Raw genomic sequence first — 114,141 nt, 5'->3', positions numbered from 1 at the left:
AGCTGCGAGGGCGAGCACTCGATCTGCGGGGCATCGCCGAACAGGCGCTCCACCGCGACCCGGTGCTTGAGCTGGTTGTTGCAGATCTTCAGCGCCGACTCGATGCCGGCGTTGACATCGAACAGGTCGGCACGCGAGCGATCGACGCGGGAGAAGTCCTTGAGGCTGGAGACCAGCTCGGCGATCTGCGCCAGGCCGTGGTCGGTGTCGCGCAGCAGGCTGTCGAGGTCTTCCATCAGCTCCGCCGCCGGCACGCTCTGGCGCTGCTCCTCGGCGGCGGCCATGGCCTCGGCCACCTCTTCGTCGCTGGCATTTTCGGCGGTCATCAGGCTCAGCGCGCGGTCCTGCGCACTGCACAGCTCGCGGATGTCGGCGAGCGAGGTGCGGACGATCTCGGCATTGCTGCGCGCATAGCCCAGCGGCGTGTTGATCTCGTGGGCGACGCCGGCGACCATCTGGCCCAGCGAGGCCATCTTTTCCGACTGCACCAGCTGCGCCTGCGACTCCTGCAGGTTCTTCATGGTAGTGCTCAGGTCGTCGAGCGCCACACTGAGATCATTGGTGCGCAACTGCACCTGCTCTTCCAGGTGCTCGTTGGCCCGTGCCAGGCTGGCGTTGGCGCTATCGAGCTCGGCATAGCTGCGGCGCAGGCGCAGGCCCAGATAGCCCAGCACCAGCAGCAGCGCCGCGGCGAAGCCGGCGAGGTAGAGCCGGTACTGGTTGGCCATCGCCACCTCACCCTGGTACCAGCGGCTGTAGGCGGCCTCCACCGCCTGCAGCTGCGGGCCAGTGGGCCGGTTGAGGAAGTCCTTGAGCTTGTCCACCAGTTCGGTCTTGTCGGCGATCACCTCGCCGACCTTGCCGCGCAGCTCGCCGGCGGCAGTCTTGTAGGCCTCGCCCTGGCCTTCGGCGGCGGCATCAAGCTTGTCCAGCAGCTGATTGATCGAGGCGATGTTGATCGGCGAAGGAGTGACGCCAAAATTGATCACCTCGCTCTTCAACTGGCCGCTGAGCTCGACCACTTCGTCGCGCCGCTCCGGCGTGCTGGCATCGAGCAGCGCATTGACCCGCACCGGCACCGCGTCGAGGCCGGCGATCAGGCGCTGGGTGAGGATGGAATTGCGCGCCTCGAAGTCGAAGCCCAGGCCGAACTTGCTCTCCACCGTCTCGTAGAAGGCTTGCAGGGCGGTGTCCAGCTCGCCGCTCAGGCCGGTCAGCGCCTGCGGGCCTTTCTCCAGGCGATCCAGCGCCTCGCCCAGCTGCTGGGTGATGCGCGAGCGATCGCCGGCGGAATCGGCGATGGAACTGGCGCGGGTCTGGGTGAAGCCGCGATTGAGCTCGACGTCGAGATTGTTGACCGCCCGCAGATTGTCGAGACGCTGCTGGTGCAGGCCGCTGTCGACGCTCTGGGTCATCTTCAGCAGAAAGACCAGAATGCCGATGGACACACCCGCCGCCAGACCGGGCAGCAACAGTCGCAGGTTCATTCCGTCTCCTCTCCTTGATCGGCGCGACCTGTGTACAGGGAGCGCGCCGGCTTCTTATCAGCTCGCCCTCGGCAGTGCCCCATACATGTGGGAGACCGTCCGGAGCCAGACTTTGTGATTTACCGCAGGATTTACGAGGCCTACCGGGCCTGCCTCGTCCACTTGTAGGAGATTTGGCGGATTGCGGATGTGGGAGCGGGGCGGCACCGCTTGCCGCCGTTCATTCCGAAATCCGAGATCCGCAATGGACTCAGGCGCGACCGCCGGCCCAGGCGCGCAGCGAACGGATGCGATCCAGTAGCTTGAGCGCCGGCGGCGGCGGCGCGGCGCTGGGCGCCGGCGCCTCCACCTCGTAGCGGCGCTGCAGCACCGGGTTCTGCGCCAGCTTCTGATGCTGCTTGTGCGCGGAATTGACGGTGATGCGGCAGGCCACATCCTGAATGGGTTTTGTGATCAGCCGGTAGATCTGACCCTGGTTGATCAGCTCGATGGCGGCGCCGGCGTCGGCGCGCTCGGTGAGGATCACCGACACCAGCTGCGGGTGGTGCTGCTTGAGGCTGCCGATCAGGCTCACTACCGGCTGGTTCTGCACCCGGGTATCGGAGATCACCACGCCGATGCTGGCCTGCTCCAGGCGCTGCACCGCCTCGTCCATGCTGGCGGCGCCATAGACCTTGTATTGGTCACCAAGGATCACCTGGATCTTCGCCGCCATGCGCGGGTCGTCGTCCAGCACCAGCACGCCGGGCGCGTCGCGCTCCGGTTCCGGCAGGGCCGGCTCGGGCGCGGCAGCAGCCTGCTGGCTGAGCTTGGCCGCCGCGGCCGCGTTGGCCACCGTGCCGGCCAGCACATCGTTGTCCCAGGGTTTGCTGACAAAGCGGAAGATCTCGCCCTCGTTCACCGAGTCGATGATGGCGTTGAGGTCGGAATAGCCGGTGAGCAGGATGCGCATCGCATGCGGGTTCAGCTCGCGCGCGGCGCGCAGCACTTCGATGCCAGTGATGCCGGGCATGCGCTGGTCGCTGACGATCACGTCCACGGTCGCGGTCTTCAAAAATTCCAGCGCCTTGTGGCCGCCCTCGGCGAAGTACATCTCGTACTGGCCACGAAACTGCATACGCATGCTGGTGAGCACCCGCGGCTCGTCATCGACGAACAGCACCCGGGGCTTGCCGGCAGGAGCGACGATCTGGTTCATGGCCTTCCCCTCAGGCGGCCGCCAGCTCGGCGTCCGCGTTGGCCGGACGCACCTGCGCCAGCGGCAGATGCAGGATGAAAGTGGTGCCCTGTCCGAGTTTGGACTCCACCTCGATGCGGCCGCCGTGCTCCTCGACGATACGGAACACGATGGACAGGCCCAGGCCAGTGCCCTTGCCCACCGGCTTGGTGGTGAAGAAGGGCTCGAAGATGCGCTTCTGCACCTCCTCGCTCATGCCGCTGCCGGTATCGGTGATCCGCACCTGCACGCCATTGCGCTCGGCGCGGGTCTGGATGTGGATGCGCCCCTCGCCGTCGATGGCCTGACCGGCATTGGTCAGCAGATTGAGGAACACCTGATTGAGCTGCGAGGGCGAGCACTCGATTTCCGGCAGCTTGCCGAACTCGCGAACAATCTCGATGCGGTCCTTGAGCTGGTTGTTGCAGATCTTCAGCGCCGAGTCGATGCCGGCATTGAGGTCGAACAGATCGGTGCGCGAGCGGTCCACCCGCGAGAAGTCCTTGAGGCTGGAGACCAGATCGGCGATCTGCACCAGGCCGTGGTCGGCGTCGACCAGCAGGCTGTCGAGATCGGCCATCAGCTCCTCGGGATTGAGCGCTTGGCGCTGCTCCTCGGCGCCGGCGATGGCAGCGGCGATCTCGTCCTCGCTGGCATTGGCCGCGCTCAGCAGACTCAGCGCATGCCCCTGGTTCTGGCACAGCTCGCGGATCTCGCCCAGGGTGTTGCGCACGGTGCGGGCATTGCTGCGGGCATAGCCCAGTGGCGTGTTGATCTCGTGGGCCACACCCGCAACCATCTGGCCCAGTGAGGCCATCTTCTCCGACTGCACCAGCTGCGCCTGCGATTCGCGCAGCTCGGTGAGCGCGCCGCGCAAGTCCTTGGTGCGCTCCTGCACCTGCGACTCCAGGGTGCGGTTGGCGTTCTTGAGGCCGGCATTGGCCTTGTCCAGCGCGGCATAGCTCTGGCGCAGCCGCAGGCCCAGGTAGGCCAGGGCCAGCAGCAGCAGACCGGTGTAGGCGGCGAGGATCACGCGGTAACGGTTGGTGGCCTCGGTTTCGGTCTGGTACCAGGCCTGGTAGGCCTGCTCCAGCGCTGCCAGCTGCGGGCCGGTGGGCAGGTTGAGAAAGCCGCGCAGCTTGGTCACCAGCTCAGCCTTGTCGGCGATCACGCTCTCCACCAGTCCACGCAGGCTGGCGAAGGCCTTGGCGTAGCCGGGGCCGAGATCCTCGCCCGCCGCCGCCAGCCGGGTCAGGCGCGCGCGCACGCCCTCGGTATTGGTGGCGGTGGGGACGACCGCCAGGTTGACCACCGCGTTGACCAGCTCCTTGAGCGCCGCCTCACGGCTGGCGCGCAGCTCGGCCGGGGTCTCGCGCAGCACCCAGTCGGTATAGGGCAACAGGGCGTTGAGATTGTTGGTGAGGCGCTGGGTGAGCACGGTGTCGCCGGCCTCGAACTCGAAGCCCAAGCGGAACTTGGTCTCCACCGTGTCCAGGAAGGCGTCCAGCGCCAAGTCCACCTCGCCGCTGATGCCGCGCAGGGCGGCGGGGCCATTCTCCAGCTCGTGCAGGGCGGCACCCAGCTGCTGGTTGATCTGCTTTTTGTCGGCCACATCGCCCTCGCCCTCGCCCGCCAGCGTGCGGGTGAAGGCGCGGTTGAGATCGACGTCCAGATTGTTGACCGCACGCAGCGCCGCCAGCCGGCTCTGGTGCCGGCCCTGGTCGACACTCAGGGACATGCGCGACAGAAACACCAGCAGGCCGATGGCCAGCACCGCCACCAGGACCACCATCTGCCACAGGCCGAACTCCCGCTCCCGGTCCTTCTTCACAGCCATGCCACCCTCCCGGTTAAACCGCCTCGGCCGCGCCAAGCGTCTGCGTTGACAGCTGACGTCATGCTCAGTGTTTGGAAAAAACTCCGCCAAATGAGGGATTCGGCCGCGCCGACTTCCCCGTCCAATCCAGTACCACCAAATTTTTCTACGGAGTGCCCCGTGCCCAACCTCGACCTAGAACGCCGCCTGCAGGCGCTGGAGGACCGCGAGGCGATCCGCGGCCTCAAGGCGCGCTACCTGGCCTGCTGCGACGCCAAGGACCCGGTCGGCATGCGCGACTGCTTTGCCGACGGCCCAGTCGCGATCGACTACGGCGTGGTCGGCCGCTTCGAAACAGCCGATTCCCTGGTCGAGGTGTTCAAGCAAATTGGGTGCCACCCCCACATGGTGGAGATGCACCACGGCTCCAACCCACAGATCCAGCTCAAAGGCACTGACCACGCCGAAGGCCGCTGGAGTCTGCACTACCAGCTCATCAATACCAACGAGAACAGCCTGACCCAGCTCGGCGCCTACTACGAGGACGAGTACCGCAAGACCACGGGCGGCTGGAAGATCAGCGCCACCAAGTGCGTGGTCACCTCCCTGCTGGTGCTCAAGCTGGCACCGGAAGCGGTCCAGGCTCTGGTCATCGGGCGGGCGCCCAGCGCCTAGCCGGCGAGGCCGATCCCGGCCGGCCGCGAAGCGCGACGCGCCCCGGGACCGCTGATATTGTTGCCGCCCCACTTTCCTTCGATTGAACCCCAAAGCCATGAACGCCCGCGTCAGCCCCCCGAACAGCGCCTACGTCTCGCCCTGGATGGATTCCGATCTCGAACTGTTCCGCGACGCGGTATCCCGCTTCGTCGAAGGCGAGATGGTTCCGCACGACGAACACTGGCGCAAGCAGAACCACGTCGGCCACGAGATCTGGCGCAAGGCCGGCGAGATGGGCTTTCTGTGCACCGACATCCCGGCCGAGTACGGCGGCGCCGGCGGCGACTTCCGCCATGAGGCGGTGGTCTACGAGGAGTGCCTGCGTCGCGGCCTCACCGGCTTCGGCCAGGGCGTGCACTCGATCGCCGCCCACTACGTGCTCAACCACGGCACCGAGGCGCAGAAGCAGAAGTTTCTGCCGCGCCTGGCCAGCGGCCAGTTGGTCGGCGCCATCGCCATGACCGAGCCGGGCGCCGGCTCCGACCTGCAGGGCGTGCGCACCAAGGCCGAGCTGGATGGCGACCACTACGTCGTCAACGGCTCGAAGATCTTCATCACCAACGGCTATCTGGCCGAGTTCCTGATCCTGGTCGCCCGCACCAACCCGACGCTGCCGGGCGCCAAGGGCCTGTCGATCCTGCTGGTCGAGACCAAGAACCTCAAGGGTTACCGCTGCGGCCGCATCCTCGACAAGATGGGCATGAAGGCGCAGGACACCGCCGAGCTGTTCTTCGAGGACGTGCGCATCCCGGCCGAGAACCTGCTGGGTGGCGTCGAGGGCCGCGGCTTCATCCAGCTGATGAGCGACCTGCCCTACGAGCGCGCCATCGTCGCGCTGGGCGGCGTCGCCGCGATGGAAGGCGCGCTGGCCGAGACGGTGAAGTACGTGAAGGAGCGCAAGGCCTTCGGCAAGACCATCGCCGAGTTCCAGAACACCAAGTACAAGCTGGCCGAGGTAGCGACCATCACCCGCATCGCCCGCACCTTCGTCGACCGCTGCGTGCAGGACGTGGTCGACGGCAAGCTCGACACCGCCACCGCCTCGATGGCCAAGTACTGGATCACCGACATGCAGCAGCAGGTGATCGACGAGTGCGTGCAGCTGCACGGCGGCTACGGCTACATGAACGAGTACCTGGTCACCCGCATGTTCGCCGACGCCCGCGTGCAGCGCATCTACGGCGGCACCAACGAGATCATGAAGGAACTGATCTCACGTTCGGTCCTTGGATGACAGCAAGGACGGGAGCCCCGCTTCGCCCTTCCCCCTCCCCCGCCTGCGGGGGAGGGTCGGGGTGGGGGCGTTCCCACGGCGGCACTCGCCACACGCCCCCCTGCCTACCTCCCCCCGCCAGCGGTGGGAGGAGCGCCGCGGCGGGCGCACCTTGAGCACCGCCAGCCTCGATTCCGGCCTGCCGCTGGACGAAACCCTGGACCAGGCGCGCGAGCGCCATCGCCGCGAATGGCTGGGCTTCCTGGCGATCTCGCTGGGCAGCTTCATCGCCATCCTCGACATCCAGATCGTCGCCAGCTCAATCAACCAGATCCAGGCCGGCCTGTCGGCCAGCGCCGACGAGATCCAGTGGGTGCAGACCGCCTATCTGATCGCCGAGGTCATCGCCATTCCGCTGTCCGGCTATCTCTCGCGCCTGCTCTCGACGCGGGTCTACTTCACGCTCTCGGCACTTGGCTTCACCCTCGCCAGCCTGGCCTGCGCCCTGGCCTGGGATCTGCCCTCGATGATCCTGTTCCGCACGCTGCAGGGCTTTCTCGGCGGCGGCATGATCCCCACCGCCTTCGCGGCGATGTTCCTGCTGTTCCCCGAGGACAAGCGCCGCGCGCTGCCGCAACTGATCGGCGGCCTGATGGCAATCCTCGCGCCCTCCATCGGCCCCAGCGTCGGCGGCTATCTCACCGGCGTCGCCAGCTGGCACTGGCTGTTCCTGGTCAATCTCGGGCCGGGCCTGCTCTGCGCCTGGGGGGTCTGGAGCACGGTGAAGCTGGATCAGCCGCAGCCGCAGATCTTCAAGCTCACCGACTGGCCGGGCCTGGCCTTCCTCGCTCTGTTCCTCGGCTGCCTCACCTATGCGCTCGACGAAGGTCCGCGGGTGGACTGGTTCGCCAACCAAAGCGTCGCCATCTGCTCGCTGCTGGCGACGCTCGGCGGCGCGCTGTTCTTCTGGCGGATGTTCAGTTGCGACCACCCCATCGTTGATCTGCGCGCCTTCCGCAACCGCAATTTCGCCCTCACCTCGCTGGTGTCGCTGGTGCTGGGCATGAGCATGTTCACCCTGATCTATCTCACCCCGTTGTTCCTCGGCCGGGTGCGCGGCTACAGCGCACTGCAGATCGGCGAGGTGATGGCGGTGCAGGGCGTGGCGATGTTCCTCACCGCGCCGGTCGCGGGCCGGCTGTCGCGCAGCATGGACCCGCGGCAGATCATCGCCGTCGGCCTGCTGCTGGTGGCCACCGGCTCCTGGATCAACGGCCACATGACCGCCGACTGGGGGCACCAGCAATTCCTCTGGCCGCAGATCCTGCGTGGCGCCGGGATGATCTTCGCCTTCATCCCGATGACCAATCTGGCGCTCGGCACCATGCCCAGCGAGGAGGTCAAGAACGCCAGCGGCCTCTACACCGTCACTCGCAACCTCGGCGGCGCCATCGGCCTGGCGATGGTCGGCACCCTGCTCAACGGTCGGCTCTGGCTGCACTGGCAGGACCTGGCGGCGACGCTGAGCCGCGAGCGCAGCGGCGTCTACGACTATCTGCACGGCGCCGCCGCGCAGCTGGGGCCGGGCGGCGAGAGCGATCCGCGCGCCCTGGGCCTGCTCAACCAGCTGGCCCAGCAGCAGGCGCTGACCATGGCCTACAACGACATGTATCTGCTGCTTGGCGTGCTGGTGGCGGCGACGCTGCTGCTGGTGCCGCTGATCGAGAAACCACGACCGGACACGGAGGTCGGCGTGGCGCACTAGCGGTCGATACCAAAGGACGGAGGAGACATGAAAATCATCATCGCCGGCCTGCTGCTGGGCAGCCTGGCCGCAAGCGCGCTGGCGCAGACGACAACCGTCGCGGCGCGCGGTGCCGAACTGGGCGGCGCCAGGCTGACCTGCACCGGCGCCGAACGCGCCGGCAGCAAGAGTGGCGTGGCGGCCTACCGCGGTCAGTGGCTGGACAGCTGGCCGGGCATGAAGAGCGCTCAGGGCTACGATCCCGGCCCCTACGCCGACGAGCAGCCGCTCTACACCATCACCGCCGACAACGCCGGCCAGTACGCCGCGCTGCTGAGCGAGGGCCAGAAGGCCCTGTTCGCCAAGTATCCGAAGAGTTTCCGGATGCCGGTCTACCCCAGCCATCGCGACTTCCGCTTCCCCGACCTGGCCTGCGAGCAGACCCGCCGCAATCTGGAGACCGCGAGCCTGAAGAGCGAGGGTCTGGAACTGGCGGGTGCGCAGGGCGGCATTCCCTTCCCCTTCCCGGCCAGCGGCCTGGAGGCGGTCTGGAACCTCATGGCCACCCGCCACGTCTGGAACGAGACCGCCACCGTCGATACCGCCGATGTCTTCGCCAACGGCAAGATCGCCTGGGGCAAGATGAAGTACCTCACCCTCGCACCGGGCGCGGCGCCGGACGGCAGCGGCAAGGTCGAGAACAACATCGCCGCCTACTTCCTTTCCGAGGTGCTGCTGCCTGCGCGCGACAAGGGCAGCATCGGGGTGGGCTTTCAGCCGTTCAACTTCAAGGACGGCAGCACCCATGTCTGGCAGTACAACCCGGGCACGCGGCGACTACGACAGGCGCCGGACATCGCCTTCGACTACGCCATTCCGCCCTCGGGCCTGCGCACCGTCGATGACGATCATCTGTTCAATGGCTCGCCCGAGCGCTACCAGTGGAAGCTGCTCGGCAAGCGCGAGCTCCTGATCCCCTACAACAACTTCCGCATCAACGACCCGGCGCTCAAGTACGAGCAGCTGCTGACACCGCAGACCTTCAATCCCGACTACCTGCGCTACGAGCTGCACCGGGTCTGGGTGATCGAGGCGACGCTGAAAAAGGGCCTGCGCCACATCTATGGCCGGCGGGTGATCTACGCCGACGAGGACAACTGGCTGGCGCATTGGGCCGACAACTACGACACCCGCGGCCAGCTCTGGCGCACCGCCATGGTCAACTACCGCTACGCGCCGGATGCCCAGTCCTACCACCGCGGGGTGTCGATCTACCACGACCTCAACATCGGCGCCTACGAGGCCGGCTACCTGGTCAACGAAGCCGGCAAGGGCTGGTGGCGGCTCAACCGCAGCGATCTGAACCCGCAGATGTTCAACCCCAACGCCGTGACCCGTAGCGGTCACTGATAAGGAGCACCGCCATGCCACTGAGTCCGCAACAGATCGCCGCGCGCGCCGAGGCGCTGCAGGCCGCTTTTGTCGAAGCCGCCCGCCGCAACGAATGGGCCTGGATCGCCGACGAGTTCTATGCCCCGGACTGCGAGTACCTCTGCGAGTACGCCGGCACAATGCGGGTGTACGCCAAGAACCGCGACGAGATCCGCGCCACCCATTACGGCCGCGACATGATGGTGGGCTGGGAGGGCTGGAGTTTTCCCATCGAGCGTTACACCAGCCACGGCAACCAGATCATCACCCACTGGTGGAACCGCGGGCCGGGCTTGCGCGCCGACGGCAGCTACTACCAGACCCCGGGTGTGTCCTTCATCACCGTCGGCGACGACGGCCTGTTCACCTACCAGCTCGACCTGTTCGACCTCGCCCACCAGATGAAACTCTGCGACGAGCTGGAAGCGGCCGGCCTGCTGTCGACTACGCTGAAAGCGAACTGGGTGGTACCGACCAAGCGCCGGCTGATCGCCCAGCTGAGCCAGGGGCTGCCCGCTGCCTGAAGCGACGCAAAAAAAGCCCCGGCAGGGCCGGGGCAGCTGTCACCAGGGATGGTTGGTCGGCGATGCGCCGGCTACCTCTCTCTGATGCGCGGTAGGGCAAATAAGTTGCAATGCCGTCTCAGACCGCGAGCAGGATGCCGCGCTTTTCCAGGAGGGCGATCACCGCCGCCACTTCCTCGTCCAGGCTCATCTCGGCGGTCTTCAGCACCAGCTCGGGCTTTTCCGGCGCCTCGTAGGGATCGCTGATGCCGGTGAAATTCTTGATCTCGCCGGCGCGCGCCTTCTTGTACAGACCCTTGGGATCGCGCTTCTCGGCCTCGTCCAGCGGGCAGTCGACATAGACCTCGATGAAGTCCATGCCGGCCTGCTCGTGCAGGGCGCGGGCGCTGTCGCGGTCGGCGCGGTAGGGGCTGATGAAGCTGGTCAGCGCCAGCACGCCGGTGTCGACGAACAGCTTGGCGATCTCGCCGATGCGGCGGATGTTCTCGGTGCGGTCCTCGGCGGAAAAGCCGAGGTTCTTGTTGATGCCGAGGCGGATATTGTCGCCATCGAGCCGGTAGCAAAGCCGGCCGCGCTTGGCCAGCTCCTTCTCCAGCGCCACCGCGACGGTGCTCTTGCCGCTGCCGGACAGGCCGGTGAACCACAGCGTGGCCCCCTTCTGGCCGAGGATGCGGTAGCGGTCGGTACGGGAGACTTCGCCGTCGTGCCAGACGACGTTGGTGGCTTTCACAGCGGTTGAGCTAGCGGTCATTTCTTGAAGGCGTTGGTGAGCTTGAGGAGGCCGCCCATGAAGTTGAGGACGGCATCCGGCATTTTGACACCCTTGTTGAGCATCCAGCCAATCGCCTCCTTGTACTTGTCGGAATACGGCGGAAACATCATGTCGGGATCGCCGATGCCGGGGCCGTCCTCGACCACGGCGCGCTGGTTGGAGCACTCCAGGAAGCTGTAGTGGCCGCCGATGCGGCCGATGCCGCTGGAGTTCACGCCACCGAACGGCAGGTGGGCATTGGTGCCGGACTGGATCAGGTTGTGGTTGACCACGGTGCTGCCGGAGGTGGTGTGCCCCAGCCAGTAGTCGATGGCGGCGCGGTCCTTGGCGAAAATGTAGGAGCCCAGCGGTTTCGGCCGGGTCTTGATCTCGGCAACCGCGTCTTCGCGATTCTTGAACGGCACGACGCAGATGATCGGCCCGAAGATCTCCTCGGTCATGATCCGCATGCTGTTGTTGACGTTGGACAGCACGGTGGGCGCGATGAACAGATCGTCGCCATCGGTCTCGCCGCCGCACTCCACCACCGCGCCCTTGGCGATGGCGTCGTCCAAGAGGCCCTTGATGCGGTCGAAGTGGCGGCGGTTGACGATGCGCGGCAACTCGGCCGACTTCTGGAAACCGGCGCCGCTGGCGTTGTACTGGGCCTGCATCGCGCCCGAGAGCGCGGCGATGAAGGGCCGCTGTACCGACTCGTGCACCAGGGCGTAGTCGGGCGCCAGGCAGACCTGGCCGCAGTTGGCGACCCGGCCCCAGGAGATCTTCTTGCCGGCCTCGGCGAGGTCGGCGCTGGCATCGACGATGACCGGGTTCTTGCCGCCCATCTCCAGGGTGATGGAGGCGAAGTGCTCGGCGGCGGCCTTCATTACCAGCCGGCCGACCGCGTGACCGCCGATGAAGAAGATGTGGTTGAACGGCAGGGTGAGGATTTCCTGCGCGACCTCGGGGCCGCCCTGCACCACCGCGAACTCGTCTTCCGGGAACACGCTCGCGATGATGTCGGCCAGCACCTGCGCCGAATGCGGCGCCAGCTCGCTGGGCTTGAGCAGCATGGTGCAGCCGGCGGCGATGGCGCCCATCAGCGGCACCAGGCCGATGGCGATCGGCGCGTTCCAGGTCGCGAGGTTCAAGACCACGCCCTTGGGCTCGTACTGCACGTAGCACTTCTTGCCCAGGGTCATCAGCGTGCCCTGGATCTTGCCCGGCTCCATCCACTGCTTGAGGTGCTGGGCCATGAACTCGGCCTCGCCCTTGACCATCAGCAGCTGGGCGTCGATGTCGGTATCGGTGAGGCGCAGCTCCTTGCGGGCGGCCTCGAGAATCGCCGGGCGCGCGGCGAGCGTGGCCTTGAGCAGCTTCAGCAGCTTGTCGGCGCGCTGTTCGGCGGTCGTTTCACGAATCGCCGGCGCCTTGGCGGCGAGGCGATCGAACAAACGGCGCAGCTCGGTCGGCGGAGTGACGGGAGCGTTCATGGTTTCTTCCTCTTGCTATTGCTCCCTCCCTCGCGAGCGGGGGAGGGCCGGGGTGGGGGCGGCTCGACTAAGCCTTGTACGAGGGAATCTTGAACGCCGAGCGCATCATCGCTTCGAGCTGACTGTCGGACAGCAGGCGGCGCATCAGGCCCATGGGCTTCACGTCCTTGCCCAGCAGCTCCATCGGCGCCCACTTCTTCTTGTCGAGGATTTTCAGCGTGCCTTCCAGCGCCTGCTCGGGCGTGGCGCCGCTCTTCTCCAGCATGTCGGGCAGCACCTGCTCCATCACCTTCTTGAGGTAAGGGTCGTAGGCCTTGCGCACCGCCTCCGGCTGCATGGCCCAGGTCTTCTTGGTGTTCTCGTGGGCATTGGCCGACATCGCGGTGAGCACGCCGCCGGGGATGATCGAGGTGACCTGGATACCGAACGGCGCCAACTCGTGGCGCAGGGTGAGCGTCATGCCGTGGATGGCGTGCTTGCTCATGTTGTAGACGCCGGCACCGACTGGATTGGCGATGATCGCGCCGGAGCTGTAGTTGGCGATGCGCGAGCCCGGTGCGTTCCTGCGCAGCAGCGGCAGAAAGGCCTGCACCACCCGCAGCTGGCCGAAGGTGTTGATCTGGAACAGGCGCTCGGCCTGGCTGAGGTCGGCGCCTTCCAGCACACCGACGCCGATGTTGGCGACGCCGGCGACGTTCATCAGCAGGTCGATGCCCTTGCCGGCCAGCGCCTTCTCGACGAACTCGGCGCTGCGCTGCACCGACTCGGTCTTGGAGACATCCTGATCGACGAGGGTGACCGAATCGCTGTTGGCGAGGTCGGTAGGCGCGCCCGGCAGCACGCCGGCAAACACCCGCCAGCCGCGCTGCGAAAGCGCCTTGACCAGCAGGTTGGCCTGGCCGACGTTGGCGCCGGTAATGAATGCGGTCTTCACAGAATCAGATCCCTCACATGAAAACGGGGCGGCAACCGTTGCCGCCCCGTTATGAAAACTCCCGGACTCAGTGCCCGCCGCGGGCCGCGGCTTCCGGGCTGAACATCGCCGGCTTCATCGGCTGGTTGATGCGCCACCAGTCCTTGCCACGCTCGTTGACCAGATAGCCTGCCTCGTAGGCGCCGGACGACAGGTCGTGATAGATGGTCGCGCCGCGATGGAAGGCCTTCGACTCCTGCGAGTAGAAGAAGTTGACGAAGTTGGCGCGCCAGAGCTGGCCCCGGCCGTCGTAGTTGTCCGCCCACAGCGTCATCCAGGCGTCTTCATCGAGATAGAGCACGCGCTTGCTGTAGATGTGGCGCACGCCGGACTTCAAGGTACCTTCCACCACCCAGACGCGGTGCAGCTCGTAGCGCACGTACTCCGGGTTCACGGTATCCGGCTTGATCAGATCCTTGTACTTGATCGCCGGGTCGTTGATCTTGAAGTTGTGGTAGGGGACGTAGATTTCCTTCTTGCCGATCAGCTTCCAGGTGTAGCGCTCGGGCGAGCCGTTGAAGCCGTAGTCGTCATCGACGGTACGCAGGCCGGCCGGCGGCACCGGGTAGTCAAAGCCCACCTCCGGCGCCTGGCGCACGCGGCGGATGCCGGGGCTGTACTGCCAGCTGGCAGTGGCATCCTTGGTGAAGTCGTTGGGCTGGTAGCCGACGGCGGTGAAGCCCTTGTCGCGCTCCGGCAGGATGTAGCTGGTGTAGAAGTAGGAGTTGATCTTTTCCTGGAACGAGCCGCGCTTCTCGGGATCGTTGCCGGGGTTGTAGGTCATGAACTTGTTGCGACCCCAGGCGATGCTGCCGTTGGCGTAGACGTCGGCAATATCGGTGACCGCCTGCTCGGTGGAGGCACGGTGCGGGTTGATGGTGTTCCACACCGCTTCCAGGCCGGAGGCCGGGAACGGGAAGGGAATCGCGCCGGTGGTGCCAGTGATGCCCAGGCCGTCGTGCACGACTTCCGCACTCACCGCGTTCTTCTTCACCGTCTCGCAGACCCAGGGCATGTTCCCGAAGTCGCGATGGCTCTGGTAGACGTTGATGCGGTAGGACTTCGGGTACTTCTTCAGCAGCGCCTTCTGGCCTTCGGTGAGCTTGTCGGCGTACTGGGCGAAGTTGTCGCCGCTGATGGTGAACTTCGGCTTTTCGTCGGCATAGGGGCCGGGCTCGTAGCCAAAGGGCTTGCTCTGACCGGGCCAGGTGCCGACGTACTTGCCGCTGAATTCGGCGACGCCGCTGGCCGTGCCGGCGCGCTCGGCGCCGTTGCAGGTGTACTTCGGGCCATCGAGTTCCGCTGCCTTGGCGGCGGGCACCTTGGCCAATGCGGCCTGCATCGGCAACGCCAGCATGAATGCCAGCGCGCCTGTTTTTAGAGCGACCTTGGTCGTCGATTTCATTACCGTGTCTCCTCCGGTTTTCGTTGTGTGAATGCTAGGCGCAAGCGAGGCTGGCGCCTCGTCCGAACCGAGTATGCTCGCCATCGTCACGCGCCGTGGCGGGCGCGCCGGACTCAGCGATAGTTCTTCAACAGCGCGATGGCGGCCTGGGTTTCTTCGTCGGCCTTCTTGACCATGTCGTTCACCACCATCTTCTCGATGGTGCCGCCCACCAGCGGAATCTTCGACTTGATGTCCCAGGCGAAGTTGACCACGCAGCCCTGGCCTTCATCGCGCATCGAGGTCACGCAGGACATGTCCAGCGGCATGCCCTTGAGCTCCACCACCACCCGGCCGGTCTTGCTGGCCAGATCCCAGCTCTCGTCGTTGACCACGGTCGATTCCGGCGCGTTCTTGCCCATGCCCGGCATCGACACCGGCACCTTGCGCTCGATCTTGATGCTGAAACTCTTGGCGTCGCTCACGCAGTTCAGCACCTGGTACTTGCCGGCATAGCCGGTGGAGTCCAGCTTCTGGGTGTGGAAGTTGCGGTCGGCGAACATCTTCATCACCACCGACGAGGGCGCGGGATAGCGGGACTGCATTTCGTGCTTCATGAACTCTCCTGTTTCTTATAGGCGGCTTATTCGTCTTGCGGCTCGAAGGATTCCTTCGGCGAGCCGCATTCCGGGCAGACCCAGTCCTCGGGCAGGTCGGCGAAGGCGGTTCCCGGCGCGATGCCGCTCTGGGGCATGCCCTTGGCCTCGTCGTAGACATGGCCACAGATGATGCAGATCCATTTTTTCATGACGCTCTCCTGAAGGATTCAAGCCGCTTGTTGGAGTGAGAGACGATTGGTGCGCACCAGCAGACGGTTGATGCGGCGCGCATTGTGGTGCTTGTAGTCGTAGTCGAGCTCGCCGGTGCCGTCGAGCAGCTCGGCCTCCGGGTAGCGCTTGATGAACTCGGAGATCATCAGCCCGCCCTGTACCCGCACCAGATAGGTGCCGATGCAGAAGTGCGCGCCGGCGCCAAATACCAGGTTGCCGTCCAGCCGCCGCTGCAAGTCGAGCTGGTTCCAGTCCGGATACTTGGCCGGATCGTTCCAGGCGCAGCTGATGTTCACTCCCACCGCCTGACCCTTGCGGATGGTCTGGCCGTGAAACTCGATGTCTTCGCTGGCAAAGCGGAAGAACGGCACCTTACCGAAGGAGCCATAACGCAACAGCTCGATGATGGCGTTTTCCATCAGCTGCGGCTGGCGCTTGAGCAGCTCGTACTGCTTGAGGTTGCTGAGCAGGCCGTGGATGGCGAAGGTGTGCAGATCGGTGGCGGTGTCGGAGCCGGCGGTGATCAGTGCGAACACCACCGACAGGATCTCGTAGTCGTCGAGCCGCTCGCCATTGTCCACCGCGCCGATCAGGCTGCCGAGAAAGTCATCGCCGGGATGCGCCAGCGCCCGGCGCTCGGCGATCTGTTCCTTGAAGTAGGCGAAGCCAGGCTTGGTCAGCTCCACCGAGGCCTCGCGCTCCTTGGCCGAGATGTTGATGCGGGTGGCCTTGATGATGTTGACCGCGAACTCGTGGAAGAACTCTTCCATGTCGGTGGGCACGCCGACCATGCGCGAGATCGCCCGCACCGGCAGCTTGCTGGCGATGGCCTCGTACACGTCGAAGCTCTCGGCCTCGCCCAGCGCGTCGAAGCACTCCACCACCAGGTCGCGGATCTTGGCGTCGATCTTGCCCATCACCGGCTTGGAGAACGCCGGCAGAGTCAGCTTGCGCAGGCGCAGATGGTCCTTGGCGGAGACGGCGAAAAAGCCCTTCTCGTAGGCCAGGTCGAAGTCGGTCTTGTCAGCCTCCGCCTTCGGCGGCGGCGCCAGCTCCCAGGCACGGAAGTTGGGCGTGAAGCGATTGTCCTTGAGCACCTGATCGCAGAGCGCATGGCTGTTGACCAGCCACATCTGCAGATCCTTGTGCCAGGCCAGCGGGTAGTCGCGGATCAGCCGCTGCCACACCGGATGCGGATCGCGGATGTAGTCCTTGGAATAGGGGTTGAAGACCGTGCCGTCGATTTCCGGGCGGCCGCTGGTCGCGGCGACGGGGTTGCTGCTCATGGCTCTCTCCTCTCGAATTGCCGTCTATGCGGCTTGATGTTTGCGAACTCAGTGCCGGTCGGCGGGCTGGCGTGCCGCCGCCACCGCCTGCTGCAGACTGGGCTCCGGCAGCACCTCGCCGCGCAGGCTGGCCACCCCGGCCAGCAGCGCGCGCAAGGCCGGCAGCCAGTGGTGCGGCTGGCGGTCCAGGGCCTGCGGAAACACTTGCCGCACATAGGGCAGCTCGTCGCGGTCGCGGCGGGCCAGGGCCTCGTGCATGGCGATGTTCCAGGGCTGGCCGGAGTCGCGGCTGGCTTGCAGACCGATGGCGCCGGCGGCCGCGCCCAGCATCAGCGTGCCGATGCTGTGGAACAGGCGCACGCCCTGGTCGGGGCTGAAGCCGTGCTGGCAGACCGCGGCGAGGAACTGATCCAGCAGGTCGATCTCGGCGTGCGGCCCGAGCCGGCCCTTGAGCAGCTCGTTCATCAGCTGCGGCTCGGCGACGAAGGACTCGAACAGCGTCTCGGCGTAACGGGTCGCCAGCTCCGACCAGTGCTCGGTGTTGCCGCTGGGCAGGCGCCGCGCCAGCGTCAGCTCGAACGCCGCCAACCGCAGCAGCTCGTTGCGGTTGCGCACATGGCGGTAGAGGGTGGCCGGCGCCACACCCAGATGCCGGGCGATCTGCTTCAAGCTCACCTGCTCCAGACCCAGCTGCAGGGCCGCGGCAATGATCGCCTGCACGCTCACCCGCGGCGGCCGGCCGACGCGCGCGGGCGTGGCGACCTCCTCGTTGGTGTTGGCGATGCCGGGCGGACGGCGCACGGCGATCCTGGTTGTAGTCATGCCGGCAGTTTCAGGAGCCCTAACCCGCAAGTCCTACCCTGGACGGACGAGAGCTGGTGCTGGTCAGGCCCCTGCCCGAAGATGAGACCCCAACTTACACCAGCGCGGACCCACCATGATCATCGACGCCTGGGCTCAGCACCCTACCCTGCGCCACGCGCAGGACCCGATCTTCGACTCCCTGCGACGCTGGACCAAGGCACCGCTGCCGACGCGCGAGCTGCCGGTGGCGATGACCCTGGCCGCGATGGATCAGGGCGCGGTCGGCAAAAGCCTGATCAGCGCCTGGGTGGCGCCGCACCGGGTGATGATCGCCAACGAGGAGGTCGCCGGCTTCGTCGCACAGGCGCCGGAGCGGCTGCTCGGTGTCGGCTCGGTGGACATCCGCAAGCCGATGGCGGCGGTGCGCGAGATCCGCCGCTGCGTGCAGGAGCTGGGCTTCAAGGCGATCCGCGTACTGCCCTGGCTGTGGGAAGTCCCGCCCACCGACCGCCGCTTCTACCCCGTCTACACCGCCTGCTGCGAACTGGGCGTCCCCTTCTGCACGCAGATCGGCCATACCGGCCCCCTGATGCCTTCCGAAGTCGGCCGGCCGATCTACCTCGACCAGGTGGCGCTGGACTTTCCGGAGCTGGTGATCGTCGCCGGCCACATCGGCTGGCCCTGGACCGAAGAGGCCATCGCCGTCGCCAGCAAGCACGAAAACGTCTACATCGACACCAGCGCCTACACGGTCAAGCGCTACCCGGCGGCGCTGGTGGAATACCTGCGCGGCCATGGCCAGAGCAAGGTGCTGTTCGGCACCAACTACCCAATGATCACCCCGGCCAAGGCGCTGGAAGGCTTGAAGCAACTGGGCCTGGACGCCGAGACGCAGGCGCTGTTCCTGGGCGGCAATGCCCAGCGCGTATTCCGGCTTGGCTCCTAACCGCTCACGTTTGGGCGCCGACGGCTACTGCTTCGGATAGAAGTCGAAGTAGATGGGGTTGGACAGCCCGACCATGCCGGCACTCAGCAGCGCCGCGCCCGGCACCTGCGGGTAGGGTGCCGGCAGGCCCTGCACCTCGACGCGGTAATAGCTGCGCTGGCCAGCGGCCGGCGTGTCGCTGAAGCTCACCGAGGCGCCGGCGCTCTGATAGCTCCCAAACTCGGCGCCGTCCTTCACCACCTTCACCGTGTAGAGACCCAACTGCGCCTCGCCGCCGACGATGTCGACGCGAAAGTTCACCGGCTCGCCACTGGCCTTGGCGACGTCGCCCATCATCATGTCCATGGCGCCGTCGCCGTCGCGGTCGGCGTAGAACTCCACCCGCGCGCCGCCCGGCGCGGCGCTCACCGCCACCCGGCCACTGTCGAGCCCAAGCACCACGCCCTCGGCGCTGCGCTCACGCGCATACACCCAGGTGGTGGGCGTGCCGAGATCGTTGAAGGCGCTCTCGAACACATTGGCGGTCCAGGTCGCAGGATCGGCGCTGAAGCTGTGGTGGGAATCGCTGCCGCCACGTCCGGCGATCCGGCGCCCGGACTTGAGCAGATCGTCCCAGATGATCAGCGCGCCGGCGTTGCGCGACCAGATCGAGGAGTTCCAGACCTCCAGCGAGCGCACCATGTCGTAGCTGAAATCCCAGCTGTCGCCGCCACTGGGATGGTTGGTTGAAAAGTGAAAGCCCAGCTCCCTGGCTTTGGCGGCGATCACCGTATCCAGCTCGTCGCGCACTGCGTAGAAGCTCTGGTGGTCGTAGGGCCGCGCCGAGATGGTGTTGCCGTGGCCGCGATGGGTGGTCCACTCGGCGCCGTAGAGCAGCACCATCGAGGCCGAGCGGTAGTCGGGGTCGGCCCAGGTGTGGGTGGCGACGTCGCCCTCGACATGGCTGTCGTGGTCGGTGACCAGGAAGTAGTCCATGCCCACCGTCTCGGCCAGCGCCACCAGGCCGGCCATGGGGTGGTCGGCGGCATCGCTGCTGTGCTGGGAGTGCAGATGCAGATCGCCCTTCATCCAGACGCCGCCGTCGAGGCTCTCGATCGGCGGCAAGGCTGGCGCGCCAGTCAGCGGCGGGAGCGCATCCGGCGTGCCGCCATCCTGGCAGGCGGTCAGCAGCAGCGACAAGGCAAGGCAGTGGGCAGGGCGCATGGCGTACGAGGCGGTGTAGACGAGCCCGGCAGACTAGCGCGCGGACTTGAAGCTCCCTTGACGAGATGCGGAGAAAATTTGCCTAAGGACGCCCTGCATTAGGTTGTCATGCCGATGGAGGCTGGCCCTGCGAGTCACTAGACCGGCATGGCGACCAAGCAATCAGGCCTTGCCGTGCCCGGAGAGAAAGGGAAAGAAGCGCCGGTCGGCCTTCAGTATGTGGCGGTTGACCACTTCGTAGGCCAGGAATTCCACCACCTCGCCGGGGGTGCTGCGGCCGGCGTGCACCGCCTCACGCAGCTGGCGGGCATCGGCCAGCAGCTTGGCATGCAGCCCCTGATGCTCGACCAGCTCCGGGTAGCCGATCTCGGTCAGCACTTTTTCCTCGTCGACGAAGTGGCGGGCCACCGCGGCGACCAGGTTATCCACCTGATCCAGGATCGCCTGCGAAGTCAGACCGCCATCGGTCATCGCCGCGACCAGGCTGTTGGCGGCATCGAACAGACCATGGTGCTCTTCGTCAATCAGCGCATGGCCGCTGACGCATTGGTCCGACCAGACCAGCTGCAGCGCCGAGGCCTGCTCCCGACGACGCCAGACCTCGGAGGCGCCTCCGGGGGCGGTCACCACGCGGTCGCGGCCCTGCTCTTTGGCCCGGTAGAGCGCTGCGTCGGCGCGCTCAAACCACAGCGTCGCTGCTTCGCCGGCGAGGTGCTCGGCCACCCCGGCGCTGATCGTCACCGCCCCGGCGACCGGAAACGCCGAACTGGCGATGCCGGCGCGCAGCCGCTCGGCAACTACGGTCGCCGCAAGACCAGAGGTGGCCGGCGCGAGCACTGCGAATTCCTCGCCGCCCCAGCGGAACACCTGATCGATCTGGCGCGCGTTTTCGCGCAGCCGCAGGGCCGTGGTCCGCAGAACCTCGTCGCCTACCGCATGCCCAAACTGGTCGTTGACCCGCTTGAAGTGATCCAGATCGAAGACCAGCAGGCTGACCGGGCTGTGCTCGCGCTCGGAGAACGCCAGCTCGCGGGCAACCACTTCGTCGAAATGGCGGCGGTTCCAGAGTCCGGTCAGGCGATCAGTCGCGCTGAGCCGTTCCAGTTCGACGATACGCCCCTGCAACTCCACCGCATCTGAGGCGCCCGCTGAACCGCGGTCGTCGAAGACCACCACCGTTTGCTCACCCAGCGGCGTGGCATAGACGGTGGTCTTGCGTGGCGAACCGCTGACATCGGGCACCGACATCGCCCCAACCTGCTCGCCGGCGCCTAGCGCCAGCAGCTGCGCGCTGTTAGCGGTCAGCCAACCCGAGGACAATCGTTGCCGGGCGAGCTCGTTTTCAAACATCAGGCTGCCGTCCTTGCGCAGGATCAGGCCAGGTAGGGGGAAGTGGGCAAGCAGCTTCTGCGCACTGAGCCCATCGGCAATCTCGGTAGCAGTGGCGCTGGCTGTAGGACTCATGGCGCACTCGCGGAATGGAAGAACGTTTCAAGTCTGGCATGGCCCGCAGTCAACCACATTGACCCGTATCAGCGCCGCGCAGGCAGGCCTCAGTCGGTCTTCCAGAGCGGCATCTGGTAGCCCTGCTTCCGGAACAAGGTCACGCAGGCATCGACCGACTCGGCGTCCAGGGTTTTGCCACGCTCGCGAAGAATGAATTCCAGTGCCGGCTCGATGCCGCGAGCCGGCCGATACGGTCGGTGCGAAGACATCGCCTCCACCACGTCGGCCACCGCGAGAATCTTCGACTCCTGCAGAATCTGCTCGGCTTTCAGGCCCTGCGGGTAGCCGCTGCCGTCGATACGCTCGTGGTGCTGGCGGACCATGTCGGCGATCGGCCAGGGAAAGCTCACGTCCTTGAGGATCTCGTAGCCGGTCTGGGCATGGGCCTGGATGAGCCGGAACTCGATGTCGGACAGCGCCCCTGGCTTGTTGAGGAGTTCCGCCGGAACCCGGATCTTGCCGATATCGTGGATGCTGGCCGCCAGGTCCAGGCCCTGGATGCGCGAAGCACTCAGGCCCATGACCCGCGCCATGGCCACCGCCAGGTTGGCAACCCGCTTCTGGTGGCCGGAGGTGTAGGGGTCGCGCATCTCCACCGTGCTGGCGAGCGCCTCCACGGTGGCCTCCATGCTGCGCTCCAGGCGCTGCAAGCCCTGCTCGTTGGAAATCTGGGTACGCAAGGCGGTGATGCCATAGGCGAGGTCGCCCGCCATCTCGGTGAGCAGCGCCAGCTCCTCGGCGGCGAAAGCGCCGACTTCGCCGGCGTAGATGACCAGCGTGCCGAAGTTGCCGGCGGCCCCTTTCAGCGGCAGCGCGACGATGGAGCGATAGCCATGGGTACTGGCCGCCTCATGCCATGAGCGCATCGACGGCGCATTGGCGATATCGCGAATCACCTGCACTTCGCCGGTGCGGACGCTGAGTCCGGCGGGGCCGCGGCCCGCCTCGTCGTCCGCCCAGCTGAACTTGGCGTTCTGCACGTAGTCGGCGCCGTCGCCGGCCCTGGCGACCGGCCGGATCGTCCGTGCCGCGTCCTGCTCGGCGTAGCCGACCCAGGCCATCTTGTAGCCGCCCGACTCCACCGCCACCTCGCACATCCGCTGCAGCAGCTGCTCTTCGCTCACCGCATGGACCACCGCCGAGTTGCAGGCGCTCAAGGACTTCAGCGTGCGGTTCACCCGGCGCAGACGGTGCTCGGTCTCCAGCTGCCGCGCAGTGGTCAAGGCAAAGCCGATCTGATCGGCGAGCTGGCTGGCAAAGGCGATCTCGTCGGTTTCCCAATGGTGCTCAGGCCCGACGTGCTCCAGGCACAGCAGCCCGACATTCTTGGTGGCCACCTGCACCACGACGTCGAGCATGGAGGTGATGCCCAGCGGCTTGATGTAGCTCTCGACATAGCCGCTGGTGCGCGCATCGCTCAGCGGCTGGTCGGCATCGACAAAGCTGGACTCCTTGAACGCGCGGAACTCGTTGCGATACTCGTGCTCCTTCATCACCAAGCCGGCCGAGTGGCGCGCCGGAGTCGCCTCGTAGAGGTCGACGCAGCGCAGCTCGGACTCGGTGGCGTCAAACAGCCAAATGCTGGCCCGCTCGACCCGCGCTACCCGCGCCACTCGCTCGGTGATCTCGTGTGCCAGCGTCTCGACATCGCCGGCGGCCAGCGCGCTGGAATGGATGATCTCGCCCAGGGCCTGCAGCTGCGCCTGCACGCGCAGCAGCCTGGCCTTGCGCTGCTCCTCCTCCAGCTTGCTCTCGGTGATGTCCAGCACCACGCCCTGAAAAAACACCGGCTGGCCCTGGGCATCGCGCTCGACCGTGGTGCGGTCATCGACCCAGATCACCGCGCCGGCCTTGCTGCGGATGCGGTACACCTGCGCGAACTGCTTGGCGCCGCTGGCCAGATGCGCCGCCACCTCCTTGGCAATCTGCGGCAGATCGTCGGGGTGGATCAGATCAGCAAACGCCTTTTTCCCCGACAGCAATTCGTCAGGCTCATAGCCCCACTGGCGTACGTTCTGCGACACATAGTCCACCGGCCAGCCCGGCTTCGCCGCCCAGCGGAACAGCACCGTGGGGCTCTGTTCGATCAGCAGATTGGCGAGCCGCAGGCTCGCCTCCATCGCCTTGCGCGCGCTGATGTCGCGCACCGCGACGACGTTGTAGAGCCGGTCCAGCTCGACGCGCTTGACGCTCACTTCCACCGGAAAGCTGGAGCCGTCGCGGCGCCGGTGGCTGCTTTCCATGACCACCATTTCCGACTTCTTCAGAGCCAGCTCCATCTTGGCCTGTACCGCCGCGGTGAACCCCGGGTCGATGTCAGGCACCTTCATCGTCAGCAGCTCCTCGCGGCTGTAGCCCAGATCCCGGCAGCCGGTCTTGTTGACGTCGAGAAACCGCTGTGTGAGCGGGTCGACCACCTCGATGGCATCGGCGGACTGGTCGATCAGCTCGCGGAACAGTTTGAGATTCTGCTGGCTGGTCTTGAGCTCGGTGATATCGGCGTAGGTGCCGAGCACGCCAACCACCTCACCGCTGTCGTTGAGCAGCGGCAGCTTGCTGGTCAGCAAGGTGATGTGCCGGCCATCCGGGGTGGTCTGCGGCTCCTCGATGAAGATCTTGGCCTTGCCGCTGTTGATGACCTCAAGATCATCGGCCCGGTACAGCTCCGCCTGTTCGCGCCAGCCGAGCTGAAAGTCGGTCTTGCCGACCAGATCCCTGGGCTCGGACAGGCCGGCGTCGTGGGCGAAAACCGCGTTGCCGCCGAGGTACACAAGCTGGCGGTCTTTCCAGAACACCCGTACTGGGATGGTGTTGAGTATCCCCTCGATGAGTTGTTGCGAGGCGCGCAGCGCCTCGTCGGCGCGTTTGCGCTCGGTGATGTCCTCACCAATGCTGGCGGTGCCGATCACCTCGCCATTGGCAGAATGCAGCACCGAGTTGTTCCAGCGGATCAGGCGCCGCTCGCCACTGCGGGTCAGAATCTCGTTTTCGTGGTGCTGGGCTTCCGTCTGGTCGGCCAATAGCCCGCTGAACACCTCGGCCAGTTCGCCTGCGCCGGCGGGCGGCACAAAGCGCTCGAACCAGTTTTTGCCCAGCACCGCCTCGCGCGTTTCGCCGACCAGCTGCAGGAAGTAGTCATTGCAGTAGGTGATCCTGGACTCGACATCGAGCATCACCGCCGCCAGTTGCACGGTTTCGAGCAAGACGCTGAACCGCCTGTCGCTCTCCCTTAAGGCCGCTTCCGCCTGCTTGCGCTCGGTGATATCGCGCAGGTTGACGACGATGCCGGCCACCGCCGGCACCGCCAGCAGGTTGCGATTCATCGCCTCGGTGTTGCGCCAGACGCCCGCCTTGGTCCGGTAACGCGCCTCGGTCTTGGTGGTTCTCTCCGGGTGCTCCAGCAGCTCCGCCAAGCCACGCTCGATGCTGGCAAGGTCATCCGGATGCACCAGCGAGCGCAGCTCGCTGCCGACCAGCTCCGCCGGCTCGTACCCGCCCATGGCCTGCACCGCCGGGCTGATGTAGCGGACTTTGAGGTCGGCGCCAATCACCGCGACGATGTCGGAGGTGCCCTCGATCAGGGAGCGGAACCAGACCTCGCTCGCCTTCAACACCCGCTCGGCCTGGCGGCGCTCGCGAATGTCGCGGATATTGGCCCAGGTACCCAGCATCGCGCCCGACTCCGAGCGCACCGCGAACGCCCGTACCGAGACTGGCACCAGGCTGCCGTCCTTGTGGATGTACTCTTTTTCGTATTCGTCGGAATAGCCTCGCTGCGGCACCTGCTTTTCGAGCACCTCGGCATTCATCGCCAGATATTGCGGAGCGGTGATCTCAGCGTAGTGGCGCCCCAACAGCTCCTCGCGCTTGTAGCCCAGGAGGTCCAGGTAGGCCTGGTTGAATTCGGTGAGCCGGCCGCGCAGATCTATCTGCACGATGCCGTCGCGGCTGGACTCGAACAGACCGCGGTAACGGGCCTCGGAGGCCCGTGCTTCGGCTTCAGCGGCCTGGCGTCGGGTAGCGTCGGCACGCGCGGCTAGCGCCATGCGCACCGCAGGACCCAGCCGGGCCAGACGGTCCTTCAACACGAAGTCGGCGGCACCTGCCTTGATCAGCTCGGCCGCAGCGTCGTCGCTAAGCGCGCCGGTGACCAGAATGAAGGGAATTTCCGGGTGGCGCTCGCGCAATAGACGCAGCGCCTCGCCGCCATCAAACCCCGGTAGCTTGAAATCGGCGAGCACTAGGTCTGGCCGGAAGGCGTCCAGCGCCTCCAGAAACGCCTGCCGAGTCGCCACCCGCTGCGTGTGGCAAACCAACCCAGCCTTGCTCAGCGCGCGCGCATTGATCTCGGCGGCTTCCGCCTCGTCTTCCAGCATCAAGATGCGGATGACGTCGCTCATCACGGCCGCTCCGGCGCCAGCCCGCTCACGCAAGACCACCGGTGCCGGAACGCATCGTCCGCGCCGGTAAGGCGTCCTTGCTGCTGGTGTTGGCCCTGATCGACATAGAACCCCCGGTAGCGGTCCGCTCGCAACGCGCCGGATGGCGGCGATGCGCTTCCGTCCCTAGCGAAAGCGTCGCTGCGAGCTGGTTTGATGTAGTGCCCGGCCCTCGTTACAGCAATGACTTGGGTCAATCCTGCCACGGCGGCACCGGTCGGTGTGGCGAGCCTGCGGCTCAGTCAGACCAGATCGAAGATCCGCTCACCGGCTCTCAGCACCAGGCGCGCGCGCAGGGCCGACAGATTCTCGCGCGCCAGCGACCAGCGGCGATCCAGCAGGACCAGCTCGGCGCTAGAACCCAGGGCGATACGCCGGGGCGGCCCACCCGGCGCCGTCGCCGCCGTAGTGAACAGGGCCAGCGCCTGCTCGGGGCTCAAGGCCTCGCCGACCGCCATCCGCTGGCCGGCGCGGCTGCGCCGCGTCACCGCGGCCTGCATCGCCAGCCAGGGGTTGGCATCGCCGAAGGGCGCATCGCTGCCGCCACCGACGGGGATGCCGGCATCAAGTAGGCTGCGCAGACGGTACAGCCAGGGCTGATCATCGGCGGCGACCTCGCGCAGATAGGCATCGCCGCGCTCGGCGATGAAATTGGGCTGGGTCACCACCGTGAGGCGCAGTGCGGCGACTTCCTCCAGCAGCTCGGGCGGCAGCACCGAGGCGTGCTCGATGCGATCACCCTCGCGCACACCGGCCTCGCGCAGGGCGCCGAGCGCGAACACCAGATCGGTGCGGCTGACGCAGTGGAAGGCCACGGCGCGGCCGGCGCGATGGCTGGCGCGGATGTCGGCGCAGAGCACCTCGAAGTCCGGCAGCTCGTGATCGTGCAGGTGGAATTTTCGCGCGCCCCGCAGCAAGCCCGGCCGGTCCGGCAGGGCATCGAGACTGGCGTCGCCCATCAGCATCAGGTTCTGCAGCAGTTCGCCTCGCGCCTGCGCGGCGACGAAGCCCTCGGCGGCGGCGAGATCGTTGTTCGGCGTGGTGTCGGTGACGCCGGTGACGCCGTAGCTGGCCAGCAGGCGGCTCGCCCGCGCCAAGCTCAGCGGCCGGCGCGGCAGGCGGCCACGCAGCCAGTCGTCGGCATCGTAGAGGCGGCCGGTGGCGCGGCCGTCGACGCGCTCCAGCGGGTCGTCGCCATTCGCCGATTCGATCTCGGCCAGCGCGGCGGAGTTGAGCAGCCAGAGCCGGCCACTGCGCTGCTGGATGCGCAGCGGCACGTCGGGCAGAAGGGCATCGAGCGCGTCGCGGTCCAGTTCACCGGCCACCGACTCGTGATAGCCGATGCCGCGCAGCCATTCGCCCGGCGCCAGCTCACGCGTCCGCGCCCGCAGCTGTGCGCGCAGTTCGTCCGTGGTGTGGACCTGCGGCGGACCGCAGGGGACCGAGTCCAGCGCCGCTGCCAGCGCATAGAGATGCAGGTGATGGTCGTGCAGCCCCGGCAGCAGCGCGCCGCCCTGCGCCTCGACCAGGGGTTCGTCGGCGCCGAGCCGCGGCAGACGCGGCGCGATCTCGGCGATGCGGCCGGCGGCGACGCGCAGGTCGGCGATGAGCCCGCCGGGCAGCTCGGCTTCGCGGATCAGCATGCCAGCCCCCACTCCGACAGAACGGCTGCGATATCCGCGCCCAGCGCCGCCGCCGTTCCAGCCGCCGCGCGACGGCGTGGCGCCGCCACCGGCTGGCCGCTGTGCGCTAGCACCCGGCTCCAGTCGGCCATCCGGGCCGGCACATCGGACGGCGTATCGAAGTCCAGCGCCGCACGCACCACACCAGCCAGGGACAGGGCCAGCAGCTGCCCGCCGCCCTGGCGCCAGCTGGCCCAGGCGGCGAGCGCGGCATGGATGCCGCTGAGCGGATCGGCGATGGCGTCGCCGCAGATCAACGACTCGCCGTGCGACTGCCGCAGCAGCGCTGACAGGCCGGCGGCGATGCCGGCATCGTCGCCATAGGCGATGGCGTTTTCCCACTCCGGCTCGCGGCCGTAGCCGCTCAGGCTGAGCCAGGTCAACCCCGGGTTTTCGCGCAGCAGCTGCTCGGCCGAGATGCCCATCTGCCGCAGCGCACGCGGCCGCGAAGCCTCGATGACGATGTCGGCCTCCGCCAACAACGCGCGCAGCTGCTCGCGGCCGGCGGCACTGGCGAGATCGAGCGCGACGCTGCGCTTGCCGGCATTGAGCAGGTCGAAGAATTCCGGCGAGCCGCGCCGGGCGCCGTCGGGGCGTTGCGTGCTTTCGACCTTGACCACCTCGGCGCCCAGGCGCTGCAACAGATGAGCACACAGAGGCCCAGCCCAGAGCGAGGACAGATCGACCACGCGCGGATGCCGCCTGCGGTGCCTCAAACCCCTCTCCCCTTGTGGGAGAGGGGCGGGGGAGAGGGGGCCCTCCAGTTGGCGCAGAATCTCCTCCAGAACCGCACCGCCCTGGTTCAGTACCTGATGATTCCAGAACCGCAGCACACGAAAGCCCTCACTCCGTAGCCAGGCATCACGCTGGGGGTCGGAGGCGCTATCCAGATGCTGGCTGCCGTCAAGCTCCACGACCAGCTTCGAGCCAAAGCAAACGAAGTCGAGGATGTAAGGCCCCAGCGGCGCTTGGCGCTTGAATTTATGGCCTTTCAGACGGCCGGCGCGCAGCTGGTACCACAGCGCCTTTTCGGCATCGGTCATGCTGCCGCGCAGTTCCTTTGCGAAGCTGAGAGGCACGCTGCGCGCCCCCCTCTCCCCTACCCCTCTCCCACGAGGGGAGAGGGGAACAACTTGCACGGCCCTGAGCCGGTGCGTGGCCAGCAGCCAAGGCGGGAGCCGCGGCTCCGGGCTGCGCGCCAGCGCCAGGCCCAGCAAGCGGCCTTGCTCCACCAGGGCCGACGTGGACCTCTCGCGCAGTGCGGCGGCGACCGAGGGCCAATCGGCGTCCACTTCGGTCTCCAGCCAGGCCGGCAGCAAGGCCCAGTCGTCGTCGCGGGCCAGGTTCACGGCGAGTTCGCCATCGGCGGTCGCCAGCAGCCGGCAACTGCCGCCCATCGACACCGCGCCGGCACGCGAGTAGCCGGTATAGGCCGCGCGCTCGGCCAGGAGCTGCGAGCCGCGCAGGCCATCGAGCGTGCTGGCGGGCGCGAGGCTGGCGAGTGCCGCTAGGGCACCGTCGGCGCAGGCGGCGAGCGCGCTCGGCAACAGGCAAGGCGGGCCGTCGGCGCGACCGGTGAGCGCCATCAGACCGGAGTCGGCCCAGCTCAGCGCCGGGTGCTCATCCGGCAGCGCCAGCTCTCTCTCGGGGGCTACGCCCAGCGCGCTCAGCAGCCGCTGCGCGTAGGCACGCGCGACTTGCTCGGGCGCCTCGGCGCCGGCGTCGGGGCTCAGGCCTTGCGCTGCGCCCACAGCGCTTCAGACCGCGTCTGCACACCGGCGATGGCGCCCGCGAATCCGGCTTGCAGCCGGCGCCCGAGCAGGGCGACGACGACATGCCGCAACCAGCCCGCGAGATGAAAGTGCGAGCGATAGCGCGTCAGTTCCGGCCCCAGTGCCTCAACCTCCTGCGAGCGCAGGCTGGACAGCGTGCCCGGCACCGGCTTCATGCAGTAGACGAAGCGCTTGCCCTCGACGTACTCCTTCACGAATTCACGCTGCGGCTGCGGCCTGCCGAGCAGCTTCACCTGCATGTCGATGGGGTCGCCGGGCTTGAACGTGGTGCGGAATTCGACCTGGAAGGGATTCCATTCCCGGTACTTCGACACGTCGGTGATGACCTCCCAGACCACGGCTGCGGGGGCTTTGATTTCCAGGGTCTTTTCGATGACGAACATCGGCGGTTTCCGGTCGCGTTTCTTGTAGGCGTTAGTTTCGCTGAAGCCGACGATAACGCCTCCCGCGTGCGGATGAGAGTGGCCTTGGCGGCAGCCCGGACGAAGCCCGGGGTTCTGCCCCAGCAAACATCGATGACCGGGATAGCATCCGGGCTACGGCACTTGTCCGGATATCTGCTTAGGGTGGGCTTCAGCCCACGCGTCGATGCGTTGAACGCGCGTGGGCACGCTGAACTTTGCCCACCTCGCTAACCACCACCAATGTTGCAGTTGAAGATGTTGGGACTGGCCGGATCCTGCAAGTTCGTTTGCACGATCTAGCAGCCGCCGACGTCCACGCTGGGTCCGCCAGAGGCACTGGGGCGGTCGCTCTGGCCGCCGTCATTCTCGCCACCACCACCGCCTGCCATGCCCACCAGTACCAGGGCTCCGACAACGGCGACTCCGCCCCAGAGCCAACCGGCAACACCGCGATCACCATCGGCATTCAGCCGCCAAGCCTGTGAATCACCGCCGAGCGGTACGCCCAAGACACTGGTTCGAGTTTTCCCTTGCTGCCACTCCGATGTCAGAAGCGACGCATTCAGCGATCTGGCCTCAATCTGCTCTGCCAACGGCCCAAATAGCCCGCGTGGCGCCTGCCAGGCCAACTCCATGCGTTGCGGCGCTGACTGACCACCGAAGCGGAGCTGCAATTGCAGGCCAAGACCTTCAGCCGCCGCAAGACTACTGGAGCTAAACAGAGCGACACAGCAAAAACCGGCCACAAGACCTGATCGTTTCATCCCGAATTCCCATATTGAGTGTTTTCCCACAGGAGAAAACGGCGAACGGAATGAATGGTTGACCCCGGCCTACACGAACTCCTGCCGGATCACCCGCCGCAGCACCTTGCCCAGTTCGTTGTAGGGCAGCGCGTCCTTGAAGACGATCTTCTGCGGCACCCGCGAGGAGCGCAGGCTGGCCTTCACCAGCTCCTGCAGTTCGGCGACCTCGGCCGCACTGCCCGGCTTGAGGACGACCGCGGCGGCAACACCTTCGCCCCACTGCTCGTCGGGCATCGCCACCACGGCGACATCGGCGACCGCCGGATGGCCCAGCAGCACGTCCTCGATCTCGCCGGGGGAGATGTTCTCGCCGCCGCGCACGATCACGTCGTCGGCGCGGCCGTCGAGAAACAGATAGCCCTCGGCATCGAGATAGCCGCGGTCCTTGGTCGGGAACCAGCCGTCGTTGTCGAGCTGGCTGCCGAGCGCCAGGTATTCGCCCGAGACCTGCGGGCCGCGCACGAACACCAGGCCGGCTTCCTCGGGGCCGAGCACCTTGCCCTCGTCACTGCGGATCTCGATCTCCACCGCGCCCGGCTTGCCCACGGAGCCCAGGCGCCGGCGCACCGCCGGGTCCTCGCTGCTGGCCGCGGCGCGGTGATCTTCCGGCCCGAGCACGGCGATGGTGGAGCTGGTTTCGGTGAGGCCGTAGGCATTGGTGAAGTCCACCTCCGGCAGCAGGGCCATCGCCTTCTGGATGGTCGTGAGCGGCATCTTGCCGCCACCGTAGGCGAGCGCGCGCAGGGCCGGAAGATTGGCCGGCTCGCCGCTGTCGAGCAGATGGTCCACCACCCGCTGCAGCATGGTCGGCACCAGGAAGGCATTGCTGACCTGGTGTTCGCGGCAGGCCGCCAGCCAAGCCTTGGCGTCGAAGCCTTCGAGCTGGACCATGCGCCGGCAGGCGTAGGTGGAGGACAGCACCGCCGAGATGCCGGCGATGTGGTACGGCGGCACGGTGACGATGATCGCGTCGTTCTCGTCGGCGGAGGCGAATTCCACGGTGCCGAAGATGTAGCTCGACAGATTCTCGTGGCGCAGGATCGCCGCCTTGGGCTTGCCGGTGGTGCCGCTGGTGAACAACTGCACGGCGACCGCTCGCGGGTCGTCGGCCGGTGTCGGCTCCTCACTGGTGGCGGGCAGCGACAGGAAGGCGGCGCGGTCCACCACCTGCACGTCGGCGCGCGGCGTGATGAGCTTGACGTAGTCGGCGCTGGTGACCAGATAGGCCGGGGCGACACGCTCGATCAGCTCGTTGATCTCCGGCGCGGTGAGCCGGTAGTTGAGCGGCACGTAGGGGACGTTGGCGTAGGCGGCGGCATAGATCGCCACCGGCGCCGCCGGACTGTTGACGTCGAGCAGGGCCACGTACTTGGCACCGCTGGCACGGATCGCCGCGGCGGCATTGACCGCCGCCGTGCGCAACTCGGCATAGGTGTAGCGGCTGTCGCCGGAGACGACGCCGATGCGGTCGCCGAAGGCTTCGGCGGCCATGTCGAGAATGGTGGAGATGTTCATGGGCGTGAGGGGTGAGGAGTGAGAGGTGAGGCGAAGAAGAATGGGTGCCGCGTCGGCGGTGTGGCCTGCCGTTACGCCTCCCGCCTCACCCCTCCCGCCTCACTATCCGTCAGTCCGAAGACGGCAGCTGCTTGGCCTGCTTGATCTCCAGCGCCACGCCGTCGAGCGCCAGCGAGCCCTTGCCGCCCTTGGTGCAGAGCAGTTCCAGCGACTCGTCGGCGTTGACGTAGCGCTTGCCGATCAGCGTCTCGCCGGCCTGCGCCGGGTCCAAGGTGCCACCGCCGGTGGCGGTCGGGGCGATCATGTCGACGCCGCCGCAGCTCAGCGCGTACTCGCCGGCCGGGGCCTTGATGACCATCACCTGGGTATCGCAGACCGCGCTCTTGAAACGCCCGCCCGCCTTCAACACGGTTTTCGCCATGTGCAACTCCTCCTATGAATGGCGGCGATTGTGGCAGAGCGCGGCCGGCTCAAACCTCGTCCAAATGGGCCAGCACCGAGCGCGCCCAGGCATCCAGACGCCGGTACAGCGCATGGCGCGAGGCGAACAGGAAGTGGCTGTGCCCGGCCTCCGGCTGGATAAACAGCGTCACGTCCGGGCTCCGGGTGAAGGCGGTGGGCACCTGGTGCGGATCGCCGACCATGTCGCGCTCGCCGATGCCGAGAAACACCGGCACCCTGATCTCGGCCGCCTCCGGCGCGATGTTGCCCGGCACCATCGAGAAGAACGCCGGCACCGGCAGCAGCGGCGCGCGCGCCGCCTTGATCGCCTCGACCCCGCGCGGGTCGGCCTTGGCACCCGCAAAGATGCTGTTGGAGGTCGGCGCGCCCTTGATCTCGGGGTAGTCGCTCACGAACATCTTGCGCGCGGCGGGCACCACCTCGGCGCGCACGGCGGTGACCGATTCGGCGGCCAGTTCCTTCACCCGCGGGCTGACGTATTCCGGCAGGCCGCGGGTGGAGAAGCCCAGTACCGCGATGGCCGCGTGCTGGGCGTGCCCGGCCTGCTGCAGCACGGTGAACATCGCCCCCATCGAATGACCGACGCCGACGCTGCGCAACTGCGGCAGCGGCCCGAACTGCGGCAGCAGGGCGCCGCTACGCAATTGCTCCAGCACCTGGGCGGTGGCTTCGGCATTGGCCTGCATCACCCGCTCGGGCGTCAGCGCATAGCTGTCGGCGGGCTTGTCGCTGTCGCCGATGCCGGCGTGGTCGAGGGTGACGACGAGGTAGCCGCGCCCGGCCATCTGCCGGGCAAAGGAAAAGCTCTGGTCGCCATCCGACGACTGCAGGTCGTAGTAGCGGCGCGACATGCCGCCGCCAGGCAGGCAGACCAGCACCACCGGCGGCTGCGCCAACTCGGCCGGAGCAAAGACCTCGGCAGCGATCCGCAGCGGCGCTTCGCCCGGCAACTGGACCGCGGTGGTCAGTCGCCGCGTCACCGTGGCCGCCATCAGACCGCCGACAACACCGCGCCGGCCATGCCGGAGGACACCAGCACGTTCTCGACCTTGCGCTTGGTCACCTGATTCACCGAGGTCCCGCGCACCTGGCGGACACCCTCGGCCATGCTGTTCATGCCGTGGATATAGGCCTCGCCGAGCAGACCGCCGTGGGTGTTGGTGGGGATGATGCCGTCCAGCTCCAGCGCGCCGCTCTTCACGAATTTCGCCGCCTCGCCCTTGCCGCAGAAGCCGAAGGCTTCGAGCTGCATCAACAGGTGCGGGGTGAAGGCCTCGTAGAGCATCGCCGCCTGCATGTCCTTGGGGCCCAGGCCGGTCTGCGCCCACAGGCGGCGGGCGGTGCCGACGGCCTCGGGCATCACGGTGAGGTCCTCGTGGTAGTAGTTGCTGATGACTTCCACGTTGTAGGGAATCGACTGGCAGGCACCGGTGATCTTCACCGGCTTCTGCTTCAGGTCTTTCGCGCGCTCCAGCGAGGTGACCAGGATGGCCACGCCGCCGTCGCTTTCCTGGCAGCAGTCGAGCAGGCGCAGCCAGGGTTCCTGGATCCACTTCGAGTTCTGGTGATCTTCGACGGTGATCGGCTTGCCGTAGAACCAGGCCTTGGGATTGGTCGCCGCGTACTTGCGCTCCAGCACCGAGACATGCGCGAGGTCGGCATTGGTGATGCCGTAGGTGTGCATGTAGCGGGCCGCCTGCAAGGCGCCCCAGCTCGCCGGCGTCATCGCGCCGAAGGGAATGCACCAGAGCAGCGAGCCGGTGCCGTGGCCGCCGGTATAGCCCTGCATGTTGGTCGGGTTCTGGCCGAAGCGGTACTGGCTGCGCTCGTTCATCGCGCGCCAGATCAGCACGTTCTTGCACAGGCCGGCGTTCACCATCGCCATCGCCTGAGCGATGGTGGCCGCCGCCGCCGCGCCGCCGCCGGGGATGCGCGTGGTGTAGGCCAAGTCCTTCACCCCGAGGCAGCGGGCGAGACCAATCTCGTCGCTGTTGTCGATGGTGAAGGTGATCATGCCATCGATGTCGCGCGGATCGACGCCGGCGTCCTCGCAGGCGGACTTGGCGCATTCGGCGGCCAGCTGCAGCTCGCTGCGGCCGGACTCCTTGGAGAACTCGGTGGCGCCGATGCCGGCAATGGCGGCTTCAGTAAAGGTACGGGACATTTGCACTTCCTTGGTTCAGGGCACGGCCGCTCTTGAAGCTGCCGTTGTGAGCAGGCCCGAGGTCGCAGCGAGGAGCGGAGCTGTACTGAAGTACAGCGAGCACCATAGCCGCGAGATCGGGCCGCGCAGCAGGCGGATTCACGAGCGGGGGCGGAAGACGTGGACCTTGTGCTTGTTCATGGTGTCTTCAAAGCCCACCTCGACCTCCAGGTCCATCTTCATGTCCTCCGGCTTGATGCCGACGACGTTGGAGACCATGCGGATGCCTTCGGCCAGCTCGATCACCGCGACGATGGGCGCCTCGCGGAAGCCAAACGGTGGCGGGTGACGCGGGATGGTCCAGGACACCACCTTGCCGGTACCGGCCAGCTGGACTTCCTGCCGGTTCAGGCTGTGGCAGTGCGGGCACATCGGCCGGGGCGGGAACACGAACTGGCCGCAGTCGCCACACTTCTGGCCGATGAACTCCTCACGGTCACAGGCCTCCCAGAACGTCTTGGCGTCGGGAGTGACGATGGGGGCGATACGGATCGGCTTGGGCGCGGCGGGGGCCGCCGGGGCACCTTCGGTCGGAGTGCTCATAGAGTCCTGGAATGTATACGGAATGCGTTCGCGCCAATGCAGTCTGGGGCGCCATGACTCCACGGTAGCGGGCGGCCGGCGACAACTGCCTGCCACAAACGGGTGAGTTGGAATTCCCATTGCCCCGGCAACGGCAGGCAAACGAGGATGGCTTATCCATGACAGGTCGTGCGACCAGAGCGCGGAGGGCGCGCTGGCGCGGCGTAGACCAATGAATTCCAAACTCCAAGGAGAGCAGGCATGAAGCCTGGACGTAGGCTGTACCGTGGTCTGAGTCTATTGCTGCTGGTCACCCTAGGCGCCTGCGGGCGCTCCTCGCCCCCCGGGGCGCCGGGCGGTACCGACGGCGGCGACAGCAACAAGGCGGAGGTCCGCCGCACCGAGTACGGCCTGGTGCACATCAAGGCCGACAGCTACCAGGGCCTGGGCTATGGCTACGGCCATGCCTTTGCCGAGGACAACCTCTGCGTCATCGCCGACAGCTACGTGACCGTCAGCGGCGAGCGCAGCAAGTACTTCGGCCCCGATGCCAGCTGGGAGTTCACCGGCAACGGCACCACCAACAACAATCTCAACTCCGACTTCTTCTTCAAGCTGCTGATCGCCGAGCAGCGGGTGGAGAAACTCCTGGCTCTGGCGCCACCGCGCGGCCCGCGTCCGGAAGTGCGCGCCCTGGTGCGTGGCTATGTCGCCGGCTACAACCGCTACCTGCGCGAGACCGGCATCGCCAATCTGCCCGACCCCAGCTGCCGCGGCGCCCCCTGGGTGCGCGAGATCACCGAGATCGACGTCTACCGCCGCTTCTACCAACTGGCGCTGCTGGCCTCCTCCGGCGTCGCCATCGACGGCATCGGCGGCGCACAGCCGCCGACCCTGGGGCTGATCCCGCAGGTGCCGGCCCTGCCCAGCACCGAGCAGCTGCGCGAACTCGGCAAGGCCTATCAGGGCATCCAGATCGGCAGCAATGCCATTGCCCTGGGCAAGGCCGCCACCAGCAACGGCCGCGGCATGCTGCTCGGCAATCCGCATTTCCCCTGGGACGGCTCCGAGCGCTTCCATCAGGTGCACTTCACCATCCCGGGCGTCGTCGACGTCACCGGCGTCTCGCTGTTCGGCGTGCCGCTGGTGGTGATCGGCCATACCAGGAATCTGGCCTGGAGCCACACGGTCTCCAGCGCCTGGCGCTTCACGCCGTACCAGCTCACGCTGGTGCCGGGCCAGCCGACTTCCTACCTGGTCGATGGCGCGGCGGAGGCGATGACGCCCTACCCGCTCAGTGTGGAGAGCCTGCAGGCGGATGGCAGCCTGGGGACGGTGGATCGCACGCTCTACACCACTCGCTGGGGCCCGGTGTTCACCAGCGTGCTGGGCCTGCCACTGTTCCCCTGGCTGCCGGTACAGGCCTACGCGATGGCCGATGCCAATGCCGAGAACTTCCGCTACGTCAATCATTTCCTCGAGGTGGATCGCGCCCAGTCCACCGAGGAGCTGCTGGAAGTGCTCAAGCGCAACCAGGGCATCCCCTGGGTCAACACGCTCGCCGCCGACAGCGCTGGCAAGGCCTTCTACGCCGACATCTCGGTGACGCCCAATGTGCCGGACGCCAAGGCGCTGAGCTGCGCCGGGGTGCTGGGCCTGGTCACCCAGCCGCTGCTGGGCCTGCCGGTGCTCGACGGCTCGCGCAGTGCCTGCGCCTGGGATGTCGACGAGGACGCGGTGCAGCCCGGCACCATCGGCCCGGCACGCATGCCGCACCTGTTCCGCGACGACTACGTCACCAACTCCAACGACAGCTACTGGCTCTCCAACCCGGCCGAGCCGCTGGAGGGCTATGCCCGCATCATCGGCGACGAGCGCAGCGAGCGGCGCATGCGCACCCGCCTGGGCCTGGTGATGGTCGAGGAGCGCCTCGCCGGCAGCGATGGCCTGGCCGGCAATACCTTCAGCCGCCAGCAGTTGCAGGACCTGCTCTACAGCGACCGCCAGCACGCCGCGGACCTATGGCTGGACAGCTTCCTGCCGTTCTGCCAGCTGACGCCGGTAATGCTCGGCGCCGGCGGCCCGGTGCTGACCTCCGAGGCCTGCGCGGTGCTCGCCGCCTGGGATCGCACGAGCCGCCGCGACAGCCCGGGCGCGGCGCTGTGGGAGCGCTTCATCGCCAACCTCTACGGCCCGGCCATCCCTTCCGGCTCGGCTGCCGACTATGGCGCCTTCGCCAGCGTCTGGACCCAGCCCTTCGACGTCAACGATCCGGTGCACACGCCCTCGGGCATCAACCTGCTGAACCCCCTGGTGCAGGCCGCCTTCGCAGCGGCCATTACCGACCTGCAGGGCGCCGGGCTTGCGCTCGATGCCAGCATGGGTCAGGCGCAGGTGGAGATGCGCGGCACGGAGGCCATCCCGATCCACGGCGCCTTCGGCGACTACGGCTCGTTCAACGACATCAAGTCGGTCTGGGACGCTGTCCACGGCTACAACGACGTGGTGCACGGCTCCAGCTTCATCGAGGTGGTGAGCTTCGACGGCGACGATTGTCCGGATACCCAGACCATCCTCACCTATTCGCAGAGCGCCAACCCCGCCTCGCCGCACTATGCCGACCAGACCTGGCTGTACTCGCAGGGCGGCTGGGCGCCGGCGCGCTACTGCGAAAGCGAGATCGCCGGGCACCTGAGCAGCACGCGGACGCTCGCCGAGTAGCGCGGTAAAGAAACTGCCGAGCCTCCCCGTTGCGGGGAGGCCTCAGGCCAGGGCCAGGATCGACCGAGGCCTACTTCTTGGCCTTGGCCGCCTTCTTCTCGGCCGCAGTCTTGGCCGGCTTCTTCTTGGTTTCCTTCTTGCGATCCATGCCCTTGCTCATGCCGATGGCTCCGGTTTAGTGGCCGAGGGTTCCGCGGTTTCACCGCGGGCCAGCTTCTTCAGGCGCTTTTCTTCCTGCTGCTTGTTTTTCTTCAGTTCCCGCTGCCGCTTGTCGAACTGGTAATTGGGCTTGGCCACGGGAGCTCCGATGATTGGGTTGCACAGTGTAGGCCTTAAGACGCGCGGGCATCGGTTTTGACTCCCGCGGCGCTGCTCACAGCCCCGGTTCCGGCTCCGGCGGCGCGCGGCTGGGCTCGGCCTTGGCCAGGGCCATCCAGGTGGCGAAGCCGAGTTTCAGGGGCCGTTTCGGGGCCAGCCTGGCGACTTCGAGGCGGCTCTCGCTGGCAATCAGCACCCCGCACTCGGGCGGGATTTCGGCAGGCTCGGCGATGCCGGCCTGCAACACGTAGTAGCACTCGGCCGACAACGCGAGGTAGCCGGCACGCTTGTCCGGCTTCTTGAGGTCGGAGAGCAGATCGGCACGGCGCACCTTGATCTCGTGCACCACCGGCTCGACGTAGTCCTCCACCGTGGTGTTGCGGATCGAGTAGACATCCGGCCGCAGTTGCAGCCAGCTCTCTCCCGGCTTGGCCCGCAGGCTCAGGCCCCGGTAGGCGACGCGGCCCTGGCGCTGCATTTCCTCGGCAACGCGCTGCACCAGCGACTCGTGGGCGTCGAAGGCGGCGCGGTTGCGGTCCAGCGTCTGCGCCAGATGCGCGATGCCGGCCTCGGTGACGCGCAGATACTCCTTGCCGCTCGGCTCCAGCCGCCGCTCCAGCAGGCCGGCGGCCAGCAGCTCGATCTCCACCGTATCCAGGCAGGGCCAGCCGGCCGAGCGGTACATCTGCCGCAGGCGGCGGTCGTGTACGCGCGAGAGTTGGTTCGGGCGGGTCTCCGACACGGGGCTCCTGGACGGCGGCGGGCAGCGCATTCTGCCCCAGGGAAACCCGCCGGCAGAGGCCGGGGCGCAACAAAAAGCCCCCGCCATCCTTTGGATGGCGGGGGCCTGCGACCGAGCCCGGAGGCGCGGATTCTGTAGCCGCCCTCAGCTGTCGTTGCCGATGCGGATCAGGGCATCCAAGGAGAACCGGCGGCTGCTGATGACCTCATCCGACTCGGTATTTACCTCCACCGCAAAGCCCACGCGACCGGCCTTGGAGAAGTAGACCGTCACCGGCGAGCTGCCCGGAGGCGACACCACCACCGTGTTGTTGGCGCCCAGGGCCCAGGTGCCACTGCCGCTGTCGCTCTCGTCGGGGGTGCCATTGGTGCTGACATAACCGGTCGACGTACAGCCGCTATTGGTGCAATCCGGACCCTGGGCGCGGAATCCGGCGGACTTGTTGACGGCGGAATAGGTGAAGGTGCCGCCGGTGTCGCTGGTCGCCGTGAACGTCAGCGAAACATTGGAGCTACCGGACGCGGAGGTAATCGTGTGATTGCCGGCATTGCTTCCGGTCTCGCTCTCCAGCGACAGCAGCTTGTAGGTACCGACGACATCGGCGGCGGTAAGCGCGGTGTTGACGCTCTCCAGCGCAGCCACCTTGGTTTCCAGCGCCGTCACCTTGGTTTCCAGGGCGGCGGCCTTGGTCTCCAGCGCGGTGGCGGCATTGACCAGGGCGGTGAAATTGGCGTTGACCTGCGCGGCGACTGCGGGCGTTCCGGCGGTGAAGGTATTGGGCACCGAGGCCGCCAGCGCGGCGACGCTGAAGGTGGACAGGGCGAGGAAACGAGTGATGTGCTTGTTCATGAAGGGGTTCTCCGAATTTGATAGTCGTGCTTGCCGCTTACTGCCAACGAACCTGGTCCCAACTTCCGCCGTCCCATTGCAGCGGCGGCTTGTCCTCGACGTTGATATTCACGTCGTCGCTACCACCGCAACCGGCAAGCAGCAACAGGCTGGACGCCGCCAGTACCCGCAGCCATCGGCGTGTGGCCGCCTTGGGCTCGCGGGGGATCGTGCGATCCATCGGCGCCGCCTCGCCGTGTAAGTTTCTTGTGCTCATAAATCCTCCGAAAAGCACCGCGTGGACCGACGCTTCGAACCCGTCCCTGGCCCCGTCTCGCCGACTCGCCCTCACCAACGAGGGCACGAGGCATCTTGACCAGCCTCGACGCGGCCGACCTTGACGTAGGTCAATCCGGCCGGAGGGGGCAGGCCTCCCTCGCCATCATCGATCGCTCGCCATTCACTCCGGCTGACAACGCCGCTGATCGCCGCGTCTGCGATCATGGGCGCGAGGCTTACGCGCAGCGGCGCGCAAGCGCCATTTTTCCGACCCGGATTCGGTTCCCTGTGAGCAAGTACGGCGGTCCGCTGCTGACCCTGGAGATTCACCAAGCCCTGCTGGCGGCGCGCGCCGCTGGCCACGCGCATCTGGAATGCACGCTGGACCTCGGTCGCACCCGCACCCACGTCGAACCGGGCGCCACCGGCTGGCACTGGCAGAACCAGAGCTACCCCTACGCTCAGGCCTGCAAGGAACGCACGATCTATTGGTGGACCGGCGAGGGCTTTCAGCCGGTGGCCCGCTTCGGCGGCGGCGGGCTGATCAAGCTGGTGCCCACAGCCTGGGGGCCGCCGACCTTCGAGATCGACGGCATCAAGATGCTGCCCACCGCGCAGGTTTCGCCGTATGCGGATGCCGAGCGCAAGGTCGGCCTGATCGAGCCGCGCGGCAAGCGCATCCTCGACACCTGCGGCGGGCTGGGCTACTTCGCCGCCTGGTGCCTGCGCGGCGGCGCGCTAGAGGTGCAGTCCTTCGAGAAGAACCCCGACGTGATCTGGCTGCGCGGCCTCAACCCCTGGTCGCCCGAGCACGCCGAGGGCGAGCAGGGCGAACCGGCGCTGCGACTCACCGAAGGCGATGTCGCCGAACGGATCGTCGGCCTGCCCAGCGCCAGCATGGACGCCGCGCTGCACGACCCGCCGCGCTTCGGCATCGCCGGCGAGCTGTACTCGCAGGCCTTCTACAACCAGCTGGCGCGGGTGCTGAAGCCGCGCGGCCGGCTGTTCCACTACACCGGCAGCCCCAACAAGCTCACCAGCCGCCGCGACGTCCCCCGGGAAGTGGCCGGCCGCCTGCAGAAGGCCGGCTTCAGCACCGAGCTGAATGGCGACGGGGTACTGGCGGTCAGGCTTTCCTCAAACCGCTGAGGCGGCTACTTGCGCGCCAGCGGATTGGGCGTGGGCTCGGCGAGCTTGCTGAGCGTGTTGCGATCGGTGTGGTGAAACGGCTCGGCCTGGCCCTTGATCATCAGCACGGTGTCTTCCTCGTAAGACCAGGTGCCGTCGGCATCGATGCTGACCGCGATGCGGAACTCCACGGTGCGGAAGGCCTGCTCCAGAAACGGCGCGGAGCGGATGCCGAACGAGATGTCTTCGGCCGTCGCCCGCACCTCGAAGCGCCTGGCGTCGGCGGCGGCCTGGCCGCTGGCCATCACGATCTGCCCACGGGGAATGGTGAGGGTGTGGATGACGGTGCCGGTGGCCGGCTCCCAGAGCCAGTAGCCCACCTGGTCGTGATAGGTCTTCACCTGCCCCGGCTTGACCACATGGGTGTGGTAGCGCAGGCCGTAGAGCAACTGCGGACCATTGGTCTGCGGGTCGATGGGCTGCAACTCGATGCGCTCGACATAGGCCTGCTTCTTCGGGCCCTCGGCCTTGGGCTTCACGTCCAGACCGCGCGTGCCCTCCCAGATGCCCGCCATCCCGGTCAGCGGGCCGAGATTGCGCAGGGTGTCGACGTCGATGTCGGAGGGCTCGGTGTAGATGTCGCTGGGGAATTCGCTCATGGGTTCCGTGCTGGAGGAAACTGCGGCATCCCCGGATGGGGACTCGATGGTGCCGGCAAATGATAGCTTCGCGCCTTGCCCGCAACCCATCGCAAGCCGGCGCGAGCCGCTGGCGGATGCGCCCGGTGAAACGGCCGTGTTCACAGCGGCGGAGCCGTTCGGCTTGGCCGCCTGCGTGGCGCCGGGATAGATTCCCGGTCGTCCACGCAACGGGCGTGGCCGGAGGAGTATCCAGTTGAGCTATCTGTTCGGCGTCGGCGGCATCCTGCTGTTTCAGGCCGCGTTCTCCTACGCGCTGATCCTCGCCAGCAGCGGCAACGGCTCCTTCGTCGGCCTGGGGGTGATGCTGTTCGCGGTGATGGGCATCCCGGCCACCGCGCTCGCCAATCTGCTAATCATCCGCGACCATCGCCGCGATCCGGCACGACCCTATCTCGGCCGCCTGCTGCTGTTGGCGCTGGTGCTGCCCGCGATCCAGCTCGCCCTGCTGGTTCTGGTCGCCGTGTTCAATCTGTAGCGGCGCCACCATGCCCGGCCTGCAAGCCCTCCCCAACAGCCAGTGCCCGCTCTGCGGCGGCGCGAATCAGTGCGCGCCCGCGCGGGCGGGAACGCTGAATGTCGAATGCTGGTGTACCCGGGCGACGATCAGTCCGCAGGCGCTGGCCCGCGTGCCGGCGGAGTTGGTCAACCGGGCCTGCCTGTGCCCGCGCTGTGCGGCCGGTCTGCCGCCGCCGGACTCAAACTAGCGTGGGTGCCCGCGGCGCCCGATCTGGCGAGACTCCCGCCTGCCTTCAGCGCACCGCGATCTTGCGCGCCCGCATCATCCAGCGCACCACGCCCAGGTAGGCATTGGGCAGCAGCCGCGCCAGGATGTCCTGCGCGCGGCCGTCGCTGATGAAGATGCGGCCGGTGTTGCGCTGCACGCCACGCAGGATGATCTGTGCCGCCTTCGCCGGTGGCGTGCCTTGCTGCAACATGCGGTGGAATCGCTCGGTGCCGCTGTTGTGGTAGTCGGCGTTGAGGGTGATGTCGGTCGCCACCGCGCCCGGATGCACGGTGTGGAAGCTCAGATTGTCGATGCCACGCAGCCGGTGCTCGGCGCGCAGCGCGTCGGTGAAACCGCGCACCGCGAACTTGGTGGTGCAGTAGGGCACCAGATACGGCAAGGCCAGGATGCCCTGCGAGCTGGAGAGGTTGACTACCGCCGCCTCCGGCCGCTTCAGCAGATGCGGATAGCAGCGCTGGGTGGTGTGGATTACGCCCCAGTAGTTGATGGCGGTGATCTTCTCGAAGTCGGCCTCGCTGACCTCGCCGAAGGTGAGATCGCCCAGGGCGATGCCGGCGTTGTTGATGAGCAGGTCGATGTGCCCGTAGCGGGCCAGCACCTGCTCGACGAAGCCGTCGATGGCGCGCTTGTCGGCGATATTCACCGTCGCGCTCAGGTAGTCGGCACCCAGTGCCTGCAAGGGCTGCTCGGTGGATTCCAGCTTGGCGATGTCGCAGAAGGCGACCTTGGCCCCCTGCTGCGCCAGCGCCAGCACCAGATGGTGGCCGATGCCGTTGCCGCCACCGCCGGTGACGATGGCGACCTTGTTCTTGTAGCTCTTCATGCCGGCGCCCTCAGCGGCTCGATGTGGCGAGAAAGTCGCGGTAGATCGCGGCGCTCTCGGCCGGCTGCTCCACCGAGGGCATGTGGCCGATGCCTTCACGGATCACCAGCGTCGCCTTGGGCAGGCCAGCCGCCCAGACCTTGGCGCTGCTGACATGGATGAGGCGATCCTGATCGCCCCAGAGCACCAGCGTCGGCGCAGTGATCTCGGCCAGGCGGTCGTCCAGCCAGTCGCGGTCGTAGAAGCCGCGGAAGATTTCCGTCAGCTCGGGGCGCCGCTGCTGATAGCTCTCGGCCATCGAAGCCAGCACGATGCCGGGCAGCCAGGGCGGCTGCGCCATGGTCATGGCGTAGAACTCGTCGAACTCGGCGCGCGAATGCACCTCGAAGGGATTGCGCCCCGCCTCCAGCATCCGCCCCATGTCGCTGGGCTCGGGCGAGTGGACGCCGGCGGCGTCGATCAGGCCGGCGCTCAGCGTGCGCTGCGGGAAGGCCAGCGCGAAGTGCGCGGTGATGAAGCCGCCCATGGAATTGCCGGCGATGTGCGCGCGCTCGATGTGCAGGCTGTCGAGCATCGCCGCCACCCGCCGCGCCTGGGCCGGTGCGCTGTAGTCGAGGCCGGTCACGAAGCCGGTATCGCCGTGGCCAGCGAGGTCGGGGACGATCACCTCGTAGCGGTCGAGCAGGTGCCTGGCGAAGCGCACCCAGACCTGCTTGTCGGCGCTGTAGCCGTGCAGCAGCACAATGGTTTCGCGGCCCGGCTGCGTGCCGCCGCGATAGACGCTGAAGGTCACGTCGCCGGCGGCGATCTGCTCGCGGTGGAAGCCGGACAGGCGCGCCTCCAACTGGCCGCCGTCGTGGTAGATCCAGTGGCCGAGCGCGGGATAGGTGACCGCGATGGCGATGGCCGCCACGACGGCAAGGCCGGCGGCGACGAGAGCGAGCGTGCGCTTCATGTTTGGATTCAGCCCTGTGTGCGGTCGGTGGAGTTCAGCGCGCGGCTGGCGGGATAGTCGCGGGCATCCAGCACCCCGCCCATGTCGTGCCAGACGATGGGATTGAGCCAGCGCAGCGGCAGCAGCTTGGAGCCCAGCCAGATCTTGAAGGAGTCCTTGCCGTAGACGATGCGCGGCTGGCGGCGGCGGATGCCCTTGATGACGTAGCGGACGATTTCTTCCGGCGGAGTGGAAAGGTATTTCTTCTTGAACGCCTGGGTGTGCTCGGCGCGGGTGATGTTGGTGTTGATGCCGCCCGGGTGCACCAGATGCACACTCACCGGGCTGCCCTGCAATTCCACCATCAGCGCCTCGGTGAAGCCGCGCACCGCGAACTTGCTGGCGCAGTAGTCGCTATTGCTGGGCGTACCGATCAGACCAAAGACGCTGGAGACGTTCACCAGCGCGCCCTCGCCGTTGGCGAGCAGTTGCGGCAGAAACACCTGGCTGCCGTGCAACACGCCGTAGAAGTTGATGCGCATCACCCGCTCGAAGGTGGCGAGCGGCGTGGCCCACATCGGCCGGCCGGAGCCCTCGATGCCGGCATTGTTGATGACCACATGGGCGTTGCCGAGCGTGGCCTGCACTTCGGCGGCAAAGCGCTCCATCGCCGCGCGGTCGGAGACATCGAAGACGCCGAGGTGCACACGCAGGCCCGGCACGCCGTTGAGCAGAGCGCGGGTCTCTTCGAGCGCGGCGGCGTCGTAGTCATTGAGCGCCAGGCGCGCGCCCAGCCTGGCGAATTCCAGCGCGTAGGCGCGGCCCATGCCGGACCCGGCGCCGGTGATGACGACGGTCTTGTCCTGAAAGTGTTTCATCGCGCGACCTCAGGCAAAGCGGTGGTGCTTGGGCTTGAAGTGCGCCGCCAGCCAGCGGTAGGTGAAGCTGAAGCCCGGGAACATGGCGATGACGTGGCCGCTCTTGCTCTGGTACCAGCTCCGGCAGCCGCCGGCCTTCCACACGGTTTTCTCCATCTCCGAGTGGATCATGCGGGTGTACTCGGCCTCGGCCTCGGGCTTGACCTCGATGGACTGCTTGCCCGACTGCTGCAGGCGCTTGAGGCTGTCGAGGATGTAGTTCATCTGCGACTCGATGATGAAGATCGCCGAGGTGTGGCCGATGCCGGTGTTGGGGCCGGTGACCACGAAGAAGTTGGGAAAGCCGGGGATGGCCGTGCCCAGGTAGGCGCGCGGGAATTCCTCCCAGACCTTGGCCAGCGACTGCCCGCCCTTGCCGAGCACCGGGTAGGAGATCACGCCATCGGTGGCGTCGTAACCGGTGGACCAGATGATGAGATCGACATCCACCTGCTCACCCTGCGCGGTGCGGATGCCGCTGGCGTTGATCTCGGCAATGCCGTCGTGTTTGTCGTGCAGCTTGACGTTGGCGCGGCTGAGCGCCGGGTAGAGCGTGCTGGAGAGGATGATGCGCTTGCAGCCGATGGTGAAGTCCGGCGTGAGCTTCTGGCGCAGCACCGGGTCCGGCACCTGGGTGGCGAGATGCTTGCGCGCCACCCGCTCGGCAACCACGTTGAGCATGGTCTTGGAGTACTTGAAGCCGATCACTCGCGTCTCCAGCCCCCAGTAGATGGCCCAGCGCAGCAGCTTGTGCAGCGGCTTGAAGCCCAAGAGCCAGCGCTCGAAGCCGCTGAAGCGGCGATCCGGCCGCGGCAGCACCCAGTGCGGGCTGCGCTGGAACACGTGCAGCGAGCCCACCTCGCCAGCAATGGCCGGGATCACCTGCGCCGCGCTGGCGCCGCTGCCGATGATCGCCACGCGCTTGCCGCGATAGTCATAGTTGTGGTCCCAGGCATTGGTGTGAAAGCTCTTGCCCTGGAAGGACTCGCGGCCGGGGAAGTTGGGGATCACCGGCGTGCTCAGCGGGCCGGAGGCATTGATGAGGATCTGCGCCTCGAAAGTCCCGGCCGCCTCGGTCTCGACGATCCAGCGCTTGCGCTCCTCGTCCCAGTGCACCTGCCGCACATTGGCGTTGAGCGTGGTCTTGTCGCGCAGGCCGTGCTTGTTGATCACCTCGTTGGTGTAGCGCTGCAACTCGTCCTGCTCCACGAACATCTGCGACCACTGGTAGGGCTCGCTGGAGATCGAGTACAGCGGCGACTGCACATCCACCGCCGCGCCCGGATAGCTGTTCTGGCACCAGGTGCCACCCATGAAGTCGCGGCGCTCCAGGATGCGGAAATCATTGATGCCCTGCTCCTGCAGGCGAATGGCGGCGCACTGCCCGCCGAAACCGCTGCCGATGATGACGACCTTGTACGCCTGCATGCGCTCCTGCTCCTCGATGAGCCCCGAGGGGCCGTTTATGTGATGACAATGGACATCACTTTATTTCTGATGACGCATGTCATCAAATAACCGCATGGCGACACCCACGGAAACCACCGAGCCCGGCCGCACCTACGGCGGCGAAACCGCCGCCGACCGGCTGGCGCGCCAGCGCCGGCAGTTTCTGGACGCCGGCCTCACCCTGTTCGGCAGCATCGGCTACCGCGCCACCACCGTGCGCCTGCTGTGCAAGCAGGCCGGCCTGATCGACCGCTACTTCTACAAGAACTTCAGCGACACCGAAGAGCTGCTGGCGGCGATCTACACCGAGTCCATGGACCAGATTCAGGCCGAGGTGATGGCCGCGCTCGCGGCCGCCCTGCCCTCCGGCGACACCGAGCGGATTGTCACTGCCGGGCTGGATACCTTCTTCAAAGCGTTTGAGAACGCCCGCGTCGCGCGCGTCTGCTGGCTGGAAGTGCTGGGCGTGAGCCCGCGCATCGACGCGCTCTACACCCGGCGCATCGAGCAGTTCACCGAGCTGCTGATCTCGGTCGCCCAGCGGCTATTGCCGCGCTGGCCCGCCTCCGACGACGAAGCCCACTACATCGCCATGGCCCTGATCGGCGGCGTCACCCAGTCCGCCGCGCATTGGCTACTGAGCGGCTACCGGGCACCGAGGAAGGTGCTGGTGACGGCGAATGCGCTGTTGTTGCGGAGCACGATGGGGGCGTTGGGGTAGCGGGGTTTGCCACTTGTCTAGGCTGTGAACATGCCTGCGCCAATAACGACTGCGTTGTGCCAGAAGCGGACGTTCAGCCACGCCCGAGGACCGGGACGTCGATCCTTGTGGTGGTCCGGAAAAGGCGCAAAACTAGCCCAAAGTAAGGGCGTCCTTAACGGCACCCGGACGCGCTGTTGTTAGGGAGACAGCCGTTTGACGCATGCAGGGAAAATCAGGGGCTTAGCGATGACGAAATCCGCCCGGACTATCAATTGTTGTGCGGACCCGTGTCCGCCTATTCGCCGTTGGGCAGCAGAATGAAGACCAGCACTAGGGCGCACGTAACAGCAGGGGCGTTAGCCATTCTGGCACTCGTGCCCGGAATTCCTGCAGTGCTTCTCACAACAATGGCAATTTGGCGTGCGGGATTGCCATACAACAGTGAAGGTAACTACTTTGACGGCGTAGTCGTCTATCACTCTGGTGGTGATATCTTTTACGGAGCACTTGCTATGCCCTTCTGGGCATTCATAGCTTTTGCTTGCATCGCGGCGTTTCGCTACTTGAGGCATGCGCGTGCAGCCCAAAAAGGCACTCAAGCGGACGCGGCTTCGCTGCGCCGCTTAACTTGAGCGCTTGCCCATGGAACTAATTGTCTTGCTCGAAAAGCTTCGGGCCCTGCTAACGGCTGCTCCGCCATTGGCGGGGCGCGGCGTGTTTGGGCAAGAGCAGTTCGCGTGGCTTGGCCGAGCCTCTGCCCTCATATCGGCGTGGAACCAGACTGAAGCCATCTCGTTTGGAGTTGCCGCCACGAGCCTAGCTGGAAATCTGAATCGCGAGATGAACGTGGGCACGATCTTCACGACGATCCACAAAGCGATCGCTCAGCTTGAGAACGCGTTACCTCAACCCGCCGGCCAAGCGTTTGGTCCAGGCGCGGCTTACGATTTCTTCCGAGCACTGCGAGCACTGGTGGCCGCCACTGATAGGAGCCTCTTTATCGTTGATCCATACATGGATGCAGAGACGTTTGATGGCTATCTCTCTGCGCTTCCTTCAGGTCGAGGTGTGCGGCTCCTTTTCTCCCGGTATGCCGATGATGTCCGAATCGCGGCGGGCAAATTCTCTAAGCAACACGGCGGAGTCATGGAAGCGCGGAAAAGCGAGGACATTCACGACAGAGTTGTCTTTGTCGACGGCACACAATGTTGGGTATTGGGTGCTTCTATCAAGGATGCCGCTTTGAAGAAGCCTACCTACTTGGCTCCTCTTGCCGCGGACATTGCGATACAGAAGACAAGAATCTACGAGGACGTTTGGAATGCGGCGAGGTCAATCTAACGGGTCGGTCGACTCGGACACATTGCGGCAGGGGGCCGCGCAGCGCCGTTGGGGGCCGTGCACCGTGCGACCCCTTGCCACGACGTGCTGGCCACCTGCACGTTAGCCAACAGCAGGTAGACTCTTTCATATGCACCAGCGGTCGATCGGGTACAGACGCTCCACTTCAAAATGGTCGCTCAGACCATCTTTAGATGGAGAGAAGCAGGTTCGACTCCTGCCTGGTGCACCGCGATGAAGCACACGTTGGCTCGAAAGGCGTTCAAGCAGCATTTGGGGCAAGCCAACCACTTTCTTGTAACAACTTTAGTGGCACTCGACTGCTTGGATAAGAATCCCCGGCACGAAGCATCGGGCCTACACGCCGCTTGGTCTCCTAAGAGCGCGCCCCACTCCATCCAGCGGTCCCGGGTTTTCATTCTGCATTCGTTCCTGGGCTCCGCGGTCGATGCCCTCGACGTTTACTTTTCTCTGCTAAATCGCAAGCCCGACTTTCTTCAGGACAAGGGTTTCTCTGAAGGCCTTCAAGCTTGCAAGCGTTCAGTTCACAAGAAGGCCACGGAATTCGCCAAGTGGGTACCGAGCATCAATGTCGACGCGGCTCTAGTTGAAGTTCTAATAACTTGGCGCAACAACGTCATGCACGAGCTAGCCGACAATCTGGTGTCGGACAGCTCGAAGGACGCGCTTGAGACGCACGCACATCAAATTGCACTTTCGTATCGCAACTTGAATCCAGAGAATCTGGCAAAGAAGGCAGAGATGGGCGCTGATCTGACGTTTAAAGAAACTGCTTCGCTTATCAGTGCTGCGCATAACTTCGTTGAAGCAATTGACAGTCACGTTCTAGCGAAACTGGACAGGCCAGCCTTCTACCTCAATCTGTTGCGCGACTGGCTTTTGCAAAACCCAGGCAATCAAGGGTTTCGCACCCGACTCTTCGATACTAACGCCGACCGCTGGGATAGCTTCATGTCCAACTGGGCAGGCAACACGCTTCATGCATCAACACTGAGCAGGGCCGATCTCGACTCAATTAAAAAGCTGGTTCCCTCGTTGAAGTCGGCTGTCGGCTAGCAATTAGTCCAAGCCGACGCCGCTTCGCGGCGCGGCTCAACTCAGGCTTCGAGCGGCTGCTTAGGGCTGATAGCCGCCATTCCTCCCGCAGCAACGACGGATACAAAAAAGCCCCCGCAGCGTACGCCGCGAGGGCTTCTCTTGCAGCCAGTCCGCCTTACTTCTTCGCTGACTCTTGCGCCAACATCCCCGCCATGCCCTGCTTGGGCGCTTCCTTTCCGCCAGCAGCACTCGGCGCCGGGCGCGGGGGCATGCGCGGCATGCCGACGAAGCCGATGGCCATCTGCTCTTCCATGGTCTTCACTTCGTCTTCGCTGTAGCCCAGGCCGGCGAGGATTTCCTTGGTGTGCTCGCCCACCAGCAGCGGCCGGCCCTGGATTACGCCGGGGGTGTCGCTGAGGCTGAATAGCAGACCAATCTGGTCGAGCTTGCCGACCACCGGATGCGGGTAAGACACCACCAGCCCCTGCTTCTGGAACTCGGGGTTGTCGTGCAGGCGGCGCGAGAACTCCTCGTCGACGATCTCCACCGGCACGCCGGCGGCATCCAGCTCGGCAAACCACTCGGCGGCGGTCTTGGCCTTCATGCGGCCGTCGATGAAGGTCGCCAGCGCGGCGTCGTGCTCGGTACGCGCCTCGGGGGTGGCGAACTGCGGATCAACCGCGAGCTTGGGCGCGCGCAGCACGGTGAACAGCTCGTCCCAATGGCTCTGCTCGACCAGCACGAAGCACAGCCAGCGTCCGTCCTTGGCCTGGTAGAGGCGATGGCCGGCGGAATAGCCGAGCTGATCGCCACCGATGCGCGGGCGGGCAAAGCCCTTGCCCTCGGGCGTGGCCACCGCGTAGCTGGTGTTGAGCAGCGCGGCATTGATGATGGAGGTATCCACAAACTGGCCTTCGCCAGTGCGGTCGCGGTGGTAGAGCGCGTTGATGATGGCGGTGGCGGAGAGGAAGCCGTTGCCGGTGTCGCCAAAGCTGGTGAAGCTCCACAGCGGCCGGCCGACTTCGCCGTGTGCGCCGGGGCGCGCCATGCCGCCATCCTCAAACTGGATGCCGGAGAGGCAGGCGCCGGTCTGGTCGTTGCCGGGCAGGCCGGCGCGCACGCCGCGTTCGAAGCCGCGCGAGTGGGCGTAGATGAGCTTGGGGTTGATCTGCTTCAAGCTCTCGTAGTCGATCTTCAGGCGCTCGGCGGCGTCGTAGCGCATGTTGTGCTGCACCACGTCGGCCTGCTTCACCAAGTCGAGCAAAATCTTCATCGCCCGCGGGTCTTTGAGGTTGAGCGTGATCGACTTCTTGCCGCGGTTGGCCATGTAGGCGATGTGCACGCGGTGCCAGAACAGATCGAACAGGCCGTTGACCTTGATGACCGTGGCACCGAGATCGCTGAGCAACTGCGTGCCGAAGGGGCCAGCGATGGCGAGGCCGAGATCAAGCACCACCACGCCTTCCAGCGGCGACTTGATCTGCTTGCCGGCATTGGCGGCGGCGGTGGCGGCCTTGGCCTCGGCGAGTATCTTCGCCGCCTCGGCCTTCACTTCGGCGGTGTTGGCGCCGGCGGCGACCGGCGCGTGGCCGGGCTTGCCCTGCGTCTTGCTCATGTTGAAGGCATTGCCGACGGTGCGGATGCGGCCCAGCACCGGGTCCTGCACCTCGGTGACGCAGCCGTCTTCAACAAAGGCGTTGTCGGCCAGCGACTCCTCGATGGAGCGCACCGGCTGCATGGTCATCTCGGCGGTGGCGGCGGCCTGCACCCAGTCGGCGACCGGGAACTTGGCGACCGCCTCGGCGAGGATGGGCTGGTAGTGCGACATCACCAGAATCTCTTCCGGGCCGGTGCCGAAGCGGTCCGGGTCGTTCTGCACGGTGAGGTCGGGCGAGGCGTTGAGCGTGTCGCCCTCGGCGGCCTGCAGGATGAAGCGCGGGTTGGGCACCCAGTTGTGCAGCCACTTGCCGTCCTTGGCCTGGAAGTGGCCCTTGGGCGACTTGCAGTTGAGGATCCAGGTATCAAAGCCCGGTGCATCCGGCTTTTCGGCGCGCTGCCAGACGCCGGCGGCGCCGGCCAGGGCACCGGCGAGCAGCGAGGTTTCCACCCACTGGCCACGGCCGGTCAGCTCGCGGGCGCGCAGCGCGGCGGAGATACCCAGGCTGGCGTTGAAGAAGGCGCCCAGGCTGGGCCAGTGCGAGGCCACGAACAGCGGGCCTTCGCGCGGCGCGCCCTGCACCCAGTCCTGCGGGATTTCGAGATCGGGGAAGGGATCGGGCAGACCGCTGATGTGGTTGAGCGCGCCTTCCGCCCAGCCGCGCTGCTCGAACATCAGGCCGGTGCGCGCCTGCACCAGCGCGTCGTAGGCCGGGCGCTGGGCCAGCTCGCCTTCGCGGCCGTAGCCGGTGATCGAGCAGTACACCAGGCGCGGGTTGAGCTTGCTGAGCGTGGCGTAGTCGATGCCGAGCTTGGTGGTGGTGCCCGGCGAGTAGGACTCCACCAGCACGTCGGCGACCTGCGCCAGAGCCAGGAAGGCCTTTTTGTCCTCGGCGTTCTTCAAGTCGAGGATGGCGCTGCGCTTGCCGCGCTGCCAGACGTGGTAGCCGAGCTGGTTGCGGTAGGGATCGCCGCCGGGCGGCTCGATCTTGGTGACCTCGGCGCCGTTGTCGGCCAGCAGCATGGTGGCCATCGGGCCGGCGATGCCCCAGGTCAGGTCGAGGACTTTCAGTTTTTCGAATACGGCGGACATCTGTATCTCCGTGAGGGGTGAGGCGTGAGGCGTGAGGTGAGGGCTGAGCTGCGGCTGCGCCTCACCCCTCACGCCTCACGGATTTCAAAGCGCAAAAGTCTTCAGTGCGTTCTGGCTGACGATCTTCCGGCGGTCGGCTTCGCCGATACCGGCCTCGGCGCACTGGCTGATCACCTGCGCCTGCGAGTTGGGCCAGCAGGTGGCGGGGTGCGGGAAGTCGGTGGACCAGTACAGGCAGTCGGCGCCGAAGTAGTCGTAGAAGGTCTTCAGGCCCTTGGGCTCGTACATGAAGGTGGCGCCGCACTGCTGGCGGAAGGTGTCGCTGGGTTTCTGCTTCACGCCCGGGAACTGGTAGTGCAGATCCATGCGCGGGTCGAGCAGGGTTTCGAAGAACCAGGGGATCCAGCCCAGGCCCGGCTCGACGAACACCACCTTCATCTTCGGGTACTTCTCCAGCGTGCCGGTGAGTATCCAGAAGCACAGCGTCTCGGCCATCGGCGCCCAGGGCAGCGCGGTGAAGATGCCCTTCTGCGGCGTCGGATCACGGCGGAACACGTCCCAGAGATCGGCCTTGAGGTCGAGGTGGTTCATGATCGTCAGCCCGGTCTCCTCGATGGTCTTCCAGAGCGGGATGTAGCGCGGATCGTGAAAATCCGGCAGGCCGAGATCGGCCGGGAACGGCGTGAGCTGCACGCAGCGCGCCTTGTTGTCGCGCGCCAGGCGGGTGACTTCGCGCACCGCGAAGTCGATGTCGATCAGCGGCAGCTGATAGGCGCAGAGCAGGCGGTCGGGGCTGTGCGCGGCAAAGTCGCGCATGCTGTCGTTGTAGCCCTTGAAGACTTCCTTCCAGTCGCTGCCCATCAGCTGCGGCGTGCAGATCTTGGCGCCGCCCAGCTCGGGAAAGATCACCTCGGCCTCGACGCCATCGCGGTCCATGGCCTTGAGCTTGTCGGCGGGATTCTTGTAGCCGGGGTCGTTGGAGGCCTCGGGGTCGACGAAGTCTTCGAGATGCAGCTGCGGCTGGCCGCCGCGCAGCACCTTGGCGGCATAGGCCTCGGCCTTGGCGCCGGCCTCGTCCCAGACCGCGTGCAGCTCGCGGCGCAGGCGCTGCTTGATCCAGTCGTTGGTGAAGTAGACGTGCGAATCGGCGGAAACCAGGCGTTCCTTGATAGCGGCGGTCATCGGGGCTCCTCCAGACTGTTTTGGGGTTCTGGCGGCACGGAGCCGCGGCAACCGATCTGGCGGCTGCCGCCCGATTACAACGGCCGCGCTCCCCAGGCACCTGCCTCAAATGGGTGAGACTCACCAGCCCGATGAAACCGCGGCGCCCGGCTCCAACCGGGCGCCGCGGGCGTTGCCCTAGTTACCGCCGCGGCGCACGCCGTCCAGCGTGAACTCGTTGGCACCCGGCTCGCGACGGTTGAACCGCGCCGAGGTCGGCTCCTCGCTGGTGATGTTCTCGGCGCTATAGGCGCCCGATTGCAGGTCTTGGTAGAAGCTGGCGTTGAGGTAGTAGAACTGGCCGTCGTAGGCATAGGCGGCGCAATTGCTCACCACTCGCCAGAGCTGGCCACGAGTGTCGTAGTTGTCGGCCAGCAGCGCCTGCCAGGAGTCCTCCTCCACATAGAAGCGGCGCTTGCCATAGACATGGCGGGTGCTCTTCTTGAGCGTGCCTTCCACCACCCACACGCGGCGCAGCTCCCAGCGGATCAGATCGGGGTTGGGGTGACCCCGGGTGCTGATGACATCGGCGTAGCGGGTGGCCGGGTCTTCCAGCCGGTTGGTGTGGAAGGGCACGTAGACCTCGCGGCGGCCGATCAGCTGCCAGTCGAAGCGCTCCGGCGAACCGTTGAAGCCGTTCTGCTCGTCCACCACCCGCGGGCCGGTAGGCATCGGGTAGTCAAAGCCGACATCCGGCGACTTGCGCAGGCGCCGCGAGCCGGGGTCGTACTGCCAGGCCTGACGCGGCGCGCCTACGAAGTCGAAGGTGTTGACGGTGTAGGAGATCTTGCCGGCGTCGCGCGGTGGCGCCTTCTGCACGCTGATGCTCTGCGAGTAGATGCCGTCGTCCCAGTGCGCGCGGTCGTCACCCTTCTGGTAGCGGTTGTAGGCGGCCAGCGTGGTGCGCGACCAGCCAACGCTGCCACCCGGCTGCACATAGGCGCCGACATTTGGCGCCTCGTACATCCAGGCCGAGGCGGTGGTCATGATGTTGAACACCACCTCGATGCCGGTCTTGGGGATCGGAAACGCCGGGCCGCCATAGGCGCCCTTGAGCGTCAGCCCTTCGTTGGAGAGCTTGGCGCCGGTGGCGTTGAGGCGGACGTTTTCGTTGAGCTGGTCGCTGTAGCGGAAATCCCGATGGGTCGCGTACACCGGCATCCGGTAGCTGGTCGGGTACTTGGCGAACAGCGCCTTCTGCCCCTCGCTCAGGCGGTCCTTGTAGGTGGCGAGGTTCTGGGCGGTGATGACGAACAGCGGCTTTTCGCCTGGGTAGGGGTCGGCGTTGCGCTTGCCGTCGTACTTCACCTGCGGCGGCGCGCCCAGCCACTGGCCGCTCCAGGCAGGGATGCTGCCATCGGCATTGCCGGCCATTTCGGCGCCGGTCGGAGTCAGGGTCTTGCCCAGCTGCGCCGCTTCTTCGGCGCTTACCGCCGCCTGCGCGGCCGGCAGCAGCGCGAGGCATAGCAGGCTGGCCAGCAGAGTGCGGCGGCCCGGATGTAGTTGAAGCATGTGGATTCTCCTAATGCAGGAAATCACTGAGCGGCCCTGGGGCGACTCAGAAGCTGTACTTGGCGCTGAAGGCGAGATTGCTGCGGTCGGCCAACGAGCGATTGATGGGGTCGGGAGTGCCGTGATAGCCGTTGTAGGCCAGCTGCAGCTCGAGGTTTTGCAGGTACTTGAAGCCAAACCCCAGGCTGTAGCGCTTGTCGGCCGAGCCGGTGAGGCTGCCCAGCGCACCACCGATGGCCGACTTGCCCTTGAAGGCATTGGCATGCACCAGCGAGACGGTCAGATCCCAGCCCGGCAGCACCTGCTGATAGCCGAACTGCGCCAAGAACTGGTAGGCGCCGGCACTGTCGCCATTGCTGGGCTGGTCGTAGGTGGTGCCACCGACGGTCAGCGGCTGCACCTCGGTCAGCTCCACCCAGGAGGCCTCGCCGACCAGGGTCAGCGTGTCCCACAGCGAGGTCGGCAGTATCAGCCGGGTAAAGCCGAGATTGGCCTGCACCGCGTCGCCGCGCCCTGGAGTCGCGCTGGGGGCGTTGATGCCGATGCCGGCGTCCTGGCGATAGCTCACTTCGCCGGTCAGCGCGGTGCCGAACAGCTGCGTGGAGACGCTGGTGCCGAACATCTGGATGTCGTCGGTGTAGGCGACGTGGTACTGCGCCGGCACCGGCACGAACACCCCGGGGGCGACCTGGATGGCGGTGTAGTCCAACTGCACGCCGACCGGATTCTTGTCGCTGTACTGCAGGTAGTAGAGCCCCGCCTCGGTGGCTTCGCCGAACAGGAACTTGGTGGAGACGCCCCACTGGCCGTCATCGCCAGGTGCGAGGTCGGCACCGCGCGGCACGCGGTCGGCGCCGAACGGCGCCAAGGCCGGCACCAGCAGCACGCTGGCACCCGGCCCCACTACGTCGCTGCCGCTGAAGTAGGCGCCGGGCGGATTCAGCTCGGTGCCCTTCCACTGCCACTGCCAGTAGCCAGCCACGCTCCAGCGCGGGGTCAGGCCCCATTGCGCGTAGACCTGCCCGACCGGCAGCAGAATCTCTTTCACCTCGGTGCCCGGCACGTTCGACTTGGTGGCGTCGGCCGGCGACTGCGCGCCGCTGGCATTGGGGAAGAACAGGCTCTCGCCCCAGCTCACCACCTGGTCGCCGACGCGCAGATCCAGCGCGGTCGAGCCCAGGTCGAAGCTGCTGTAGACGTAGGCGTCGAGCAGCCGCGCGCGCATGCCCAGATAGCGCCGCGCCTCGGAGGTGAAGGCGGTGTTGTCGCCGCTCTTGTTGACCGTGCTCGGCGAGTCGTTGTCGTTGCTGTCGCGGTAGACCTGATCGTAGAAGGCGCTGCCGCGCAGGAACACGCCCTGCCGCCCCTGCTTCAGATTCAGCTCGCCGAGCAGCGCCAGCCGGTTGTTGATCATCGAACCGCCGGCGAAGTTGCGATTGCCGTCGTCGCTGTTGACGTCGGCGGTCAGTGCCGGATCGGGATCTTCCAGCCGCCATGCGGCGCTATAGGTGAGGTTGGCCAGGTAGTCGAGTGAAAGGCTGGGGCTCAGATTGACCGAGCCGGCCTGCGCCAGAGGTAGCCAGAGCAGCGGCGCCGCCGCGAGCAGCTTGTGTGCGGGGCGCCATGCACGCCGACCGCCGACCGTGTTGCCGGACTTCATTTTTATATCTCCTCCCGGACTTTGTTGGATGTCCGGCTGAGGCGATCATGGTCAGGGCATTGGAGACAGCTCCTAGTCCATGCAGACGATGGCCGGGCACAGCCGCGCCGCGCGCCGGGCCGAGGCGGCGGGAAAACTCCAAGGGATTCAGTCCTTCGCCGCGCGCGCGGCGGCGAGGCAGGCTCACCAGCGTTGACCGCAGTCCGACTGAACGGCGGCTCTGGGCCGACGAATGCACTGGCGAACGAGCGGCCGTTGCCCCTGTGCCGGCTGCAGGGCGCCGCCGGACCTAATCGTTCAGCAGCGCCAGCAGCTTCTTGCCCGCCGCCGCGCGGTAGGCGCTGCCGACCAGATTCGCCAGTGCCGCATCGTCGCAATGACGCAGGTGCACACCGATCCAGCCATAGGCACCGACATAGGGCGGACGGAAGAGAGCCTCGGGCGAGGTCTCCAGCAGCATCTCCTGCGCGCCGGGCGGCGCCTTCAGCCAGGCCGCGAGGCGACCATCGCCGTGGTGGTTGTCGCTGTACATCGCGAAGATCTTCTGGCCGGCGTAGAAGCAGGGCGAGCCATGACCCAGCCGCTCGCACACTTCCGGCAGCGCCAGGCAGGCGCGCCGCAACCGGGCCAGCTGCGCGCCATCGGCATCCAGCGAGGCCTCGCGCGGCCGCACCAGCAGGCCGCGTGCGCCGCCAGTTTCGGCGGTGCTACGCGGCTTGCGGCGCGTCGCCATGGCCTAGCCTTTTTTGCCCTCGCTGCCGAAGAACCAGGCGCCGAGCGCCGGCAGCAGGCAGATCGCGCCGAGCATGTTGACCACGAACATGAAGGCCAGCAGCAGACCCATGTCGGCCTGCAACTTGAGCGCCGAAAGCGTCCAGGTGCCGACGCCGATCGCCATGGTGATGGCGGTGAACACCGCCGCGCTGCCGCGCTGGCGCATCGCCGCCTCGAAAGCCTCGCGGAAGCTGGAGCCGTGACGCATCTCGTGCTGGATCTGCTCGAACAGGTAGATGCCGTAGTCGACACCGACACCCACACCGAGCGCCACCACCGGCAGCGTCGCCACCTTCAGGCCGATGCCCAGCACCGCCATCAGGGCGTTGCAGCAGATCGACACCAGGGCCAGCGGCACCAGCACGCAGAGCGTGGCCTTGAGCGAGCGGAAGGTGATGAGGCAGAGCAGGGTCAGCGCGCCGAAGATAGCGAGCAGCATGGTCTCCTCGGCCTCCGCCACCGCCTCGTTGGTGGCGGCCATCACGCCGACATTGCCGGTCGCCAGACGCAGGTTCACGCCCGGCGTCGGGTTGGCCTCGATGAACTTCTTGATCTCGGCCACCACGTGGGCAATGGTGGTGCCGTCGTGGTTGTTGGTGAAGATCATCACCTGGATGGCCTTGCAGCCCTCGTTGTTCAGGCCCAGGTTGGGGTCGAAGGCCTTGGAGCCGGTGGAGAGGCCGGTCTGGGTGCGCGGCAGCGCCCGCCAGCGCGGATTGCCCTCGTTGAAGGCCGCAATCACCAGCTTGCCGATGCCGGCGACGCTGGTCACCGAGCGCACGCCGTCGACGCCGCGCAGGTAGAGCTCGAAGCGGTCGATCAGGCCCACCACCTCGTAGTGCAGACAGGAGTCGCCGTCGAAATCCTTGGCCTCGGCGATCACCGTCAACAGATCAGTGCCGATGTTGTAATTGCTGCCGATCACGTCGTTGTCGCGGTTGTAGCGCGAGTCCGGACGCAGCTCCGGCACGCCACGGCCGAGATCGCCGATCACCATGTCGCGCGACAGCACGGTGGCCACCGCCAGCACGCTCAGGCCGATGCCGAACATCAAGAGCGCGGTCTTGGGCTCGGCGCAGCGGCCGATCTGCTTCCAGCAACGCTCGCTGAAGCCGTTTTCCTTGCGGGTCTGGGCGCGCGAGCGGTGATGGTTCTTGCAGGACTCTTCCAGGCTGACGTAGCTGAGGATGATCGGCAGGATCATCTTGTTGGTGACGATCATCAGCAGCACGCCGATGCAGGCGGTGATGCCCAGCTCATGGACGATGGGAATGTCGATGAACATGATCACCGCGAAGCCCAGCGCGTTGGTCAGCAGCGCCACCGCGCCGGGGATGAACAGCTTGCGGAAGGCGGAGTCGGCGGCCTTGAGCGAGTCGGCTCCGGCCACCACCTCGTGGCGCCAGGCGCTGGTCATCTGCACCGCGTGGGAAACGCCGATGGAGAAGATCAGGAAGGGCACCAGGATCGACATCGGGTCGACGCCGAAGCCGATCAGCGGCAGCGTGCCGATCAGCCAGAGCACCGGCAGCAGGGCCACCACCAGGGCGACCACGGTCAGCCGCACCGAGCGCGAGTAGAAGTACAGCAGGGCCAGCGTGATCAGAAAAGCCAGGGCGAAGAAGGCGAACACGCCCAGGAGGCCCTTGATGACATCGCCGAGCAGGCGGGCGAAGCCGATGATGTTGACCTCGATCTTGTCGTTGTACTCGGCATTGGCGACGGTCTCGACACTAACCTCGCTGCCCTTGACCGCGATCGCCTGCGGCGCGTCCTGGCCTTCGACCGGGCGCAGCGCCTTGAAGGTCTGCATGAACAGCGCGATGCCGTGATCGACATAGCCCTCGGCCACCACTTCGCCGGCTTTCAGCGGCGGGTGATCGGCCTTGAGCTTGTAGATGTACTTCTTGGGGTTTTCGAAGCGGCCGCGGATCTCCTCCAGGCGGTTCTGCACTTCCCAGTAGTCGACGCGCTGTTCTTCCTGCGGCTTGTTGGGATCGTAGTCCTGCAGGTTGGCGCGGATCAGCGCCGACTTGCCGTCGTTGGCGACCAACAGGCCGATCTGGCCGGAGAGCTTGACGTTGTGGCGCACACGGTCGAGCTCTTCCGGCTGGCCGGAGAACTTCGCCGGCACCACCGGCTCGCCCTTGAAGCCGTCTTCGGTGATCTCGATGTAATAGGTGTTGGGCGTGTAGATGGAGGCGACGGCGGTGCGGTTGATGCCGGGGATGAAGAACACCTCGTCGGTGGCCTTGCGCATCGCATCCATGAATTCCGGATTGTAGATGTCGCCCTCGCCCTTCCAGCGCAGGTTCACCAGCAGGGTGTTGGCGCCGGAGAAATCCTTCATGTACTCCATCATCGTCCGCATGTACGGATGCTCGATGGGGATCAGCTTCAAAAAGCCCGGGTCGAGCTTGATATGGGTGGCGCTCCAGCCGAAGAACAGGGTGATGGCGGTGAACAGCACCGACAGCGGTTTGCGCCAGCCCAGCAGCAGCGCGGAGCAGGCCTTGACGAATCTTTCCATGCGCCTCATGGCTGCACTCCGGTACCACGGTAGGGATTGCGCAGGGCGAGGCCCAACTCGCCGGCGGTAAGCAGATCGCCACTATCGAGCGGCAAGGCGGCGGCGAGCCGCTGCTGCTCGCCCAGCGAGCCGAGCTTGAAGCTCTTGCCACCGTCCTTGGACACCATCACCACCGCGTTCTCGCCGACCAGAATGATCTCCCGACGCAGGGTGCTGGTGGCGCCGAACAGCGACAGCGCCAGCGGCGTCTCGACCTTCACCCAGGTCTGGCCGCTGTCCTCGCTGCGGAAGACATTGCCGCGCATGCCGTAGGCCAGCAGGCCTTTCGGCGGCAGCGCCAGCAAGCCGTAGAAGGAGCCGGTGTAGACCTGCGGCACTGCCGTCCAGCTGGCCCCCTCGTCGGTGGAGCGGGCGATCATGCCGCGCTCGCCGACCATCACCAGCGCGCCGTCCGGCGCGCGGGTCATGGCATTGATGTGGCCGTCGGCGATGCCGCCGCCGCTGGAGATGTTGGCGAAGGGATCGGCATAGGGGTCTGGCTCGGCGGCGGACGCGGCGGCGCTGGTTTCGCCGCTGCTGGCTTCCACCAGCGGCTGCTGGCGCCAGGTCTTGCCGTCGTCGCTGGAGACCAGGAACTTGCCGAAGGCGCCAAACGCGTAGAGCTTGCCGGCATAGGGGCCGGCGATGCCGAGCAGGGGATCGGAGCTTTCGGAGTCGAAGTTCGCCTCCTGCCAGCTCGCGCCTTCGTTCTCGCTGCGCAGGATCCAGCCGTCGTGGCCGACCGCGATCAGGGTCTTGTTGCCGACCGCCGCCATCTGGGTGAGCGCGCTGCCGCGCTGCGGCTCGACCTTGGCCTCGATCCAGGGGCCTTTCTCGCTGTCGGCGATCAGGATGCGGCCCTGCTCGCCGGCCGCCAGCAGCTTGCCGCCCGCCTTGAGCAGGGCATTGATCTGCAAGCCGTCCGGATGCACCTCGGTGGCCGGGAACGGCGGCATCGGCCGCGGCGAAAAGGCATAGAGCGCCGCCAGCAACACGATCAGCGAAACGACGTAGGACGGCCAGGCGCCGACGGCGCGGGCTGGCGTTATGCCCGGGCGGGAGCCCGGGGCGGTGCTTGCCATGCTGAATCTCCTCTGCTGCATGACCCGGTCATCGCCAGGCCCTATTCAAATGTGGAGCTTGCGCATCCTGCGGCTCCTTGCGTCCCCAGCGTCCAGAGGGGCGTTCTGCTGAGTGTGCAACGGGCCACCAAGGTCCGCCAGCTCAGACGCACTCGACGCGAATGGGTTTGCTGTTCCATCCGCGCCGACAGTCTCTAATCGGCCACCTGGAACAAGCCGGCCGCGCCCATGCCGCCGCCGATGCACATGGTCACCACCACGTACTTGACGCCGCGCCGGCGGCCTTCGATCAGGGCATGCATCACCATGCGCGCGCCGGACATGCCGAAGGGATGGCCGATGGCGATGGCGCCGCCATTGACGTTGAGACGGTCGTTGGCGATGCCGAGCTGATCGCGGCAGTAGATCACCTGCACCGCGAAAGCCTCGTTGAGTTCCCAGAGGCCGATGTCGGAGACCTTGAGGCCGGCCTGCGCCAGCAGCTTGGGCACCGCGTGGACCGGGCCGATGCCCATCTCGTCGGGCTTGCAGCCGGCCACCGCGAAGCCGCGATAGATGCCCAGCGGCTTCAGGCCGCGCTTGGCGGCTGCGGCCCGGCTCATCAGCAAGGTGGCGGCGGCGCCGTCGGAGAGCTGCGAGGCATTGCCGGCGGTGATGTGCGCGCCCTGCGGCACGAACTTGCCGTCCTTCCACACCGGCTTGAGCGCGCTCAGGCTCTCCAGCGTGGTGTCGGCGCGGTTGCCCTCGTCCTTGGCCAGCTTCACCACCTGCTTCTCGGTGGGATTGCCTTCCTTGTCGTAGAGCTGCTTGGTGGTTTCAAAGCTGATCAGCTCGTCGCTGAACTTGCCGGCGGCCTGGGCGGCGGCGGTGCGCTGCTGCGACTGCAGCGAGTATTCGTCCTGCTGCTGGCGCGAGATGCCGTAGCGCTGGGCGACCAGCTCGGCGGTTTCGATCATCTGGATGTAGGCCGCCGGCTGCGCCTTGAGCACCGCCTCGGAGACGAAGCGGTAGCTGTTCTTGTGCTTGTTCTGCACCAGCGAGATCGACTCCAGGCCGCCGGCGACGACGATGTTCTGCTCACCGGCGAGGATGTTCTTGGCGGCGATGGCGATGGTCTGCAGGCCCGACGAGCACTGCCGGTCGAGCGTCATGCCCGGCACCGTGTCGGGCAGGCCGCCGGTGTAGGCGCAGAGGCGGCCGAGGTTGTAGGCCTGGGTGCCCTGCTGGGCGGCGCAGCCGATCAGCACGTCATCGACCTCGTCCGGGCTGACGCCGGCGCGCTGCACCACCGCCTTCACCACCTCGCCACCCAGCACCGGCGCCTCGGTGTCGTTGAAGGCCCCGCGATAGGCCTTGCCGATGGCGGTACGTGCAACCGAGACAATGACGGCTTCGTTCATGCAGCTCTCCGGATAACGGGAATGGCAACGAGCCTAGGCCTCCGGGCCTGGGCAAGCCTCGTTCAAAAGTAGTAGCGCCGAACTTCGAGAATGCGTTCTCGAAATTCGCCCTCAGGGAAGGGTGGCGATATTGGCGAGACGGCGATTTTCAGCCGCGGCTACGCACAGGCTACCTGCAGCCGCACTATGGGCTGAGACGGCGATTTTCAGCCGCTGCTACGCGGCGGGTCTGAAAATCGCCGCGCCTCAAAAGTAGTAGCGGCTGATGGTGTCGGCGATGCAGGCGGGCTTGGCGCCGCCCTCGATCTCCACCGTCAGGCGCAGCGTCGACTGCACGCCGCCGTCCTTGGTCTGCTCCACCGCGACGATCTCGCCCTTGCCACGGATGCGCTGGCCGACCTTCACCGGCGCCGGGAAGCGCACCTTGTCGCAACCGTAGTTGACGCCCATCTTCATCTTCACTTCGATCAGCTGCGGCAGGAAGCGCGCCGCCAGCGACAGCGTGAGATAGCCGTGGGCGATGGGCGCGCCAAAGGGGCCGTCCTTGGCCTTGACCGCGTCGACATGAATCCACTGGTGATCGTCGGTGGCGTCGGCGAACAGATTGACGCGCTCCTGGGTGACGGTCAGCCACTCGGTTTCACCCAAGGGCTGACCGATGGCGGCGATGAGTTCTTCGGCGGAGGAGAAAGTCTTGTTGGCCATGCGCTTGGTTTGTTCAGGAACGTTGTGACGAAGCCGAGATCACTTCGCCAACCAGGTAGGAGGAATAGTCGGAGGCCAGGAACACCATGATGTTGGCGATCTCCCAGGCCTCGGCACCACGGCCGAAGGCTTCGCGCGCGGCGAGCTCCTTGAGCAGCGACTCCGGCGCCGACTTGCGCAGATGGTCGTGGAAGACGATGGACGGCGACACCGCGTTGATGCGCACGCCGTAATCGGCGGCTTCGAGCGCCGAGCAGCGGGTCAGCGCCATCACGCCGGCCTTGGCCGCCGCGTAGTGCGCCTGCTCCTTCTGCGCGCGCCAGCCGAGCACCGAAGCATTGTTGACGATGGCGCCACGACCGCGCGGCTGCATCTTCTTGAGCATCGCGCGGGTCATGCGGAAGGTGCCGGTCAGGGTCACGTCCAGCACCTTGTTCCACTCCTCGTCGCTCATGTCGACGACGCGCTTGCTGCCACCCAGGCCGGCGTTGTTGATCAGCACATCGACGCCACCGAGCTTTTCCTCGGCCGCCTCGATCAGGGCCTGGACATCGGCCTCGACCGCGACATTGCCGACCTGGCCAAACACCTGCGCGTCCGGAAATTCCTTCGCCAGCGCCTCGGCGGCCTCGGCGGTGCGACGCGGGTGGATGTCGGAGAGCATCAGCGCCCGCGCGCCCTCTTCCAGGCAGCGCTTGGCGGCGGCGAAACCGATGCCGCCACCGGCGGCGGCGGTGATCAGCACCGAGCGGCCTTTCAGCAGGCCGTGGGCGGGAACATAGGCGGGTGCGGCTTGCGGTTCTGTCGACATGCGGGCTCTCGTTACCGAGCCGCGAGTGTGCCGTTTCAGCACGCCTGCGCGCCTACGTCAGAAAGACGAGAGCGGCAGCCACCGCAACCCCTCTGTCGCCTGTGGCGACATCTCCCCTGCTCAGGCAGGGGGAGACATTGCTGTTGCCTCCCCTATGGCAATAGGGGAGGTGGCGCGCAGCGCCGGAGGGGTCGCTTCAGAACACCTGCATCGCCGCGCGCGCGGTGAAGGCGATCAGCACCAGCGAGGAAAGTAGGAACAGCGTGAAGCGCACCTCGATGATGTTGAACAGCGACTGCCAGATGCTGTGCACCACCCGCAGGCCGACATAGGCCCAGGCCAGGAGCTGGCTCCAGTAGCTGCTGTCGTCGAGCACCGCCAGCGTCAGGCACAGCGCGTAGAACAGCGTCGGCGCCTCGAACAGGTGGTTGTAGTTGTCGGCCTTCCAGCGCACCGCGGGCGGCAGCCGGTTCATCAGCTCGCGCGGCGGGATGCCCGGATCCAGCATCAGCTGCTCGCGCTGGATCGCGGGGATGCGGGTGGCGTACATCCACAGCCACATGAAATGCGTCCAGCCCACCAGGGCAACGACCGGGGCCAGCAGGGGTGCGGCAAACGACATGGGCAATCCTCAGCGGGTAGGGATGCACCGATGATAGCCGCGCGCAGCAGCCGCGCCGCACTATCCCCCCCGCCTGCGGGGGAAGGAGCACATCGGCAGCAGCCGTCAGCCGACCGGCCGTGCCTCGCGCGGCATGCCCAGGCCGCGCTCGGCGATGAGATTGAGCTGGATCTCGTTGGTGCCGCCGTAGATGGTGTCGGCGCGCGAGAAGAAGAACAGCTGCTGCAAGGGCCGCGCGGCCTCGTCGCCGCCCTCACCTGCCGCAGCCAGCACGTCCATGCCCAGCTTGCCCAGCTCGCGGTGCCAATTGCTCCAGGCGTACTTGTAGACCAGGGCCTCGCGGCCGAGGCTCAACTGGTCATCGGTGGCGAGCATGCGCAGCGCGTGGTAGCGCAGCACCTTCAGGCCTGCCCAGGCGCCGGCGATGCGGTTGCGGATGAACGGGTCGCGGTCGAGACCGCGCTGCCGGGCCGCCGCCACCACCCGCTCCAGCTCGTGCAGGAAGTGCATCTGCTGGCCCAGCGTGGAGACGCCGCGCTCGATCTCCAGCAGCCCCATCGCCACCTTCCAGCCCTCGCCCGGCTTGCCGACCAGATGGGCGGCTTCGGCCTTGGCGCCGTCGAAGAACACCTCGTTGAACTCGCTGCCACCGCCGAGCTGGCGGATCGGCCGGATCTCGATGCCGGGCTGGTCCAGCGGCAGCAGCAGGAAGCTCAGGCCCTTGCCGCCCTTGCTCCCCGGCTCGCTGCGGGCGAGCACGAAGATCCATTCCGACTCGTGCGCCAGCGAGGTCCAGATCTTCTGGCCCTGCACGCGCCAGCTGCCGTCGGCCTCCTGCCAGCAGCGGGTCTGCACGTTGGCGAGATCGGAGCCGGCATTGGGCTCGGAATAGCCCTGCGCCCAGTATTCGCTGCCGTCGAGGATGCGCGGCAGGAAGCGCTGCTGCTGCTCCGGCGTGCCGAACTTGATCAGCGTCGGCCCAAGCAGGCCCTCGCCGATGTGACCCATGCGGCCGGGGCCGCCGGCGCGCGCGTATTCCTCGTGAAAGACCACCTGCTCGGCGATGGACAGACCACGGCCGCCGTGGGACTTCGGCCAGCCGACGCCGGTCCAGCCGCCGGCGGCGAGTTCGCGCTCCCATTCCTTGCGCAGGGCGGGATCGGCCTCTTCATCGCCGGGGCCACCGCGGTGTTTGAGCGAGGCATAGCGGCCACTGAGATGGCGCTGCATCCAGCCGGCGATCTCTTCGCGAAACCCCGCCAATGCTCCCTCCCCCGCGTCGCGGGGGAGGGCTGGGGTGGGGGCGTGCGGGGTACGCAAGACAAACCCCGCAACCAGCTCCCGCAGCGCCTCCGCCGTGCCCAGCCAGTGGCTCGAGGCCTGCGCGCGCTTGAAGTAGAGCTGCGGGTCGTATTCCCAGGTGAAGCCGACGCCGCCATGCAACTGGATCGCCTCCTGCGCGCACCAGAACAGCGTGTCGGAGGCAAGTGCCTTGGCGGCGGCGCATTCGGCAACGCATTCCGCCAGCTCCGCCCCGGCGGCGAGTTGCGCCGCCGCGCCGGCCACCGCCGAGCGCAGCGCCTCGATGCGCACCATCATCTCCGCACAGCGGTGCTTGATCGCCTGGAAGCCGGCGATGGCGCGGCCGAACTGCTTGCGGGTGGCGGTGTAGGCCACCGTGAGATCCAGGCAAGCCTGCGCCGCGCCCAGCTGCTCGGCGGCGATGTACAGGCGAGCGCGCGCGGCGGCGGCGGCATAGCCGGCGGCGGCGCGCTCGCGCTCGTCAATGCGTTCGGCGGCCACCGCGCTCAGCTCGGCCTCAGCAAAGCGCCGGCCGCGATCAAAGCCGGGCTGGCTGCTCAGTCGCAGGCCGGCCGCCGCGCGGCGCACCAGGAACAGGCCCGGCAGCGTCTCGCCCTCCACCGCCGCCAGCAGCAGCAGCGCGTCGGCGCTGTCGCCCTCGGGCAGCCGCGTGGCGCGGCCGCTCAGACTCCAGCCCTCGCCCTCCTGGCTGGCCTTGAGCGCGGTGGCGGCAAGAAAGCCCGCGGCATCGGAAGGCAGCGGCGCGCTCAGGCGCTGCTCACCCGCAGCGAGCTGTGGCAGCCAGGCGGCGCAAGCGGCTTCATCGCCCAGTTCCAGCAGCAGGGTGCTGGCCAGACAGGCGCTGGAGAAGAACGGCGCACAGAGCAGGCGGTAGCCACAGACCTCCTGCACCAGGGCCAGCTCCACCGGGCCCAGGCCCAGGCCGCCGAGTGCTTCCGGCACGGCGATGCCGCACCAGCCCAGCTCGCCGGCGATGCGCTGCCAGACCGCGGGGTCGTAGCCCAGCTCGCTGTCCATTGCCGCGCGCACCGCCGCCGAGGCGCTGGCATCGGCAAGAAAGCTTTCGGCCGACTCGCGGATCAGCCGCTGGTCGTCATTCAGAGAGAGATTCATGGTGGCGGATTATTCAATCCGCCCGGCGCGCACTCATCACCCGTTGGGGTGATGAGTGCCTGCGCGGGACCGCGGCGCCACGCCGCCCGGTTTCAGGGGACTACCAGACGCCGTTGGTGACCCGCACCACGTAGAAGCCGCTGTAGCCGTCCGAGTACCAGATCTCCTTGCGCTCGGGGACGAAGCTGGGGCTGGACATCGCCCAGTTGCTGGCCTCGAACACCGGCGTCGTCCGCGGCTTGGCGGGCGCCACGAAATAGGCGACCTCCTTGGGCTTGCGCGGATCGCGGATGTCGAAGATGCGCAGGCCGGAGGCGATCATGCTGCAGGCGACGATGTCCGGATTCACCCGCGTCGGCAGGTTGCAGTAGTGGCCGGCATAGCCCTGCACCGGCAGATTCGCGCCCGGATCGTCGGCGATCAGCTCGCGGTTCTGCAGTTCGTGCACTTCCAGACGCAGGTCGGAGACGACTTTCGGCTTGGTCTCGTCGCTGATGTCGATGATGCGGCCGGCGCCGACCACCGCGCCGTTGAAGGCGACGCTGCCACCGGGCGAGTCGGTGGAGAACTCGTCGATCTCCAGCACGTAGGGCTTGCCGTTGCGGGTGAACGGAATGGCGTTCTGCGGGATGGTGAGGTTCGGCCAGGTGACGCTGCCAACCTCCGTCACCTGCGGGTTGGCCTTGCGCGCCTGCAGCTCCGAGGTGTCGAGAATCACCATGCCCTGATTGTCGCCGGCGCCGACATAGGCCCGATTGCCGCCCGCGCCGATGGTGAGACCGTGCGAGTAGTAAGGCCCGGTCCACAGCGGGATGGCGATCAGCGGGTTGGAGATGTCGAGCGCGGTCAGCGTCGGCGAGCCCGGGTTGGCGGAGTAGAAGGTCTTGCCATCGGGCGAGAGGCCGCTCTCGTGGCCCAAGAAACCGAAAGGCGTGCTGGAGCGCAACAGCGGCGTGCGGCAGTCGGCCTTGAGGTCGTAGACGTCGACGATGCCCGGGTAGAACGCGGGGTTGCCGGTGACCGCCGCGAGCACGCCGGCTTCCTGCGATACCACCACCGACTCGTGCGGGGTCAGCATCGCCGGCGACACCAGCTGCGCGGTGCGCACCGGATTGGCGGGGTCGCTCATGTCGAGCACGTTGACGCCGGCCTCGACGTCGACCAGGTTGGTCGGATACAGCAGGGTGGTGTCGTAGTAGGCGCAGTCGCGGCCGCTGGAATCGGTATAGCGCTCCACCTTGAAGCCGCCGATGGTGCCGGTGGCGGTGCCGGTCACGACGCCCGGCGGCACGTAGTTGCTGACCATCACCGTGTTGCAGGTATAGCCCTCGGCGGCACGGCCGCTCTCGTGCTCGGCGCGGCTGACGCGGCCCTGCATGCCCAGCTCGGGACGCGAACCCGGTCCGCAGACCGCCTTCGGGGTGGGGCCGGAGACCAGTGCGCCGTCGGCGGGATCACTGCTGCCGCTGCAGGCGTACAGACCGACAGACAGCAAAGACAGCACTAGCAGACGGTGGCTGCCATTCATTCGCGCACTCCTCAGGGCGTCGGGGGGGCGCAATTATCTGAAGCAACTGTCATCTGCACAACCGCCGGCCCGCGCAACGGTCGGGCGCGGCGGTCAAGGGGCGCGGGTGGCCGCCAGTTGCGCCAGCATCAGCCGGATGCCCAGCACCTCGCGCTGCTGGTCGAGGACGATGCGCGAGGCCAGCGAGCGCACCACCGGATGCTGGGCGTTGTCGACCGCGAAACGGGCCATCGGCAGCCCGCCCTCGTGGTGGCGCAGCATCAGTTCCAGGTAGCGGCGCTCGCGGGCCGCGCCCTGCAGGTGGTGCAGTTCGGCCACCTCGGCATCCGTGGCCAGACCAGTCATGCCGCTGGGCGCGCGCCGGCAGTCCAGCAGGTACTGGCGCAGGGTATCGTCGGGAGGCGTGCGGCCGAGCAGCATCCACTCCATGTTGCGGTTTTCCGGCAGATGCGGCTGGCCCCAGACGCGCAGCCAGCCGCGCATCTCGCCCAGCTCCAGTTGCTGCTCACTGCGGATGGTCTCGGCCAGCACCAGCACGCCGGGGGAGACCGTGCCGCGCATCATCTGCGACAGCACCACGGCCTGGTGATGGTGCAGGGACATGAACTGCGCGAAGCGGATATCCACCACGCTCGGACTCATCGACGCCAGCGCCTGCCGCGCCTCGCGCGCCGAGTACCACTGCCAGCCACCGAAGGCGAGACCGGCGAGCGCCAGCAGCAGAGACAGCACAGGAACCAGTGGGCGCATCGGCGAGACGGAAGCAGGGGAACCGGACGCGGACACTAGCATCCACCGCCGGCACTGTCGCCGGGGTTCAGCCCGCCTGATAGGGCGCCAGCAGGACGCGGTCGGCGGCGTCGAGCGCGATGGCCTTGCGGGTCTCGGCATCGAAGCGCACCAGCGTCGCCTGCGCGGTGGCGACGCAGACCGCGCCGGCGAAGATGCCGATGCCCAGCGTGAAGGAGCTGCCGCCGATCTTCAACACTCGCAGGCCGACCTTCAGCTCGTTCGGGTACTTCAGCTCCTGCCGGTAGTCGATCTCCAGCCGCGCGATCACGTTCTGGCGGCGGCCGGTCTCGGTCCAGAAACCGATATGGCGCAGGAAAGCGGCGCGGCCCGACTCGGCATAGATGGTGTAGGCCACGTTGTTCACATGGCCCATCAGGTCGAGGTCGTAGAAGCGGACGCGCTCGTCGGCCCAGTAGCGGTAATCCTCCGGGCGCGTGCCTTCGGCGCTGAGCGGCACAGCCCTTAGGTCCCGTAGACCTTCTGCGCCGGGGGTTCGGTGGCGATCAGTCCGCCGATCACCTCGTGCAGTTCCTGCGGGGTATAGCGGGCGCCCTTGTTCTTCACCGTGCCGGTCTTCCAGCCGCGGGCGATGGAGATCTTGCCGCCCTCCACCTCGAACACCTTGCCGCTCACGCCCTGCGACAGCTCGCTGCACAGGTAGACCACCAGCGGCGCGACATTGCCGGGGTGGTAGTGATCGAAGCTGCCGTCTTCCGGCGCCTTCATCATCGCGCCGAACGGGCCTTCGGTCATGCCGGTGCGCGCCGCCGGGGCCAGCGCATTGGCGGTGACGCCGTAGCGGCCCAGCTCGGCCGCCTGCACCAGGGTCAGCGAGGCGATGCCGCCCTTGGCCGCCGAGTAGTTGCTCTGGCCGATGTTGCCCTGCAGGCCGGCACCGGAGCTGGTGTTGACGATGCGGCCCAGCGGCTTGCCACCGGCCTTCACCTGGTCACGCCAGCGCTGCACCAGCTTGCTGGCCAGGCAGAAATGGCCCTTGAGATGCACGCGGATCACCGTGTCCCAGTCGTCCTCGCTGAGCGAGGCGAACATGCGGTCGCGCACCACGCCGGCGTTGTTGACCACGCCATGCACCTCGCCGAAGGCGGCGAGCGCGGCCGCGATGATGGCATCGGCGCCGGCCATGCTGGTGATGTCGCCCAGCGCCACCACCGCCTTGCCGCCGGCGGCCTGGATTTCCTTCACCACGCCTTCGGCGGCTTCCAGGCGAATGTCGTTGACGGCGACATTGGCGCCCTCGGCGGCCAGCGCCAGGGCGTATTCACGACCCAGGCCTGCGCCGGAGCCGGTGACGATGATGGTGCGGTTGTCGCAGATACCCATGATGCTGCTTCCTCGTTAGCTGGTCTTCCCTCTCCCCCCGTGGGAGAGGGATCGAGGGAGAGGGGGAGCGCACTTCGTCGCGGAGAGCCCCCTCTCCCCTACCCCTCTCCCACGAGGGGAGAGGGGAAATACTCAGAGTCGTTCGATGATGGTGACGTTGGCCACGCCGCCGCCTTCGCACATGGTCTGCAGGCCGTAGCGGCCGCCGGTGCGCTCCAGCTCGTGCAGCAGGGTGGTCATCAGCTTGACGCCGGTGGCGCCGAGCGGATGCGCCAGCGCGATGCCGCCGCCGTTGACGTTGGTCTTGGCGTGCGGGTAGCCGGTTTCCTTGAACCAGGCCAGCACCACCGGGGCGAAGGCCTCGTTGATCTCGACCAGATCGATGTCTTCCAGCTTCATGCCCGACTTCTTCATCGCGTAATGCGTGGCCGGGATCGGCGCGGTGAGCATGAGGATGGGATCGTCGGCGTAGACGCTGATGTGCTGGATGCGCGCGCGCGGCTTCAGGTTGTACTTCTTCAGCGCGCGCTCGGAGACGATCAGCATCGCCGAGGCGGCGTCGCCGGTCTGGCTGGAAACGCCGGCGGTGATGCTGCCACCGGGCGCCAGCACCTCCAGCTTCTGCATCTGCTCCAGCGAGGTCTCGCGGGTGGTCTCGTCGTGCTCCAGGCCGTTGATCGGCACGATCTCCTTCTTGAAGCGGCCCTCGGCGATGGCGCGGCGGGCGCGCACATGGCTTTCCAGGGCGAAGCGCTCCATCTCCTCGCGGGAGATGTTCCACTTGTCGGCGATCAGCTGCGCGCCGTGGAACTGGTTGACCGGCTCGCTGCCGAAACGCTCGGTCCAGCCCTTGGAGCCGGAGAAGGGATCGGCGAAGCCCAGCGGCTTGGCGGCGATCATCGCCGAGGAGATCGGGATCTGGGTCATGGTCTGCACGCCGCCGGCGACGATCACGTCCTGGGTGCCGGACATCACCGCCTGCGCGGCGAAGTGCACCGCCTGCTGCGAGCTGCCGCACTGGCGGTCGATGGTCACGCCCGGCACGTGCAGCGGCAGGCCGGCGGACAGCCAGCAGGTGCGCGCGATGTTGCCGGCGAGCGGGCCGATGGCGTCGAGGCAGCCGAAGATCACGTCGTCGTAATCGTCGGCGGGGATGGCATTGCGCGCGACCAGCGCCTTCAGCACGTGGGCGCCGAGATCGGCACCGTGGATCTGCGACAGGCTGCCCTTGCGCTTGCCGGTGGGCGTGCGCAGGGCGTCAACGATATAGGCTTCGGCCATGGGGTTTCTCTTGCTTGCTTAGTGAGTGAAGGTTTCCGCCGGCCCCAGGGCAGCGCCCTCGGCCAGCACGAATTCGGCGATGCGCGCCTTGTGGAAGATGGCGTCGCCCCAGGTGGAGTCGAGCGCCCAGGCGCGCTTCATGAACATCTGCAGATCGGCTTCCCAGGTGTAGCCCATGGCGCCATGCACCTGGATGCTCTTGCGCGCCGCCAGCCGCGCCGCCTCGCCGGCCACCAGCCGCGCGTGCGAGACGTGCAGGCTGGCGCGCGGATGGCCGGTGGCCAGTGACTGCGCGGCGCGCTGCACCACCGGGCGGGCGAACTCGATCTTCACCGCGACATCGGCCAGATGGTGCTTGACCGCCTGGAAGCTGCCGATCGGTTTGCCGAACTGCTTGCGCTGCGCCGCGTAGTCGGTGCCGAGATCGAGCATGCGCTGGGCCAAGCCCAGCAGCTGCGCGGAGATGGCGACGCCGGCGCGGTTGATCACACCCTGCCAGAGTTCGCGGCCCTGCTCGGCGCCGCAGACGCGGGTCTTGTCAGTGGGCGTCCACTGCACGCGGTAGAGCCGGCGCGAGGAGTCGATGCTGGGGTTGAGCGTCAGCGTCGCTTCCGAAGGCCGCAGCGCGTGCAGCTCGTCGGCGTGCCAGAGCAGCAAGAGGCTGGCGTTGGCGGCGTCGGCGACGAAGGGATTGATCGGATGACCCACGGCGATGCGCGCGCTGCCATCGGCGATCTTCGGCAGCCAGTGCGCCTTGAGCTTGGAGTCCTCGGGCAGCGCCTTGCTCAGGTACACCGCCAGATAGGCGGTGGCGGTGAGCGAATCGGGAATGGCGTAGTAGCCCAGCTCCTGTTGGATCAGCACCCAGTCGAGATCGCCCAGGCCCATGCCGCCATAGGCCTCGGGCACCGACAGCGCGGTGAGGCCCTGGTCGGCGAGCTTGGCGCGCATCTCGGCGCTGCGGCCGGACTCGGTTTCCCAGATCTCGCGCAGCAGCTCGGGGGCTGCTTCCACCATCAGGAACTTGTGGATGGCGTCGCTGAGCGAGAGCTGGTCTTCGGTGAAGGTGAAGTCCATCAATCAGGCCCTCGGCAGGCCGAGCATGCGCTCGGCGATGATGTTGCGCTGGATCTCGTTGCTGCCGGCGTAGATCGGCCCGGCCTGCGCGAACAGGAAGCCATCCAGCCAGGGTGCGCTCTCGGCGGCCTCCGGCGCTTCCGGCATCAGCTCGCCGCGGGCGCCGAGGATGCGCATGGCGGTCTCGTGCATCAGCAGGTCCAGCTCCGACCAGAAGATCTTGTTGGTCGAGGCCTCGGGGCCGATGTGGCCGCCGCGCACCAGCCGGCTGGCGGTCTGGTAGGTGGAGAGCGCGTAGGCTTCGGCGTCCATCCAGCTCTTCAGCACCGCGTCGCGGATCGAGGGATCGCGGTCGGCATGCTCGCGGTGACGCTGGTAGAGCGCGACCAGATTCTGCGCGGTCTTCTGGAAGCGCGCCGGCGAGCGCAGCATCAGACCGCGCTCGAAACCGGCGGTGGCCATCGCCACGTTCCAGCCCTGGCCTTCGGCGCCCAGGCGGTTGGCCACCGGGACGCGGACATTGTCGAAGAAGATTTCCGCGAAGCCGGGCAGGCCGTTGAGCTGCTTGATCGGGCGGATGGTGATGCCCGGCAGGTTCAGAGGCAGCAGGATGAAGGTGAGGCCGTGGTGACGCTGCGAGTCCGGATCGGTGCGGAACAGGCCGAAGCACCAGTCGGCGAACACAGCGCGCGTCGACCAGGTCTTCTGGCCGTTGATGACGTAGTGGTCGCCTTCGAGGATGGCCTTGGTGCGGATCGCCGCCATGTCGGAACCGGCGCCGGGCTCAGACCAGCCCTGCGCCCAGATGTCCTCGCCCGCCGCCATGCGCGGCAGGAAGCGCGCCTTCTGTTCGTCGGTGCCGTACTCCATCAGCGTCGGCGCCAGCAGGAACACGCCGTTCTGATTGACGCGCAGCGGCGCGCCGGCGCGCCAGTACTCCTCCTCGAAGATCAGCCAGTCGATGAGGTCGCAACTACGCCCGCCGAGCTCCTTGGGCCAGGTCACCGCGCTCCAGCGGCCCTCGTTGAGCTTGGCTTCCCAGGCGCGGTGCTGCGCGAAGCCTTCCTTGGTGTCGAAGCTGGTCAGGGCCTGCTTCGGCACATTGGCCGCCATCCACTCGCGGACTTCGGCCCGGAATTTCTTCTGTCGTTCGGTGTATTCCAGTCTCATGCCTTGTCCTTGAACTCGGCCTCGCGCTTCTCGACGAAGGCGCGCCGGGTCTCCGCTGAATCCTTGCTGCTGTAGGCCTGTAGGGTAAAGCCTTGCTCCCAGCGGTACTTGCTTTCGAGGTTGCCGTCCTCGATGCCGTTCAGCGATTCCTTCGCGAGCCGGATCATCACCGTGCTCTTGGCGGCGATCTTGGCGGCGATGGCGAGTGCGGCCTCGCGCAGCTCGGCCTTGGGCACCACCTTTTCGATCGCGCCCAGCCGGTAGGCCTCGGCGGCGGTGATGGAATCACCGGTGAAATACATCATCCGCACCTTCTGTACCGGGAACAGCCGTTGCAGATGCGCGCCGCCGCCCATGGCGCCGCGATCCACCTCCGGCACGCCGAAGGTCGCGCACTCGCTGGCGACCACGATGTCGGCCGCGCCGGCCAGACCGATGCCGCCGCCGAGCACGAAGCCGTGCACCGCGACGATCACCGGCAAGGGGTTGCGGTGCACCGCTTCAAAGCTGCGGTAATTGCCGGCATTGACGGAGATGATCTTCTCCGGGTGCTTGTCCAGCTCCTTGATGTCGACGCCGGCGCAGAAGCCACGGCCCTCGGCGCGCAGCACGATCACTCGCGCTTCCGGCAGCGTGCCCAGCCGGGTGATCTCGTCGGCGAGCGCATGCCAACCGGCATCGTTGAGGGCGTTGACCGGCGGCCGGGCTATGACCAGCTCGGCAATGCCGTCGCTGATGGTGGTTTTGAATTGTTCGCTCATGGGGTTCTCGTAGCAGCCCCCTCCCCCGCGAGCGGGGGAAGGGAAACAACGGACAGCGCCGCCAGGCGCTGCTCGGCCTCGCTGACGATGCCGGCGATCAGCTCGGCGACCGTCGGCAGGCTGGCGATATTGGCAGCCACCTGGCCGGAAGGCAGCACGCCCTCGTCGGGCTTGCCCTCGACCATGGCCCGCTGGATCAGCACCGGGGCATTGGCGGCCATCATGGTCTGGATGGCGCCATCGCCTTCGCGCAGGGCGGCGAAGAAGGTCTTGACCATGTGGCCGACCGTCATGCCGGTGTGCGCGCGCCAGGCCCAGGCGCTGGACAGCGCCACGAACAGGCGGTGCAGCAGTCCGCCGCTTTCCAGGCGCAGCAGGAAGGGGTTGTCGATCATCCGCTGCGGCATGCCGTCGACCGCGGTGGAGGCACGGATCTGCGCGGCCTCCTTGACGGCAACGTACTTCTGCAGGGTACTGCGCGGCACCGGCGAGTCGGCGGTCATCAGAAAGCGCGTGCCCATGGCGATGCCCGCCGCGCCATAGGCCAGCGCACCGGCCAGGCCGCGACCGTTGTAGAAGCCGCCGGCGGCGACCACCGGCACCTTCACCGCGTCGAGCACCTGCGGCAGCAACAGCGTGGTCGGCACCGAGCCGGTGTGACCACCGCCCTCGCCGCCCTGCACGGTGATGATGTCGGCGCCTAGTTCGACCGCCTTCTGCGCGTGCTTGAGCGCACCGACGGTGGGCATGCACAGCACGCCGGCATCCTTGAAGCGCTTGATGATCGCCGCACTCGGGCCGCGACCATAGCTGACCGCGCGGACGCGGTCGGCGTTCTGCAGCACCAGCTCGATCACCTCGGCAGCATTGGGCTGGAACATGTGGAAATTGACGCCGAACTTCGCACTGGTCGCCGCGCGCACGGCGGCGATCTCCGAGCGCAGGGTCTCGGTGGACATGGTGGCGGCGGCCAGAAAGCCGAAGCCGCCGGCGTTGCTGGTGGCGGCCACCAGCTTGGAGTCCGCCACCCAGCCCATCGCGGTCTGGACGATGGGATAGCGGCAGCCCAGCAGCTGGGTCAATGGGGTTTGCAGTGCGGCGGGAGCGCTCATGGAGTTCTGGCTGGGGTTCTACTGGCCGTCCGGCTTCTTGTTGCCGGCGGCCATCGACTTGGCGTCCTGCCCGCCCAGCGGATTGCCCTGGGTGAGATCGCTCTGGGCATGCGCGAAGTGGTGCATGTGGAAGACCGCGTCCATGGCGGTGCGCTTGCCGCGCAGCTCCTCGACGTGGTTGATCGCCTGCTTGGTGAGCCAGAGGCCGAGCCGGCCCTTTTCGGCGAGGTTGGCGGCCATCTTCGCCACCTCGGCGTCGAGCGCCTCGCGGGCGACGATGCGGTTGACCATGCCGAAGTTGTAGGCACGCGCCGCCGGCATGCGCTCGCCGAGCATCAGGAACTCCTTGGCGACCCGCGGCGGCAGCTCGAAGGCGTGCGCGAAGTACTCCACGCCCGGAATGCCCATGCGCTGCACCGGATCCTGGAAGTAGGCGTCTTCGCTGGCGACGATCAGGTCGCAGACCCAGGCCAGCATCAGGCCGCCGGCGATGCAGGCGCCCTGCACGGCGGCGATGGTCGGCTTGGGCACGTCGCGCCAGCGCCGGCACATGCCCAAATAGACCTCCTGCTCGCGGGTGTAGAGCAGCTCGGCGCCCGGCTTGTTGACGTGGTCCGGCAGCAGGTGTTTGCGCTCGAAGCTCTTGTGCAGATCGCGCCCCGGCGTACCGATGTCATGGCCGGCGGAGAAATGCTTGCCGGCGCCCTTGAGCACGATCACCTTCACCGCGTCGTCGCCGACCGCGCGCGCGAAAGCAGCGTCCAGCGCGTAGGTCATCTGCGAGTTCTGGGCGTTGTTGTAGCTGGGCCGGTTCATGGTCACCCAGGCCACGCCATCCCGCACCTCGTAGAGCACCGGCTCTTCGGTCTCGTAGGTGATCTCGACCTTCTTGGGCTCGACCAGATCGCTCATGGGCCGCGCTCAGGCCGCCGCGCGCAGGGCGGGCGGGTCGTTCTTCAAGACCATGCCGCGCAGATTGTGCGGGTCGAGCTTGCGGATGATGGCGAGCTGCTCGGCGGTCGGCAGCGGCGTTTCGCCCAGGTTCTCGGCCTGGAGCAGCGGGAAGCCGGTCGCCGCCTGCACCTGCTCGAAGCTCACCCCGGGGTGCAGGGACTTCACGCGGATCGCATGGTCCGGCCCGCCGAAGTCGAGCACGCAGAGATCGGTGACGATCAGCCGCAGGTCCACATAGTCCTGCTTCATGCCCGGACCCCAGCGTTCCGGCTTGTAGCCAACGCCGGAGACCATATCGACCTCACCGGCGACGAACACGCGCGGGCCGTGGTTGGGCACGAACAGCGAGTTGATGTGGCAGATGCTGTTGCCCGGCAGGCCGCGCACGCCCAGCACCGCCGACTTCGGCTTGGCGTAGTCGGGGCCGACGGCGGAAAGATTGGTCTGCCCCCAGCGGTCGATCTGGGTCGGGCCGATCATGGCGTGGCGCTTGCCGCCCCAGACGCACTCGAACACCCGCTCGAAGGACATATAGCCCTCGTACTTGGGCTTGTAGTCGCCGCGTGGGCCCAGCGGCACCGGCTCGCTGACCAGATAGCTCTCGCTGTCGGTCATCAACAGCTCGGGCGAGTGGGTCAGCTTGGCCAGGCTCGCGCCCAGGCGCGGGATGGTGGTGATGCCGGAGGCGAGCACTTCGCCGTTGTCGCGCCAGGCTTCGCTGGCGGCGACGATCATCAATTCGGCGAGGGTGGCGGGGGCTAGGTCGCTCATGTTCAAAACACCGGCAGCTTGAGCTTGGCGAGGCGCTCGGCGCCGCCAATCTGGGTCTGGTACGCGGCTTCGCCGACGCGCACGAACTCCTCCACATACTTCGCCCAGCCGCCCTCTTCGCTGGCGGAGGCGTTGTAGCGCTTGAGGTGCTCCATGTCCCAGCCGTAGTTGGGGCCGAGATAGGTCGGGTGCGCGCCACCGGCGGCAGCCACCACGCTGTGCACCAGATAGCGCTCGAAGGGGTTGAGCTTGGCGGTGTCGGCGTCCAGCTCCAGCTTCTCATGCACCACTTCGCTGCTGACGATGACGTGATCGGCGGCGCGGGCGTAGAGGTGGTCGAAGAAGGTGTCGTGGCCACGCACCAGCGTGTTGCCGAGCCGGTCGGCCTCGTTGACGTGGATCAGCGCGGCGTCGAGTTTTAAAGCCGGCATCGCCACATAGACTTCGCCGTCGGCGTAGGGCGAGGCGATGGTCTTGAGCTGCGGATTTTTGGCCAGCACGTCGGTGGCGAGACCAACGCGGGTGGGCAGGAAGGACATGCGCATGCCGGCGGCGCGCAGGCCCCACTCGAACATGCCCTCGTCGTATTCCTCGACTTGGATGGCACCCGACTCGCGCGCCTTGCGGTAATAGGGCTCCAGCGGGATCGCGTCCATGGTGACAAAGGCGAAGATCAGCTTCTTCACCTTGCCCGCGGCGCAGAGCATGCCGACGTCAGGGCCGCCGTAGGACACGACGGTGAGATCCTTCAGCGGCGAGCGCAGGACCTCGCGCACCAGGGCCATGGGCTTGCGGCGCGGGCCCCAGCCGCCGATGCCGATGGCCATGCCATCGCGCAGGGCCGCGACGGCCTCGGCCGCCGACTTCTGTTTGTTGAGTGCCATGTTGTTCTTGTTAGCGGAAGCCGACCGAGAAGTCGTGGCCCCAGATGGAGACCTGCTTGGTGTAGGTGGTTTCCCAGACGCCGGGCTCGACGCTGATGCCGCCCCAGCCGTATTCGAGTGCGAAATTGCTGGGCGTGAGCATGTAGAACGAGGTCATCTTGTCGTTCTCGTGCTGGCCGAGCGTCGCCATCAGCTTGGCGCCGTGCTGTTCGCGGCGCAGTTCGCCACGGTCCACTTCGTCCTTCTCGGTGACCTCCAGCATGATGTGCACGCAGCCGGAGGGGCTGGGCATCTCCGCCAGCGCCAGGCTGTGGTGACGGCCGGAGCCAGCATGCAGGAAGTAGATGCGCATCACCGGCGCGTCCGGGCCGGGCTGAAAGTTGAAGATGTCGGAAATGCCGAAGCCCAGCACCTCGGTGAAGAACTTCAGGCTGGCATCGAAGTTGAGCGAGGGCAGCACGGTGTGGCCCATGCCCTGCGCGCCGGTCTTGAAGCGGGTGCTGCCCAGCGGCGAGACAAACGGCGACTCGCCGCCGGTATAGCCGTAGCCCAGCTCGTGGCGGTTGCCGGAGGGGTCGGTGAACAGCACCAGATCGGTGTAGCAGCGCGCGGCCTTCAGCGCGGCACTGGCCGGCTCGACCTTCACCCCGGCCTTTTCGATGGCGGCGACAGCCGCGGCGAAGTCGGCGGCATTCGCCACCTCCCAGCCGGAGGCCTGGTAGCGGTCCTCGCTGCCGGCGACCACGGCGAGACGGAAGCGGCGCTCGTCGAGCTTCAGGTACAGGCCGCCTTCCGGTGCCGGGCTGGTCATCGCGCCCAGCACCTGTTCGCCGTACTGCTGCCAGCGCGAAACATCCGTGGACTCGGCGACCACATAGGCCAGCGCCTGGATCAAGGGCTTGGGACTGCTCATGGAAGGTCTGCCTGAAAGGGGGGAATTGAACGACCAGGATTATCGAGACCGCCCTGCGGCACAGCTTCACCCGTTTTGATGAGTCGATCTCAGCAGCAAGCACCGGCAGGTCGTCTTATTGGACGAAGGCTAGCCAGAGGGCAGCCGAAATAATGCCGCCCACCGGCCGCAAGCCACCGGCGCAGGCAGCCTGCGCGGCCTGACGACAAGACATCCCAGGCCGCGTCGCGAAAGCCCCGGATGCAGCGACCAACCGCCATAGATCTAACAAACTTGAGGAGAGAGCAGCATGGGTCGAGTACAGAACAAGGTGGCGATCATCACCGGCGCCGCCAGCGGCGTGGGCAAGGCCGACGCCGAACTGCTGGCGCGCGAGGGCGCGCACGTGGTGCTCACCGACCTCAACGAAGCCGAGGGCATCAAGGCGGCGGAAGCGATCAAGGCCAAGGGTGGTTCGGCGCTGTTCCTCAAGCACGACATCGCCGATGAGGAGAGCTGGAAATCGGTGATCGCCAAGACCGAGGAAACCTTCGGTGGCCTCGACATCCTGGTCAACAACGCCGCGATCCTGATCTACGGCAACATCGAGAACACCGATCTCGCCACCTGGCAGAAGATCCAGAAGGTGAATTCCGACGGCTACTTCCTCGGCTGCCACTACGGCTACAAGGCCATGCTCAAGCGCGGCGGCGGCGCCATCGTCAACATGTCTTCGATGGCCGGCATCGGCGGCGTCGGCTCCTTCTGCGCCTACTCGGCCTCCAAGGGCGCAGTGGCGGCGATGACCCGCTCGATCGCCGCGCATGCGCGCATGAACCTGCACAAGATCCGCTGCAACTCGATCCACCCGGACGGCATCATGACGCCGATGGTCACCGGCCTGCACCAGAGCATGCCCAAGGGCGCGCAGAGCGCGGTGCGGATGATGGACCAGAAGCAGATGATGGCCCGCTTCGCCAAGCCGGAAGACATCGCCAACCTGGTGCTGTTCCTGGCCAGCGACGAGTCCAGCTTCATCAACGGCTCCGAGTACCGCATCGACAACGGCTACCTGCTCTGGGCCGACTGATGCCCATTGCGGATCGCCGAGCTCGGCTTGCGGTGGTGACCGTCCGCAAGCCGCTCCGCTTCTGCCTGTTCAATCCGCAATCCGAAATCTGAAATCCGCAATGCAACTGACCCTGCCCCTCGCCTTCGCCGAATCGGTCCGCAAGTTCGCCGACCGCCCCGCCCTGATCGGCGAAGACGGCCGCAGCTTCAGCTACGCGCAACTGGATGCGCAGCGCCGCACCGCCGCGCAGGCACTGATCGCGCTGGGCGTGCAGCCCAAGGACCGCGTCGCGCTGTGGGCGCAGAACACGCCGGAATGGGTCATCGCGGCGCTGGCAGTGCAGAGCATCGGCGCGGCGCTGGTGCCGGTGAACACCCGCATGCGCGGCCAGGAAGTCGCCTATGTGCTGGAGCGCAGCCAGGCCAAGCTGCTGTTCACCTGCGGGCGCTTTCTCGACCAGTACTTCCCGGCGCTGCTGGAAGGCCACCGGCCGGCCAGCCTCGAACACCTGATCGTGCTGCGCGACGCCCAGGAGGGCGACACCACCTGGGCGCAGTTCCTGGCCAAGGCCGAGGGCGTTGATCCGGCCGAGGTGGACCGCCGCGCCGCGCAGGTACAGCCCGGCGACCTGATGGACATCATGTTCACCAGTGGCACCACCGGCCAGCCCAAGGGCGTGATGAGCGCGCACGGGCAGAACCTGCGGGTGAGCCACGAGTGGGGCAAGCGGGTGGAACTGGTGCCGGAAGACCGCTACCTGATCATCAATCCCTTCTTCCACGCCTTCGGCTACAAGGCCGGCTGGCTCACCGCCCTGCTCTACGGCTGCGCGATCCTGCCGCATGCGGTGTTCGACGCGGCGGCAGTGATGAAGCGCATCGAGCGCGACCGTATCTCGGTGCTGCCCGGCCCGCCGACCCTGTTCATCAGCCTGCTCAACTCGCCCGAGCGCGCCAGCACCGACTTGAGCTCGCTGCGCGCGACCATGACCGGCGCGGCCACCGTCGCGCCCTCGCTGATCGAGCAGATGCGCAAGGAGCTGCGCTTCAAGGTGCTGCTCACCGGCTATGGCCTTACCGAGGCCAGCGGCATGGTGTCGTTCTGCCACTCCACCGACGACGACGAGACGGTCGCCCGCACCTGCGGCAAGCCGATCCCCGATACCGAGGTGAAGTGCATCGACGAGCAGGGCAACCGTCTGCCGCACGGCGTCGCCGGCGAGCTGCTGGTGCGCGGCTACAACGTCATGCAGGGCTATCTCGACAACCCCAAGGCCACCGCCGAGGCCATCGACGCCGATGGCTGGCTGCACACCGGCGATGTCGCGGTGATCGACGAGCGCGGCTACATCCGCATCACCGACCGCCTCAAGGACATGTACATCACCGGTGGCTTCAACTGCTATCCGGCCGAGATCGAGCGGATGATGTCGGCGCACCCGGCCATCGCCCAGGTGGCGGTTATTGGCATTCCCGACGAGCGCCAGGGCGAGGTCGGCAAGGCCTACGTCACGCTGCGCCCCGGCCAGAGCGTCGACGAAAAGACGCTGATCGCCTGGTGTCGCGAGCAGATGGCCAACTACAAGGTGCCGCGTCACATCGAGATCGTCACCGCGCTGCCGACCAATGCCTCCGGCAAGGTGATGAAGTTCCAGCTGCCGCGCTGAGGCTCCAAAGGGGGCCTTTACCGCCTCTCATGTGATCGGACGAGTTCCCGCCGGCGCCGCGCTGGCACTCTGGCCGGACTAGAAATCCGAACGGAGGAGGAGACATGAGCAAGTCCGACAACAAGCCCTTGGCAGGCGTGGTCGCCGTGGTCACCGGGGCCTCGCGCGGCGCCGGCAAGGGCATCGCCATCGCACTCGGCAAGGAAGGCGCTACGGTCTACGTCACCGGCCGCACCGTGAAGGAAGGCGAGGCGCCTCTGCCAGGCACGGTCGGCAACACCGCGCAACTAGTGACCGAGGCCGGCGGCAAGGGCATCGCGGTCGCCTGCGACCATGCCAAGGACGCCGAGGTGAAGGCGCTGTTCGAGCGCGTGGAGCGCGAGCAGGGCCGGCTCGACATCCTGGTCAACAACGCCACCTTCCTGCACGACCGGCTCATCGACAAGGGTCCGTTCTGGGAGAAGCCGCTGGAGCTGGTGGACATCCTCGATGTCGGCCTGCGCTCCGGCTACGTGGCGAGCTGGTACGCCGCGCCGCTGATGGCCAAACAGAAGAACGGCCTGATCGTTTTCACCTCGTCCTTCGGCTCCAGCTGCTACATGCACGGCCCCGGTTACGGCGCGCAGAAGGTCGGCGTCGACAAGTTCGCCAAGGACATGGCGGTCGACTTTCGCCCCTACAACGTCGCCGCGGTGTCGATCTGGATGGGCATGCTGCGCACCGACCGCACCCGCCGCGCGATGGACCGCGCCGCCGAGCAGTACGCCGGCTTCTGGGAGATCGCCGAGACGCCGGAGTTCACCGGCCACATCATCTCGGCGATCTACCGCGACCCCAAGCGCGCCGAGAAATCCGGCCAGGTGATCATCGGCGCCGAGATCGCCAGCGAGTACGGCATCGACGACGAAGGCCGGCAGCCGCCGTCGCACCGGCCGATGCTGGGCTCGCCACAGCAGGCGCATCCGGCCATCGTCGACTGAACCGCTTAAAGCCCCGCCATTCCCGCGAAAGCGGAAATGACGACTCACAAGAATTTGAGGAGAACACGATGAAACGTCTGCAAGGCAAGGTCGCCATCATCACCGGCGGCGCGCGCGGCATGGGGGCGGCAACGGTACGGCTGTTCGTGGCCGAGGGCGCGAAGGTACTGATCGCCGATCTGCTGGAAGCCGAGGGCCAGGCGCTGGCCAAGGAGCTGGGAGCCGACGCTCAGTACATCCGCCACGATGTCAGCGACGAAACCAGCTGGCAGGCGGTGGTGGCGCTGGCGAAGAGTACCTTCGGCGGCATCGACATCCTGGTCAACAACGCCGGCGTGCTGCTGTTCAAGACTTTGCAGACCACCGAGAAAGCCGAGTTTGAGCGCGTCATCAACATCAATCTGGTCGGCACCTTTCTCGGCCTGCGCATCGTCGGTGCCGAGCTGCTGGCACAGGGTCGCGGCTCCATCGTCAACATTTCCTCGGTGGACGGCATGAAGGCCGCCAACGGTCTGGGCGCCTACTGCTCCAGCAAGTGGGCGGTGCGCGGCCTGACCAAGGTCGCGGCGATGGAGTACGGCCACAAGGGTGTGCGGGTGAACTCGGTGCATCCGGGTGGTGTGGATACCGCCATGGGCAATCCCTACGCCGAGCAGAAGGCCGAGGTGAACAAGCGCTATGCCATGGTGCCGCTGCAAAGGGTCGGCGAGCCGGAGGAAGTGGCGCGCACCAGCCTGTTTCTCGCCAGCGACGAGTCCAGCTATCTCTGCGGCGCCGAGATCGCGGTCGATGGCGGCATGCTCACCGGCCAGTACTACGTGGGCTTCCCTGGGGCGCCGGGGGTTTAGCGGCTTTCGCGTCGGCGGGCCGCGGGCTGCACAGGCCCGCCTCCGCCGACGCGGCGTTCGTTGTAAGGCGCGGGCTGGCCCGCGACCCGCACCCCAAGCATGCCGTTGGCGGTAGAGAGCCCAGGGAGGAGCGATGAACGTCAGTCCGGAAGCAGCCCAGTGGCACCACTACCTCGTTCTCGCCTTTCTGCTGGCCTCGGTGCTGGTCTTCGTGGTGCTGCAGTTCTTCATCAAGGCCGCCTACGGCCGCCACAAGGGCACGAAGACCGCCTGGTTCTGGGGCCCCGGCGTGCCCACCCGCTGGGCCTGGATGCTGATGGAGGCGCCTTCGGCGCTGGGCTTCGCGCTGATCTACTTCCTGGGTGCCGAGGCCTGGAATCCGGCGCCGCTGCTGTTGCTGGCGATGTGGCAGGCTCATTACTTCCAGCGCAGCTTCATCTTTCCCTTTCGCCTGCACACCAAGCCGGGCGATACCACGCCCCTGCTGGTGCCGGTGCTGGCGTTCACCACCAACCTGGGCGTCTCGTTTGCCAATGCCGCGATCCTGTCCTGGCCCGGCATCAGCCGGCCGTATGAACTGGGTTGGCTGAGCGACCCGCGCTTTCTGCTCGGCGCAGCGCTGTTCGCCGGCGGCTACTACATCAACCGCAAGGCCGACGCCATGCTGGCGGCGCTGCGCAAGCCGGGCGAGAGCGGCTACAAGATTCCGCGCGGCTGGCTCTACGAGAAGGTCAGCTGCCCCAACTACCTCGGCGAGCTGATGATCTGGACCGGCTGGGCGATCGCCACCTGGTCGCTGGCGGGCCTGAGTTTCGTCGCCTGGACCGCCGCCAACCTGATCCCGCGCGCCTTTGCCAACCACCGCTGGTATCGGGCGAAATTCCCCGACTACCCGGCGCAGCGCAAGGTGCTGATCCCCGGCCTGGTGTAGGCAGCAGCGCCCCGCGTCACTCCCCTTTTTTTCACCACCAACCCGGCCATCGCCATGAGTCACCCGCGCAACAGCAACGCCCTGCCCGATCTCCACGGCAAGCTCGCCCTCATCACCGGCGGCAACCGTGGCCTCGGCTACCAGATCGCCCTGGCGCTGGCCGGTGCCGGCGCCGAGCTGGTGCTGGCCTGCCGCGATGCGGCCAAGGGCGAAGCCGCCGCCACGCTGCTGCGCCAGCAGATACCCGGCGCGAAGGTGGAGGCGATGGCGCTCGACGTTGCCGATCTCGCCTCGGTGCGCCACTTCGCCGAGGCCTTCAAGGCCCGCCATGCCGCGCTGGATCTGCTGATCCACAACGCCGCCGCGATCATGGTGCCGCAGGGCAAGACCAAGGACGGTTTCGAGACCCATCTGGGCACCAATCACCTGGGGCCGTTCGCGCTCACCGGCCTTTTGCTGGACAGCCTGGAAGCCGCGCCCGCGGCGCGGGTGGTGAGCATGGCCAGCCTCGCGCATCGCCTCACGCAGGGCCTGGACCCGGAAGACCCAGGACTGACCCGGCGCCCCTACAAGGAGATGGACGCCTACGGCCGCAGCAAGCTGGCGGCGCTGCTGTTCACCTTCGAGCTGGAACGCCGCCTGCGCCGCGCCGGCAAGCGCAGCATCGCGGTCGCCGCGCACCCCGGCTACACCGCCACCAATCCCGACCTGGGTGGATTCTTCATGCGCCTGGCGACGCGGCTGTTCGCGCAGCCGCCGGCGCAGGGCGCGCTACCGACCCTGCTGGCCGCCACCGGCTCCGAGGTGAGAGGCGGCGACTACTACGGCCCCGGTGGCTACAAGGAGCTGAGCGGCCTGCCCAAGCGCGTGGAGTGCAGCGCCGAGGCCCGCAACGCCGAGCTGGCGGCGCAGGTCTGGGCGATGTCGGAGCGGCTCACCGGCCTGCGCTACCTCTAGGGCCAGCTGCGCGATCAGCGGAACAGGAAGTACAACGTCCCCAGCACAATCGCCGCGGCACCGACGGCGCCGATCACGAAAGACACCTTGCCGGTCCAGCGGCCGTCCTTTTCCTTCTCGGCCTGGCGCTGCTTCATGAAGGCGACGGTACGGGTGAACTTTTCTTCGTTGTTGTCTGAGGGCACGGCGAGCTCCTGCGGATGGGAACAACGGACGGGTGACGGCGGGAGCGAGGCTCCCCGCACCTAGGCTAGGTTAACCAATCAGGCCGGGCACAACACGGGATGCAGCTCGCAAACCACGAGCCAGAAAACCCGGCTGGCTCAGCGGGGCTCCACCGCCCAGTCGGCGTAGAACGGCGGCATGTCGGTCGAGGCCTGGGCGCCAAAGTCCGGCGCGCGCTTTTCCAGGAACGACTGCACCCCTTCCTTGCCGTCGCCCAGGCTGGTGTAGAACATCGCCAGCGAGTCGATGCGGTGCGCCTCGATCGGGTGCGGCTGCGCGGAGTTGCGGTACAGCATCTGCCGGGCCAGGGCGACCGCCACCGGCGAGCGACCGTCCACGAACTTGCGGGCCAGCTTGTAGGCCTCCGGCAGCAATTGATCGGGCGCCACGACCGCCTTCACCAGGCCACCCGCCTTCGCCTCTTCGGCGCTGAGGATGTCGGCGCTCAGCACCCACTCCAGCGCCTGCGAGATGCCGACGATGCGCGGCAGAAACCAACTCGAGCAAGCCTCCGGCACGATCCCGATCTTGCCGAACACGAAGCCGATCCGCGCCTTCTCTGAGGCCAGCCGCACGTCCATCGCCAGCGTCATGGTGGCGCCGATGCCGACCGCCGCGCCGTTGATGGCGCCGATCACCGGCTTCTTGCAGCGGTAGATCGACAGCGTCACCCGGCCGCCGGTGTCGCGCACGCCGTCGTGGATGGCGGGGTCGTCGAGCCGCGTATGCATATCCGCCAGCGTCGGCCGCTGACTCTCATCGAGGCCGAAGACATTGCCCGGCTTGCTGAGATCCATGCCGGCGCAGAAAGCCTTGCCGGCGCCGGTGACGACAATGGCGCGCACCGCGTCGTCCTCGCTGGCGCGGTCGAAGGCGGCGACCAGCTCGTTGGCCATCTCCACCGTGAAGGCATTCATCTGCTCGGGACGGTTGAGCGTCAGCGTGAGAATGCCGTCGGCAACTGTGTAGTCGAGCGTGCGGTAGTTGTTGTGGCCCATGTGCTCTATCTCTCTCCAGAAAGGGAGGACAGCTTAGGCCATGCGGCAACCCTGGAAGGAAGACGCCGACATCGCCCTGCTCCCCTGTACCCGGACCAGATCAGCCCCCCCAAGGGGCAGGTCAGCAGTAGCGCCGATGCAGAGAACTGGGCTACGGTGAACTCCTGCGCAACAAACGCCCCGGACGACCTGTTGTTTGGGAGAGGTCGCCGAACGATCGCGAGCGAAATCATGCCATTGCGACCTTCCATCCACGCCCGGACGAACAGTTGCTATGCGGACTCCCGTCCGTCTATTGGCTGTTGCGCAGCAAAGTCCATTCCCTAAGCACAAGGAGTCGACGAATGTCGAATGCTTGGATTCCCGTCTCGCATGAAAATTGCCGGGAGGTGCAAGGACCGTTCTATCACGGCACTAAAGCCAGTTTGGCGATTGGCGACCTGTTGACTACCGGACACCTGTCCCATCATGAAAGTGGCCGCGTACTTCAGCACGTCTACTTTTCCGCCTTGATGGAGCCTGCCATATGGGGGGCGGAACTTGCGATGTCGCTGTCCGGCTTGGATGGTCGCGGCTACATATACATCGTAGAGCCAACTGGGCCGTTCGAGGACGATCCGAATCTTACAAACAAGAGGTTTCCCGGAAACCCAACAAGGTCTTATCGCACAAGCAGCCCGCTAAGAATTGCTGGGATAGTCCAGGACTGGCAGGGCCATCCGGCTGATGTGCTACAGCAAATGCTGGAGTCTTTGGCAGACTTAAGGAGTCGCGGCCTTGCCATCATTGAGGACTAGCGATTTGCTGCCTAAAGGTTCATTCAAGCCGACGCCGCTTCGCGGCGCGGCCCAACTCAGGCGTTAGCGAGGTAGCCCGGATGCAATCCGGGATTGCAGCCCGCGAGGAACCACCCCGGATTGCATCCGGGCTACTCGGCTTTGTAGCGGCCCGCTTCTAAGCAGCCGCCGGCGTCTGGTTGAGCTTCACATCGCTGGGCGGATGCAGCACGCAGCGGGTGCCGCCGGGGGTGTACATGCTCACCACGCATTCGTTGCAGGCGGTGCAGCCCGAGACCGTGGCGGTGCCGTCGCGGAACTGGTTGACCAGATTGGGCTCGTGGATCAGCGCGCGGCCCATCACCACGGCGTTGAAGCCGTCACCCATCACCTGCCGCACGCCGGCCATGGATTTCGCACCACCGAGATAGGCGAGCGGCATCTTCACCGCGGCGCGCACCTTCAGCGAGTGCTCGCGCAGGTACAGCTCGTGGAAAGGCACCTTCGGCTCCCAGAGCTTCATCAGCCGCGTGGCCATGCGCACCACCGGGTTGTCGATCACGTCGGTGGCGGCCTTGGGCATGTTGCTGCCGAAGATCGCCCAGGGCGATTCCACATTCATGCCGCCGCTGAGTACCAAGAGATGCGCGCCTTCGCGCTCCAGCGCCTGCGCGACCTGCACGGCGTCCTCGGCGGTGGCGCCGCCCTTGAAGCCCTCGGTGACGCAGATCTTGCAAGTGACCGCCAGCCGCTCGCCCACGGCATCGAGCACGCGGCGCAGCACCCGCGCCGGATAGCGCACGCGCTCGGCGGCGGTCTTGCCGCCCCATTGGTCCTTGCGCTTGTTGTAGCTGGGCGAGATGAACTGGCTGAGCAGATAGCCGTGGCCCATGTGGATCTCGACCGCGTCAAAGCCGGCGCGCTCGGCGCGCAGCGCGGCCTGCACGAACTCCTCGGCGACGCGTTCGAGATCGGCCTCGGTCATCGCCGACTTGAAGAACTGCCCGCTGATCGAGCCCGGTGGATTGAAACCGCCGGAGGCGCTGATCGGCCGCCCCGAGGACTGCTTCACGAAGGTGAAGCAGCCGCCGTGAGTGATCTGCGCGCAGGCGGCACCACCCTCGCGGTGCACCGCGTCGGTGAGCGCGCGCAGGTGCTTGAGGCTGGGTTCGTCGAGCGTCACTTGATCGTCGAAGGTGCGGCCATCGGCGCTGATCGCGCAGTAGGCCACCGTGGTCATTGCGGCACCGCCAGCGGCCATGCGCCGGTGATGCTCGACCAGGGCCTTGGAGGGCACGCCGCCCTTGGCCATGCCCTCGTTGGTGGCGGACTTGATGAAGCGGTTGCGCAGCTTCAGGGGGCCGATCTGTAGCGTGGTGAAGGCGGTGCTCATGGTTTTCCTAGTTTTTCCCTGCCATCCATGGCGCGACGGTGCACTCCGTACCCGCCCCCTGCCCGGCCATCCATGGCCGGGCGTTCGGCACCGCCGCGAGCAGTGCTCGCAAGCCGCGGTGCCTCACCCAAGAAACGCCTGGCCGCCATCGACGCCGATGCTCTGGCCGTTGATGTAGCGGCAGTCCTCGGTGCAGAGATTGGCGACGAAGCGGCCGATGTCGGCCTCGCAGGAACCAACCCGCTGCATCGGCACGGTGGCGACGAAGGCGGCGGCCTCTTCCGGCCGCGCCGCGCTCCAGCCGGCCATCGCCGGCGAGTCGGCCAGCGGCAGGATGCAGTTGGTGCGGATGCCGTCCTTGGCCCATTCGCAGGCGGCGGCGCGGCTGAGTTGGCGGATCGCCTCCTTCACCGCCGCGTAGGCGCCGTAGCCGGCGGCGTCCCAGCGGTAGGCGGCCGAGGAGGCGAGGTTGATGATGTTGCCGTCGCCGCCCTTCTTCAGATGCGGATAGGCCAGCCGCATGAGCCGGAAGGTCGCCAGCGGGCCGGACTCCCAGCCCGCCGCGAACGCCGCCTCGCTCAAGCCGTTGAGCGTGCCCAGCGGCACCTCCTGCGCACAGTTGACCAGGATGTCGAGGCCGCCGAAGTGCTGCACGGTCTCGCCGACCATGCGCTCCAGCGAGCTGGCCTCCTTGATCTCGCATTCCAGCGCCAGCGCCCGGCTGCCGCGCTGCTGGATTTCCGCCGCCGTGGTTTGCAGCTTGGACAGGGTGCGGCCGGTCACCGCGACCAGCGCGCCCTCCGCAGCCAGGGCGTAGGCAATGCCCTGCCCCACGCCCTGCCCGGCACCGGTCACCAGTGCGATCTTGCCCTTGAGTCTTTGCTTCATGCCGGAGGATTCCTGTTGGTTACCAGCGCAAGGTCGCGGTCGCGCCGAAGGTGCGCGGGTCCAAAAAGTACGAAGGCGTGAGATTGCCGAAGCCGGGGCCGAAGTCGATGAAGTTCACCGGTTCGTCCTCGTCCAGGGCATTGCGCACCCACAGCGCCAGCTCGCCGCTGGCGGTCTTGCCCAGCTTCAGCTTGCCCAGCGCAAGGCGGCCATTGAGCAGGCCATGGGCGCTGACCTTGGTGTCGCCGGCCACCGGCGCCGCCGTGTTGGTGGCGGCGAGCTGGTAGGGGTAGGTGTAGTAGGAGCTGGTGTAGGCGTAATCGACCAGCGCGCGCAGTTCACCGAAGGACAGCCGCGCCAGTTGCGCGTCGGCCACCAGGTTGAAGGTGTTCTGCGGCGCATGGACGAGGGCGCGATTGTCGGCTTGGTTGCTGTCCAGACCCGAGACCGGATCGCGGTCGATGAACTCGTCGTACTTGCCGTGCAGCCAGGCGTAGTTGGCCTGCAGGCGCAGCGCCTTGATCGGTTGTACAACCGCCTCCAGCTCCAGACCCTGGATGGTTGCCTGGCCAGCATTGCGGATCACCGAGGCCGCCGCGCCCGAGGCGGTGAACACCGACACCTGATAGTCGTCGAGCTTGTTGTGGAAGATCGCCGCATTCAGCTGCGCTCGGCCACCGGCAAAGCTGCTCTTGGCACCGAGCTCGAAGGACTTCAGCTTTTCCGGCTTGAACGGGGTCTTGGTCTCATTGATGTTCTCGGCTTGAACCACCGGGAACGGGCGCGTGAAGTCGGAATTGCTGAACTCGCCATTGAAGCCGCCGCTCTTGAAGCCCTCGGCGTAGCGGATGTAGGTGCTGAGCTGCTCGTTGAACTTCCAGCTGGCGCTGAGCGTGGGCGTGAAGGCGTCGAAGGTTTTCTCGGCCGCCGTGCCTTCCGGGATGAAATAGAGGAACGGCGCCGGTGCGGCACCGGCAACGCCGAAGGTACGGGTGAGCCCCTTCTTCTCGGAGGTATAGCGCAGACCGGCGCTCAGGCGCAGCGGCTCCAGTACCTGGTAGTCCAGCTGGCCGTAGACCGCGCTGGCATTGGTGCGGGTGCCATAGCGTGAGTCGTAGTTGGCGCCGCCGAAGAAGTAGGACTGCGGGTTATTGGTATCGCCGTCGTCGCGGTAGTAGTACAAGCCGCCGACGTAGTTGAACGCGCCGCGCTGGCCCACCCACTGCAGCTCCTGTGAGGCCTGGTCGAAGGTGGTCATGCGCTCGGTCTGAGCGATGGCCAGCGAAGAGCCGTCGTAGTCGCCGCCATCGTTGTTGACCAGCTGCCGGTAGGCGCTGATCGACTTCAGCGTGTCGTTGGCACCCAGCTTGTAGCTGAGTGTCGCCGAGCCACCCTTGACGATCACCTTCTGGTACTGCGGCCCGTTAACTGCTGCGGTTTCCTGCCGCTCGGTAGAGGCCGAAGCGGAGAGGGCACCAAACAGGAAGGCGCCGCCCGGCGCCGCCGGATCGAAGGCGCCAGTCGGCCGCAAGCGATAGAGCTGGCTGAAGGTGCCGTTCTGGTTGATCGCCGAGCGGTCGTAGCGCAGCGCTGCCTGGAAATCCTTGCTGAAGTCGATGTCGGCGGCAAAGCGAAAACCGTTGTTGTGGCGGTCGTTCATCTCCGTCACCGAACTGCCCGGCTGGGTTTCGACCCAGCCATCGCGCTGCTCGGAGCGCGCCGCGAAGGACAGCTTGGCGATGCCGAAGGCGGGCAGATCCACCGAGGCCTTGCGCACCCAGGCGCCGTAGTTGCCGACATCGGTGCTGACTTCACCGCCCCACTCGCCGGTCGGCGGACGGGTCACCAGATTGATGGCACCGCCGATGGTGTTGCGGCCATAGAGCGTGCCCTGCGGGCCACGCAGCACTTCCACCCTTTGCAGGTCGACGACGTCAAACACCGTGCCCTGCGACTTGCCGAGATACACACCGTCGATATAGATGCCCACCGCCGGGTCCCAGTAGATCGCCGGATTGATCTCGGAGTTTCCGCGGATGGCGATCTGCGAAATGCTGTCGTTGGAGGGCGAGCGGCTCACTTGCAGACCCGGCGCCAGCGCGCTGAGGTCGGCGACGTTCTCGATGCCGCGCGCCTGCAACTGCGCCTTGTTCATCGCGGTGATGGCGATCGGCACGTCCTGCAATTTCTCCTCGCGCTTCTGGGCGGTGACGGTGACCGTCTCCAGCACCGTGGAACCGGAGGAATCTGGCGCGGCTTCTTTGGGGGTTTGAGCCTGGGCGGGGCCACACAGGGCCGAGAGGGCGCTCAGGGACAGCAACACAAGGCGGGGCTTGCGACGCATTCATCTACTCCTTTGCACGTGGTACCGCTGTTTTGTCTGGCTATCGCTGGCGTATAGCTCGAGTCGCACGATAGGCAGCGCGCCGGGGGCCTTCGTCGTCCGCATGGATTAGGGCTCGCCTGGCGGCTCGCGAAGTCCGCCCACGCCCGGTTCGCCATGCCGGGTCGCAGCCCGCTTTTGCCTGCGTTAGGGTCCGCTGGCCCGAGAGTCTTCAGGCAAGACCTGGCCGAGGCCTCAGATGAGGCAAGCATCACCGCCTCGGCCAGCGGCCAGCGCCCAGCTCCATGCCATTGCCCGCCGCCGAAGTCGGCCGCGCAGGGCCGTCAGTCGCTTGCCAGACTCATCCCGCGGCGCGCCGTGGTTGATCGGGTTGGCGCCGCGGCTGTTTAGGTCATCCGCTCTTTACTGCTCTCTGCCGAAGCCCGACCCCCAAACATCCGCAGCAGCCGCTGTTTGAAGTCATCCACCATCTCGAACACCACCGGCACCACCAGCAGGCTGAGCACGGTGGAAGTGATGAGGCCGCCGATCACCACCACGGCCATCGGCGAGCGGAAGCTGCGATCGCCCTCCAGACCAATCGCGATGGGAGTCATGCCGGCGGCCATCGCAACGGTGGTCATGATGATCGGACGGGCGCGCTTGTGGCAGGCGTCGATCAGGGCTTCGGTGCGGTTCATGCCCAGGTCGCGGCGGGCCATGATCGCGTACTCCACCAGCAGGATGGAGTTCTTGGTGACGATGCCGATCAGCATCAGCAGGCCGATCAGCGCCGCCATCGACAGGCTCATGTCGAATACCCACAACAGCCCCAGCGCGCCGCCGACAGCCAGTGGCAGGGCGGTGAGCACGGTGAGAGGCTGACCGAAGTCGCCGAACAGCAACACCATGACCGCGTACACGCAGAAGATGCCGGCCAGCATCGCCAGCAGGAAGCCGGCCTGCATGTCCTGCATGTTCTCCAGTTCGCCGGCGACCACCGGCCAGACGCCCGCCGGCAGATTCTTGAGCGCGGGCAGTTCGTAGGCTTCCTTCACCACATCGCCCATCGGCCGGCCTTGCAGGTCCACCGAGACGCGCGCGTTGCGGTAACGGTCGTAGCGGTCGATCTGCGCGGGGCCGTCGGCGACCCGGATGTCGGCGATGTTGCCGAGCGGCACGGCGGCGCCGTTGGCACCGTGTACGCGCAATTGCGCGATGCTGTCCGGGTCCTGCCGCGCAGCAGGGTCGAGCTGCACGCGCACGTAGACCTGCCGGTCCGGCAGATTGAGGCGCGGCAGGTTGAAGTCGAAGTCGCCGGTGGTCGCCACCCGCACGGTCTGGGCGATGGCGGCGGAGGTGATGCCGAGCGAGGCGGCGTGCGCAAAATCGGGGCGGATGACGATCTCCGGCCGCGCCAGGCTGGTGGAACTGTTCACCGCGCCGATGCCCTGCAACTGCCGCAGGTCGGACTCGACGGCGCGGGCCGTCTTCTGCAGCAGCTCCGGGTCGTTGGAGGAGAAGGCCAGGTTCAGCTTCTCGCCCGGCGCGCCCTGGCCCATGCTGATGCGCACACCCGGCACCACGGCGAGTGCGCGGCGGACGGCGTCTTCCATCTCTGGCCGCGAACGCGCGCGGCTGGCATGGGGTTTGAGCTTGGCCATGAGCTGCGCATTGCGCACCGCGCCGGGCAGCATGTCGCGCTGATCACCGCCGACGATGGGCACGCCGATGGCGGCGTAGACCTGCTCGATCTCCGGTTGCTCGGCGAGCACGGCACGCGCCCGCTCGGCGAGGGCCCGGGTGTCTTCCAGTGTGTTCCCGGGCGGGCCTTGCAGGGTCACCATCAGGGTCGAGATGTTCTTCGGCGCGATGAAGTCGGAGGACAGCAGGCTGATCAGGAAGACCGAGCCGGCGAAGAACGCGGCGGCGGCAGCCGAGGTGACGAAGGGGCGTTCCAGGCACCAGCGCACGCAAGCGAGGTAGCCACGCATCGCCGGGCCGTCGGTTTCCTCGTGCTTGGGCGGCTTGAGCAGGTAGGCCGCCATCATCGGCGTCAGCAGGCGCGCCACCAGCAGCGAGAACATCACCGCCACCGAGGCGGTCCAGCCGAACTGCTGGAAAAAGGCGCCAGTGAGTCCGCCGACGAAGGCGGTGGGCAGGAACACCGCCACCAGGGTCAGCGAGGTGGCGACCACCGCGAGGCCGATCTCGTCGGCGGCATCGCGCGCCGCCACCAGCGGCGTCTTGCCCATGCGCAGGTGGCGCATGATGTTCTCGACCTCGACGATGGCGTCGTCGACCAGGATGCCGATCACCAGGGTCAGCGCCAGCAGGGTGATGAGGTTGAGGTTGTAACCGAGCACCGCCATGACCAGGAACGTCGGGATGATCGACAGCGGCAGGGCGACTGCCGAGACCAGCGTGGCGCGCCAGTCGCGCAGGAACAGCCAGACCACCAGCACGGCGAGGATCGCGCCCTCGTACATCGCCCGCATCGAGGATTCGTAATCGGCCTCGCTGGCATCGACGATGTTGGCGACCTCGATGATCTCGATGCGCGGGTCGGCGCGCATCAGCTCCTGCACCGCCGCACGCACGCCACGCGATACCGTGACCTCGTCATGGCTGCGACCACGCAGCACCTGGAAGCCCACCACCGGTTGGCCGTCGAGCAGGGTCAGCTCGCGCGCCTCGCTCGGGGTGTCGAGTACGCGGGCGACATCGCCAAGACGGATGCGGCGGCCATCGGCCAGCGGCAGCGAGAGCTGCGCCAGCTCCTCGGCGCTGGCCACCGTGCCCTGCAGCCGTACCGATTGCTCACGTCCGCCCAGGTCGCCGCGGCCGCCCGGGGCCTCTTGCTGCATGCTGCGCAACTGGCTGCTGATCTCACCGGCGGTGACCCGCAGGGCCTGCAGGCGCACCGGGTCCAGCTCGATGCGTACCTCGCGCTGGCTGCCGCCCTGCGGCGTGATCTGCGCCACGCCACGCACCGACAGCAGCTTCTTGGTGATTACGTCCTCGACCAGCCAGGAGAGGTCGGCCGCGTCCAGGCCCGGCGCGCGCACCGCGAAGGTGAGCACCGGCATGCCCGAGGCCTGCACGCGGGTCACCACCGGCTCTTCGAGATCGGCCGGCAAGGTGGCGCGGATGCGGTCGATGGCGTCACGCACGTCGAGCATCGCTTGCTGCGAACCGGTCTCGAAGTCGAACTCGACCACCATCGTCACCGCGCCATCGGTGATGCGGCTGGTGACGTGGTTGAGGCCGGCGATGCTGGCGACCGAGTCCTCGATGGGCCGCGCGATCTCGTTCTCCAGCTGACTGGGCGGCGCGCCTGGTAGGCGCGCTTCGACCATCACGGTGGGGAAGTCGATGTCGGGAAAGCCCTGGATGCCGAGGCCGCGAAATGCGATCAGCCCCGCGACGGTGAGCATCACGAACAGCAGGATCGAGGGCGTCGGGCTGCGAATGGCCCAGGCGGAGAAGTTCACCGCGCGGGCGCCTCGCCGACCACCTGAACCAGATCGCCGACGCTGAGCATGGCGCCGCCGGATTGCACGAAGCGGTCGGCCAGATCGAGCGCGCCGAGAATCTCGATGACCGCGCCGTTGCGGCGGCCGGTCTGCACCTTCAGCTCCTGCGCGCGGTTCTGCACGTCCACCTTCATCAGATAGCTGTTGCCATCGCGGCGCACCAGGGCCGACTCCGGCAGCGTCAGCGCCTCGCGACCCGGCAACAGGAACTGCCCGGAGAGATACATGCCGGCCGCCAATCCGCTGCGGGCCGGCAGATCAACGTAGACCAGGCCATTGCGGGTACCGGTATTGACCATCGGCGAGAGCTGCCGCACTCGGCCGGTGATGGCCGCGCCATCGAGGGTCTGGATCTGCACCTCGATGCCGGGCGCCAACTTCGACAGCGCAACCGCCGGCACCTCGGCACGCCACTCCAGACGGTTTTGCTTGATGAGCCGGAACAGCTCGCCACCAACCATGCTGACCGCGCCGACGGTGGCGATGCGCGCCGAGATCACGCCGTCGTCCGGCGCCAGCACGCGGGCATAGCGCAGCTTCAGCGCCTGGGCGTCGCGCTGGGCCTTGGCAGACGTCACCGCCGCCGCCGCCGCGGCGGCCTGGGTGTGCAGACCCTGGATCGCCTGCTGCGAAAACACGCCGCTGCCCTGCATGCGCTCGGCGCGCTCGACGTCGGCGTGGGCCTGGGCCGCGCGCGCCTCGGCCTCGGCAACCATGGCCTCGAAGCGGGCAAGATCGGCGCGCAGCAGGTCTTCGTTGTAGCGGGCCAGCAACTGGCCCTTGCTCACTGCGTCGCCGACATTGACCAGCACCGCATCGAGGCGCAGACCGCCGATCTCGGTGCCGATGCTCGCCTCCTGCCAAGGCGCAACCTCGCCGCTGGCGGTCATCCGGTCCGGCAGGGTCTCGCGCCGCGGCGAGACCAGTTCCACGCTGAGAGCGGGGCTGACCTCGGCGGGGGCTTCCTCGTTACGCTGGCATCCTGAAGACAACACCAGGAGCAGCAGGCCGGACAGCCCGACCGCCATTTGCACTCGCCTCACGTCAAACTCCCCTCGCGGTCTCGATCATGGCCCGGCCCGCACGGGGTGACTGCGCAGTGCCGGTCTTGTTGAGATACTCTGTATCAACTGAGACAAAGTATCAATGTCAGAACCCGATCATTCCCACCCCGGTCCGCTGCGCGAGCGCAACAAGCAGCGCATCCGCCATGAGATCGCCGATGCGGCGATGAACCTCGCCATTGCGCGCGGGCTTGGCCAGTTCACCGCCGACGACATCGCCGCCGTGGCCCAGGTGGGGCGCGCGACCTTCTTCCGCTACTTCGACTCCAAGGAGTCGGCGGTGGTGGTCGGTTTCTACGAGCGCAAGCTCAAGGAGCTGGTCGACACCCTGGGCACCGCGCCGCCGAAGCTGGGACCGGTGGATGCGCTGATCTGGAGCTTCCGCAAGCTGGGCGCCGATTTCGACCGGCAGAGCAAGCTGCTGCGCCTGCTGGCGCAGATGCTGCTGACCTCGCCGAGCCTGCGCGCCAAGGCGCTGGACTACCAGAGCAGCTACGAGCAGGCGATCGCCACCGCGCTCGCCGGGCGCTATGGCGCGCTGTCGCCCGACGACCTGCGTCCGCGCTGGCTGGCAGCCTCGACGCTGGCGGTCAGCACCGCCTGCGTCTATCACTGGAGCGCCGATGAAAGCGCGCACAACCTGCCCGACCTGGTCGTCGCCGCGCTGCAACAGTTGAAGGCCGGGTTCGATACCACGACGACGGCGAAGACGCGGCGCCGTTAGGCCGGACCAATGCCGGCCGGCGGGACGACGGCAGGCTGGGCACCGGCGTTGACGGCGGCGTCGGCACCTCGGCGCCCCAGGGGGCATGAATGCCCGACCTTGAGCAGATCGACGAACTGACCGGGCCGGTTGAAGGCAGCGGCTATGCGCGCTGGCTCAGGCCGCCGCGCCCGCCACCGCCATGTCACGCGCCGCGATGTAGCCGAAGGTCATCGCCGGGCCAAGCGTGGAGCCGGCACCGGCGTAGGTCTTGCCCATCACCGCCGCCGAGCAGTTGCCGATGGCGTAGAGGCCGGCGATGACGCTGCCATCCTCGCGCAGCACCCGCGCGCGCTCGTCGCACCAGAGGCCGCCCTTGGTGCCGATCTCGCCCGGGTAGAGGGCGATGGCGTAGAACGGGCCGGTGTCGACCGGCCCCAGGCAGGAGTTGGGGCCGACGGTCGGATCGCTGTAGTAGCGGTCGATGCTGGTGTCGCCCTTGCCGAACTCGGGGTCCTTGCCGGCCTTGGCGTACTCGCCGATCTTGCGCGTGGTTTCCTTCAGGCCGGCGGCATCGACGCCGATCTTGGCGGCCAGCGCCTCAATGCTGTCGGCACGGAAGTAGACCTTGTCCAGCCAGTCCTTGGGCAGCGCCGAGTCCGGCTGGATCTGGCTGGGCAGGAACAGGCCGGCCGGGTACTTCTTGCGGAAGTTGGCATCGAACACGAACCAGGCCGGCACGCAGCCGTTGCCCTGGGCGTCGTCCCGGTACATGGCGGTCACCACGTCCGGATAGGCGGCGGCCTCGTTGACGAAGCGCTTGCCCTTCTTGTTGACGATCACGCAACCGGGCGCGCAGCGCTCGACGAACAGCGTGGTCTGCGAGCTGGCGCCGGGGACGTGGACGGTGGGCGAACCCCAGACCAGATCCATGAAACCGAGCTTGGCGCCCAGCGCCAGCCCAGCGCGGATGCCGTCGCCGTTGTTGATGCGCGGCGCGCCGGTCCAGTTGGCGTTGGTGGGATGCGGCAGGTACTGCTCGCGCATCTGCTGGTTGTTCTCGAAACCGCCGGAAGCCAGCACCACGCCGCGCTTGGCACGCAGGCGCAGGGTCTTGCCGGCCTGCTTCACGACGACGCCGACCACCCGACCGTTCTCCTCGATCAGGCCATCCATGCTCGACTCCAGCCACAGCGGCACGTCCTGCTTCTGCAGGGCATGCCGCAGGTGGGCGATCAGCGCCTGGCCCAGGGTCAGCCGACGATCGCGCTTGGTCTTCAGGCGCCAGCCGAGATCCAGCCAGTAGCGCAGCATCATCTTCAACACGATGCCGAACCAGCCCTTGCCCTTGGTGAACAGCACATGGGCCTCGACCTGGTTCATCGCCATGCGCCCCATCACCTGGGTGCCGGCGAAGGCCGGACGCAGGCGGTCGAACTCGGCGCCGAGCAGCGCGGCGTTGAACTCCACCGGCTCCATCGAGCGGTAGCCGTCCTTGCCGCCTGGCTTGCTCGGGTAGTAGTCGGGATAGAGCTTCACCCCGCGGAAGACCACGCCGAACTTCTTGGCCAGATGGCGCACCATCTCCGGCGCGCTCTTGAGATAGGCCTCGATGCGCGACTCCGGCACCTCGCCCTCGGTGAGCAGCTTCACGTAGCCCAGCGCCTCGGCGTAGGAGTCGCTGCCGCCGTTCTTGGCGATGTCGTCATTGCAGGGGATCCAGATACCGCCGCCGGACACCGCCGTGGTGCCGCCGTAGACGGATTCCTTCTCCAGCACCACCGCCGACAGCCCCTCGCCCTTGGCGCACAGCGCGGCGGTCATGCCGCCGGCGCCGGAGCCGATCACGATGACGTCGAACTGCTGGTCCCAGTTGCCGCTGCCTGTGCTGCCGTCCATGAGATGCCCTCGCCAATATCTGACCCTCCCCCGCGGACGGGGGAGGGTTGGGTGAGGGCGGTGGACGCCCCCCTCCTAGCCTCCCCCCGCAAGCAGGGGGAGGAACGGTTCCGAGTTAGATGAAGAAGTCAGTGTTCTCGCGGCCCAGCAGGAAGCCGCCGAAGTTGCGGCCGAACTGCTCAGGGTTGTTCGCGTAGTGGCCGCGCGCCGCCATGATGTCGGTCATGTAACGGTAGAGCGGAAAGTCAGTGAAGATGCCGCGACCGCCGCAGACCGAAAACAGCTGGTAGGCGTGCTTGGCGCAACGCTCCACCGTCTGCGAAGCCTGGTGGCGGAACAGCAGGCGCTGCTGAATGTCGTCGAGCGGCTGCTTGTTGCGGATCTTGGTCTGCAAGACGCTGAAGTTGCGGTTGAGCACCAGCTTCATCTCGTCGATGGCGGTGGCGGTCTCGGCGGCGGCCAGCTGCGCCGGCGCCTGCTCGGAGGTCTTGTTGCCCATGTCGCCGACCCGCACCTTGGCGAAGTCCAGGAAGGTGTCGAGCGCACCCTGCAGGCCACCGATGGCGGCGGTGGACACCGCGCGCACGAAGATCTGGCCGAACGGCAGCTTGTAGAGATCGGCAGTGAAGGTGTCACGGCCCGGGTTGGTGCCCATGAAGCCGTCGCTGGCCTTGTGGGTACGGTACTCGGGCACGAACACGTCCTTGACCACGATGTCCTTGGAGCCGGTGCCCTTGAGGCCCATCACATGCCAGGTGTCGATCACCTCGAAGTCGCTGCGCGGCAGCAGGAAGGTGCGGTATTCCGGCGGCTGGCCGGGCGTAAAGATCAGGCCGCCCAGGAACACCCACTGGCAATGGTCGATGCCGCTGGAAAAGCCCCAGCGGCCGCTGAACTTGAAACCGCCCTCGACCGGCGTCACCTGGCCCTTGGGCATGTAGGTGGAGGCGATCAGGGTGGAAGTGTCCTTGCCGAACACGTCCTGCGCGGCGCGCGGGTCGAACAGCGCGATCTGCCAGTTGTGCACGCCGATCACGCCGTAGATCCAGGCGGTGGACATGCAGCCCTCGGCCAGCGCCATCTGCACGTCGTAGAACACCTGCGGGTCCATCTCGTAGCCGCCGTAGAGCTTGGGCTTGAGCACGTCGAACAGGCCGGCGGCCTGCATCTCGGCGATGGTCTCCTCCGGCACCTTGCGGTCGGTTTCGGTCTTGACCGCGCGCTCCTTGAGCTTGGGGATCAGTTCACGCGCGCGCTGCACCAGCAGCTCGGGCGTCACGGTGGCAAGTTTGGTGGCGGCTTGGGACACGGGGAAACTCCTCCAGGTTTGGCCGGTGTCGGGATGGAACCGGCCAGGCTAATTTCTTCGGTCGACGTTTTCGCTGATCGGGCCTGGGCCGTCATCGTCCGAAGTGACGACCCATCTCACGGCTACAGTGGGCTCAGGCGCAGCAGTACCTCGCCGTCGCAGCTGAGGTTCTGCAACAAGAGCCTGTTGGCACCCGCCTCCGACACTACGCGCGCGCCGCTCAACTCGATGCGGTAGCCCTTGGGGTAGTGCAGCTTGGGCACATGGATCTCGGTGGGCGCCGAGGCCGGCGCCGCTTGGTAGCGGTACAGGAACTCGCCGGTGTCGGTATCGAACGACAGTTCCAGCGGCGTGCCGGCGGTGGCCTGCGGATAGGCGCGTTCCAGGTAGCGCAGCTTGTCGAGTTTCACCGTGCTCAGATCGGTATCGTCGGCAAACAGGCTCTGCGCGCTGCTGCCCTGCGATTCGGTAGTGGGGTCGTTGAAGTTCTTGTACTGCCAGTACTGCCAGCCGATCAGGCGCTCATCGGCCTCGGCGGTGACATCGGCAATCACCTGCAAATCGTCAGTGGCACCGAACTCGGTGAGCAGTTCCACCGCCTGCATCTTGTCGGCCTGGGCGCGCGCCTCGGCGAAGGTGGCGTTACCGAAGCTGTCGCAGGTGTCCTCCAGGCCCACCGGCAGCGCGTCGAGCAAGCCCAGTTGCAGGGCATTGCCGAGGGTGTTGAGCGGGCAGTAGTAGTGGAAGGAATAACCCAGCTGGCTCTCGCCGGGGATCGCCTCGAAGCCACTGGCGGGAGCGCCGGTGCTGATCATCGGCTGCGGCTCGAACCAGACCAGGTTGTGCGGATCGACGCTGCGGATGCCGGCCCTCGCGTGCTCGTAGAAGGGCTGCAACTCGTCGCGCTCGTGGCTCTCGCAGCCCAGGATCGGAATCAGGCAGGTGGGGTATTCCAGGCCCGCCCAGGGCTCGTTGAGCAGGTCATAGCCCATCGAGTAGGGCTGGTCCTTCCATTTGCTGGCGACCGCGATCCAGGCGTCGCGGAAACCGTCACGGATCGGGCCCGACCAAGGCTGATCCGGGGCCCAGAGATTGTCGAAGGCCTGCGACAGCTGCGGCGTGAAGTAGTTGAAGGGAAAGCCGAAGGTGGGCGCACCCAGCAGGGTGGTAAGGCTGCCCTTGAGCGGCTCCACCGCCCAGTCCGGCAGGCCCTCGCCCTGGTAGGCATGGCCGAGCAGATCCTGATGGAAGTCGAACAGCATCCAGATCTTCTGCGCCGCCAGCAGCTGCACGATGCGATCCCAAGCCGCCAGGTAGTCGGCCCTCACCTCGCCCGCCGCGTCTGGCGAAACCCCAGCCCAGAGCGTGCCGATGCGGGCGCTGTTGAAGCCGTGCTCGGCCAGCCAGGCGGCATCCGCCGCCATGAAGCCTTCAGGCGCATCCGGCGGCACGAAGGGGTCGAGCTTCCACACCGCGTTGACGCCGTGCAGCAGCACCACCCGCTGGTGCTCGTCGACCAGCCAGCGACCACGCCGCTGCAGGCGCGGCGTCGCAGCCGGCGCCGGCGCGGTGCAGGCGGCCTGCTCGGGCACCGGTGTCGACGTGGGGGGGCTGCTGTCCCTGGAACAGGCCGACAGCAGCAACAGGGGCAGCAGGGCGCACAGGGCGCGACGGCCGTTCGACATCGAGTTCTCCTCCTGCGGAAACGCTTTTTTCTCGTTATGGCCGGCACGCTGAGCCAGCGTCTGCGTTGGCGCCTCCCCCTTACAGACGAGCAGGCGCCGGGTCGCGCCGCTCAGGGACGGCTGTCATTCCATGTTCACTCAAACGGGTGATGCGGCAGCCTGCGCCGCTGCCAAGACTGCCGCGAAAACTTAAAGACATTGCGGGAGCAGCGCATGGCAACGACAAAAGACTACGGCCTCGGCGAATTCACCTTCCCGCGCGGCTGGTTCATGATCGCCGAATCGGCCAAGGTCACCAGCACGCCCCAGGGTGTGCGCTTCTTCGGCCAGGACTTCGCGCTGTATCGCGGCAAGCAGAGCGGCAAGGTGTATCTGCTCGACGCCTACTGCCCGCACATGGGCACGCACCTCGCCAAGAACAGCACCTCCTATGTGGCGCAGGACGGCGCGGTGGAGGGCGACTCGATCCGCTGCCCCTACCACGCCTGGCGCTTCGGCCCCGACGGCAAGTGCAATCACATTCCCTACTCGAAAGGCCCGATCCCGCCGCAGGCGCGGGTGAAGTCCTGGCAGGTCGAGGAGCGCATGGGCGCGGTGTTCGTCTGGCACGACCCGGAGGGCCTGGAGCCCGACTACGATGTGCCGACCATCCCGGTCTGCGAGGATCCGTCCTGGGTACCGCTGGCCTTCGATGACCTCGGCGTGGTCGGCAGCCACACCCAGGAGATCGTCGACAACATCACCGACGTCGCCCACTTCGGCCCGGTGCATGGCTCGCTCACCAAGTATTTCGAGAACGAGTTCAAGGGCCATGTCGCCACCCAGCGCATGGGCGGCGGCCACCGCACCCTGACCACCGCCGACGGCCCGCTGCTGGTGACCGAGGCGGTCTACACCGGCCCCAGCGTGCTCATCACCAAGATGAGCGGCACCCACGATTCCTACATCTACATCGCCCACACGCCGGTGGACGACGGCAGCGCCTATGTCTGGCACGGCCTGATGGTGAAGAGCCCGACCGGCCAGGCCAAGTACAGCGAAGAAGACGTTGGCATCGCCCGCCAGTACCAGGCCATGGCGCTCGCCGCCTTCGCGCAGGACTTCGAGGTGTGGAAGTACAAGAAGCCCTGCATCAAGGGTCTGTTCGTGCAGGGCGACGGCGCCTTCTTGAAGCAGCGCGCCTGGTACAAGCAGTTCTACAACCCGCGCGCGCAGCGCGAGGAGCTGCTGAAGAACGTCGAGGGCGTATGGCTCGCCAACGGCATGCCGGGCATGCCGCAGGAGCAGGCGGCTTAGCCGAAGCCTCGCAGGGCGCTGATTTCCCTCCGCGCCCTCGATCAGGCAGGCCGCGCCCGGTCCAGGGGCGCGGCCTCGGCGCACTTCACGCAGTAGAGCGTCTGGCCTAGTGCCTGCGCTCGCCCGGCGGCGGTGCTCACCCAGGGGCGACTCTGCCAGGGTGGATTGTGGCGGACATGCTGGTCGTGCCCGCATTTCAGTTCCGCCACCCAATGCCGCTCCTCGTCCTGGTGGAAGCCGACGATGTGGCGTGGCAGTCCGCGTGACGGCGGCGGCTTGATCGGCATGCTCTGCTTTCCAGTGCCTTGGCCGAGCGCCGCTCAGGCCGCCGCGATCTCCAGCGCATCCAACTCATCGGCCAGGTGATCGAGCAGACGCTGCATGCCGGGCAGGGTTTTGCGGCAGCCGATGAGGCCGAAGTCGATGCTGTCGTAGCGGCTGATCAGGGTGATGTTGAGCGCCAGCCCGCTGATGGCCACGGATACCGGATACAAGCCGCTCAGCTCGCAGCCCTGCCAGTACATCGGCTGCTTGGGCCCCTGCACATGCGAGATCACCACGTTGACGGCGGTGGTGTGGCCAAGGCCGAACAGGAAGTTGGCGGCGCCCGGCAGCAGCACCGCCGCCTCGTAGGCCAGCAGCTGCACCGGCTTCAACTTGCGCATGCGCGCCTTGTTGTAGTCCATGCAGTGCTTCACCGCTTGCATGCGCTGGCCGGCGTCCGGCAGGTGGCTGGCCAGGCTGGTGAGCGCGAAGGCGATCTCGTTGCCGGTCTCGCCATCGTCGCGGCGCAGCGACACCGGCACCGCGGCGATCAGCGGCCGGTCCGGCAGCTCGTTGAGCTCGGCCAGATAGCGTCGCAGGGCGCCGCCACACATCGCCAGCACCACGTCGTTGACGGTGGCGCCGAATACCCGCGCAATCTGCTTGACCCGCGCGGCGGAATACGACTGCGCAACGAAGCGCCGCGAGCCGCTGATCGGCTGGTTGAGGATGCAGCGCGGCGCCTGCAGGCCGTGCACGAAGTCCGGGTGATGGGCGCGCAGATCGTGCCAGGCTTCGCCCAGCACCCCGGCCAGCTGCGGCAGGGCATGGCGGCCTTCGCCGATCAGGCCGCGCAGCGCCTTGAGACCGCCCACCGAGGCCTGCGGCACCGGCAGGCCAGACAGCCGGCTCTTGCGCGTGGGCACCTCCCAGGGCGGCGGCATCTGCATCGAGGCGGCGCGATCGGTCGACATCGACTTCAGCATCAGCCGCATGCCGGCGACGCCATCGACCAGCGCGTGGTGAATCTTTGAATAGGTGGCGATGCGGCCGTCTTCCAGGCCCTCGATCAGATAGGTGCGCCAGAGCGGATAGGCGCGGTCGAGATGCGCGCTGTGCACGCGCGAGACCATCGCCAGCAGCTCGCGGATGCGCCCCGGCTTGGGCAGGGCCAGGTGCACGAAGTGGTGGGCGAGATCGAACTCGGCGTCTTCTTCCCAGAACTTCAGGCCGAAGCGGCTGACCAGGCGCCGATTGAACGGCGAAGCGGCCTGGGTCGATTGCCGCAGCCGCCCGGCCAGGTCGGCGACGAAACTGTCCGGCGCGTCGTGCGGCGGGTGGTATAGCGCCAGCGCGCCCACATGCAAGGGCTGATTGCGCTGTTCGAACAACAGGAACAGCAGGTCCAGGGGCATGAGTGGCTTCATGAGCACGGCTCCGCGGATGTGCACGGCGATTGTGCCGCCGCGACTCCGGGGTCGCCAATGCCGGCCAGACGCAGCCGGCCGGCCGGGCAGGCGATCAAGCCGCCTTGCCCGGCGCGCGGATCAGCAGGGTCATCACCCCCGCCGCCAGCGCCACGCCCAGGAACACCGTGAACGGCTGGCTGTAACCACCGCTGCGGTCATAGGCGACGCCGACATAGCTGATGGCACCCAGGCTGCAGACCATGTTGATCGGATTCATCAGGCCCATGACGGTGCCGAAGGAGCGCGGGCCGAAGCGCTCGGCGATGATCGCCGCCCACACCGGCAACTCGCCGCCCAGCGCGAAACCGGCGAGACCACAGATGATCAGCAGCCAGCGGAAGTCCGGCTGCACGATCAGGGTCACCAGCTCCAGCAGGGTGAACGCCACCACCGCGAGCAGCAGCCAGCGCTTGTCGACGCGCTCGGCCAGGGCGCCAAACAGCAGCTTGCCGAGGATGGAGCAGACCGAGAGGCTGGACACCAGCAGCGCCGCCTTCTTGGCGTCGATGCCGGCATCGGTGGCATAGGGCACCAGCGAGGCCAGCACCGATTGAGTCACCGCGAAGGTGAGCCCCACCGAGAGCCCGATGCACCAGAAATCACGCTGCCGCAACAGCCCTGCAGCGGTCCATTCCGGCGCGACCTGGACGGCGATGACCGGGCCGTCTTCCTTGGGCTGGAGCGCACCATCGGGCAACAGGCCCAGATCCTGGGGGCGGTCGCGCACCACCCACAGCGCCAGCGCGCCGACGACGACCACGATCAGGCCGGCCTGGATCATCAGGGCCTGACGCCAGCCGAAGGTCTCGATGTTGTAGGCGATCAGCGGCACCAGCAGGGTGCCACCCACCGAGGTGCCGACCGCCACCAGGCCCAGCGCGCGGCCACGGCGGCGCTCGAACCAGCGGGCGGCCAGCGTGTTGGCGGTGAGCGGGCCGATCATCGCGGCCCCCGAGGCCAGCACCAGCAACACCGCCAGCGCCATCCAGCCCAGGCTGGGCGCGAGAGCGACCGCGACCAGGCCGGCGGCCATCCAGAACGCGCCGAACAGCATCACGCCACGCGCGGAGCGGCGGTCCAGTAGCCGGCCGATCAGCGGCGCCGACAGGCCCATGCCGACGATGAACAGGGCCAGCCCACGGTTGGCATCGCCACGCGAGATGCCGAATTCCTGCTCCAAGGGCTTCACGAAAAGGCCGAAGGCGTAGGTGGTGCTGCCGATGGCGAACATCTCGCCGACGAACACCGCCAGCACCAGCCACCAGCCGTAGTAGAGGCCGGGCACGGCTTGCGATGGATTCCTGCTCATTCGGCAACTCCTCGCACGCTGGTGGGCACCGCCATGTTTATGAGACGAGCGCGGCTAGCGCTGGAGCGCCTTCTTCATCCACTCCGGCATGTTGTGCTCGTAGCTCTTGCGCTCGACGCGCTCGCTGATGCGCCAGCCCTGCGCGGTGCGCCGGTAGCGGTCGAGATACCAGAGGCCGAGGAACATGGTGTCGGTGCCGCCTTCCGGCGTCGGCACCACCATCGGGTTGAAGCAGGCGACCTTGCCGCTGGCCTCGTCGCCCTGCACTTCAAACAAGGTGTTGCCGATGAAGTGCATGTAGCCGGGGAAGTGCTGCAAGGCCTGCGGTAGCCAGGCCTTGATCGTCGGGTAGTCGCCCTTGATGCCGCCCATCGCGGTGTAGTCGATGTGCGCGTCCGCGGTGAACACCGCGTCGAGCTGTCCGAACTCGCGCTCGTCGATGGCATAGGCATAGCGGGTGACCAGGCGCAGCAGCTCGGCCTGGTCGGACAGCTCCTGCAGGTTCACGCGGGAGCCTTCAGCAGGACCATATCGCTCTTGCCCCAGAAGGCGCGCATCGAGGTGAACTTGCCTTCCTCGTTGAAGGTCATCACGTCGATCACCTGGATGATCGCCTCGCCGGTGGGCATGTTCAGCTGCACGTCGAAAGCCATCGCCGCCGAATTGCCGTGCGAAGCGCGGATCGGTGCGGCCAGCTTGAGCTTGGCGCCAGTGGCGACTGCCATCTTGTAGAAGGCGGCGACCTCGGCCTTGCCGTTCTTCAGCGGGCTGCCGACCGGATCTTCCACGGTGGCGTCGTCGGCGTAGAGCGCGGCGATGGCGTCGGGATCGGCGCGGTTGAAGCAGTCGATATAGGCCTGCATGGCCGCCTTCATGACTTGTTCGCTGGGCATTACGGGTCTCCTCCCGCCAGCCACCGGATTGCGGCTGTTAGCCTGGCGATGTTCCGCTCTGAACTAGTCGCCAGAATCGTCCGGACGGGTGATTGGGCCGATGTTTTTCTTGACGCGGAGGGTGCTCAGGGCATATTGATAAGCCGTTCTCAAAATTGATTCCGGCGGATGCGTCCGCCGGAACAGCCATGCCCGCACCAGGGCCATAGCAAGAGGAGAGTCAGGCTATGCCGTCGCCAGCCAAAGTCACCAACATCCAGGTCGCGGCCCGGAAGATGGCCCCTGTCAGCAATGCAACGGAGCCCGCCGTGAGCCTCGATGACTACGACCGCCTGTTGGCCGCGCTGTATCAGGGCGCGCTGGAGTCGCCGCCCTGGCAGGGCGCGCTGCAACTGCTGCGCGACCAGCTCAAATCCGGCCACGTCACCCTGATGCTGCGTCCGCCCTCGCCGGAAAGCACCGGCGTGATGATCAACACCGGCGCGGTGACTCAGCAGGGCGTGGATTCCTACGAGACCCACTTCTTCGCGCTCGACCCCTTCGTGCGCCTGTCGGAAGGCCAGGTGGTCACCGCCGAAGAGCTGATCGGCAAGCAGTGGCTGCAGAGCACGGTGTATCAGGAATATCTGAAGCCACTCGACGTGCGCCATCTGCTCGGCGCCGACATCTACACCAAGGACGGCATCGAGTGCCGCCTGCGCATCACCCGTGGCCACGACGCCGCGCCGTTCTCGGAAGCCGACAAGAACCTGGTCAAGCGCCTGCTGCCGCACCTCAAGCGCTCGATCCAGATCCACGCGCAGCTCGATTTTCTCGAATGCGAGCGCGCCCTGTTTGCCGGTGCGGTCAACCGCCTGCTGCTGGGCATGGTCAGCTTCGACCAGAACGGCGCGATCATCGAGACCAACCCCGAAGCCCGCCGTATCCTCAGCGAGAAGGACGGCATCTGGCTCGCCGGCAACAACCTCTGCCTCGACAACAGCCAGGAGAGCCGCGATCTGCAGCGCCTGCTGCGTCAGGCCTTAAGTGGCGCCAGCATCAATGACGAAGGCCCGGGCATGGTCGAAGCCATGGCCGTCACCCGCCCGTCCGGCCGCGCCAAGCTCGGCGTGCTGGTGAAGGCGGTGCCGATGGGCCAGTTCTCCGAGAGCAAGCAGCGGCCGGCGGTGGTGGTGTTCCTACGCGATCCCGAATCCAACGCCGCCCAGCCTTCACAGGAATTGGTGCGCCGCCTGTTCGGTCTCACCCGCATGGAAGCCCAGCTGGCACTGCTGCTTACCGAGGGTCTGACCCTCGACGAGGCGGCGGAAAAGATGAACGTGCGCCGCAACACCGCCCGCACCCATCTGCGCTCGATCTTCTGCAAAACCGGCGTGACCCGGCAGACCATGCTGGTGCGCTTGCTCCTCAACAGCGTGATTTCGCTGGGCTGAGGCGCCGTGCCTATGGCGGCGAGGCCGCGCCGTTGAACGCCATTGACCATGCATGGGCCAATGCCCATGCGCCATCCCAAGTCCCCCTCCCCCTTGCGGGAAGGGGAACTCGGGTGGCCCAGAGGAAGAAAAACCAGAGACAAGCAGAAACGCTGCCTACAGCGGCTTCAGCGTCCGCCCGCCAAAGCGGGCCATGAACTCCACCGCCGACAACGGTGCCTGCAAGGCCGGGCCGCAGAAATAGCTGACGCCCGCCTGCTGCATCCGCTGCCGCGACTGCCCGGCGCTCAGTCCCTCCAGTAGCAGCGGCCGACCACTGCCCGCGTAACGGCGGATGCGCTCCAGGCCGGCATCATCGTGGCCGACACCGGCAGCGAATTCCGCCGGCAGCACGATCAGCGCCACCGTCTCCAGCACCGCATCCAGCGCCGGTCGGCGCACTGCCAGGCGCATGCCCTGGCGCAGAAGCCGCGCCCACAGGAGTTGCACCGAGTCGATGGCATCCGGCCAGTCCTCGCCTTCGATCAGGGGGATCAGCAAGGACGGCGGTACCCGGAATTGCTCCAGCAGTTCGCGCAGGCGGTCGGCAAACTCCGGATCGCGCCACTGCCGGGCGGTGAGCGGCAACAGCACCGGCAGCGAGGGCAGCGCCTGGGTCTGGTTGGGGCTCTGCAGGCGCAGCACTTCGCGCAGTAGCCAGGACTCGATCGCGGCATTGAGACCCAGGCGCCGCGCGGCGCGCAGGGTCTCCTCGGAGCCGATATCGCCATGGCGCGGATGCTGCCAGCAGAAATCCGCTTCGGCAGCCGCCACCGATTCATCGGCGGCGAATACCGGCAGCAGGCGCAGCTGGATTTCACCGGACTCCAGGGCGGTGTGGATGTCGCGGGCGAGATCCGGCAACTGCTCGTCGCCTGCCGCTCCGGCGACACCCAGGGGATGCAGACGGATCTGGCCCGGCCCCTGCTGCTGGGCCTGGATCATCGCCATGTCGGCGTGGCGCAGCAGGCCCTCGGCGTCGGCCGGGTCCAGCGGCGACAGGCTGATGCCGATGCAGGCGCTGAGCGGAAAACGTAGGCCCCGCACCTCCACCGGCACCCGCAGCTGCTCCTGGATCTTGTCCGCCAGTTGCAAGGCTTCTTCCTCGTCGCGGATGCCCTGGGCCAACACCACGAACTCGTCACCGCCGAGGCGGGACACGGTGTCGGCCACCCTCAAGCCGCTGCCCAGACGGTCGGCCACGGCGCGCAGCACCTGGTCGCCGATGGCGTGGCCGTGACGCTCGTTGAGCGCCTTGAAGTCGTCGAGGCTGAGAAAGAACAAGCCCAGCTGGCGGTCGCCACGCGCTGCCACCCGCATCGCCTGCTGCAAGCGGTCGACCAGCAGGGTGCGGTTGGGCAGGCCAGTGAGGCTGTCGAAATGCGCGAGCTGGCGCATGCGCTTTTCCGCCGCCTCGCGCTCGGTGATGTCGAGCGCGATGGCCATGAACACCGGCGGCTCTTCCTCGCGCGAGAACGACAGCCGCACTTCCACAGGGTAGCTGCTGCCATCCTGGCGGCGATGCCGGGTCTTGTAGCTGACGTGGTCGCTGTCGCCGCCACGCAGCTTCGACAGATGCCCCTGCAAGGTGGCGGGGTCGAGATCGGTGGCGATGCTGCTCAAGCTCATGCGGGCGAGCTGTTCCGGCTTGAGGCCGAGATTGCGGCGCGCGCCCTTGTTGACCTCGATGAAGTACAGCGACTGGGCGTCGAAGATGTAGATCTCCTCGCTGGCGGCATCAAGCAGCCGCCCCAGCCGCTGAGCCAGGCCCTGGCTACGCAGGCGCTCGCTGATGTCGCGCACCATCACCACCAGCCGCTCTTCGCCGCCACTGTGCATCACCTCCACCAGCAGTTCGGCCGGAAAGGTAGTGGCATCCTTGCGCCAACCCGCCAGCTTGGGCATGCGACCGCTGCCGGCGGCGACGTAGTCGGTGAGCTTGAGCCCAGGCGTGTTCATGAACGGCACCGGCAGCAGGCGCGCCACCGTCATCCGCAGCATCTCCTCCTCGGTGTAACCGAACAGGCGCAGCGCCCGGGCATTGGCCGACTGGATCACGCCGTTGAGATCGGTGGTCAGCACGCTTTCGGAGAGATGATTGACGATGCCCTCTGCCAGCTCGGTCTGCCGTTCGCGGCGCTGCCGCTCGGCCACCCGCTCGCTGACGTCGCGGAACAGCATCAGGGCACCCTGCCCGCCGTCGCTGAGGGTCTGCGGACAGGCGCTGGCTTCGACGTACTGCTCGTTAAGACTGCCGCCGCGCGGCCGCAGCCGAAGCTCCTGCGCCGCCTGGCCCGTGTGCTCGCGCAGGCAGAGTTCCGCCGGGCTGGGCTGCGGCGCGCCCTGGGCGTCGCGAACATGGAACACGGTGTAGACCAGCTGCCCGATCGCGTCGCTCGCGGTCCAGCCGGTGAGACGGCTGGCGGTGCCATTGATGGCGCGCACCCGCTGCTCGGCATCCACCAGCAGTAGGCCGATCTGCATCTGGTCGTAGCTGTCATCGCTGGCCGTCGCCGGCAGCGGCAGCACCGTCGACGCTGCCGGGGTGCCAGCGCCCTGCGACGACCCCGAGACCCTGGGGATCAGCGAGGTCCGCTGCGGCCAGAGCGCGCGCAGCAGCAGCAGGCTGGCGATGCCAAACAGTAGCGCCAGCACGGCGCCGAACAGACTCAGACGGTGCAGGCGATCCACCGCCTCGTCGCGCACCAGGCGGGCGGTGTTGCCGCCGATGGCGTATTCCAGGGTGCCCAGGCGGCGGTCGCCGTCGCTGAGGCTGATGCGACCGGTCTCGCCGAAGCGGTTGTAGAGCGCCAGACGCAGCCAGCTGCGCGCCTGTGCCGGCAACCAGCGGCTGCGGTTGATGGACTCATAGCGCCCGCGCGCGATCAGGGCCTGGCCATCGGCATCCAGTACCGCGAGGTAGCGGAAATCCAGATCCTTGCCATCGAGCAGGCCGGCCAGCGCCGTCGCCAGCGCCAGTTCGCTGCCGGTCTGCAAGGGCGCCAACAGCTGCCGCTGCGCCGACTCCAGCGCCCAGGCGCGGTTCATCCGCACCTGCAACTGCTGCGCCGCCCACAGCGATTGCAGCGCCAGCAGCAGCGCCCCCAGCACGCTGAGCAGTGCCATCAGCGCCGCCACTTGCAGCCAGATCGGCTGTTGCGCGCGGAATTGTTTGAGGCGGCTAACGGGCATAAATGACCGGCTGGGCCAGCTCCGACTTGCCATCACCAGCGGTGACCGCCACCACCCAGAACTCGGTGTCGCCCACCGACAGATTGGCGGCCCGCAGCAGCGGCAGTATCTGCGCCGCCAGCGGTTCCAGAAACTGCCCCAGCAGCTGCTGATTGAGCTTGCTCAGTAAGGGCTGCACTAGGCTGTTGACGGTGCCGCTCAAGGCCGCGGGCAGGCCCGGTGGCAGGCTCACCTGCAAGCGCACGCCGTCGATCAGCGCCGGCAGCGCCTCGACCAGTTCGCGGCTGCTGATGCCGCCGATCCGCGCCGGGCTGCCATCGCACTGCACCGGGCGCCCCCAGGCTGGGCCCTCAAAGCAAAGATTGCTGTCGCGCCCGCCCAGATGCACGCTGCTCGGTTGCAGGCTGACCCTGACCCGCTGGCCGCTGAGTCCCGGCGGCAGGCTGATCGGCAGGCTGGGCAGGCCACCCGGGGCCGCCCCCAGCAACTCGTCCAGCGGGATGGATAGCAGCTCTACCGGGTCCAGCCCCAGGCGCAGATCGGGCGTCGCACCGGCCACCGTGCCGCCAACGCCGAAGCTGATGCCGCGACTGTTGCCGCGCACCAAAACCCGCGTCAGCGGCACGCCACGGCGCGCGCATTCGACGTCGGTGACGGTGGCGGACTCGCCGCGGGAGTCGACCACGAAGCTGAGCGGCGCCAGCGGCTCGCCATTGAGTGGATTGACCAGGCGCACGCGCAGGCGCAGCAGCCCGCCGACGCTGGCGGCGGCCTCCTGGGTTTCCAGGCTGACGTCGGTGAACGAGGGCGTATAGGAGCCAGGACGCGAGGGCTGCGGCGTCAGCTCGACTTCGACCCGATCGTTGAGGAAATCCAGCGGCGGCGGCAGATCGGCGATACGGATCGGCCCCGGCGTGCTGAGCTGGCTACTGACCGCCGCCAGCACCGCCCCGGTGTTGACGGTGGCATTGCTGACCAGGCTCATCGGCGTGCCTGCGGAAATGCCCAGCACCTCGGCCGGCACCACTTCGACACCAGCGGCCACGGTGTC

The 114,141-nt window shown here is 66.9% G+C and carries 98 protein-coding genes, 1 tRNA gene and 1 pseudogene (2 of these 100 cut by a window edge); 26 read left to right on the top strand and 74 right to left on the bottom strand.

Features of this window, described 5'->3' with window-relative positions:
- From AC3WT6_RS05780 to AC3WT6_RS05770, 3 genes are all read right to left on the bottom strand, one after another.
- A protein-coding gene (locus AC3WT6_RS05780; RefSeq protein ID WP_492652608.1) for a DAHL domain-containing protein crosses the window boundary here: on the bottom strand, positions 1-1,487 show its 5' portion. It extends 349 nt beyond the left edge of the window; only the first 1,487 of its 1,836 coding nucleotides appear in the window; it begins with the start codon at positions 1,485-1,487; its stop codon lies beyond the left edge, outside the window.
- A gap of 250 nt (positions 1,488-1,737) precedes the next feature.
- Complete coding sequence (locus tag AC3WT6_RS05775) at positions 1,738-2,685, bottom strand: response regulator (protein WP_492652607.1); 948 nt, start codon at positions 2,683-2,685, stop codon at positions 1,738-1,740.
- Positions 2,686-2,695: 10 nt separating this feature from the next.
- A complete protein-coding gene (locus AC3WT6_RS05770) occupies positions 2,696-4,540 on the bottom strand; it encodes an ATP-binding protein (RefSeq protein ID WP_492652606.1) in 1,845 nt (614 codons plus the stop codon).
- Positions 4,541-4,699: 159 nt separating this feature from the next.
- Here AC3WT6_RS05770 and AC3WT6_RS05765 point away from each other — a divergent pair, with 159 nt between their 5' ends.
- The 5 genes from AC3WT6_RS05765 (at position 4,700) to AC3WT6_RS05745 (ending at position 10,148) form a co-directional block, all read left to right on the top strand.
- Positions 4,700-5,194 (top strand): nuclear transport factor 2 family protein, encoded by a 495-nt coding sequence (locus tag AC3WT6_RS05765; protein ID WP_492652605.1) that lies wholly within the window; start codon positions 4,700-4,702, stop codon positions 5,192-5,194.
- A 97-nt stretch (positions 5,195-5,291) separates the two neighbouring features.
- Entirely contained in the window at positions 5,292-6,470 is a 1,179-nt protein-coding gene (locus AC3WT6_RS05760) for an acyl-CoA dehydrogenase family protein (RefSeq protein WP_492652604.1), read from the top strand.
- 151 nt (positions 6,471-6,621) lie between these two features.
- Positions 6,622-8,214, top strand: a complete 1,593-nt coding sequence (locus AC3WT6_RS05755) for a DHA2 family efflux MFS transporter permease subunit (protein WP_492652603.1) — start codon at positions 6,622-6,624, stop codon at positions 8,212-8,214.
- A gap of 27 nt (positions 8,215-8,241) precedes the next feature.
- Positions 8,242-9,603, top strand: coding sequence for a DUF1329 domain-containing protein (locus AC3WT6_RS05750; protein WP_492652602.1), 1,362 nt, complete (start codon positions 8,242-8,244; stop codon positions 9,601-9,603).
- 14 nt (positions 9,604-9,617) lie between these two features.
- Positions 9,618-10,148, top strand: a complete 531-nt coding sequence (locus AC3WT6_RS05745) for a nuclear transport factor 2 family protein (RefSeq protein WP_492652601.1) — start codon at positions 9,618-9,620, stop codon at positions 10,146-10,148.
- Between the two features lie 118 nt (positions 10,149-10,266).
- On the opposite strand, the gene cysC is transcribed toward AC3WT6_RS05745, so the two are convergent.
- The 8 genes from cysC to AC3WT6_RS05705 form a co-directional block, all read right to left on the bottom strand.
- A complete protein-coding gene (gene cysC, locus AC3WT6_RS05740; RefSeq protein ID WP_492652600.1) occupies positions 10,267-10,899 on the bottom strand; it encodes an adenylyl-sulfate kinase in 633 nt (210 codons plus the stop codon).
- Positions 10,896-12,392 carry an aldehyde dehydrogenase family protein gene (locus AC3WT6_RS05735; RefSeq protein WP_492652599.1) on the bottom strand — a complete coding sequence of 499 codons (1,497 nt, stop codon included), beginning with the start codon at positions 12,390-12,392 and terminating at the stop codon, positions 10,896-10,898. The genes cysC and AC3WT6_RS05735 overlap by 4 nt, the downstream gene beginning before the upstream one ends.
- Before the next feature lie 67 nt (positions 12,393-12,459).
- Positions 12,460-13,326: an SDR family NAD(P)-dependent oxidoreductase gene (locus AC3WT6_RS05730; protein WP_492652598.1), complete on the bottom strand. Its 867-nt coding sequence runs from the start codon at positions 13,324-13,326 to the stop codon at positions 12,460-12,462.
- A 67-nt stretch (positions 13,327-13,393) separates the two neighbouring features.
- Positions 13,394-14,770 (bottom strand): DUF1329 domain-containing protein, encoded by a 1,377-nt coding sequence (locus AC3WT6_RS05725; protein WP_492652597.1) that lies wholly within the window; start codon positions 14,768-14,770, stop codon positions 13,394-13,396.
- A 113-nt stretch (positions 14,771-14,883) separates the two neighbouring features.
- Entirely contained in the window at positions 14,884-15,366 is a 483-nt protein-coding gene (locus AC3WT6_RS05720; protein WP_492652596.1) for a DUF2505 domain-containing protein, read from the bottom strand.
- 26 nt (positions 15,367-15,392) lie between these two features.
- Positions 15,393-15,557 carry a rubredoxin gene (rd, locus tag AC3WT6_RS05715; RefSeq protein WP_492652595.1) on the bottom strand — a complete coding sequence of 55 codons (165 nt, stop codon included), beginning with the start codon at positions 15,555-15,557 and terminating at the stop codon, positions 15,393-15,395.
- A gap of 18 nt (positions 15,558-15,575) precedes the next feature.
- Positions 15,576-16,865, bottom strand: a complete 1,290-nt coding sequence (locus tag AC3WT6_RS05710) for a cytochrome P450 (protein ID WP_492652594.1) — start codon at positions 16,863-16,865, stop codon at positions 15,576-15,578.
- Between the two features lie 48 nt (positions 16,866-16,913).
- Entirely contained in the window at positions 16,914-17,687 is a 774-nt protein-coding gene (locus AC3WT6_RS05705) for a TetR/AcrR family transcriptional regulator (protein ID WP_492652593.1), read from the bottom strand.
- 115 nt (positions 17,688-17,802) lie between these two features.
- Here AC3WT6_RS05705 and AC3WT6_RS05700 point away from each other — a divergent pair, with 115 nt between their 5' ends.
- Positions 17,803-18,615: an amidohydrolase family protein gene (locus AC3WT6_RS05700; protein ID WP_492652592.1), complete on the top strand. Its 813-nt coding sequence runs from the start codon at positions 17,803-17,805 to the stop codon at positions 18,613-18,615.
- 24 nt (positions 18,616-18,639) lie between these two features.
- On the opposite strand, the gene AC3WT6_RS05695 is transcribed toward AC3WT6_RS05700, so the two are convergent.
- From AC3WT6_RS05695 to AC3WT6_RS05670, 6 genes are all read right to left on the bottom strand, one after another.
- Positions 18,640-19,818: a CehA/McbA family metallohydrolase gene (locus AC3WT6_RS05695; protein WP_492652591.1), complete on the bottom strand. Its 1,179-nt coding sequence runs from the start codon at positions 19,816-19,818 to the stop codon at positions 18,640-18,642.
- 162 nt (positions 19,819-19,980) lie between these two features.
- Complete coding sequence (locus tag AC3WT6_RS05690) at positions 19,981-21,282, bottom strand: diguanylate cyclase (protein WP_492652590.1); 1,302 nt, start codon at positions 21,280-21,282, stop codon at positions 19,981-19,983.
- An 89-nt stretch (positions 21,283-21,371) separates the two neighbouring features.
- Positions 21,372-25,724 carry a PAS domain S-box protein gene (locus tag AC3WT6_RS05685; protein WP_492652589.1) on the bottom strand — a complete coding sequence of 1,451 codons (4,353 nt, stop codon included), beginning with the start codon at positions 25,722-25,724 and terminating at the stop codon, positions 21,372-21,374.
- Between the two features lie 281 nt (positions 25,725-26,005).
- Positions 26,006-27,406, bottom strand: a complete 1,401-nt coding sequence (locus tag AC3WT6_RS05680) for an amidohydrolase family protein (protein WP_492652588.1) — start codon at positions 27,404-27,406, stop codon at positions 26,006-26,008.
- A complete protein-coding gene (locus AC3WT6_RS05675) occupies positions 27,400-29,196 on the bottom strand; it encodes a CoA transferase (RefSeq protein ID WP_492652587.1) in 1,797 nt (598 codons plus the stop codon). Before AC3WT6_RS05675 ends, AC3WT6_RS05680 begins: the two co-directional genes overlap by 7 nt.
- On the bottom strand, positions 29,175-29,621 hold the full coding sequence (locus AC3WT6_RS05670; protein WP_492652586.1) for an SRPBCC domain-containing protein: 447 nt from the start codon (positions 29,619-29,621) through the stop codon (positions 29,175-29,177). Before AC3WT6_RS05670 ends, AC3WT6_RS05675 begins: the two co-directional genes overlap by 22 nt.
- Before the next feature lie 308 nt (positions 29,622-29,929).
- Here AC3WT6_RS05670 and AC3WT6_RS05665 point away from each other — a divergent pair, with 308 nt between their 5' ends.
- Positions 29,930-30,127 (top strand): hypothetical protein, encoded by a 198-nt coding sequence (locus tag AC3WT6_RS05665; RefSeq protein ID WP_492652585.1) that lies wholly within the window; start codon positions 29,930-29,932, stop codon positions 30,125-30,127.
- A gap of 348 nt (positions 30,128-30,475) precedes the next feature.
- On the opposite strand, the gene AC3WT6_RS05660 is transcribed toward AC3WT6_RS05665, so the two are convergent.
- From AC3WT6_RS05660 to AC3WT6_RS05640, 5 genes are all read right to left on the bottom strand, one after another.
- A complete protein-coding gene (locus AC3WT6_RS05660; protein WP_492652584.1) occupies positions 30,476-31,963 on the bottom strand; it encodes a class I adenylate-forming enzyme family protein in 1,488 nt (495 codons plus the stop codon).
- Between the two features lie 109 nt (positions 31,964-32,072).
- On the bottom strand, positions 32,073-32,384 hold the full coding sequence (locus AC3WT6_RS05655; RefSeq protein ID WP_492652583.1) for a hypothetical protein: 312 nt from the start codon (positions 32,382-32,384) through the stop codon (positions 32,073-32,075).
- Positions 32,385-32,433: 49 nt separating this feature from the next.
- Positions 32,434-33,417, bottom strand: coding sequence for an alpha/beta hydrolase (locus AC3WT6_RS05650; RefSeq protein ID WP_492652582.1), 984 nt, complete (start codon positions 33,415-33,417; stop codon positions 32,434-32,436).
- On the bottom strand, positions 33,417-34,589 hold the full coding sequence (locus AC3WT6_RS05645) for a thiolase C-terminal domain-containing protein (protein ID WP_492652581.1): 1,173 nt from the start codon (positions 34,587-34,589) through the stop codon (positions 33,417-33,419). Before AC3WT6_RS05645 ends, AC3WT6_RS05650 begins: the two co-directional genes overlap by 1 nt.
- Before the next feature lie 138 nt (positions 34,590-34,727).
- Entirely contained in the window at positions 34,728-35,171 is a 444-nt protein-coding gene (locus tag AC3WT6_RS05640; protein WP_492652580.1) for a Zn-ribbon domain-containing OB-fold protein, read from the bottom strand.
- Positions 35,172-35,411: 240 nt separating this feature from the next.
- On the opposite strand from AC3WT6_RS05640, the gene AC3WT6_RS05635 reads away from it, so the two are divergent.
- Complete coding sequence (locus AC3WT6_RS05635; protein ID WP_492652579.1) at positions 35,412-37,871, top strand: penicillin acylase family protein; 2,460 nt, start codon at positions 35,412-35,414, stop codon at positions 37,869-37,871.
- Positions 37,872-38,027: 156 nt separating this feature from the next.
- Here the strand turns inward: AC3WT6_RS05635 and AC3WT6_RS05630 are convergent, their stop codons facing one another.
- The 4 genes from AC3WT6_RS05630 to AC3WT6_RS05615 form a co-directional block, all read right to left on the bottom strand.
- Positions 38,028-38,168 carry a hypothetical protein gene (locus tag AC3WT6_RS05630; protein WP_492652578.1) on the bottom strand — a complete coding sequence of 47 codons (141 nt, stop codon included), beginning with the start codon at positions 38,166-38,168 and terminating at the stop codon, positions 38,028-38,030.
- 76 nt (positions 38,169-38,244) lie between these two features.
- On the bottom strand, positions 38,245-38,931 hold the full coding sequence (locus AC3WT6_RS05625) for a hypothetical protein (RefSeq protein ID WP_492652577.1): 687 nt from the start codon (positions 38,929-38,931) through the stop codon (positions 38,245-38,247).
- A gap of 144 nt (positions 38,932-39,075) precedes the next feature.
- The gene (locus tag AC3WT6_RS05620) at positions 39,076-39,780 is read right to left on the bottom strand and encodes a hypothetical protein (protein ID WP_492652576.1); all 705 of its coding nucleotides are present in this window, start codon (positions 39,778-39,780) and stop codon (positions 39,076-39,078) included.
- A gap of 37 nt (positions 39,781-39,817) precedes the next feature.
- The gene (locus tag AC3WT6_RS05615) at positions 39,818-40,036 is read right to left on the bottom strand and encodes a hypothetical protein (protein ID WP_492652575.1); all 219 of its coding nucleotides are present in this window, start codon (positions 40,034-40,036) and stop codon (positions 39,818-39,820) included.
- 290 nt (positions 40,037-40,326) lie between these two features.
- Here AC3WT6_RS05615 and AC3WT6_RS05610 point away from each other — a divergent pair, with 290 nt between their 5' ends.
- The gene (locus AC3WT6_RS05610; RefSeq protein WP_492652574.1) at positions 40,327-41,187 is read left to right on the top strand and encodes a class I SAM-dependent methyltransferase; all 861 of its coding nucleotides are present in this window, start codon (positions 40,327-40,329) and stop codon (positions 41,185-41,187) included.
- Between the two features lie 5 nt (positions 41,188-41,192).
- Here the strand turns inward: AC3WT6_RS05610 and AC3WT6_RS05605 are convergent, their stop codons facing one another.
- Entirely contained in the window at positions 41,193-41,825 is a 633-nt protein-coding gene (locus AC3WT6_RS05605; protein ID WP_492652573.1) for an FABP family protein, read from the bottom strand.
- A gap of 235 nt (positions 41,826-42,060) precedes the next feature.
- On the opposite strand from AC3WT6_RS05605, the gene AC3WT6_RS05600 reads away from it, so the two are divergent.
- Together AC3WT6_RS05600 and AC3WT6_RS05595 are read left to right on the top strand one after the other, a co-directional pair.
- Entirely contained in the window at positions 42,061-42,342 is a 282-nt protein-coding gene (locus AC3WT6_RS05600) for a hypothetical protein (RefSeq protein ID WP_492652572.1), read from the top strand.
- Between the two features lie 10 nt (positions 42,343-42,352).
- The gene (locus AC3WT6_RS05595) at positions 42,353-42,571 is read left to right on the top strand and encodes a cysteine-rich CWC family protein (RefSeq protein ID WP_492652571.1); all 219 of its coding nucleotides are present in this window, start codon (positions 42,353-42,355) and stop codon (positions 42,569-42,571) included.
- 45 nt (positions 42,572-42,616) lie between these two features.
- On the opposite strand, the gene AC3WT6_RS05590 is transcribed toward AC3WT6_RS05595, so the two are convergent.
- Genes AC3WT6_RS05590 through AC3WT6_RS05575 form a run of 4 tightly spaced genes read right to left on the bottom strand, consistent with a single transcriptional unit; the run spans position 42,617 to position 46,714 of the window.
- A complete protein-coding gene (locus tag AC3WT6_RS05590; protein ID WP_492652570.1) occupies positions 42,617-43,435 on the bottom strand; it encodes an SDR family NAD(P)-dependent oxidoreductase in 819 nt (272 codons plus the stop codon).
- Between the two features lie 10 nt (positions 43,436-43,445).
- Positions 43,446-44,390: an alpha/beta fold hydrolase gene (locus AC3WT6_RS05585; protein WP_492652569.1), complete on the bottom strand. Its 945-nt coding sequence runs from the start codon at positions 44,388-44,390 to the stop codon at positions 43,446-43,448.
- A gap of 8 nt (positions 44,391-44,398) precedes the next feature.
- Complete coding sequence (locus AC3WT6_RS05580; RefSeq protein WP_492652568.1) at positions 44,399-45,247, bottom strand: SDR family NAD(P)-dependent oxidoreductase; 849 nt, start codon at positions 45,245-45,247, stop codon at positions 44,399-44,401.
- 9 nt (positions 45,248-45,256) lie between these two features.
- Positions 45,257-46,714 carry a flavin-containing monooxygenase gene (locus tag AC3WT6_RS05575; protein WP_492652567.1) on the bottom strand — a complete coding sequence of 486 codons (1,458 nt, stop codon included), beginning with the start codon at positions 46,712-46,714 and terminating at the stop codon, positions 45,257-45,259.
- 76 nt (positions 46,715-46,790) lie between these two features.
- Between AC3WT6_RS05575 and AC3WT6_RS05570 the strand changes: the two genes are divergently transcribed.
- The 5 genes from AC3WT6_RS05570 (at position 46,791) to AC3WT6_RS05550 (ending at position 49,856) form a co-directional block, all read left to right on the top strand.
- Positions 46,791-47,456: a TetR/AcrR family transcriptional regulator gene (locus tag AC3WT6_RS05570; protein ID WP_492652566.1), complete on the top strand. Its 666-nt coding sequence runs from the start codon at positions 46,791-46,793 to the stop codon at positions 47,454-47,456.
- 299 nt (positions 47,457-47,755) lie between these two features.
- On the top strand, positions 47,756-48,070 hold the full coding sequence (locus tag AC3WT6_RS05565; RefSeq protein WP_492652565.1) for a hypothetical protein: 315 nt from the start codon (positions 47,756-47,758) through the stop codon (positions 48,068-48,070).
- A 10-nt stretch (positions 48,071-48,080) separates the two neighbouring features.
- Entirely contained in the window at positions 48,081-48,779 is a 699-nt protein-coding gene (locus AC3WT6_RS05560; RefSeq protein ID WP_492652564.1) for a hypothetical protein, read from the top strand.
- Between the two features lie 132 nt (positions 48,780-48,911).
- A tRNA-OTHER gene (locus AC3WT6_RS05555) sits at positions 48,912-49,008 on the top strand.
- Positions 49,009-49,013: 5 nt separating this feature from the next.
- Positions 49,014-49,856, top strand: a complete 843-nt coding sequence (locus tag AC3WT6_RS05550) for a hypothetical protein (protein ID WP_492652563.1) — start codon at positions 49,014-49,016, stop codon at positions 49,854-49,856.
- Between the two features lie 157 nt (positions 49,857-50,013).
- Here AC3WT6_RS05550 and AC3WT6_RS05545 read toward each other — a convergent pair whose 3' ends face one another.
- From AC3WT6_RS05545 to AC3WT6_RS05420, 26 genes and pseudogenes are all read right to left on the bottom strand, one after another.
- Entirely contained in the window at positions 50,014-52,587 is a 2,574-nt protein-coding gene (locus tag AC3WT6_RS05545; RefSeq protein ID WP_492652562.1) for a CaiB/BaiF CoA transferase family protein, read from the bottom strand.
- Positions 52,588-52,671: 84 nt separating this feature from the next.
- Positions 52,672-53,769 (bottom strand): amidohydrolase family protein, encoded by a 1,098-nt coding sequence (locus tag AC3WT6_RS05540; protein WP_492652561.1) that lies wholly within the window; start codon positions 53,767-53,769, stop codon positions 52,672-52,674.
- Positions 53,770-53,946: 177 nt separating this feature from the next.
- Positions 53,947-55,320 (bottom strand): DUF1329 domain-containing protein, encoded by a 1,374-nt coding sequence (locus AC3WT6_RS05535; RefSeq protein ID WP_492652560.1) that lies wholly within the window; start codon positions 55,318-55,320, stop codon positions 53,947-53,949.
- 46 nt (positions 55,321-55,366) lie between these two features.
- Entirely contained in the window at positions 55,367-56,980 is a 1,614-nt protein-coding gene (locus AC3WT6_RS05530) for a DUF1302 domain-containing protein (protein WP_492652559.1), read from the bottom strand.
- Between the two features lie 289 nt (positions 56,981-57,269).
- Positions 57,270-57,713 (bottom strand): MmcQ/YjbR family DNA-binding protein, encoded by a 444-nt coding sequence (locus tag AC3WT6_RS05525; protein WP_492652558.1) that lies wholly within the window; start codon positions 57,711-57,713, stop codon positions 57,270-57,272.
- Between the two features lie 3 nt (positions 57,714-57,716).
- Positions 57,717-60,293, bottom strand: coding sequence for an efflux RND transporter permease subunit (locus AC3WT6_RS05520; protein WP_492652557.1), 2,577 nt, complete (start codon positions 60,291-60,293; stop codon positions 57,717-57,719).
- Positions 60,290-61,405 carry a WD40/YVTN/BNR-like repeat-containing protein gene (locus AC3WT6_RS05515; protein WP_492652556.1) on the bottom strand — a complete coding sequence of 372 codons (1,116 nt, stop codon included), beginning with the start codon at positions 61,403-61,405 and terminating at the stop codon, positions 60,290-60,292. Before AC3WT6_RS05515 ends, AC3WT6_RS05520 begins: the two co-directional genes overlap by 4 nt.
- A gap of 194 nt (positions 61,406-61,599) precedes the next feature.
- On the bottom strand, positions 61,600-62,805 hold the full coding sequence (locus tag AC3WT6_RS05510; RefSeq protein ID WP_492652555.1) for an acetyl-CoA C-acyltransferase: 1,206 nt from the start codon (positions 62,803-62,805) through the stop codon (positions 61,600-61,602).
- 246 nt (positions 62,806-63,051) lie between these two features.
- A complete protein-coding gene (locus AC3WT6_RS05505) occupies positions 63,052-63,510 on the bottom strand; it encodes a MaoC family dehydratase (RefSeq protein WP_492652554.1) in 459 nt (152 codons plus the stop codon).
- A 13-nt stretch (positions 63,511-63,523) separates the two neighbouring features.
- On the bottom strand, positions 63,524-64,321 hold the full coding sequence (locus tag AC3WT6_RS05500) for an SDR family oxidoreductase (protein WP_492652553.1): 798 nt from the start codon (positions 64,319-64,321) through the stop codon (positions 63,524-63,526).
- 196 nt (positions 64,322-64,517) lie between these two features.
- Positions 64,518-64,943 carry an MAPEG family protein gene (locus AC3WT6_RS05495; RefSeq protein ID WP_492652552.1) on the bottom strand — a complete coding sequence of 142 codons (426 nt, stop codon included), beginning with the start codon at positions 64,941-64,943 and terminating at the stop codon, positions 64,518-64,520.
- A gap of 105 nt (positions 64,944-65,048) precedes the next feature.
- Positions 65,049-66,173 (bottom strand): acyl-CoA dehydrogenase family protein, encoded by a 1,125-nt coding sequence (locus AC3WT6_RS05490; protein WP_492652850.1) that lies wholly within the window; start codon positions 66,171-66,173, stop codon positions 65,049-65,051.
- Between the two features lie 108 nt (positions 66,174-66,281).
- Positions 66,282-67,379 (bottom strand): annotated as a pseudogene (locus AC3WT6_RS05485) (acyl-CoA dehydrogenase family protein); the annotation flags it as partial.
- 100 nt (positions 67,380-67,479) lie between these two features.
- A complete protein-coding gene (locus tag AC3WT6_RS05480) occupies positions 67,480-68,907 on the bottom strand; it encodes an LVIVD repeat-containing protein (protein WP_492652551.1) in 1,428 nt (475 codons plus the stop codon).
- Positions 68,908-69,000: 93 nt separating this feature from the next.
- Positions 69,001-69,657 (bottom strand): DUF305 domain-containing protein, encoded by a 657-nt coding sequence (locus tag AC3WT6_RS05475; protein WP_492652550.1) that lies wholly within the window; start codon positions 69,655-69,657, stop codon positions 69,001-69,003.
- Between the two features lie 67 nt (positions 69,658-69,724).
- Positions 69,725-70,156, bottom strand: coding sequence for an acyl-CoA thioesterase (locus AC3WT6_RS05470; protein ID WP_492652549.1), 432 nt, complete (start codon positions 70,154-70,156; stop codon positions 69,725-69,727).
- A gap of 5 nt (positions 70,157-70,161) precedes the next feature.
- A complete protein-coding gene (locus tag AC3WT6_RS05465; protein WP_492652548.1) occupies positions 70,162-71,040 on the bottom strand; it encodes an SDR family oxidoreductase in 879 nt (292 codons plus the stop codon).
- A 132-nt stretch (positions 71,041-71,172) separates the two neighbouring features.
- Positions 71,173-72,321 carry an acetyl-CoA C-acetyltransferase gene (locus AC3WT6_RS05460; RefSeq protein WP_492652547.1) on the bottom strand — a complete coding sequence of 383 codons (1,149 nt, stop codon included), beginning with the start codon at positions 72,319-72,321 and terminating at the stop codon, positions 71,173-71,175.
- A gap of 18 nt (positions 72,322-72,339) precedes the next feature.
- Positions 72,340-73,398 (bottom strand): acyl-CoA dehydrogenase family protein, encoded by a 1,059-nt coding sequence (locus tag AC3WT6_RS05455; protein WP_492652546.1) that lies wholly within the window; start codon positions 73,396-73,398, stop codon positions 72,340-72,342.
- A 3-nt stretch (positions 73,399-73,401) separates the two neighbouring features.
- Positions 73,402-74,568 carry an acyl-CoA dehydrogenase family protein gene (locus AC3WT6_RS05450; RefSeq protein WP_492652545.1) on the bottom strand — a complete coding sequence of 389 codons (1,167 nt, stop codon included), beginning with the start codon at positions 74,566-74,568 and terminating at the stop codon, positions 73,402-73,404.
- Positions 74,565-75,329: an enoyl-CoA hydratase family protein gene (locus tag AC3WT6_RS05445; protein WP_492652544.1), complete on the bottom strand. Its 765-nt coding sequence runs from the start codon at positions 75,327-75,329 to the stop codon at positions 74,565-74,567. Before AC3WT6_RS05445 ends, AC3WT6_RS05450 begins: the two co-directional genes overlap by 4 nt.
- On the bottom strand, positions 75,326-76,441 hold the full coding sequence (locus tag AC3WT6_RS05440; protein ID WP_492652543.1) for an NAD(P)H-dependent flavin oxidoreductase: 1,116 nt from the start codon (positions 76,439-76,441) through the stop codon (positions 75,326-75,328). The genes AC3WT6_RS05445 and AC3WT6_RS05440 overlap by 4 nt, the downstream gene beginning before the upstream one ends.
- A gap of 18 nt (positions 76,442-76,459) precedes the next feature.
- A complete protein-coding gene (locus AC3WT6_RS05435; RefSeq protein WP_492652542.1) occupies positions 76,460-77,353 on the bottom strand; it encodes an enoyl-CoA hydratase in 894 nt (297 codons plus the stop codon).
- A gap of 9 nt (positions 77,354-77,362) precedes the next feature.
- Positions 77,363-78,166, bottom strand: a complete 804-nt coding sequence (locus AC3WT6_RS05430; RefSeq protein ID WP_492652541.1) for a CoA-transferase subunit beta — start codon at positions 78,164-78,166, stop codon at positions 77,363-77,365.
- Between the two features lie 2 nt (positions 78,167-78,168).
- Complete coding sequence (locus AC3WT6_RS05425; protein WP_492652540.1) at positions 78,169-79,050, bottom strand: CoA transferase subunit A; 882 nt, start codon at positions 79,048-79,050, stop codon at positions 78,169-78,171.
- Between the two features lie 10 nt (positions 79,051-79,060).
- On the bottom strand, positions 79,061-79,963 hold the full coding sequence (locus AC3WT6_RS05420; RefSeq protein WP_492652539.1) for a VOC family protein: 903 nt from the start codon (positions 79,961-79,963) through the stop codon (positions 79,061-79,063).
- A gap of 289 nt (positions 79,964-80,252) precedes the next feature.
- Between AC3WT6_RS05420 and AC3WT6_RS05415 the strand changes: the two genes are divergently transcribed.
- From AC3WT6_RS05415 to AC3WT6_RS05390, 6 genes are all read left to right on the top strand, one after another.
- Positions 80,253-81,032: a glucose 1-dehydrogenase gene (locus AC3WT6_RS05415; protein ID WP_492652538.1), complete on the top strand. Its 780-nt coding sequence runs from the start codon at positions 80,253-80,255 to the stop codon at positions 81,030-81,032.
- 100 nt (positions 81,033-81,132) lie between these two features.
- A complete protein-coding gene (locus AC3WT6_RS05410) occupies positions 81,133-82,680 on the top strand; it encodes a FadD3 family acyl-CoA ligase (protein WP_492652537.1) in 1,548 nt (515 codons plus the stop codon).
- Between the two features lie 104 nt (positions 82,681-82,784).
- A complete protein-coding gene (locus tag AC3WT6_RS05405; protein WP_492652536.1) occupies positions 82,785-83,660 on the top strand; it encodes an SDR family NAD(P)-dependent oxidoreductase in 876 nt (291 codons plus the stop codon).
- Between the two features lie 68 nt (positions 83,661-83,728).
- Positions 83,729-84,508 carry an SDR family NAD(P)-dependent oxidoreductase gene (locus AC3WT6_RS05400; RefSeq protein WP_492652535.1) on the top strand — a complete coding sequence of 260 codons (780 nt, stop codon included), beginning with the start codon at positions 83,729-83,731 and terminating at the stop codon, positions 84,506-84,508.
- Between the two features lie 133 nt (positions 84,509-84,641).
- The gene (locus AC3WT6_RS05395) at positions 84,642-85,439 is read left to right on the top strand and encodes a phosphatidylethanolamine N-methyltransferase family domain-containing protein (RefSeq protein WP_492652534.1); all 798 of its coding nucleotides are present in this window, start codon (positions 84,642-84,644) and stop codon (positions 85,437-85,439) included.
- A gap of 54 nt (positions 85,440-85,493) precedes the next feature.
- Positions 85,494-86,396 (top strand): oxidoreductase, encoded by a 903-nt coding sequence (locus AC3WT6_RS05390; RefSeq protein WP_492652533.1) that lies wholly within the window; start codon positions 85,494-85,496, stop codon positions 86,394-86,396.
- A 14-nt stretch (positions 86,397-86,410) separates the two neighbouring features.
- Here AC3WT6_RS05390 and AC3WT6_RS05385 read toward each other — a convergent pair whose 3' ends face one another.
- Together AC3WT6_RS05385 and AC3WT6_RS05380 are read right to left on the bottom strand one after the other, a co-directional pair.
- A complete protein-coding gene (locus tag AC3WT6_RS05385; protein ID WP_492652532.1) occupies positions 86,411-86,581 on the bottom strand; it encodes a hypothetical protein in 171 nt (56 codons plus the stop codon).
- A gap of 138 nt (positions 86,582-86,719) precedes the next feature.
- On the bottom strand, positions 86,720-87,619 hold the full coding sequence (locus tag AC3WT6_RS05380) for a crotonase/enoyl-CoA hydratase family protein (RefSeq protein ID WP_492652531.1): 900 nt from the start codon (positions 87,617-87,619) through the stop codon (positions 86,720-86,722).
- Between the two features lie 344 nt (positions 87,620-87,963).
- On the opposite strand from AC3WT6_RS05380, the gene arr reads away from it, so the two are divergent.
- Positions 87,964-88,416, top strand: coding sequence for an NAD(+)--rifampin ADP-ribosyltransferase (gene arr, locus AC3WT6_RS05375; protein ID WP_492652530.1), 453 nt, complete (start codon positions 87,964-87,966; stop codon positions 88,414-88,416).
- A 157-nt stretch (positions 88,417-88,573) separates the two neighbouring features.
- Here the strand turns inward: arr and AC3WT6_RS05370 are convergent, their stop codons facing one another.
- From AC3WT6_RS05370 to AC3WT6_RS05350, 5 genes are all read right to left on the bottom strand, one after another.
- Complete coding sequence (locus tag AC3WT6_RS05370) at positions 88,574-89,788, bottom strand: NADH:flavin oxidoreductase (protein WP_492652529.1); 1,215 nt, start codon at positions 89,786-89,788, stop codon at positions 88,574-88,576.
- A gap of 123 nt (positions 89,789-89,911) precedes the next feature.
- Positions 89,912-90,676 (bottom strand): SDR family NAD(P)-dependent oxidoreductase, encoded by a 765-nt coding sequence (locus AC3WT6_RS05365; protein ID WP_492652528.1) that lies wholly within the window; start codon positions 90,674-90,676, stop codon positions 89,912-89,914.
- 19 nt (positions 90,677-90,695) lie between these two features.
- The gene (locus AC3WT6_RS05360; RefSeq protein ID WP_492652527.1) at positions 90,696-93,020 is read right to left on the bottom strand and encodes a TonB-dependent receptor; all 2,325 of its coding nucleotides are present in this window, start codon (positions 93,018-93,020) and stop codon (positions 90,696-90,698) included.
- A 386-nt stretch (positions 93,021-93,406) separates the two neighbouring features.
- Positions 93,407-96,493 carry an efflux RND transporter permease subunit gene (locus tag AC3WT6_RS05355; protein ID WP_492652526.1) on the bottom strand — a complete coding sequence of 1,029 codons (3,087 nt, stop codon included), beginning with the start codon at positions 96,491-96,493 and terminating at the stop codon, positions 93,407-93,409.
- On the bottom strand, positions 96,490-97,578 hold the full coding sequence (locus AC3WT6_RS05350) for an efflux RND transporter periplasmic adaptor subunit (RefSeq protein WP_492652525.1): 1,089 nt from the start codon (positions 97,576-97,578) through the stop codon (positions 96,490-96,492). Before AC3WT6_RS05350 ends, AC3WT6_RS05355 begins: the two co-directional genes overlap by 4 nt.
- A 103-nt stretch (positions 97,579-97,681) precedes the next feature.
- On the opposite strand from AC3WT6_RS05350, the gene AC3WT6_RS05345 reads away from it, so the two are divergent.
- On the top strand, positions 97,682-98,323 hold the full coding sequence (locus AC3WT6_RS05345) for an acyl-CoA-like ligand-binding transcription factor (protein ID WP_492652524.1): 642 nt from the start codon (positions 97,682-97,684) through the stop codon (positions 98,321-98,323).
- Between the two features lie 156 nt (positions 98,324-98,479).
- Here the strand turns inward: AC3WT6_RS05345 and AC3WT6_RS05340 are convergent, their stop codons facing one another.
- The 3 genes from AC3WT6_RS05340 to AC3WT6_RS05330 all read right to left on the bottom strand — a co-directional run bounded on the left by AC3WT6_RS05340 (position 98,480) and on the right by AC3WT6_RS05330 (position 103,195).
- Positions 98,480-100,201, bottom strand: a complete 1,722-nt coding sequence (locus AC3WT6_RS05340) for an FAD-dependent oxidoreductase (RefSeq protein ID WP_492652523.1) — start codon at positions 100,199-100,201, stop codon at positions 98,480-98,482.
- A 115-nt stretch (positions 100,202-100,316) separates the two neighbouring features.
- Positions 100,317-101,510 carry an acyl-CoA dehydrogenase family protein gene (locus AC3WT6_RS05335; RefSeq protein WP_492652522.1) on the bottom strand — a complete coding sequence of 398 codons (1,194 nt, stop codon included), beginning with the start codon at positions 101,508-101,510 and terminating at the stop codon, positions 100,317-100,319.
- A 122-nt stretch (positions 101,511-101,632) separates the two neighbouring features.
- Entirely contained in the window at positions 101,633-103,195 is a 1,563-nt protein-coding gene (locus AC3WT6_RS05330) for a cellulase family glycosylhydrolase (RefSeq protein ID WP_492652521.1), read from the bottom strand.
- A gap of 213 nt (positions 103,196-103,408) precedes the next feature.
- Here AC3WT6_RS05330 and AC3WT6_RS05325 point away from each other — a divergent pair, with 213 nt between their 5' ends.
- The gene (locus AC3WT6_RS05325) at positions 103,409-104,491 is read left to right on the top strand and encodes a 3-ketosteroid-9-alpha-monooxygenase, oxygenase component (protein WP_492652520.1); all 1,083 of its coding nucleotides are present in this window, start codon (positions 103,409-103,411) and stop codon (positions 104,489-104,491) included.
- Positions 104,492-104,532: 41 nt separating this feature from the next.
- On the opposite strand, the gene AC3WT6_RS05320 is transcribed toward AC3WT6_RS05325, so the two are convergent.
- The 5 genes from AC3WT6_RS05320 to AC3WT6_RS05300 form a co-directional block, all read right to left on the bottom strand.
- Positions 104,533-104,778, bottom strand: coding sequence for a DUF3565 domain-containing protein (locus tag AC3WT6_RS05320; protein WP_492652519.1), 246 nt, complete (start codon positions 104,776-104,778; stop codon positions 104,533-104,535).
- 33 nt (positions 104,779-104,811) lie between these two features.
- The gene (locus tag AC3WT6_RS05315) at positions 104,812-106,182 is read right to left on the bottom strand and encodes a WS/DGAT/MGAT family O-acyltransferase (protein WP_492652518.1); all 1,371 of its coding nucleotides are present in this window, start codon (positions 106,180-106,182) and stop codon (positions 104,812-104,814) included.
- 94 nt (positions 106,183-106,276) lie between these two features.
- The gene (locus AC3WT6_RS05310; RefSeq protein ID WP_492652517.1) at positions 106,277-107,533 is read right to left on the bottom strand and encodes an MFS transporter; all 1,257 of its coding nucleotides are present in this window, start codon (positions 107,531-107,533) and stop codon (positions 106,277-106,279) included.
- Between the two features lie 54 nt (positions 107,534-107,587).
- Positions 107,588-108,040 carry a nuclear transport factor 2 family protein gene (locus AC3WT6_RS05305; protein WP_492652516.1) on the bottom strand — a complete coding sequence of 151 codons (453 nt, stop codon included), beginning with the start codon at positions 108,038-108,040 and terminating at the stop codon, positions 107,588-107,590.
- The gene (locus AC3WT6_RS05300) at positions 108,037-108,426 is read right to left on the bottom strand and encodes a steroid Delta-isomerase (protein WP_492652515.1); all 390 of its coding nucleotides are present in this window, start codon (positions 108,424-108,426) and stop codon (positions 108,037-108,039) included. The genes AC3WT6_RS05305 and AC3WT6_RS05300 overlap by 4 nt, the downstream gene beginning before the upstream one ends.
- A gap of 308 nt (positions 108,427-108,734) precedes the next feature.
- On the opposite strand from AC3WT6_RS05300, the gene AC3WT6_RS05295 reads away from it, so the two are divergent.
- Positions 108,735-109,859, top strand: a complete 1,125-nt coding sequence (locus tag AC3WT6_RS05295) for a helix-turn-helix transcriptional regulator (RefSeq protein WP_492652514.1) — start codon at positions 108,735-108,737, stop codon at positions 109,857-109,859.
- Positions 109,860-110,015: 156 nt separating this feature from the next.
- Here AC3WT6_RS05295 and AC3WT6_RS05290 read toward each other — a convergent pair whose 3' ends face one another.
- Both AC3WT6_RS05290 and AC3WT6_RS05285 read right to left on the bottom strand, forming a co-directional pair.
- Positions 110,016-113,090: a diguanylate cyclase domain-containing protein gene (locus AC3WT6_RS05290; RefSeq protein WP_492652513.1), complete on the bottom strand. Its 3,075-nt coding sequence runs from the start codon at positions 113,088-113,090 to the stop codon at positions 110,016-110,018.
- On the bottom strand, positions 113,080-114,141 hold the 3' portion of the coding sequence (locus AC3WT6_RS05285; RefSeq protein ID WP_492652512.1) for a pilus assembly protein TadG-related protein. It continues 756 nt past the right edge of the window; only the last 1,062 of its 1,818 coding nucleotides appear in the window; the start codon falls outside the window, past its right edge — the gene reads right to left on this strand; the stop codon is at positions 113,080-113,082. Before AC3WT6_RS05285 ends, AC3WT6_RS05290 begins: the two co-directional genes overlap by 11 nt.

This window comes from Stagnimonas sp. FW305-C-60 (assembly GCF_058782965.1).
Note: the sequence above shows the minus strand (reverse complement) of the source record. Positions and strands in the feature narration are given on the sequence as shown.

Excerpts from the sequence above, each read along its gene's own strand:
- AC3WT6_RS05395 (WP_492652534.1), top strand. The coding sequence starts at position 84,642 with ATGAACGTCAGTCCGGAAGCAGCCCAGTGGCACCACTACCTCGTTCTC.
- AC3WT6_RS05535 (WP_492652560.1), bottom strand. The coding sequence starts at position 55,320 with ATGCTTCAACTACATCCGGGCCGCCGCACTCTGCTGGCCAGCCTGCTA.
- AC3WT6_RS05320 (WP_492652519.1), bottom strand. The coding sequence starts at position 104,778 with ATGCCGATCAAGCCGCCGCCGTCACGCGGACTGCCACGCCACATCGTC.
- AC3WT6_RS05605 (WP_492652573.1), bottom strand. The coding sequence starts at position 41,825 with ATGAGCGAATTCCCCAGCGACATCTACACCGAGCCCTCCGACATCGAC.
- AC3WT6_RS05545 (WP_492652562.1), bottom strand. The coding sequence starts at position 52,587 with ATGTCCGCCGTATTCGAAAAACTGAAAGTCCTCGACCTGACCTGGGGC.
- AC3WT6_RS05370 (WP_492652529.1), bottom strand. The coding sequence starts at position 89,788 with ATGAGCACCGCCTTCACCACGCTACAGATCGGCCCCCTGAAGCTGCGC.
- AC3WT6_RS05615 (WP_492652575.1), bottom strand. The coding sequence starts at position 40,036 with ATGAGCACAAGAAACTTACACGGCGAGGCGGCGCCGATGGATCGCACG.
- AC3WT6_RS05465 (WP_492652548.1), bottom strand. The coding sequence starts at position 71,040 with ATGGGTATCTGCGACAACCGCACCATCATCGTCACCGGCTCCGGCGCA.
- AC3WT6_RS05405 (WP_492652536.1), top strand. The coding sequence starts at position 82,785 with ATGAGCAAGTCCGACAACAAGCCCTTGGCAGGCGTGGTCGCCGTGGTC.
- AC3WT6_RS05660 (WP_492652584.1), bottom strand. The coding sequence starts at position 31,963 with ATGAACATCTCCACCATTCTCGACATGGCCGCCGAAGCCTTCGGCGAC.
- AC3WT6_RS05590 (WP_492652570.1), bottom strand. The coding sequence starts at position 43,435 with ATGAAGAGCTACAAGAACAAGGTCGCCATCGTCACCGGCGGTGGCGGC.
- AC3WT6_RS05550 (WP_492652563.1), top strand. The coding sequence starts at position 49,014 with ATGAAGCACACGTTGGCTCGAAAGGCGTTCAAGCAGCATTTGGGGCAA.
- AC3WT6_RS05290 (WP_492652513.1), bottom strand. The coding sequence starts at position 113,090 with ATGCCCGTTAGCCGCCTCAAACAATTCCGCGCGCAACAGCCGATCTGG.
- AC3WT6_RS05455 (WP_492652546.1), bottom strand. The coding sequence starts at position 73,398 with ATGGACTTCACCTTCACCGAAGACCAGCTCTCGCTCAGCGACGCCATC.
- AC3WT6_RS05445 (WP_492652544.1), bottom strand. The coding sequence starts at position 75,329 with ATGAGCGAACAATTCAAAACCACCATCAGCGACGGCATTGCCGAGCTG.
- AC3WT6_RS05760 (WP_492652604.1), top strand. The coding sequence starts at position 5,292 with ATGAACGCCCGCGTCAGCCCCCCGAACAGCGCCTACGTCTCGCCCTGG.
- AC3WT6_RS05700 (WP_492652592.1), top strand. The coding sequence starts at position 17,803 with ATGATCATCGACGCCTGGGCTCAGCACCCTACCCTGCGCCACGCGCAG.
- AC3WT6_RS05390 (WP_492652533.1), top strand. The coding sequence starts at position 85,494 with ATGAGTCACCCGCGCAACAGCAACGCCCTGCCCGATCTCCACGGCAAG.
- AC3WT6_RS05495 (WP_492652552.1), bottom strand. The coding sequence starts at position 64,943 with ATGTCGTTTGCCGCACCCCTGCTGGCCCCGGTCGTTGCCCTGGTGGGC.
- AC3WT6_RS05435 (WP_492652542.1), bottom strand. The coding sequence starts at position 77,353 with ATGAGCGATCTGGTCGAGCCCAAGAAGGTCGAGATCACCTACGAGACC.
- AC3WT6_RS05315 (WP_492652518.1), bottom strand. The coding sequence starts at position 106,182 with ATGAAGCCACTCATGCCCCTGGACCTGCTGTTCCTGTTGTTCGAACAG.
- AC3WT6_RS05680 (WP_492652588.1), bottom strand. The coding sequence starts at position 27,406 with ATGCTGATCCGCGAAGCCGAGCTGCCCGGCGGGCTCATCGCCGACCTG.
- AC3WT6_RS05440 (WP_492652543.1), bottom strand. The coding sequence starts at position 76,441 with ATGAGCGCTCCCGCCGCACTGCAAACCCCATTGACCCAGCTGCTGGGC.
- AC3WT6_RS05505 (WP_492652554.1), bottom strand. The coding sequence starts at position 63,510 with ATGGCCAACAAGACTTTCTCCTCCGCCGAAGAACTCATCGCCGCCATC.
- AC3WT6_RS05620 (WP_492652576.1), bottom strand. The coding sequence starts at position 39,780 with ATGAACAAGCACATCACTCGTTTCCTCGCCCTGTCCACCTTCAGCGTC.
- AC3WT6_RS05330 (WP_492652521.1), bottom strand. The coding sequence starts at position 103,195 with ATGTCGAACGGCCGTCGCGCCCTGTGCGCCCTGCTGCCCCTGTTGCTG.
- AC3WT6_RS05515 (WP_492652556.1), bottom strand. The coding sequence starts at position 61,405 with ATGGCAAGCACCGCCCCGGGCTCCCGCCCGGGCATAACGCCAGCCCGC.
- AC3WT6_RS05300 (WP_492652515.1), bottom strand. The coding sequence starts at position 108,426 with ATGCCCAGCGAACAAGTCATGAAGGCGGCCATGCAGGCCTATATCGAC.
- AC3WT6_RS05425 (WP_492652540.1), bottom strand. The coding sequence starts at position 79,050 with ATGGCACTCAACAAACAGAAGTCGGCGGCCGAGGCCGTCGCGGCCCTG.
- AC3WT6_RS05710 (WP_492652594.1), bottom strand. The coding sequence starts at position 16,865 with ATGAGCAGCAACCCCGTCGCCGCGACCAGCGGCCGCCCGGAAATCGAC.
- AC3WT6_RS05575 (WP_492652567.1), bottom strand. The coding sequence starts at position 46,714 with ATGCAGGCGTACAAGGTCGTCATCATCGGCAGCGGTTTCGGCGGGCAG.
- AC3WT6_RS05565 (WP_492652565.1), top strand. The coding sequence starts at position 47,756 with ATGAAGACCAGCACTAGGGCGCACGTAACAGCAGGGGCGTTAGCCATT.
- AC3WT6_RS05570 (WP_492652566.1), top strand. The coding sequence starts at position 46,791 with ATGTCATCAAATAACCGCATGGCGACACCCACGGAAACCACCGAGCCC.
- AC3WT6_RS05500 (WP_492652553.1), bottom strand. The coding sequence starts at position 64,321 with ATGTCGACAGAACCGCAAGCCGCACCCGCCTATGTTCCCGCCCACGGC.
- AC3WT6_RS05415 (WP_492652538.1), top strand. The coding sequence starts at position 80,253 with ATGGGTCGAGTACAGAACAAGGTGGCGATCATCACCGGCGCCGCCAGC.
- AC3WT6_RS05685 (WP_492652589.1), bottom strand. The coding sequence starts at position 25,724 with ATGAGCGACGTCATCCGCATCTTGATGCTGGAAGACGAGGCGGAAGCC.
- AC3WT6_RS05650 (WP_492652582.1), bottom strand. The coding sequence starts at position 33,417 with ATGGCGGCCACGGTGACGCGGCGACTGACCACCGCGGTCCAGTTGCCG.
- AC3WT6_RS05750 (WP_492652602.1), top strand. The coding sequence starts at position 8,242 with ATGAAAATCATCATCGCCGGCCTGCTGCTGGGCAGCCTGGCCGCAAGC.
- AC3WT6_RS05585 (WP_492652569.1), bottom strand. The coding sequence starts at position 44,390 with ATGAAGCGCACGCTCGCTCTCGTCGCCGCCGGCCTTGCCGTCGTGGCG.
- AC3WT6_RS05410 (WP_492652537.1), top strand. The coding sequence starts at position 81,133 with ATGCAACTGACCCTGCCCCTCGCCTTCGCCGAATCGGTCCGCAAGTTC.
- AC3WT6_RS05655 (WP_492652583.1), bottom strand. The coding sequence starts at position 32,384 with ATGGCGAAAACCGTGTTGAAGGCGGGCGGGCGTTTCAAGAGCGCGGTC.
- AC3WT6_RS05450 (WP_492652545.1), bottom strand. The coding sequence starts at position 74,568 with ATGAGACTGGAATACACCGAACGACAGAAGAAATTCCGGGCCGAAGTC.
- AC3WT6_RS05530 (WP_492652559.1), bottom strand. The coding sequence starts at position 56,980 with ATGAAGTCCGGCAACACGGTCGGCGGTCGGCGTGCATGGCGCCCCGCA.
- AC3WT6_RS05645 (WP_492652581.1), bottom strand. The coding sequence starts at position 34,589 with ATGTCCCGTACCTTTACTGAAGCCGCCATTGCCGGCATCGGCGCCACC.
- AC3WT6_RS05640 (WP_492652580.1), bottom strand. The coding sequence starts at position 35,171 with ATGAGCACTCCGACCGAAGGTGCCCCGGCGGCCCCCGCCGCGCCCAAG.
- AC3WT6_RS05340 (WP_492652523.1), bottom strand. The coding sequence starts at position 100,201 with ATGGACGGCAGCACAGGCAGCGGCAACTGGGACCAGCAGTTCGACGTC.
- AC3WT6_RS05595 (WP_492652571.1), top strand. The coding sequence starts at position 42,353 with ATGCCCGGCCTGCAAGCCCTCCCCAACAGCCAGTGCCCGCTCTGCGGC.
- AC3WT6_RS05705 (WP_492652593.1), bottom strand. The coding sequence starts at position 17,687 with ATGACTACAACCAGGATCGCCGTGCGCCGTCCGCCCGGCATCGCCAAC.
- AC3WT6_RS05325 (WP_492652520.1), top strand. The coding sequence starts at position 103,409 with ATGGCAACGACAAAAGACTACGGCCTCGGCGAATTCACCTTCCCGCGC.
- AC3WT6_RS05745 (WP_492652601.1), top strand. The coding sequence starts at position 9,618 with ATGCCACTGAGTCCGCAACAGATCGCCGCGCGCGCCGAGGCGCTGCAG.
- AC3WT6_RS05430 (WP_492652541.1), bottom strand. The coding sequence starts at position 78,166 with ATGAGCGACCTAGCCCCCGCCACCCTCGCCGAATTGATGATCGTCGCC.
- AC3WT6_RS05365 (WP_492652528.1), bottom strand. The coding sequence starts at position 90,676 with ATGAAGCAAAGACTCAAGGGCAAGATCGCACTGGTGACCGGTGCCGGG.
- AC3WT6_RS05475 (WP_492652550.1), bottom strand. The coding sequence starts at position 69,657 with ATGCGCCCACTGGTTCCTGTGCTGTCTCTGCTGCTGGCGCTCGCCGGT.
- AC3WT6_RS05520 (WP_492652557.1), bottom strand. The coding sequence starts at position 60,293 with ATGAGGCGCATGGAAAGATTCGTCAAGGCCTGCTCCGCGCTGCTGCTG.
- cysC (WP_492652600.1), bottom strand. The coding sequence starts at position 10,899 with ATGACCGCTAGCTCAACCGCTGTGAAAGCCACCAACGTCGTCTGGCAC.
- AC3WT6_RS05725 (WP_492652597.1), bottom strand. The coding sequence starts at position 14,770 with ATGAAATCGACGACCAAGGTCGCTCTAAAAACAGGCGCGCTGGCATTC.
- AC3WT6_RS05360 (WP_492652527.1), bottom strand. The coding sequence starts at position 93,020 with ATGCGTCGCAAGCCCCGCCTTGTGTTGCTGTCCCTGAGCGCCCTCTCG.
- AC3WT6_RS05775 (WP_492652607.1), bottom strand. The coding sequence starts at position 2,685 with ATGAACCAGATCGTCGCTCCTGCCGGCAAGCCCCGGGTGCTGTTCGTC.
- AC3WT6_RS05540 (WP_492652561.1), bottom strand. The coding sequence starts at position 53,769 with ATGACCGCCGCTATCAAGGAACGCCTGGTTTCCGCCGATTCGCACGTC.
- AC3WT6_RS05695 (WP_492652591.1), bottom strand. The coding sequence starts at position 19,818 with ATGCGCCCTGCCCACTGCCTTGCCTTGTCGCTGCTGCTGACCGCCTGC.
- AC3WT6_RS05420 (WP_492652539.1), bottom strand. The coding sequence starts at position 79,963 with ATGAGCAGTCCCAAGCCCTTGATCCAGGCGCTGGCCTATGTGGTCGCC.
- AC3WT6_RS05635 (WP_492652579.1), top strand. The coding sequence starts at position 35,412 with ATGAAGCCTGGACGTAGGCTGTACCGTGGTCTGAGTCTATTGCTGCTG.
- AC3WT6_RS05310 (WP_492652517.1), bottom strand. The coding sequence starts at position 107,533 with ATGAGCAGGAATCCATCGCAAGCCGTGCCCGGCCTCTACTACGGCTGG.
- rd (WP_492652595.1), bottom strand. The coding sequence starts at position 15,557 with ATGAAAAAATGGATCTGCATCATCTGTGGCCATGTCTACGACGAGGCC.
- AC3WT6_RS05720 (WP_492652596.1), bottom strand. The coding sequence starts at position 15,366 with ATGAAGCACGAAATGCAGTCCCGCTATCCCGCGCCCTCGTCGGTGGTG.
- AC3WT6_RS05525 (WP_492652558.1), bottom strand. The coding sequence starts at position 57,713 with ATGGCGACGCGCCGCAAGCCGCGTAGCACCGCCGAAACTGGCGGCGCA.
- AC3WT6_RS05380 (WP_492652531.1), bottom strand. The coding sequence starts at position 87,619 with ATGGGCCACAACAACTACCGCACGCTCGACTACACAGTTGCCGACGGC.
- AC3WT6_RS05460 (WP_492652547.1), bottom strand. The coding sequence starts at position 72,321 with ATGGCCGAAGCCTATATCGTTGACGCCCTGCGCACGCCCACCGGCAAG.
- AC3WT6_RS05560 (WP_492652564.1), top strand. The coding sequence starts at position 48,081 with ATGGAACTAATTGTCTTGCTCGAAAAGCTTCGGGCCCTGCTAACGGCT.
- AC3WT6_RS05735 (WP_492652599.1), bottom strand. The coding sequence starts at position 12,392 with ATGAACGCTCCCGTCACTCCGCCGACCGAGCTGCGCCGTTTGTTCGAT.
- AC3WT6_RS05770 (WP_492652606.1), bottom strand. The coding sequence starts at position 4,540 with ATGGCTGTGAAGAAGGACCGGGAGCGGGAGTTCGGCCTGTGGCAGATG.
- AC3WT6_RS05345 (WP_492652524.1), top strand. The coding sequence starts at position 97,682 with ATGTCAGAACCCGATCATTCCCACCCCGGTCCGCTGCGCGAGCGCAAC.
- AC3WT6_RS05670 (WP_492652586.1), bottom strand. The coding sequence starts at position 29,621 with ATGTTCGTCATCGAAAAGACCCTGGAAATCAAAGCCCCCGCAGCCGTG.
- AC3WT6_RS05400 (WP_492652535.1), top strand. The coding sequence starts at position 83,729 with ATGAAACGTCTGCAAGGCAAGGTCGCCATCATCACCGGCGGCGCGCGC.
- AC3WT6_RS05490 (WP_492652850.1), bottom strand. The coding sequence starts at position 66,173 with ATGCAGCGCCATCTCAGTGGCCGCTATGCCTCGCTCAAACACCGCGGT.
- AC3WT6_RS05580 (WP_492652568.1), bottom strand. The coding sequence starts at position 45,247 with ATGAAACACTTTCAGGACAAGACCGTCGTCATCACCGGCGCCGGGTCC.
- AC3WT6_RS05510 (WP_492652555.1), bottom strand. The coding sequence starts at position 62,805 with ATGAACGAAGCCGTCATTGTCTCGGTTGCACGTACCGCCATCGGCAAG.
- arr (WP_492652530.1), top strand. The coding sequence starts at position 87,964 with ATGTCGAATGCTTGGATTCCCGTCTCGCATGAAAATTGCCGGGAGGTG.
- AC3WT6_RS05690 (WP_492652590.1), bottom strand. The coding sequence starts at position 21,282 with ATGAGTCCTACAGCCAGCGCCACTGCTACCGAGATTGCCGATGGGCTC.
- AC3WT6_RS05480 (WP_492652551.1), bottom strand. The coding sequence starts at position 68,907 with ATGAATGGCAGCCACCGTCTGCTAGTGCTGTCTTTGCTGTCTGTCGGT.